The organism is Actinomyces sp. HMSC065F12 (assembly GCF_001814535.1).
Classification (GTDB): domain Bacteria; phylum Actinomycetota; class Actinomycetes; order Actinomycetales; family Actinomycetaceae; genus Pauljensenia; species Pauljensenia radingae_A.
This window is the reverse complement of sequence record NZ_KV816938.1, coordinates 1-109,233: the sequence shown is the minus strand read 5'-3', so window position 1 is coordinate 109,233 and position 109,233 is coordinate 1. Positions and strand designations below refer to the sequence as shown.

91 protein-coding genes and 3 tRNA genes are annotated in these 109,233 nt (G+C 57.7%); 49 read left to right on the top strand and 45 right to left on the bottom strand.

Going from position 1 to position 109,233, the window contains the following annotated elements; all coding sequences use genetic code 11:
- Window positions 1-249 precede the first annotated feature (249 nt).
- The 5 genes from HMPREF2975_RS00720 to HMPREF2975_RS00700 form a co-directional block, all read right to left on the bottom strand.
- Window positions 250-1,737: a DUF1846 domain-containing protein gene (locus tag HMPREF2975_RS00720; RefSeq protein WP_070725113.1), complete on the bottom strand. Its 1,488-nt coding sequence runs from the start codon at window positions 1,735-1,737 to the stop codon at window positions 250-252.
- Between the two features lie 115 nt (window positions 1,738-1,852).
- Window positions 1,853-1,925: transfer RNA gene (locus tag HMPREF2975_RS00715), tRNA-Glu, on the bottom strand.
- A gap of 23 nt (window positions 1,926-1,948) precedes the next feature.
- A tRNA-Glu gene (locus HMPREF2975_RS00710) sits at window positions 1,949-2,021 on the bottom strand.
- A gap of 34 nt (window positions 2,022-2,055) precedes the next feature.
- Window positions 2,056-2,127 (bottom strand) — tRNA-Gln (locus HMPREF2975_RS00705).
- 104 nt (window positions 2,128-2,231) lie between these two features.
- Window positions 2,232-4,901 (bottom strand): DEAD/DEAH box helicase, encoded by a 2,670-nt coding sequence (locus HMPREF2975_RS00700; RefSeq protein ID WP_070725111.1) that lies wholly within the window; start codon window positions 4,899-4,901, stop codon window positions 2,232-2,234.
- Between the two features lie 153 nt (window positions 4,902-5,054).
- Between HMPREF2975_RS00700 and HMPREF2975_RS00695 the strand changes: the two genes are divergently transcribed.
- The 4 genes from HMPREF2975_RS00695 to HMPREF2975_RS00680 all read left to right on the top strand — a co-directional run bounded on the left by HMPREF2975_RS00695 (window position 5,055) and on the right by HMPREF2975_RS00680 (window position 9,727).
- Window positions 5,055-6,470: an alanine/glycine:cation symporter family protein gene (locus HMPREF2975_RS00695; RefSeq protein WP_371935767.1), complete on the top strand. Its 1,416-nt coding sequence runs from the start codon at window positions 5,055-5,057 to the stop codon at window positions 6,468-6,470.
- 48 nt (window positions 6,471-6,518) lie between these two features.
- Complete coding sequence (locus HMPREF2975_RS00690) at window positions 6,519-7,313, top strand: fumarylacetoacetate hydrolase family protein (RefSeq protein ID WP_083314316.1); 795 nt, start codon at window positions 6,519-6,521, stop codon at window positions 7,311-7,313.
- Window positions 7,314-7,469: 156 nt separating this feature from the next.
- Window positions 7,470-8,912, top strand: coding sequence for a purine-cytosine permease family protein (locus HMPREF2975_RS00685; RefSeq protein WP_070725135.1), 1,443 nt, complete (start codon window positions 7,470-7,472; stop codon window positions 8,910-8,912).
- Window positions 8,913-8,914: 2 nt separating this feature from the next.
- On the top strand, window positions 8,915-9,727 hold the full coding sequence (locus tag HMPREF2975_RS00680) for a purine-nucleoside phosphorylase (protein ID WP_070725108.1): 813 nt from the start codon (window positions 8,915-8,917) through the stop codon (window positions 9,725-9,727).
- Here HMPREF2975_RS00680 and HMPREF2975_RS00675 read toward each other — a convergent pair.
- From HMPREF2975_RS00675 to HMPREF2975_RS00665, 3 genes are all read right to left on the bottom strand, one after another.
- Window positions 9,718-11,307: an MFS transporter gene (locus tag HMPREF2975_RS00675; protein ID WP_227469069.1), complete on the bottom strand. Its 1,590-nt coding sequence runs from the start codon at window positions 11,305-11,307 to the stop codon at window positions 9,718-9,720. The genes HMPREF2975_RS00680 and HMPREF2975_RS00675 overlap by 10 nt on opposite strands.
- A 124-nt stretch (window positions 11,308-11,431) precedes the next feature.
- Window positions 11,432-12,646 carry a Gfo/Idh/MocA family protein gene (locus HMPREF2975_RS00670; protein WP_070725104.1) on the bottom strand — a complete coding sequence of 405 codons (1,215 nt, stop codon included), beginning with the start codon at window positions 12,644-12,646 and terminating at the stop codon, window positions 11,432-11,434.
- 175 nt (window positions 12,647-12,821) lie between these two features.
- Window positions 12,822-14,039 (bottom strand): MalY/PatB family protein, encoded by a 1,218-nt coding sequence (locus HMPREF2975_RS00665; protein ID WP_070725102.1) that lies wholly within the window; start codon window positions 14,037-14,039, stop codon window positions 12,822-12,824.
- A gap of 304 nt (window positions 14,040-14,343) precedes the next feature.
- Between HMPREF2975_RS00665 and HMPREF2975_RS00660 the strand changes: the two genes are divergently transcribed.
- Both HMPREF2975_RS00660 and gltX read left to right on the top strand, forming a co-directional pair.
- A complete protein-coding gene (locus tag HMPREF2975_RS00660) occupies window positions 14,344-15,885 on the top strand; it encodes an MFS transporter (RefSeq protein ID WP_070725100.1) in 1,542 nt (513 codons plus the stop codon).
- Between the two features lie 68 nt (window positions 15,886-15,953).
- Entirely contained in the window at window positions 15,954-17,468 is a 1,515-nt protein-coding gene (gene gltX, locus HMPREF2975_RS00655) for a glutamate--tRNA ligase (RefSeq protein ID WP_070725099.1), read from the top strand.
- 65 nt (window positions 17,469-17,533) lie between these two features.
- Here gltX and ybaK read toward each other — a convergent pair whose 3' ends face one another.
- A complete protein-coding gene (gene ybaK / locus HMPREF2975_RS00650) occupies window positions 17,534-18,037 on the bottom strand; it encodes a Cys-tRNA(Pro) deacylase (RefSeq protein WP_070725097.1) in 504 nt (167 codons plus the stop codon).
- 2 nt (window positions 18,038-18,039) lie between these two features.
- Window positions 18,040-18,429, bottom strand: coding sequence for a YccF domain-containing protein (locus HMPREF2975_RS00645; protein ID WP_058236310.1), 390 nt, complete (start codon window positions 18,427-18,429; stop codon window positions 18,040-18,042).
- A 120-nt stretch (window positions 18,430-18,549) separates the two neighbouring features.
- On the opposite strand from HMPREF2975_RS00645, the gene HMPREF2975_RS00640 reads away from it, so the two are divergent.
- The gene (locus tag HMPREF2975_RS00640) at window positions 18,550-19,254 is read left to right on the top strand and encodes a YggS family pyridoxal phosphate-dependent enzyme (RefSeq protein ID WP_058236309.1); all 705 of its coding nucleotides are present in this window, start codon (window positions 18,550-18,552) and stop codon (window positions 19,252-19,254) included.
- On the opposite strand, the gene HMPREF2975_RS00635 is transcribed toward HMPREF2975_RS00640, so the two are convergent.
- From HMPREF2975_RS00635 to cimA, 3 genes are all read right to left on the bottom strand, one after another.
- Complete coding sequence (locus HMPREF2975_RS00635; protein ID WP_227469067.1) at window positions 19,251-20,204, bottom strand: pyridoxal-phosphate dependent enzyme; 954 nt, start codon at window positions 20,202-20,204, stop codon at window positions 19,251-19,253. The genes HMPREF2975_RS00640 and HMPREF2975_RS00635 overlap by 4 nt on opposite strands.
- 174 nt (window positions 20,205-20,378) lie before the next feature.
- The gene (locus tag HMPREF2975_RS00630; RefSeq protein ID WP_070725093.1) at window positions 20,379-21,440 is read right to left on the bottom strand and encodes a lipoate-protein ligase small subunit; all 1,062 of its coding nucleotides are present in this window, start codon (window positions 21,438-21,440) and stop codon (window positions 20,379-20,381) included.
- Between the two features lie 65 nt (window positions 21,441-21,505).
- Complete coding sequence (gene cimA / locus HMPREF2975_RS00625; RefSeq protein WP_070725092.1) at window positions 21,506-23,113, bottom strand: citramalate synthase; 1,608 nt, start codon at window positions 23,111-23,113, stop codon at window positions 21,506-21,508.
- A gap of 134 nt (window positions 23,114-23,247) precedes the next feature.
- On the opposite strand from cimA, the gene HMPREF2975_RS00620 reads away from it, so the two are divergent.
- The 4 genes from HMPREF2975_RS00620 to HMPREF2975_RS00605 all read left to right on the top strand — a co-directional run bounded on the left by HMPREF2975_RS00620 (window position 23,248) and on the right by HMPREF2975_RS00605 (window position 25,208).
- Window positions 23,248-23,664 carry a twin-arginine translocase TatA/TatE family subunit gene (locus HMPREF2975_RS00620; protein WP_070725091.1) on the top strand — a complete coding sequence of 139 codons (417 nt, stop codon included), beginning with the start codon at window positions 23,248-23,250 and terminating at the stop codon, window positions 23,662-23,664.
- A complete protein-coding gene (gene tatA / locus HMPREF2975_RS00615) occupies window positions 23,661-24,017 on the top strand; it encodes a Sec-independent protein translocase subunit TatA (protein WP_070725089.1) in 357 nt (118 codons plus the stop codon). Before HMPREF2975_RS00620 ends, tatA begins: the two co-directional genes overlap by 4 nt.
- A 15-nt stretch (window positions 24,018-24,032) precedes the next feature.
- Window positions 24,033-24,872 (top strand): twin-arginine translocase subunit TatC, encoded by an 840-nt coding sequence (gene tatC, locus HMPREF2975_RS00610; RefSeq protein WP_227469065.1) that lies wholly within the window; start codon window positions 24,033-24,035, stop codon window positions 24,870-24,872.
- Between the two features lie 75 nt (window positions 24,873-24,947).
- Complete coding sequence (locus HMPREF2975_RS00605) at window positions 24,948-25,208, top strand: DUF6457 domain-containing protein (protein ID WP_058236302.1); 261 nt, start codon at window positions 24,948-24,950, stop codon at window positions 25,206-25,208.
- A gap of 4 nt (window positions 25,209-25,212) precedes the next feature.
- Here HMPREF2975_RS00605 and HMPREF2975_RS00600 read toward each other — a convergent pair whose 3' ends face one another.
- Window positions 25,213-25,911 (bottom strand): TetR/AcrR family transcriptional regulator, encoded by a 699-nt coding sequence (locus HMPREF2975_RS00600; protein WP_070725088.1) that lies wholly within the window; start codon window positions 25,909-25,911, stop codon window positions 25,213-25,215.
- Window positions 25,912-26,247: 336 nt separating this feature from the next.
- On the opposite strand from HMPREF2975_RS00600, the gene HMPREF2975_RS00595 reads away from it, so the two are divergent.
- The 9 genes from HMPREF2975_RS00595 to HMPREF2975_RS00555 all read left to right on the top strand — a co-directional run bounded on the left by HMPREF2975_RS00595 (window position 26,248) and on the right by HMPREF2975_RS00555 (window position 36,121).
- On the top strand, window positions 26,248-28,701 hold the full coding sequence (locus tag HMPREF2975_RS00595) for a DMSO/selenate family reductase complex A subunit (protein ID WP_070725086.1): 2,454 nt from the start codon (window positions 26,248-26,250) through the stop codon (window positions 28,699-28,701).
- A gap of 161 nt (window positions 28,702-28,862) precedes the next feature.
- Window positions 28,863-29,549, top strand: a complete 687-nt coding sequence (locus HMPREF2975_RS00590; RefSeq protein ID WP_070725083.1) for a DMSO/selenate family reductase complex B subunit — start codon at window positions 28,863-28,865, stop codon at window positions 29,547-29,549.
- Between the two features lie 28 nt (window positions 29,550-29,577).
- Window positions 29,578-30,726 (top strand): dimethyl sulfoxide reductase anchor subunit family protein, encoded by a 1,149-nt coding sequence (locus tag HMPREF2975_RS00585; RefSeq protein WP_070725082.1) that lies wholly within the window; start codon window positions 29,578-29,580, stop codon window positions 30,724-30,726.
- A gap of 43 nt (window positions 30,727-30,769) precedes the next feature.
- On the top strand, window positions 30,770-31,552 hold the full coding sequence (locus tag HMPREF2975_RS00580; protein ID WP_070725079.1) for a TorD/DmsD family molecular chaperone: 783 nt from the start codon (window positions 30,770-30,772) through the stop codon (window positions 31,550-31,552).
- Complete coding sequence (locus HMPREF2975_RS00575) at window positions 31,456-32,244, top strand: TorD/DmsD family molecular chaperone (RefSeq protein WP_083314315.1); 789 nt, start codon at window positions 31,456-31,458, stop codon at window positions 32,242-32,244. The genes HMPREF2975_RS00580 and HMPREF2975_RS00575 overlap by 97 nt, the downstream gene beginning before the upstream one ends.
- The gene (locus tag HMPREF2975_RS00570; RefSeq protein ID WP_141757226.1) at window positions 32,241-33,113 is read left to right on the top strand and encodes a hypothetical protein; all 873 of its coding nucleotides are present in this window, start codon (window positions 32,241-32,243) and stop codon (window positions 33,111-33,113) included. The genes HMPREF2975_RS00575 and HMPREF2975_RS00570 overlap by 4 nt, the downstream gene beginning before the upstream one ends.
- A 115-nt stretch (window positions 33,114-33,228) precedes the next feature.
- Window positions 33,229-33,603 carry a TOBE domain-containing protein gene (locus HMPREF2975_RS00565; RefSeq protein ID WP_070725133.1) on the top strand — a complete coding sequence of 125 codons (375 nt, stop codon included), beginning with the start codon at window positions 33,229-33,231 and terminating at the stop codon, window positions 33,601-33,603.
- 36 nt (window positions 33,604-33,639) lie between these two features.
- A complete protein-coding gene (gene modA / locus HMPREF2975_RS00560) occupies window positions 33,640-34,488 on the top strand; it encodes a molybdate ABC transporter substrate-binding protein (RefSeq protein WP_070725074.1) in 849 nt (282 codons plus the stop codon).
- A 64-nt stretch (window positions 34,489-34,552) separates the two neighbouring features.
- A complete protein-coding gene (locus tag HMPREF2975_RS00555) occupies window positions 34,553-36,121 on the top strand; it encodes an ABC transporter permease (RefSeq protein WP_070725072.1) in 1,569 nt (522 codons plus the stop codon).
- 115 nt (window positions 36,122-36,236) lie between these two features.
- On the opposite strand, the gene moaC is transcribed toward HMPREF2975_RS00555, so the two are convergent.
- Genes moaC through HMPREF2975_RS00540 form a run of 3 tightly spaced genes read right to left on the bottom strand, consistent with a single transcriptional unit; the run spans window position 36,237 to window position 38,882 of the window.
- Complete coding sequence (gene moaC / locus HMPREF2975_RS00550) at window positions 36,237-36,725, bottom strand: cyclic pyranopterin monophosphate synthase MoaC (protein WP_058236293.1); 489 nt, start codon at window positions 36,723-36,725, stop codon at window positions 36,237-36,239.
- A complete protein-coding gene (gene glp, locus HMPREF2975_RS00545) occupies window positions 36,722-38,023 on the bottom strand; it encodes a molybdopterin molybdotransferase MoeA (protein WP_058236292.1) in 1,302 nt (433 codons plus the stop codon). Before glp ends, moaC begins: the two co-directional genes overlap by 4 nt.
- 49 nt (window positions 38,024-38,072) lie before the next feature.
- Entirely contained in the window at window positions 38,073-38,882 is an 810-nt protein-coding gene (locus tag HMPREF2975_RS00540) for a HesA/MoeB/ThiF family protein (RefSeq protein ID WP_070725070.1), read from the bottom strand.
- Window positions 38,883-39,033: 151 nt separating this feature from the next.
- On the opposite strand from HMPREF2975_RS00540, the gene HMPREF2975_RS00535 reads away from it, so the two are divergent.
- Window positions 39,034-40,026 carry a molybdenum cofactor biosynthesis protein MoaE gene (locus HMPREF2975_RS00535; protein ID WP_083314314.1) on the top strand — a complete coding sequence of 331 codons (993 nt, stop codon included), beginning with the start codon at window positions 39,034-39,036 and terminating at the stop codon, window positions 40,024-40,026.
- A gap of 149 nt (window positions 40,027-40,175) precedes the next feature.
- Here the strand turns inward: HMPREF2975_RS00535 and HMPREF2975_RS00530 are convergent, their stop codons facing one another.
- The 5 genes from HMPREF2975_RS00530 to HMPREF2975_RS11855 form a co-directional block, all read right to left on the bottom strand.
- Window positions 40,176-40,433, bottom strand: coding sequence for a MoaD/ThiS family protein (locus HMPREF2975_RS00530; RefSeq protein WP_070725067.1), 258 nt, complete (start codon window positions 40,431-40,433; stop codon window positions 40,176-40,178).
- Window positions 40,434-41,516, bottom strand: coding sequence for a GTP 3',8-cyclase MoaA (moaA, locus tag HMPREF2975_RS00525; protein WP_227469063.1), 1,083 nt, complete (start codon window positions 41,514-41,516; stop codon window positions 40,434-40,436). It lies immediately after the preceding gene.
- 95 nt (window positions 41,517-41,611) lie between these two features.
- Window positions 41,612-42,244 carry a molybdenum cofactor guanylyltransferase gene (locus HMPREF2975_RS00520; RefSeq protein WP_070725127.1) on the bottom strand — a complete coding sequence of 211 codons (633 nt, stop codon included), beginning with the start codon at window positions 42,242-42,244 and terminating at the stop codon, window positions 41,612-41,614.
- A 338-nt stretch (window positions 42,245-42,582) separates the two neighbouring features.
- On the bottom strand, window positions 42,583-44,523 hold the full coding sequence (locus tag HMPREF2975_RS00515) for a glycoside hydrolase family 2 protein (protein ID WP_083314311.1): 1,941 nt from the start codon (window positions 44,521-44,523) through the stop codon (window positions 42,583-42,585).
- Between the two features lie 52 nt (window positions 44,524-44,575).
- Complete coding sequence (locus HMPREF2975_RS11855) at window positions 44,576-45,619, bottom strand: LacI family DNA-binding transcriptional regulator (protein WP_083314310.1); 1,044 nt, start codon at window positions 45,617-45,619, stop codon at window positions 44,576-44,578.
- Window positions 45,620-45,804: 185 nt separating this feature from the next.
- Between HMPREF2975_RS11855 and HMPREF2975_RS00505 the strand changes: the two genes are divergently transcribed.
- The 5 genes from HMPREF2975_RS00505 to HMPREF2975_RS00485 all read left to right on the top strand — a co-directional run bounded on the left by HMPREF2975_RS00505 (window position 45,805) and on the right by HMPREF2975_RS00485 (window position 54,046).
- The gene (locus HMPREF2975_RS00505) at window positions 45,805-47,154 is read left to right on the top strand and encodes an ABC transporter substrate-binding protein (RefSeq protein WP_082628475.1); all 1,350 of its coding nucleotides are present in this window, start codon (window positions 45,805-45,807) and stop codon (window positions 47,152-47,154) included.
- An 8-nt stretch (window positions 47,155-47,162) separates the two neighbouring features.
- Window positions 47,163-48,047, top strand: coding sequence for a carbohydrate ABC transporter permease (locus tag HMPREF2975_RS00500; RefSeq protein ID WP_058236285.1), 885 nt, complete (start codon window positions 47,163-47,165; stop codon window positions 48,045-48,047).
- Window positions 48,044-48,994 carry a carbohydrate ABC transporter permease gene (locus HMPREF2975_RS00495; RefSeq protein WP_070725063.1) on the top strand — a complete coding sequence of 317 codons (951 nt, stop codon included), beginning with the start codon at window positions 48,044-48,046 and terminating at the stop codon, window positions 48,992-48,994. The genes HMPREF2975_RS00500 and HMPREF2975_RS00495 overlap by 4 nt, the downstream gene beginning before the upstream one ends.
- 599 nt (window positions 48,995-49,593) lie before the next feature.
- Window positions 49,594-49,791: a hypothetical protein gene (locus HMPREF2975_RS00490; RefSeq protein ID WP_058236283.1), complete on the top strand. Its 198-nt coding sequence runs from the start codon at window positions 49,594-49,596 to the stop codon at window positions 49,789-49,791.
- A 142-nt stretch (window positions 49,792-49,933) separates the two neighbouring features.
- Window positions 49,934-54,046, top strand: coding sequence for a phosphodiester glycosidase family protein (locus HMPREF2975_RS00485; protein WP_070725061.1), 4,113 nt, complete (start codon window positions 49,934-49,936; stop codon window positions 54,044-54,046).
- A 99-nt stretch (window positions 54,047-54,145) separates the two neighbouring features.
- On the opposite strand, the gene HMPREF2975_RS00480 is transcribed toward HMPREF2975_RS00485, so the two are convergent.
- The 5 genes from HMPREF2975_RS00480 to ilvD form a co-directional block, all read right to left on the bottom strand.
- Entirely contained in the window at window positions 54,146-55,489 is a 1,344-nt protein-coding gene (locus tag HMPREF2975_RS00480; RefSeq protein ID WP_227469061.1) for an alpha-L-fucosidase, read from the bottom strand.
- A 14-nt stretch (window positions 55,490-55,503) separates the two neighbouring features.
- Window positions 55,504-56,355 (bottom strand): carbohydrate ABC transporter permease, encoded by an 852-nt coding sequence (locus tag HMPREF2975_RS00475; RefSeq protein WP_058236281.1) that lies wholly within the window; start codon window positions 56,353-56,355, stop codon window positions 55,504-55,506.
- A complete protein-coding gene (locus HMPREF2975_RS00470) occupies window positions 56,345-57,271 on the bottom strand; it encodes a carbohydrate ABC transporter permease (RefSeq protein WP_227469057.1) in 927 nt (308 codons plus the stop codon). Before HMPREF2975_RS00470 ends, HMPREF2975_RS00475 begins: the two co-directional genes overlap by 11 nt.
- An 11-nt stretch (window positions 57,272-57,282) precedes the next feature.
- On the bottom strand, window positions 57,283-58,503 hold the full coding sequence (locus HMPREF2975_RS00465; RefSeq protein ID WP_227469055.1) for an ABC transporter substrate-binding protein: 1,221 nt from the start codon (window positions 58,501-58,503) through the stop codon (window positions 57,283-57,285).
- A 538-nt stretch (window positions 58,504-59,041) separates the two neighbouring features.
- Window positions 59,042-60,916 (bottom strand): dihydroxy-acid dehydratase, encoded by a 1,875-nt coding sequence (gene ilvD / locus HMPREF2975_RS00460; protein ID WP_058236279.1) that lies wholly within the window; start codon window positions 60,914-60,916, stop codon window positions 59,042-59,044.
- Window positions 60,917-61,139: 223 nt separating this feature from the next.
- On the opposite strand from ilvD, the gene HMPREF2975_RS00455 reads away from it, so the two are divergent.
- From HMPREF2975_RS00455 to HMPREF2975_RS00425, 7 genes are all read left to right on the top strand, one after another.
- The gene (locus tag HMPREF2975_RS00455; protein ID WP_058236278.1) at window positions 61,140-61,439 is read left to right on the top strand and encodes a hypothetical protein; all 300 of its coding nucleotides are present in this window, start codon (window positions 61,140-61,142) and stop codon (window positions 61,437-61,439) included.
- Window positions 61,439-61,738, top strand: coding sequence for a hypothetical protein (locus HMPREF2975_RS00450; protein ID WP_070725057.1), 300 nt, complete (start codon window positions 61,439-61,441; stop codon window positions 61,736-61,738). The genes HMPREF2975_RS00455 and HMPREF2975_RS00450 overlap by 1 nt, the downstream gene beginning before the upstream one ends.
- Window positions 61,739-61,749: 11 nt before the next feature.
- Window positions 61,750-62,085, top strand: coding sequence for a hypothetical protein (locus HMPREF2975_RS00445; protein ID WP_058236276.1), 336 nt, complete (start codon window positions 61,750-61,752; stop codon window positions 62,083-62,085).
- 3 nt (window positions 62,086-62,088) lie between these two features.
- Window positions 62,089-63,687, top strand: coding sequence for an HNH/ENDO VII family nuclease (locus tag HMPREF2975_RS12700; protein ID WP_070725055.1), 1,599 nt, complete (start codon window positions 62,089-62,091; stop codon window positions 63,685-63,687).
- A gap of 17 nt (window positions 63,688-63,704) precedes the next feature.
- Complete coding sequence (locus tag HMPREF2975_RS00435; RefSeq protein WP_193599945.1) at window positions 63,705-64,583, top strand: DUF2185 domain-containing protein; 879 nt, start codon at window positions 63,705-63,707, stop codon at window positions 64,581-64,583.
- The gene (locus tag HMPREF2975_RS00430; protein WP_070725051.1) at window positions 64,583-64,972 is read left to right on the top strand and encodes a DUF2185 domain-containing protein; all 390 of its coding nucleotides are present in this window, start codon (window positions 64,583-64,585) and stop codon (window positions 64,970-64,972) included. The genes HMPREF2975_RS00435 and HMPREF2975_RS00430 overlap by 1 nt, the downstream gene beginning before the upstream one ends.
- Window positions 64,973-65,077: 105 nt before the next feature.
- Window positions 65,078-66,382: an alpha/beta hydrolase-fold protein gene (locus tag HMPREF2975_RS00425; protein WP_070725050.1), complete on the top strand. Its 1,305-nt coding sequence runs from the start codon at window positions 65,078-65,080 to the stop codon at window positions 66,380-66,382.
- A 184-nt stretch (window positions 66,383-66,566) separates the two neighbouring features.
- On the opposite strand, the gene HMPREF2975_RS00420 is transcribed toward HMPREF2975_RS00425, so the two are convergent.
- Window positions 66,567-67,751, bottom strand: a complete 1,185-nt coding sequence (locus tag HMPREF2975_RS00420; RefSeq protein ID WP_070725048.1) for a cobalamin-independent methionine synthase II family protein — start codon at window positions 67,749-67,751, stop codon at window positions 66,567-66,569.
- A 167-nt stretch (window positions 67,752-67,918) separates the two neighbouring features.
- Between HMPREF2975_RS00420 and HMPREF2975_RS00415 the strand changes: the two genes are divergently transcribed.
- A complete protein-coding gene (locus tag HMPREF2975_RS00415; RefSeq protein WP_070725046.1) occupies window positions 67,919-68,749 on the top strand; it encodes a type 1 glutamine amidotransferase in 831 nt (276 codons plus the stop codon).
- Window positions 68,750-69,321: 572 nt separating this feature from the next.
- On the opposite strand, the gene HMPREF2975_RS00410 is transcribed toward HMPREF2975_RS00415, so the two are convergent.
- From HMPREF2975_RS00410 to HMPREF2975_RS00400, 3 genes are read right to left on the bottom strand one after another with little or no spacing between them, the layout of a single operon-like run.
- Window positions 69,322-69,792: a GtrA family protein gene (locus HMPREF2975_RS00410; RefSeq protein ID WP_227469053.1), complete on the bottom strand. Its 471-nt coding sequence runs from the start codon at window positions 69,790-69,792 to the stop codon at window positions 69,322-69,324.
- Between the two features lie 5 nt (window positions 69,793-69,797).
- Complete coding sequence (locus HMPREF2975_RS00405) at window positions 69,798-71,393, bottom strand: xylulokinase (protein WP_227469051.1); 1,596 nt, start codon at window positions 71,391-71,393, stop codon at window positions 69,798-69,800.
- A complete protein-coding gene (locus HMPREF2975_RS00400; protein WP_070725043.1) occupies window positions 71,390-72,049 on the bottom strand; it encodes a TetR/AcrR family transcriptional regulator in 660 nt (219 codons plus the stop codon). The genes HMPREF2975_RS00405 and HMPREF2975_RS00400 overlap by 4 nt, the downstream gene beginning before the upstream one ends.
- A 136-nt stretch (window positions 72,050-72,185) precedes the next feature.
- Here HMPREF2975_RS00400 and HMPREF2975_RS00395 point away from each other — a divergent pair, with 136 nt between their 5' ends.
- The 7 genes from HMPREF2975_RS00395 to HMPREF2975_RS00365 all read left to right on the top strand — a co-directional run bounded on the left by HMPREF2975_RS00395 (window position 72,186) and on the right by HMPREF2975_RS00365 (window position 80,558).
- Window positions 72,186-73,637 carry an aspartate aminotransferase family protein gene (locus tag HMPREF2975_RS00395; RefSeq protein ID WP_070725118.1) on the top strand — a complete coding sequence of 484 codons (1,452 nt, stop codon included), beginning with the start codon at window positions 72,186-72,188 and terminating at the stop codon, window positions 73,635-73,637.
- Window positions 73,634-74,800 (top strand): class II aldolase/adducin family protein, encoded by a 1,167-nt coding sequence (locus tag HMPREF2975_RS00390; protein WP_070725040.1) that lies wholly within the window; start codon window positions 73,634-73,636, stop codon window positions 74,798-74,800. Before HMPREF2975_RS00395 ends, HMPREF2975_RS00390 begins: the two co-directional genes overlap by 4 nt.
- A 403-nt stretch (window positions 74,801-75,203) precedes the next feature.
- Complete coding sequence (locus tag HMPREF2975_RS00385; protein WP_070725038.1) at window positions 75,204-76,271, top strand: autoinducer 2 ABC transporter substrate-binding protein; 1,068 nt, start codon at window positions 75,204-75,206, stop codon at window positions 76,269-76,271.
- Window positions 76,272-76,415: 144 nt separating this feature from the next.
- Window positions 76,416-77,927: a sugar ABC transporter ATP-binding protein gene (locus HMPREF2975_RS00380; protein WP_058236266.1), complete on the top strand. Its 1,512-nt coding sequence runs from the start codon at window positions 76,416-76,418 to the stop codon at window positions 77,925-77,927.
- Entirely contained in the window at window positions 77,924-78,946 is a 1,023-nt protein-coding gene (locus HMPREF2975_RS00375; RefSeq protein ID WP_058236265.1) for an ABC transporter permease, read from the top strand. The genes HMPREF2975_RS00380 and HMPREF2975_RS00375 overlap by 4 nt, the downstream gene beginning before the upstream one ends.
- Window position 78,947: 1 nt before the next feature.
- Entirely contained in the window at window positions 78,948-79,997 is a 1,050-nt protein-coding gene (locus tag HMPREF2975_RS00370) for an ABC transporter permease (RefSeq protein ID WP_371935761.1), read from the top strand.
- Window positions 79,998-80,000: 3 nt separating this feature from the next.
- Window positions 80,001-80,558 carry an RpiB/LacA/LacB family sugar-phosphate isomerase gene (locus tag HMPREF2975_RS00365; RefSeq protein WP_070725036.1) on the top strand — a complete coding sequence of 186 codons (558 nt, stop codon included), beginning with the start codon at window positions 80,001-80,003 and terminating at the stop codon, window positions 80,556-80,558.
- A gap of 17 nt (window positions 80,559-80,575) precedes the next feature.
- Here HMPREF2975_RS00365 and HMPREF2975_RS00360 read toward each other — a convergent pair whose 3' ends face one another.
- The 12 genes from HMPREF2975_RS00360 to HMPREF2975_RS00305 all read right to left on the bottom strand — a co-directional run bounded on the left by HMPREF2975_RS00360 (window position 80,576) and on the right by HMPREF2975_RS00305 (window position 96,128).
- Window positions 80,576-81,604: a LacI family DNA-binding transcriptional regulator gene (locus HMPREF2975_RS00360; protein WP_070725034.1), complete on the bottom strand. Its 1,029-nt coding sequence runs from the start codon at window positions 81,602-81,604 to the stop codon at window positions 80,576-80,578.
- Window positions 81,605-81,978: 374 nt separating this feature from the next.
- A complete protein-coding gene (gene manA / locus HMPREF2975_RS00355) occupies window positions 81,979-83,238 on the bottom strand; it encodes a mannose-6-phosphate isomerase, class I (RefSeq protein ID WP_070725033.1) in 1,260 nt (419 codons plus the stop codon).
- A gap of 106 nt (window positions 83,239-83,344) precedes the next feature.
- Window positions 83,345-85,144 carry a thiol reductant ABC exporter subunit CydC gene (gene cydC, locus HMPREF2975_RS00350; RefSeq protein WP_058236261.1) on the bottom strand — a complete coding sequence of 600 codons (1,800 nt, stop codon included), beginning with the start codon at window positions 85,142-85,144 and terminating at the stop codon, window positions 83,345-83,347.
- Window positions 85,141-86,871, bottom strand: coding sequence for an ABC transporter ATP-binding protein/permease (locus HMPREF2975_RS00345; RefSeq protein WP_070725030.1), 1,731 nt, complete (start codon window positions 86,869-86,871; stop codon window positions 85,141-85,143). Before HMPREF2975_RS00345 ends, cydC begins: the two co-directional genes overlap by 4 nt.
- Before the next feature lie 36 nt (window positions 86,872-86,907).
- The gene (locus tag HMPREF2975_RS00340; protein WP_070725028.1) at window positions 86,908-87,750 is read right to left on the bottom strand and encodes a heme ABC transporter ATP-binding protein; all 843 of its coding nucleotides are present in this window, start codon (window positions 87,748-87,750) and stop codon (window positions 86,908-86,910) included.
- The gene (locus tag HMPREF2975_RS00335; protein WP_227469049.1) at window positions 87,747-88,790 is read right to left on the bottom strand and encodes a FecCD family ABC transporter permease; all 1,044 of its coding nucleotides are present in this window, start codon (window positions 88,788-88,790) and stop codon (window positions 87,747-87,749) included. Before HMPREF2975_RS00335 ends, HMPREF2975_RS00340 begins: the two co-directional genes overlap by 4 nt.
- Entirely contained in the window at window positions 88,787-90,055 is a 1,269-nt protein-coding gene (locus HMPREF2975_RS00330; RefSeq protein ID WP_074026143.1) for a heme/hemin ABC transporter substrate-binding protein, read from the bottom strand. The genes HMPREF2975_RS00335 and HMPREF2975_RS00330 overlap by 4 nt, the downstream gene beginning before the upstream one ends.
- A 154-nt stretch (window positions 90,056-90,209) precedes the next feature.
- Window positions 90,210-91,355 carry a branched-chain amino acid aminotransferase gene (locus HMPREF2975_RS00325; RefSeq protein ID WP_070725024.1) on the bottom strand — a complete coding sequence of 382 codons (1,146 nt, stop codon included), beginning with the start codon at window positions 91,353-91,355 and terminating at the stop codon, window positions 90,210-90,212.
- Between the two features lie 232 nt (window positions 91,356-91,587).
- The gene (locus HMPREF2975_RS00320; RefSeq protein ID WP_058236257.1) at window positions 91,588-92,652 is read right to left on the bottom strand and encodes a 3-isopropylmalate dehydrogenase; all 1,065 of its coding nucleotides are present in this window, start codon (window positions 92,650-92,652) and stop codon (window positions 91,588-91,590) included.
- Between the two features lie 172 nt (window positions 92,653-92,824).
- Window positions 92,825-93,850, bottom strand: a complete 1,026-nt coding sequence (gene ilvC / locus HMPREF2975_RS00315; RefSeq protein WP_058236256.1) for a ketol-acid reductoisomerase — start codon at window positions 93,848-93,850, stop codon at window positions 92,825-92,827.
- Window positions 93,851-93,854: 4 nt separating this feature from the next.
- Window positions 93,855-94,367 (bottom strand): acetolactate synthase small subunit, encoded by a 513-nt coding sequence (ilvN, locus tag HMPREF2975_RS00310; protein WP_058236255.1) that lies wholly within the window; start codon window positions 94,365-94,367, stop codon window positions 93,855-93,857.
- Between the two features lie 3 nt (window positions 94,368-94,370).
- Complete coding sequence (locus HMPREF2975_RS00305) at window positions 94,371-96,128, bottom strand: acetolactate synthase large subunit (RefSeq protein WP_070725117.1); 1,758 nt, start codon at window positions 96,126-96,128, stop codon at window positions 94,371-94,373.
- A 503-nt stretch (window positions 96,129-96,631) separates the two neighbouring features.
- On the opposite strand from HMPREF2975_RS00305, the gene HMPREF2975_RS00300 reads away from it, so the two are divergent.
- Complete coding sequence (locus HMPREF2975_RS00300; protein ID WP_058236826.1) at window positions 96,632-98,224, top strand: aspartate:alanine exchanger family transporter; 1,593 nt, start codon at window positions 96,632-96,634, stop codon at window positions 98,222-98,224.
- Between the two features lie 102 nt (window positions 98,225-98,326).
- Here HMPREF2975_RS00300 and HMPREF2975_RS00295 read toward each other — a convergent pair whose 3' ends face one another.
- Window positions 98,327-98,554 carry a hypothetical protein gene (locus tag HMPREF2975_RS00295; RefSeq protein ID WP_058236254.1) on the bottom strand — a complete coding sequence of 76 codons (228 nt, stop codon included), beginning with the start codon at window positions 98,552-98,554 and terminating at the stop codon, window positions 98,327-98,329.
- 829 nt (window positions 98,555-99,383) lie between these two features.
- Window positions 99,384-100,757 carry a threonine/serine exporter family protein gene (locus HMPREF2975_RS00290; RefSeq protein WP_083314317.1) on the bottom strand — a complete coding sequence of 458 codons (1,374 nt, stop codon included), beginning with the start codon at window positions 100,755-100,757 and terminating at the stop codon, window positions 99,384-99,386.
- Between the two features lie 535 nt (window positions 100,758-101,292).
- On the opposite strand from HMPREF2975_RS00290, the gene HMPREF2975_RS00285 reads away from it, so the two are divergent.
- The 7 genes from HMPREF2975_RS00285 to HMPREF2975_RS00255 all read left to right on the top strand — a co-directional run bounded on the left by HMPREF2975_RS00285 (window position 101,293) and on the right by HMPREF2975_RS00255 (window position 109,040).
- Window positions 101,293-102,813, top strand: coding sequence for an ABC transporter substrate-binding protein (locus HMPREF2975_RS00285; RefSeq protein ID WP_227469047.1), 1,521 nt, complete (start codon window positions 101,293-101,295; stop codon window positions 102,811-102,813).
- Window positions 102,810-103,775, top strand: coding sequence for an ABC transporter permease (locus HMPREF2975_RS00280; RefSeq protein WP_070725022.1), 966 nt, complete (start codon window positions 102,810-102,812; stop codon window positions 103,773-103,775). Before HMPREF2975_RS00285 ends, HMPREF2975_RS00280 begins: the two co-directional genes overlap by 4 nt.
- A complete protein-coding gene (locus HMPREF2975_RS00275; RefSeq protein ID WP_070725020.1) occupies window positions 103,776-104,639 on the top strand; it encodes an ABC transporter permease in 864 nt (287 codons plus the stop codon). It begins immediately after the preceding gene.
- A complete protein-coding gene (locus HMPREF2975_RS00270) occupies window positions 104,636-105,475 on the top strand; it encodes an ABC transporter ATP-binding protein (RefSeq protein ID WP_070725018.1) in 840 nt (279 codons plus the stop codon). Before HMPREF2975_RS00275 ends, HMPREF2975_RS00270 begins: the two co-directional genes overlap by 4 nt.
- Window positions 105,468-106,241 carry an ABC transporter ATP-binding protein gene (locus HMPREF2975_RS00265; RefSeq protein ID WP_070725016.1) on the top strand — a complete coding sequence of 258 codons (774 nt, stop codon included), beginning with the start codon at window positions 105,468-105,470 and terminating at the stop codon, window positions 106,239-106,241. The genes HMPREF2975_RS00270 and HMPREF2975_RS00265 overlap by 8 nt, the downstream gene beginning before the upstream one ends.
- Before the next feature lie 246 nt (window positions 106,242-106,487).
- On the top strand, window positions 106,488-107,027 hold the full coding sequence (locus tag HMPREF2975_RS13035) for a sulfite exporter TauE/SafE family protein (protein ID WP_070725012.1): 540 nt from the start codon (window positions 106,488-106,490) through the stop codon (window positions 107,025-107,027).
- A 195-nt stretch (window positions 107,028-107,222) separates the two neighbouring features.
- Entirely contained in the window at window positions 107,223-109,040 is a 1,818-nt protein-coding gene (locus HMPREF2975_RS00255) for a histidine-type phosphatase (RefSeq protein WP_070725009.1), read from the top strand.
- Window positions 109,041-109,233 lie beyond the last annotated feature (193 nt).

Below are 109,233 nucleotides of genomic sequence, written 5' to 3'. Positions count from 1 at the left end.
CGGTGCTTTTCTCCTATATCTGTGACATCCCGGTCCAGGACCTTCTTGACTCTTTCCTGGACCCCGACGGCCGCCCGGCGCTCACCCGATTCATTGAAGACTAGAAGCGGGTGTCTTCGGATCCCGCCGCAGCGTGGAAGGCGATCGGGGTGACCGCTCAGCAGATTAGCTGGCCTCGTGCGGCGAGGCGGATGACTGCAGCGGTGAGGCGGCGACGGCGCTGACGCAACCGCCGCCATGTACAGCCTCTTACTTGCGGTACAAACTCTTGCGCCAGTACTCCGGCTCAGAGGTGACCTGAATGTCGAGATTGCGGAAAATTCCTTCATCCACGGATCCCAGAATCGTGGTGGTGTGAACCTGGCATCCGCGCAACTGTTTGAGATACTCCAACGCCTTCGCAGCGTTCGGATCAGTATCAGCCGACACGGACAGCGCAATCAGCACTTCATCTGTGTGCAGGCGCGGGTTGCGACTGCCCAGATGCTCAGTCTTCAGAGTCTGAATAGGCGCGATTGAGGAGGGCGCCAGCAGGTCGATCTTCTTATCAATCCCCGCCAGCACCTTCAACGCGTTCAGCAGCATCGCGGCCGAACATCCCAGCAGTTTCGACGTCTTACCTGTGATGATTCGTCCGTCATCGAGCTGCAGCGCACTGGCCGGCAGATGCGTCTTTCTGGCCAGCTCCAGTGCGGGAACCACCACCGGGCGGTCCTGGCGCGTGATGCCCAGTTTGCTCATCACAATGGCAATGCGTTGAGATTCAACTGGATCCTTGACATCACGCTTTTCAGCGACCAGAGCCTTGAAGTAACGGCGGATCACTTCCTGTTTGGCAGCTTCGCGGCATACCTCGTCATCGCTGATGCAGTAGCCAGCCATGTTGACACCCATGTCTGTGGGCGACTGGTAGGGGCTCGCCCCGACAAGTTCTTCGAGCAGTTGACGCAACAACGGGAAGACTTCCACGTCACGGTTGTAGTTAACGGCCTGTTTGCCGTAGGCAGCCAGGTGATAGGGGTCAATCATGTTGACGTCATCCAGGTCAGCCGTTGCCGCTTCATAGGCCAGGTTCACCGGATGGTCCAGTGGCAGGTTCCAGATCGGGAAGGTTTCAAACTTTGCGTATCCGGCCTTGTTCCCTCGAGCAAATTCGTGGTAGATCTGCGACAGGCACGTGGCCATCTTGCCCGATCCCGGCCCCGGGGCCGTTACGACGATCAGGTCGCGGCTGGTTTCGACAAAGTCATTACGCCCGAATCCCTTGTCCGATACCACCGTGTGCACAGCAGCTGGATATCCCTCGATAACGCGGTGACGCGCCACCTTCAGGCCCAGTTTCTCCAGCTTGCGTTTAAACGTCTTGGCCGACTTGTTGTCATCTTCCATCTGCGTCATCACGATGTTGTCAACCAGGAACCCACGTTCGCGGAACACGTCGACCAACCGCAATACGTCCTGTTCGTAGGAAATGCCCAGGTCGGCGCGCACCTTGTTGCGCTGGAGGTCTTTGGCGTTCAAGACGATGAGGATTTCCAGGTCGTCCTTGAGCTGTTCCAACATGGCGATCTTGTTATCCGGTGTGAATCCGGGCAGGACACGCGAAGCGTGCAGATCATCAAAAAGCTTGCCACCCATTTCCAGGTAAAGCTTGCCGCCTATTTCTTTCCTGCGAGTGGCGATGTGGTCGGACTGTAAAGTGATGTATTTTTCGCGATCGAATCCACTACGGGCCATGAGTCCTCCAAAGGGGGTGTTTCACCGACAAGCCGCCGACAAGCGGATTGCCACCCGGCGACCCTGAAACAGAGGAAGGACGGACCCGCTGTCAGGTCCGTCCTCCAACGTTTCGTACCCCTAATCGGATTTGAACCGATGTTACCGCCGTGAGAGGGCGATGTCCTAGGCCGCTAGACGATAGGGGCTCTGTTCAGTTATGACGCACTTGTACCCCCAATCGGATTTGAACCGATGTTACCGCCGTGAGAGGGCGATGTCCTGGGCCGCTAGACGATGGGGGCCTGTGAATGGACGGCAAGAAAATGGCCGAATCCGCTGGGGTACCAGGACTCGAACCTAGACTAAGTGAACCAGAATCACTCGTGCTGCCAATTACACCATACCCCATGGCGTTGGTTGCACTCACAGTACTGAAACTATGCCTGCAACGAAAGAAAACACTACCCGACGCGGGCTCTCCTGACAAATCCTACGGACGTGGAACAGCTCACCTACCGCGGCCCTACGTCCACAATATGCAGGACAACCCGGTTCGCCTCGTCGGTCGCATCCACGTCCACGACGGCCACGATGCGCCAGTCGCCATCACCGTTGGGATCATCCAACGTCTGCTCAACCAGCCACAGGTTCGACCCCACCAGTTCGTCAGGCACGCCAACTGCCAGTAGTTCAGCCTCGCTCGGATTTTCATTCAAATTGACGAGGGCGCCTGACCGCGCATTCTGATCAATCCCGATCCAGTCGTACTCCGCCCAGTATCGTTCCAGCGCATGATCCCAGCGCTCCTCATCCCATCCGCACCAGCTGTCCAGACGCGCCAGAGCGTCCACATCGTCTCGACTCATCAACTCCACGCGTTCGAACAGTGCGCGCAGCACGGCGGTGCGCATGGCATGACGGTTGGCGCTGAAAGCAACTGTGCCGTCCTCGCTGGCTCCAAACGCGACTTCCTGTCCTGACGCATCATCCTCACCCTCCTCGCGACGCTGCCCAGATGCCAGGGATTCCCATTCGTCCAGCAGAGAAGAGTCAATGGCGCGGATGAGGTGCGAGAGCCACTCCATGATCGCTGCCACTTCCTCGGTGACAACCCGGTCGGGTAACACCTGCCGCAATGAACGGTATGCATCGGTCAGATACCGCAGGATCACGCCTTCGGAACGCGCCACGTCATAGCGGGAGACAAGCTGCGTGAATGTCATCGCGTGTTCGATCATGTCGCGCACAACAGACTTGGGTGAGATGTGCTGGTCCCCGACCCATGGATTCGTCTGCACGTAGGTACGGAACGCGTCTTCAAGCAGATCAGCCAAAGGTTGCGGCCACGTCACCTCGGCCAACGCTTCCATCCGCTCGTCATATTCGAGGCCCTCTGCCTTCATCGCGGCCACCGCCTGCGAGCGCGCCATGCGCTGCTGAGCGGCCAGCAGGGGACGAGGATCTTCCAGCACTGATTCGACAACTGAGACGACATCCAGGGCGTATGTGGGTGATTGCGCGTCCAGCAGGTCCAGCGCTGCCAGCGCGAACGGCGAGAGGGGCTGGTTGAGTGCGAAGTCATCAGGCAGGTCACGCACCAGACGCACACGCGCCATCCCATCAGATTCAGCCTGCTCAGTGGAGACATGGTCGATGACGCCGGCCTGCCGCAAGGAGCGGTAAATGTCTGCGAGTGCGCGCATATGCGGATTGGAGTCGCGCGGCGGGTCGTCGTTCGTGCGAGCCAGTTCAATGAGGTGCGCAGCGGGATCATGACGCTGCCCTGCCAGCACGTTAAGCACCATCGAGTGACTGATCGCAAAATGTGACTGGAGACGTTCGGGTTCTGCATCACGCAGACGTTCAAACGTTGACCTCGTCCATGAAATCTGACCCTTCGCGGGTGCTTTCGTGGAGCGTTTAGCCGACTTCTTGGCGGCCTTCTTCGCAGCTGCCTCGTCGCGCGCCTGACGGGCCGCTTCCTGCGCGGCGCTGAGCCGAGCCTTTTCGCGCGCAGCCTCCACCTCATGTTCGGGAGCGAGAACGCGGACAAATCCAACGGTGTCGTATCCCGCGCGCCCTGCTCTGCCGGCAATCTGATGAAATTCGCGTGCCGACAGGTGGCGCATGCGCCGCCCGTCGAATTTCACCAGCGACGTGATCAGCACGGTGCGGATCGGCACGTTGATCCCCACACCCAGCGTGTCAGTGCCGCACACAATAGCCAGGAGTCCCTGTTGCGTCAGGCGCTCGACGAGTCGGCGGTAGCGCGGCAGCATCCCCGCATGATGCACACCGATCCCCTGTGCGAGCAGTCCGCGCAACTGCTGTCCGAATCCGCGTGCAAAGGAGACAGTCCTGAGGATGCGGCTGATCTGCTTCTTTTGATCGTCGCTGATCAGGGAGGCCCGATCAAACGCGGCAGCAGTTGAGACGGCGTCATTTTGCGAAAAGTGCACAATGTAGACCGGCCAGCGTCCCTCTTTCAGGAGGCGCTCCACGCAGGTGCGCACGTCCTCGACCACATAGTCGAACTCGAGTGGCACGGGTCGTTGCGCATTGTCGACGAGGGCGACGTCCCGACCGGTGCGTTCTTTCCACTGTTCCTGAAAACGGGTGGTGTCACCGAGTGTGGCCGACAAGGCAATGAACTGTGGGGCGGTCAGTTCCAGCAGCGGCACCTGCCAGGCCCAGCCGCGCTCCGGGTCGGCGTAGAAGTGGAACTCATCCATGATGATCATGTCGGCATCGAGCGCATTGCCCTCACGAAGGGACTGGTTCGCCAGAATTTCGGCGGTGCAGCACACGATCGGTGCAAGCGGGTTGAGCGAGACATCCCCCGTGACCATGCCGACGTTGTGCGCACCGAACAGCTCGACCAGGTCGAAAAACTTTTCTGAGACCAGCGCTTTGAGCGGTGCCGTGTAATAGGAGCGGCCCGAATGAGCCAGGGAAACGAAATGTGCGGCCAGGGCGATCATGGATTTACCTGAACCGGTGGGCGTGGCTGCGATGACGTGATTGCCCATCACGATCTCCAGCAGTGACTGCTCCTGATGCGGGTACAGGGGTCTGCCCGTTGATGCCGCCCACGACTGGAACGCGCGCACCAGTTCATCGGGGTCGTCCAGATGTCCGGCATCTTCCAGGTCGTCGAGCAGTTCGTTCAGCGGGGCACTCATACACGCCATTGTGTCATTACTTGCCGCAGTCTCACATGGAGGATGACGCAAACATGATATCCGCGCCCTGTGGAAAGATGAGAACCGCTTTGTTAACTAAAGTGCCCATCACGCGATGAGATGAGAGAGGAGCTCGACGTGGAAATTGCCGATATGATCAAGGTCGTTGCGGATTGGATCACCGGTCACATCACCATGTGGATCCTTATTGGTGTCGGTATCTACCTGACAGTTCGCACCCGCGCCGTGCAGGTTCGCCTCTTTGGTCACATGGTCAAGACCGTGGGGTCATCCCGTCAGGACTCCAAAGGCGGGATCTCATCATTCCAGGCTTTCACCATTTCACTGGCAGCCCGCGTCGGCGTCGGCAACGTCTTCGGCGTAGCCGCAGCACTTCTGCTGGGCGGACCAGGCGCAATCTTTTGGATGTGGATCGTGGCAGCGGTTGGCATGTCCACCGCATTCGTGGAAGCGACCCTCGCGCAGGTCTTCAAGGTGAGGGACGCTGATGGTACGTATCGCGGTGGCCCGGCCTACTACATGCATCTGGGTATGAAGAGCAAACCCCTGGCGAACATTTTCGCCATCATCACGCTGCTCACCTGCGCATTCGTTATTACATCCGTTCAGTCCAACGCGATTGCGGAGACAATGGCCGCCGCCACTCCGATGAGCAAGTGGGTCATCGCAGCATTCCTGCTGGCATTTGCAGCACCTGTCATCTACGGCGGCATCCGCTCCGTGGCTCGGGTGACCGAGTGGATGGCACCGATCATGGCTCTGATATATCTGGTGATGGTCTTCATTATCTGCATCATGAACGCAGGCGAGATCGGCAATGTGCTGTCGATGATTTTCCGTTCCGCATTCGCACCTCAACCTGTGGTGGGCGGCCTGGCCGGCGGCATCATGGCTGCAGTGATCAACGGTGTTCAACGCGGCCTGTTCTCCAACGAGGCCGGTCAGGGCACCGCGCCGAACGCGGCCGCAACCGCAACCGTGTCCCACCCTGTCAAGCAGGGCCTGATCCAGTCCCTGGGTGTCTTTGTCGACACAATCATCGTGTGTACGGCAACCGCATTCGTCATCCTCATTGCAGGACCTTCGGTGTGGAGCGCTGAAGGCGTCAACCCCTCGAACCTGACTGCTCTGGCCGTTGCCGACAAGCTCGGCGCGTGGACCACCGTGCCGATGGCACTGATGATCTTTGTCCTGGCGTTCTCCTCCATCATCGCGGCCTACGTGTACTCCGATGTCAACATGGCGTTCGTGACGAAGCGCCCCTGGGCCACGTGGATGGTGCGCACCGTGTCAGTGGCCTCCGTCGTCATCGGTGCAGTTGCCCAGCTTCCATTGGTGTGGAACGCCGTGGATATTGCAATGGCGATCATGACAGTGACGAACCTGGTCGCCCTCGTCGTTCTGGGTCAATGGGCGTTCGGAGCACTGCGCGACTACGAGGACCAACGCAAGGCGGGCGTCAAGGACCCGGTGTTTGTCGGAGTGGATAATCCGCACCTTCCTGCGGACGTTCCCACCGACGTGTGGACCAAGTCGCGTCAGGAGTAGAACACGTCATCCAGGAAGATTCAGGCGTGATGTGCGTTACAGTACAGTATGCGCATTGCACACTACATTGATCCAAATTTCCACTCCCCCGCCTGGGGGATCCTGAATGATGATTGCACAACAATCACTCGCCTGGCGGGCGCGCCTTTCGAGGGGGAGCTGACTCCCCCGCTGCAGGCCACGAACTACGATGTGACGTCGGTTCGCCTGCTCGCTCCCACTGAGGTAGCCACGGCCAAGGTGGTTGCTGTCGGGAAGAACTACGCTGACCACATTCAGGAGATGGGCGGGGAAGCACCACAGGAGCCACTGCTGTTCTTTAAGCCATCGACCGCCATCATCGGGCCTGGTGAGACGATCAAGTACCCCTCGTGGTCATCAAATGTGCATTACGAGGGGGAGCTGGCTGTCATTATCGGGTCGACATGTTCACAGGTCGCACCCCAGGATGTGCCGGCACATATTTTGGGGTTCACCTGCGCCAACGATGTGACAGCGCGCGATAAGCAACACAGCGACGGGCAGTGGACGCGTGCGAAAGGCTTTGACACCTCGTGTCCTCTGGGTCCGTGGATCCTGATTCCTCAGGCAGATGATGAGTTCTCAGTCGGCGACGCTCATCTGCGCACCGTTCTGCGTGACACAGTTGTGCAGGACGTCTCAACTTCTTTCATGATCCGTCCGGTGTACGACTTGATCTCGTTCATCTCCCAATCCATCACCCTCAAGGCGGGAGATGTTGTACTGACAGGCACGCCAGCAGGGGTGGGAGAGCTACAGCGTGGTGATACGATCAGTGTCGAAATAGACGGGATTGGAACGCTGACGAATCCGATCGCCTGAGGCCGATACCTCACACGTAAGTTCCGGTCCTGACTCTTTCGCATCCCATTGGTCACGTTGAAGGAAGCAATCGTGAGTTCCACTGAGCCAATCGCACCCAACGCTGGGGCACCGCATGCAGTACAGACACAGAAGGAACAGGGCCTGTCCGTTGAGATGGCCGGCCTGGATGTCATTCCTGAGTCGGATCGTAAAGGCAAACCATCAGATCTGTTCATGCCGTGGTTCGCTGCGAACATCTCCGTCCTGGGAATCTCATGGGGCGCATGGGTGCTCGGGTTCGGCATTTCCTTTACACAGGCCGTTATCGTCTCCATCGTCGGCATCACGTTCTCATTCCTGACCTGCGGCATCATCGCCATCGCAGGTAAGCGTGGGTCTGCCCCGACACTTGTTTTGTCGCGCGCAGCATTCGGTGTGAACGGCAACCGCATTTCCGCCGCGATTTCATGGATCCTGACGGTGGGCTGGGAAATGTTCCTGTGCATCATTGCCACGCAGGCGTCCGCAACGGTGATGGGCGCCCTCGGCATGCACAATCATGTTGCCGCGCAGATCATTTCACTGGTACTCGTTGTCGCCATCGCAGGCGGTGCCGGCATCCTCGGGTTCGACACCATCATGAAGGTGCAGACCTGGATCACCTGGTTGACGGCGATCCTGACTGTCATCTACCTGGCATTGACCATCCCCACCATTGATCTCAGCGCGATCTCCGCTCTGCCGTCCGGCCCGTTCTCCGCAATGCTCGGCGCACTGTGCATGCTTCTCGCCGGTTTCGGATTCGGCTGGATCAACGCGGCCGCCGATTACTCGCGTTACCTTCCCCGTCGTGCCTCCACCGGCGGCGTGGTCGGCTGGACCACCTTCGGTGCCACTCTGCCCACTGTTGTCCTCGTGATCTTCGGTCTGTTGCTCGTTGGGTCCGATGAGTCGCTGGGACAGGCAATCAACCTGGATCCGATCGGCGCGCTGACCACGATTCTGCCGACCTGGTTCCTCATTCCGTTCGCCCTTGTCGCGATCCTTGGTCTGGTCGGAGGCATCGTCATGGACATCTATTCGTCGGGCCTGTCGCTGCTGGCGACGGGTGTGCCCATCAAGCGTCCGGTTGCCACCGCTCTGGACGGCACCATCATGCTGGTTGGCACAATCGCCGTCGTGTTCTTCTCCGCGAACTTCATTGACCCATTCACCGGCTTCCTCACCACGCTCGGCGTGGTCATCGCGGGCTGGGGTGGCGTCATGATCGCTGATATTCTGCTGCGTCGCTCCGACTACAACGAACCTGATTTGTTCCGCTCCTCCGGCGTGTACGGGTCCGTGAACTGGGGCGCGATCGCCTCCCTGGCTGCTGCAACATTCGTGGGTTGGGGCCTGGTGGTCAACAACGCCGCCAGCTGGCTGTCATGGCAGGGCTACCTGCTCGGCCCGATCGGTGGCCGCGAGGGTGACTGGGCGTACTCGAATATCGGAATCCTGCTCGCCATGCTCGTTGGCTTCATCGGGTACCTGCTCACCAGCCGCACACGCGTACGCAAGCAGGAAGAAGCCGGCGCCCGCACATTCGCCGCCGGCGCCCAGGAAAGCGAGCTCTGACCATGTCTGACGAGTCGATCCGCAGCGTTCTTCTGGATCAGCAGGCCCAGGACGGGGCCCGCGCTATTGCGGAGCTGTCGGGGCGTGACCACCATGACCTGTTCGTGGTGCTCGGCTCGGGTCTGGCACATGCACTGGATGCTGTGATCGACGCGCCGGATTCTCAGCGCCGCTCGTTCGCACTTTCCGACATTCCGGGGGTTGAGGCTCCCGTGGCTGATGGACACGTCAACACGATCCACTCGGTGCGAGTCGGCGCATTGAATGTTCTCATTGCTCTGGGGCGTACGCATTTGTACGAGGGTGTCTCCCCCGCGTGCGTCACAGCATGTTCGAGGGCGGCTGCCGCAACCGGTGTTCACACTGCCCTGTTGTGCAACGCGAACGGGTGCGTGCGTCAATGGCAGTTGGGCGATGTTATGGCTATCGATGATCACCTGAATTTCTCAGGATATTCCCCATTTAACGGGCCAACATTCGTGGATGTGACCGGCGTGTGGAATCGCGAACTGACCGATATCCTCGCTCAGCATTGTCAGCGCCGGGGCATCTACGCATGTATGCGCGGACCGGAGTATCAGACGCTTGCCGAGGGCCGCTGGCTCATGTCGACGGGTGCCGACTGCGTGGGCATGTCCACGGTAATGGAGGCAATCACCTTGCACGCTTTGGGCGTGCGCGTGTGCGGGATGAGTGTTGTGTCCGACCTGTCGTTTGCCGACGCACCCACTGACCCAAACGCAGTTGTCGAGGCAGCCGCAGCTGCCTCGACAACGATTGAATCAGGTTTCAGAGCGATCTGTTCTTACGAGTAGATCTTCTGCATGTGCTCTTCGATTTCTTCCAGAGACCGCTTCGAGGTCTCCGGCATGATCTTGAACAGCACGACTGCGATCACGAGGTTCATCACACCGTAGATGGTGTAGGTAATTCCGCCACCGAGCGTGTCCATCATCTTCGGAAACGTCCAGGTGATGATCGCATTCGTGATCCACATGCAGAAGACCGCGAATCCGTTCATGACACCGCGCGCATTTGCCGGGAACATTTCGCCCAGCATGGTCCAGACAACGGTTCCGTTGGTGGACTGCACGATCAGCATGAAGACGCCCATCATGCCCAGCACTGCGTACGGTGCCCATGATGGAGGCACACCACCATCATTAATTGCCGGAGCAATGGTGAACTGGAAGAAAGCGGCAATGGCCAGCAGGCAGATGCCCACACCTGTGACGTCGAAAATCAGCAGCTGGCGCCTGCGGAAACGACCGATCAGCAGCAGGCCCAGTGCTGAGCCGATCACTGACATGACACCGTTGGCGACCTGCGCGGTAATCGCGGCAGACGTTCCCATGCCGGCGAAGGACAGAACCTTCGGCGCGTAGTACATGATGGTGTTCACGCCGGTTGTCTGGTTGACGATTGCAAGGAAGATGCCCACGGCCAGAAGCTTGCGCAGCCACGGGATCCGCATGATCTCACTCAGACTGAGTTTCTTCTCAGCGACCTGGCGTTTGCGGGCCTCGATCATTTCGTTGATTTCGTCCTCGATCGGGCCGTCCTTTTCAGGGTCACGAACGCGCTTGAGCGTGCCGATCGCTTCGTAGACCTGTTTCTGGATAATGTGCCAACGGGAGGATTCGGGCATCAGGTGCATGCCAATCCACAGGAACACTGCGGGCAGAGTACATAGGACGATCATCCAGCGCCATGCCGAACCGTTGCCGGCGCTGATCGTCATCTGCATCATGAACTCGTGGATAGCAGACTGGTCGTTCCCGACCTGCTGGGCGACCAGTTCGTTCAACGAGTCCCATTCGTAGGTGCCTGGCGCAATCGCGCCCGTCGGGTCAGCCTTGACGGTGAGCTGAGGGCCACCGTGAGCCGAATTGATCGCCGCGTTCATGCTGAATGCGAGGAGCTGGCCGGTGACGATCATGAGCTGATCGACGGCAACAATGGAGCCTCGAATACGTTTGGGGGCACTCTCTGCCAAGAACACCGGGACAGTTGCGGACGCGCCGCCAACTGCCAAGCCCAGAATGAGGCGGAAGATGTACATGATCCACACGTTGGGTGAGAAGGTGTTGCCCAGCGCGCCAATAATGAACAGGATAGCCAGCATGATGATGTTGTGGCGACGACCGAATTTATCCGACAGGCGTCCACCGATCAAAGCGCCAAATGCAGCACCGATGGTGAGGACGCCGCCGATGGCTCCTTCTTCGAGCGGTGTCAGTTCCAGGCCGCCAGCTCCGGCGGGCATGTACATGTACGGCAGAGCACCTGAGATCACACCGGTGTCGTAGCCGAACAGCAGTGAGCCGAGGGTCGCTACTACCGTCAGCGCGACGATTCCACGTTTCTTACCTGATGGCGGGGTTTCGTCCGCCATCTCCTTGATTCGTTCAGGCGTGTAGTCCGCGTAGGACAGCTCTGCCTCTTGCCTGTTGTCTGCCATGATTCTCCTCTTCAGCGAGTAAAGTGTGGCTGCACCGCCACCAGTCGTAGTACCTGGATCACGCCTGCAGGGCGTTGTCGTGGTCGAACGTTGTGACAACATCAACTGGCGCTACTTCATGCCATGTCCGGTCTTCAGCCGACTTCTCAATGGCGTTGTCCACTTCAGCTGCCGCCCATCCGTCACCGGCAGATGGCCCGTACTGCTTATTGTCAAGCACACCTTGGATGAACTGCGCGGCCTCGACCACTTTCAGATCATCGAAGCCCATTGATGTTCCAGCTCCCGGCTGGAAGCGGCTGAATCCGGGGTAATCGGGGCTGGCCATCGCGTCGACATATCCTTGCTGGAATCCATGATCGTTTCCGATGCAGATCTGCAGTCTGTTCAGATCTTCAAAGTTCCACCGCAATGAGCCTTCGGTGCCGTAGACCTCGATAATGTATTCGGCGCGCGGTCCCACGCTCACGCGCGAGGACTCCATCGTGACCAGGGTGCCTGATTCGAGGGTGCCCAGAACTGCAACATAGTCTTCGTTGCCGACCGGGCCTTTCTGGTCGGATACCTGCACCGTGGCATGTCCCATACCCTGTTCAAGGGGAATCGGACGCTCCGTGATGAACAGTCCTGTCTGCGCTGTAACAGCGGTAAAGCGGTCCTTCAAAACGTACTGCACCAGGTCGGCTCCGTGTCCGAGCAAATCGAGGATGACTCCTGCTCCGGCCTTTTCCTTCGCGTAACGCCACGTCAGCGGCCCGTCGGGACTCGAGGCATAGTCTGCAATCAGCCACACGCGGGCATTCGTGATACGACCGATTGCGCCCTCCGCAACGATCGCGCGCGCCATTTCAATGGCAGGAGCATGGCGGTAGTTGAATCCGACGGAGGTAATCAGGCCTGCAGATTGAGCCCCTCGCGCAATTTCTTTGGATTCTTGAGCGGAGATCCCCATCGGCTTTTCGATCCAGAAAGGTTTGCCTGCCTCGATCGCGGCCATCGCGATCTCGTGGTGAAGGAAGTTGGGCGCACAGATCGACACAACGTCGACCTCCGGGTCACTCAGAACATCTCGGTAGTCCTCCACAGCCTTTTCAAATCCCAAGTTGTCAACTGCGAACTGACGGTTGCTTTCCACAACATCGCAGCACACCACCAGCTTGATATCTACTTCAATTTCCGGATACTTCTCCCGCAGTGCTTTGAACGACCGTGTGTGAAGACGCCCCATCCATCCCAGCGAGATCACGCCTACGCCGATAGTCTTCCTGCTCATATCTGCTCCTTCGCGTTGTGGTCATCTCATCGACCCACAGTGCAACTGCGACTGCCATAATCGCATTTGTTACAACAAGCCAAGACTAAATCAAATTTGCGGTAAGCACAAGAGCTAATTTTGACAGGATTACGTACCGAGTATCTGACGTGCATAAACAGGTATTTGTTAAGGCTTACTCGCGTCGTGTCGGAGGAAGCGAGGATGTGATCGCCTGGATTATTCTGTGCGCATTCGCCTTCGAACACGCCAGATTGACGCGAATCCAGTTCTCGTATCCGGTTCCCAAAGTCGCACCGGCATTGACACCCACCCGAGCATTCTCACGCAGGAAGGCGGCGGGACTATGCACGCCTGACCAGTCATACGCATCCAGCCCCCACCATGTCAGGTATGTCGCTTCAGGACTGACAAAGTCGACCAGAGTGTCTGACAGTGTTTCATGCGCGAGCGTCATATTCGACGCAACCTCCTCACGCACCACGTCCTGCCACGGGTCACCGTCGCGGTAGGCAGCAATTGTTCCGATCGCCCCCAATGAGTTTGTCAGGTGACTAATCTCGCCACAGGAGTCGTCCCATTGTTCAAGCAAAGCGTCATCAGTCACGATGATTTGTGCGCAGGGAAGTCCCGCAATGTTCCATCCCTTCGATGCAGCTGTCGCCGTAATCGTGCGCGCCGCCACCTCATCATTCAGGCGCGCAAATGAGAAGTGACTCGTGGGATCTGTCAGGACCAGCGGACTGTGGATCTCATCGGCAAAAATCATCACATCCGTATCGCGAATCGCTTCCCACAACGCTTCCAGTTCGTCACGCCGAAAGGCACGCCCCGTCGGATTCCACGGATTGCACAAGATCAGCAGTGCACCACCCTGACGGGCTTCTCGGCCGATCGCTTCCACATCGAGTTGCCATTCACCCCCACTGCGCCGGTCTCCCTCGTCACTGAATGGAACACGAACAGCGGGGACTTCAACGATGGGATGCCCAGCGACACCGGGCATCGTCAGGAAGGGCATGTAGGCAGGGGTCGGTACAATGACTCGGCTCCCCTCGGGGATCATCGAGCGCAACACGACATCAAGGGCTGGCAAGACGGACTGGACCGTGCGCACGCATGTTGGATCAAGTGTCCAGCCGAATCGGCGTTGCTGAAAATCGACGAGGGCGTCTCGCACCGCGCCATCCAGCCATGACGGCTGGTATCCGAGCAGGCCGTCATCAATCGCTTTCTTCATCGCCTCGACAACCGGTGGAGCGGTACCAAAATCCATCTCAGCGACCCATGCACCCAGTGTTGGCTCACCGCTGGCAGTGCGAATGCCTGTCCATTTGAGCGATCCAATGGTCCAGTTCTCTTCAGGTGAGCGGTCAGGCAGCACAGGTTTCATGGAACATACTCCTTCATTCATTCAGCACCATGCTAATGCTCTTCACGCACTTCACGCCCGTCACTCGATGCTGTCCCCGTCGTCTGCTTCTGTCCCCCGCCACCGGACTCAGTGTCGCTGCCTGTGCGGGTACTCGCTCAATTGCTTGCGCGCACCTGACATTTGCAGTGAACCGTGTCATATGCATTGTCAGGCTGACAACGTTTTGTTCTTCCTCATTGTCACCTTCCTGGACGCGCCTTAAAATGGATGGTCGGCCCTCGTTGATCAGCCGTTCAGATTACTGTGTGTGAAAGAAGGTTAAGTGGCGACTTCACGCTATTTCACGGTACCGGGATCAGATCGACAATACGACCGCAACAGAATGCTCATTGCCATCCTTATACCACTGGTCATGGCACTGCTTCAGGTTTCAGCAGTCAATACGCTGCTCCCCGCTATCCAGGAGACGTTGGGAGCCACCTCGTCAGGCATTCAGTGGGTGCTGGCTGGCTACGCGCTGGTCTACGGCATCATTTTGGTGCCCGCAGGACGTATCGGTGACCTTGTCGGACGCTCCATGATGTTCGTCATCGGGCTGGCGATTTTCAGCGCTGGCTGCCTGGCCTGCGCACTGGCAACTGACACCGTCATGCTGAACGCCATGCGGATTCTTCAGGCGGTGGGAGCGGGAGTATTTTCGCCTCAGGTCAACGGAATGATCCAGCAGTACTTCGATGGACGTGCGCGCGCCAAAGCTTTCGGCCTGATGGGGTTGACCATTTCTGCATCGGTTGCAGCCGGACCGCTAATTTCCGGCGCTACGGTAGCGATCTTTGGCAATGATCCAGGGTGGCGCTACGCGTTCGCGATCAACACTCCAATCGGCCTGCTCGGACTTTTCCTTGCCTTCCGGTGGCTGGCCTTCTCAAAGGAGCGACGCACCATCGGCCCGAATCGCAAGAAAGCACGCGAAGAGTACCGCCGTCAGGAAATTGTCGCGGGGCGTCCTGCTTCGAAGCGACGCGGTCGCACCCTGGATCTCGACCCTGTCGGCATGATCACACTGTGCATAGGCGTATTCCTGATCATGATGCCGTTTACGATGCACGCGTCCTGGCGAATGTGGCTGCTGCCTGCCGCCGTGCTTGTTCTGACTGCATGGGTGTGGTGGGAATACACCTACGAGCGCCGCGGCCACATCCCGATGGTGAACCTCAAACTGTTCAAGATCAGCTCATTCAGTTACTGCACGGCAATCTCCGCACTGCAGTTCCTGGGCTCCACCTCCATCTTCGTGCTCATCGCACTGTTCGTACAGCAGGGACTGGGGCAGACTGCTCTGTTCACCGGCCTGATCGGCCTACCCAACGCCGTGATTTCAGCCTACTTCGCGGTGTTCGCTTCACGCCACGCGATCGAGAAGGGTCGCGTGCTGCAGGTCGTCGCGCTGCTGATCGTCATCGGCTCGGTTCTGGCCACCGTCGCTGTAGCGTACGGTGTGGCCAATCTGGGATGGCACCCGGCATGGCTGACTCTGCCAATCACGCCCGTCGGTATCGGACTGGGCATGATGGGCTCGGTCAACCAGACTCAGTCCATGCTGGAAGTTCCAGCGGCTCACGGAGGTACGGCCGGTGGCATGGTCCAGACCGCCCAGCGCATCACGACTGCCATCGGTAATGCTGTTGTCACTGCCGTCTTCTTCGCCAGCGGAGCTGCTGTGGGACATACGCCCAGCGAATGGTTCCGCGGCTTCGCCTCAGCCCAGGCTCTGGTCGTTGGATTCATTTTGTTGGCAGTGATCGTCGCAGTGGTCTACATGATACGAGGGCGTCGCTCCATACCTGGCACATCGCAGGCATAAAGGACGATCCGCAACCGGTGACCTGGTGTTTTCCTGGGCACCGTTTCAACGGTAGAATAGGCAGCACTATGACTGTCACGAATGCAACTGGACGCGATATTCGCCTCCGTTTTTGTCCTTCACCAACTGGCACTCCGCACGTCGGAATGGTACGCACCTGCCTGTTCAACTGGGCGTATGCGCGTCACACCGGCGGAACGTTCGTCTTCCGCATTGAAGATACGGACGCGCAGCGTGACTCCGAAGAGTCCTACCAGCAGATCCTCGACTCCCTGGAATGGTTGGGACTGGACTGGGATGAAGGTATCGGTAAGGGCGGGCCGCACGCGCCCTATCGTCAGTCAGAGCGTATGGACATCTACCGTGACGTCGCACAGAAACTGCTGGAAGGCGGATACGCGTACGAGTCGTTTTCAACGCCCGAGGAAGTTGAGGAACGTCACCGTGCCGCTGGCCGAGATCCGAAGCTCGGGTATGACGGTTTCGACCGTGATCTGAGCGAGGAGCAGAAAGAGGTGTTCCGTGCTGAAGGCCGCAAACCTGTTCTGCGTATGCGCATGCCGGATGAGGACATCACGTTCACGGATCTGGTGCGCGGCGATATCACCTTCAAGGCGGGTTCGGTTCCTGACTATGTCATCGTTCGTGCCAACGGTCATCCGTTGTACACGCTGGTCAACCCTGTCGACGATGCGCTGATGGAGATCACACACGTCCTGCGCGGTGAGGATCTGCTCTCGTCAACTCCTCGCCAGATCGTGCTCTACCGTGCACTTGAGGAGCTGGGGATCGCCTCATTCACGCCGCGTTTTGGCCACCTGCCTTATGTGATGGGTGAAGGGAACAAGAAGCTGTCCAAGCGTGACCCGAAGTCGAATCTGCTGCTGCACCGCGAAAACGGCATGATTCGTGAAGGCTTGCTGAATTACCTGGCATTGCTGGGCTGGTCGATCAGCCCGGATAATGACATTTTCTCCGCTGAGGAAATGATTGAGGCGTTCGACATCGAAGATGTCAACCCGAATCCGGCGCGCTTCGATCAGAAGAAGTGCACCGCCATCAACGCCGAGCACATCCGCATGCTCGACATCGACGATTTCACCCGCCGCATCGTGCCGTTCCTTCATCGCGATGGCGTAGTCAGTGCGGACACTTTCGATGCACTCACCGATGAGGAACAACGCCGCCTGGTTCCTGCTGCCCCGCTCATCCAGACACGCATTCAGGTGCTCTCTGAAGCGTCCGGCATGCTCGGGTTCCTGTTTGTGGCTGACAAAGATCTTCAGATCGATGAAAAGTCGCAGGGCAAACTCAAAGATGATGCGGCAGATGTCCTCAGCCGTGCTATCGAGGAGTGCGAAAAGGTTACTGAGGCTGACTTTGGGACGGAAAAGCTGGAAGAAAAGCTCCGCTCGGCCCTCGTCGATGAAATGGGAATTAAGCCGCGCCTGGCGTTCACACCCATGAGGGTGGCTGTGACCGGCAAGCAGGTGTCTCCCCCGTTGTTTGAGTCGATGGAAATCCTTGGTAAGGAATCCTCGCTCAAGCGTCTGCGTCACCTGCGTGACGTACTTGCCCAGTAGGTCAGGGCTCCGGAGCTCAGTAACTGAGCAGCTCAGCGGCGCGGGGCCGCCGGAATCGCGCCCGTTCAGTCAAGCGCGATGAGCGGGGCGAATTCGCCCTCTGTCAGTTCTGCCAGATCAGTGGCGGCAACCAGTACGGAAAATCCGCGTTTGCCGCCGCTGACCGCGATTGCATCGTAGGCGAGCGCTGACTCGTCGATGAAGGCGCGGTACCGGGTGGTCTGTCCCAGCGGGGAGATTCCACCGACCACATACCCGGTTCGGCGCTGCGCGACAGCAGGATCTGCCATCTTTGCCGAGCGAGCGCCCGCTGCACGCGCAATGAGTTTGAGTGACAGGTGGTGGTCTACTGGAATCGCCGCCACGACGAACTCACCGTCGGAAGTTTCCACCATGAGGGTCTTGAAGACCTGCTGTGCCGGCAGATCAAGCTGGTCGGCGGCTTCTCCTCCATATGAGGCTGCCGACGCGTGGTGCTCATAGTGCAGGGGCGTGAAGTTGACTCCTGCCTGCGTCAGCTCCTCGACAGCTCGCGTCGGGCCGGTGCCGTGATGCTTTTTCTTTGCCATCGTCAGATGATGCTCGCGTCAGGCGAATCGACGACCTCTTTGCCGAAGGGGAAGCATGTCACGGGGATGAGTTTGAGGTTGGCAATTGCCAGCGGGATCCCGATGATGGTGACGAACTGTGCGATTGCAGTGGTGATGTGTCCGATGGTGAGCCATAGTCCTGCCACGAGGAACCACACGACGTTCATGAATGTTGAGCCTGCACCGGCGTCCGGCCGCTTGACGACCTCGCGGCCAAATGGCCAGATCACGTAGGACGCCATACGGAAACATGCCACGCCGGCTGGGATCGTGATGATAAAGATGCACGCGATGATGCCGAAGAAGATGTATTCGAGGAAGAGCCAGAAACCGGCCAACAGGAACCAGATGATATTCAAGAGTGTGCGCACTGTGATCTCCTAGAGTTAAACCCGCTCATTTTACCTTATCTGCTTCCTTTATTGTCCCACGGCGTTCTTCTCCAACAGAACCGGCTACATAGCGAGGACAAAGTGCGTAGTATCGACCAAGTGAGCATCAACGACAACATTGCCCGGGTCCGCGACAGAATCGACCGTGCCTGCGAAGCTGCAGGCCGATCCGATACTGCGACACTCGAGCTTGCTGTCAAGACCCAGGACGCACAAACCTGCCAGGCTGCGGCTCGTGCTTTGTACGAGGCAGGCCTGCCTGTCCTCCTCGGACACAATCGCGTTCAGGAAGCCCGCGCTACCGCGGAGGCGATCCGCACTGTTCCGGGCGCCAGCATTCATCTGATTGGCTCATTGCAGACTAATAAGATTAACCAGGCGCTGGCCTGCACCGACTTGATCGAAACGGTTGATTCGCAGCGTCTGGTCGATCACCTCGATAAACGTGCCAACGGGCTGCGCCCCGTGTTTATCCAGGTCAACGTGTCTGGTGAAGACTCCAAGAGCGGGTGCCGACCTGACGATGTTCCAGCATTGCTGGATGCGATCGAATTGTCCAGCGCGCTCACGCTCGAAGGATTCATGACGGTTGGACTGAATTCGGATCACGAATCTGACGTGCGTCGCTCATACTGCTTGCTGCGCGACATTCGCGACGCTGCCTCCTGGCAGCTGGGTGTACCTGAACCTGATCTGCAATTGTCGATGGGGATGTCACGCGATCTGGAGTGGGCAATTGCAGAAGGTGCCACGATCGTTCGGATCGGAACCGACGTGTTCGGCCCGCGCCCTCGTCGCGACTAGCCTGCTGCCGGATCGTGGTCTTTCACACCGGAACCACATAGCGGAATGATGCACGAAGCGGGCTCTCGACCACTCGAGACATACTGACGGTATGCCGCATAGTTGGCGGCTGACGTGATTTCACAGTAAATTCCGCGGTGCGCAAGGTCGCTGTGTGCACGCACAATGTCCTGCTCATGTACGGCAAGAAATTCAATCGAGCAGGCGCGCGCATATCTCATGATTTGCTCAACCCGTGCAGGCCTTGCAATTGCGATTCCATCGGCAAGCGTCGCTGTGGCATGGAAATCGCTGAGATCCTCACCTGCCGCCATACGGCGCAGCGGATCACAGCGCTCACTTTGCACCGCCACAATATGCGGAAAATGATCGATGCATCCTGATGTCATCAAATGTTCAAGCGCCTTAACCGCGCCGATCAGTAGCGTGCCGTTGCCAACCGGAATGAGCAGGACCTCAGGGAGCCTCCCGCCACACTGTTCAAAGATCTCGTATACATAGGTCTTCGTGCCTTCATAGAAAAAGGGGCTGAAAACATGCGACGCATAGAACGCATCATCGCGCTCCCGAACGTAGGTTCGCGCGACATCTGCGCAATGATCGCGCGAGCCTTTCACAATGTGCACCATCGCGCCAAAGGATTCAATCATCGCGATTTTCTTGTCGGATGCCGCTTCCGGCACGAAAATCTCGCACTCCGTCCCCGCTCGTGCAGCGTAGGCTGCGATCGCGCATCCGGCATTTCCGCTTGAATCCTGCACCACGCGCGTGATTCCAACCGAAGCGCACCACGTGATCAGCGCGGCCGCCCCTCGATCCTTGAATGACAGGGTCGGCATGGCGTATTCCAGTTTGCCGAGGACACCCTCGTCAATGGAGACGAGGCCGGTCATCCCCTCCCCCATGCTGACGCGCTGCCATGTGGAATCATCTGACCCAACTCCGATCATCGACGCACGATACCGGAACTGTGACCACTGCGAGGAATCCACGGTGTCGAGCGCGAACGGTTCCAGATCGCCGTGCAGATCCCACAGTCCGCCGCATCGACATTTTATCGAGGTCGCGGGCGTCGCCTCCGCGGTGCTGCCGCACCGCACACACTGGTAGTACATAGTGACAGTTTACGGAAGACGGTACGTCCACTCGTGGGTCGCGAACTTGGTACGGCACCGGTTCTCAGCGATCTCAATATCATGCTGCGTGATTTCGCCGTCCGTCGCGTGGTACTTGTCGCGGAAATGCCCCAGGAACACATCGATGATGTCTTCGCGCGCCATACCGGTCTGCGAGCGCATGGGGTCGACTCTTTTGACCGCTGAACGCGTCCCCTTATCGTGGATCTTTTCTTTGCCGATGCGGATCACTTCCAGCATCTTGGCTGCATCAATGTCATACGACATCGTCACGTGGTGCACCATGTAGCCGTTCGCGAATCGTTTCTGCGCTGCACCGCCGATCTTGCCTTCCTCGGACGCAATGTCATTGAGCGGTACGTACCGCGCTTTCACGCCGACCTTTTCGAGGGCTTCCATCACCCATTGGTCAAGGAATTCGTATGACTGGGCGAACGAGAGTCCGTCGACCAGGGCGGTGGGAACCACAAGCGAGTACGTCACACAGTTGCCGGCTTCCATAAACATTGCGCCGCCCCCGGTGATGCGGCGGCACACTGTAATGCCGTATTTGTCGATACCGTCCTGCCACAGTTCGTTGGCATAGGACTGGAATGATCCGATCACAACAGCCGGATCGTCCCATTCCCAGATGCGCATGAACGGTTTGCGGCGCCCTTCGGCGACATCCTGAGCAAGCGTTTCGTCCATCGCGACGTTGACCATTGGAGGCACCACCGGCCCGTGGATGACGTCGAAGTCAATGTCATCCCAGCTCAGTGCTTTACCCAGTGCACGCCGCAACGCGATGCCAACGCCTTCAGGAGTGATGCCCAGCAGGTTGTCGCTGGGCTGCAGGGCTTCAGAAACACGCTGAGCGGCCTGTGCCGCGCTCATGTCGGCTGGGGCGCTTTCCAGGGCATCGCGCATACGCGTCAGTGCGCTGTCTGGTTCCAGGAAGAAGTCTCCTGACAGTTGCACATCGCGCAGTATGGCGTCCGAATCCGTCTGGTCGACTTCCACGTCGAGGACGACGAGTTTGCCTCCAGGAACTTTGTATTCTCCATGCATGTCTCTATTGTCGCTGTTCGGAGCGATCCACGCTCGGCAACCGCAACGCGAAACCGGTCATTTACTCAGCGGGGCAGAAGTCCCCAGCGGTATCCGTCGAAGAGTGCTTCCCATGACGCCTCGATAATGTCGGTGCCGATTCCAACTGTGGACCATTCGCGCTCCCCGTCACTCATGGTGATCAGGACGCGGATCGTTGAGGCCGTCCCGGCGTGATGCTGGTCGAGGATATGCACCTTGAAGTCACTCAGTTCAATCACTGCGGCTTCCGGTTTGTACTGTGTGAGTACGGCGCGCAGCGCACGATCAAGGGCGTTGACCGGACCATTTCCTTCGCTGGTGTGGATGTAGCGCGCGTGGGTGCGGATCGTGACGGTAGCGCGTGTGCTCGAGAGCGGCTGTCCCTCAGCAGGTCGCTGACCCGTCGACACGTCCCACGATTCAACGTCCACGAATGGGGGCAGCATTCCAACCTCGTTGCGCAGCAGCAACTCGAAGGAGGCGTCTGCGCCGTCGTACATATAGCCGTCCGCTTCGCGCTCTTTCACAATGCGAGCCAGTCGTGTGGCAAGGTCAGGACTGGTGAGGTCAATGCCCAGTTCCTGCGCTTTCAGTTCGATCGATGCACGTCCTGCCATCTCCGATACCAGCATTCTCATGCCGTTGCCTACCTGCTCGGGATCGATGTGCTGATACAGGTCAGGATCGACCCGAATAGCTGATGCGTGCAGTCCAGCCTTATGCGCGAAGGCGGAAGCCCCCACGTATGGAGTACGCGAGAACGGCGCAATGTTGACGATGTGTCCGATGCTGCGTGCCGTTGAGGTCAGGTGCGTCAGCGCGTGGCCACCAAGCAGGTCAAACCCCATCTTGATCTGCAGGTTTGCGAGACAAGCCAGCAGGTCGGCATTCCCGGTTCGCTCTCCGTAACCATTGATGGTCCCCTGGATCTGTCGCGCGCCTGCCCCGACAGCTGCCATCGTGTTGGCCACTGCGCAGCCGGTGTCGTTGTGGGCATGTATTCCCAGCACCACATCTTCATGTCCGTCATTGACGAGGGCGTCCCGAGCCTGTTCAATCATCTGCGCAATAGTGGCAGGCAGATTTCCGCCGTTCGTGTCGCAGGGAATGACGGCTGCCGCGCCGGCACGTGCCGCCTCGATCATGACCTGAATCGGGTATCGTTCGCGTGAGTCCCACGCCAAGCCATCAAAGAAGTGCTCCAGGTCGACCATAACGGTGATGGGACGCCCCACCGCGTCGGGTGACGACAGGTAGGAAACGGTGTCGCGCACCATGCGCAGATTCTCCTCTAGCGTTGTGCGCAAAGCACTGGTGACATGTCTGGGATCGGATTTGGCAACGACAGTGATGACGCTGGCGCCGCTGTCAACGAGCCCCGCAATCTGAGGGTCTTTGCTGGCCTTCATTCCGGCTTTCGTCGTTGCTCCGAACGCGACGAGGGAGGAATGTGACAGGTCAAGGCGCGCTGCCTGCCTGAAGAACTCGGTGTCTTTCGGGATCGCTCCGGGCCATCCGCATTCAATGAAGTCGATCCCCAAGCGATCCATAATTCGCACGCATTCGATCTTGTCAGCAACTGACAGGCTGATGCCTTCCTGCTGGGCACCGTCACGCAACGTGGTGTCATATGTGAATACGTGCTCTTTCATGGATACAGTGTGTCAGTTCCGTGGCCCGTGACCTAATTCATGACGAGCATCGACCACAATGCGGGCTGTCTTGAGGCGCTGAAAAATGGCCTAACCGTCTACACTGAACGGATAGAAGCTGAAGGGGGTGTGCCATGTTCGGGATCAACGGAGCTGAATTCGTCATTCTTTTATTACTGGCGGCGTTGCTGCTGGGACCCCGATCGGTGGCACAGGCTCTGCATGGTTTGAAAAAGGCTCTGACAATGTTTCGGCAGTGGTCGGCCCGGCTTCGAACCGACGCGTTAAGCGAATCATCTGCCTTGACGCCTCAGGATCTGAAGAATCTGCAGATGTTACGCGAATTTGACCTGTCGCAGTACTCCCCCAAACAGATGGTTCGAGAAGCTGTCCAAGACGAAATCAACGAGTGGATGAAGCAGGCAGGCCTGTCAGCCACCTCACTCAAGGACGCCGCGCAGTCCGTGCCGGATGGGACGCCCTCGACCAATGACACGAAACTTTCAATACAGCAATTGGATGCAGATAATCCCACTGGAGGTACGCCATGAGGCCCAGCCACATCGTCATCATCATCGTCGTTCTCATTATTTTGTTTGGCGCCTCGAAGCTTCCCGATATTGCGCGCTCGATCGGGCAGTCAGCCAAGGTTCTCAAGAAAGAGATGCGCGAGCTGTCTGACGACGATGGCTCCACGCCGGTTGCGCAGCCCCAGTCCCAGGCTCCGCAACCGCAGGTTCCGGTTCAGCAGCCCCCGGCCGAGCAGCCGCAGGCTCCCATGCCGCAGCACGGCACATCTGCGCAGGCTCCCATGCCACAGTACCCGCAGCAATCTCAGCAACCGCAAACCGGCCAGCAGCCAGACAACGGCACGCCTGAGAGCCCAGCGCCCTCCCAGAACTAGCTCCGAGCTGCGGGCATGAAGAAGTCCAATCCCGCAGGCCGGATGCCCATCAGCGCCCATCTGCGTGAACTGCGCAAACGCCTTGTGATGGTGCTGGTGGGAATCGTCCTGGGAGCCATCGCAGGATGGTACCTGTATAACCCCGTCATGGCGTTCATGACAGAGCCGCTGCGCGCTCTCGACTCGGCGACCACCCAGATTAACTTCCACACGATCGGCGCTGCGTTCGATCTGAAACTGCAGGTTGCGATCTGGATCGGCACGATCATCACGTGCCCGTGGTGGATCTTCCAGATCGGCGCTTTCATCGCTCCCGGCCTGCGCAGACGCGAAAAACTCTATATCACCGTCTTCGGCCTGGTCGGCGTCGTACTGTTTTGTGCGGGCGCTGCAACCGGCGTGTGGGTGGCGCCCAAAGCCGTCCATATCCTGCAGTCCTTCATACCCGACGGTGGCGTATCCCTGCTGCAGGCCTCCAGCTACGTCAGCTTCTACATGCGCCTGGTCATCATTTTCGGCCTGTCGTATCTGTTCCCGGAGGTCCTGGTTCTGCTCAACTTCCTCGGCCTGCTGCCGGTTCGCGCAATGCTGCGCGCATGGCGATGGGTCACCATGATCTGTTTTGTGTTCGCCGCAATCGCCAACCCACTCCCCAGCCCGTGGCCGATGACAATCCAGGCGTTGGTGCTGATCGCGCTGTATCTGCTTGCCGTCCTGGTGTGCTGGATTCGCGAGCGTTACATCAAATACGGCCGCAGGCTCCGCCCTCGTCCATCCGCCCAGTCCTCCAACGACATTGGCGAGGGCGTCTCACTCCCACGCAGACGGCGGATTCCACGCAAACGCGTAGACTGACCGTAGGTCACACATGGCGCACTGAGCAATTGAATCGGTGCCGACTGATCGGCATCCGCTACTGGAGGAGATGACATGGCAGACGCTGCAAAGAGCCCTGAAATGGCGGCCTGGTTGAAGGACGTCGCTGAGTCCCTCAAAATTGAAGACAACCCGCTTCCTGGTGCTCAGGAGGCTTTGCTGGATATGACCAGCAGTGTTGCACACGGGCCGAGCCGTCCAGGTGCTCCGCTGACGAATTTCCTGGTCGGATACGCTGCCGGAAAACTCGGCGTGGATGCAGCTGAGGCTGCGCGCGCGGTTGCCGAGCAGGCCGACACCTGGCAGATGAAGTAAGGTCTCAGGTTTCGTCCTCAGCTTTCGACGCCGTTTCGTCGATGAATCCGCGACGCGGCATGGGCGCTTTCCCGCTTTCCGAGAAATGCACCAGCTGCCACGGCGGTGCAAGCGTCAGATACGTGGCGACCACTTCCTGAGCGTTCGCCGTCATTCCTGTGCGCAGCCACGCCGTAATCATCGCCATCATGTTGTGAAGCTGCTGGGAAACAGCCATTTCGATCCACAGTTGCGACGCGTTCCATTCCAGGCGTTGCGCAAAATCGGTCACATACTGGCTGAAAACTTCTTCCAGACGCTGCGCGAACAGTGAGCGCACAACCGAAGGCGCGTTGGTGGCGAAAATCTTCTGATAGATCTCGGGCTGTTGGCTGATTGTGCTCATCATCCGCACATACACGTCAGTCAGGCGTTGGCGCGGATCCTGTGTCACCGACGACAGCAAAGTGGCGAGGTCGGCGAAATCAGGCTGGAGCTGGTCAATCAGATAATTCGCCAGCAGGTCAGCTGGTGTGGGCGCATGCTTGTAGAAGGTTTGCCGCGCGACGCCGGCGCGTGCTGTCAGCTCTGAAACCGTAATCTTGTCCGCAGGAGTGGTGCGAGCCAGCTCGACGACTGCGTGAACTAGAGCAGCGCGGGTGCGCTGATAGCGAGGGTCTTCTTCAGGACTGCGCTGTTTTGAAGCACGACCAGTAGCGCTCACGCATCCTCCTTGGCACCTCGGTCCTGATTGCGCATCAGGCGCTTTTAAGTGACCATACACAATTCCCGACAACATGGGTTGATGCGCTCAGCAGGAGCGGCAAGGCGATCAAGTACTCCGTGGTCCGCCATGTCGGTAATGGCGTCAACGGGGACCACTTCGTCGGGGGTTACACACGCCGAAAAACACCTAGGAAACGCCCCGCCATTTATGCAACACAGATGCCATCATATTCATCACTTCGAATGGCGTCTTATCAGGCATTTCGCAGTCTTCAGGCATAATTGGATTATTCGTTATTTGACAGGTGTCAGCTAGTGAGACAAAGGGGTTGCAGTGAAAGCAGTCAAGACCGCGTCGGGACCGTCCCGACGTTCGTTCCTGCAGTGGTCGGCAATCGCTGGGGCCAGCGTCGGTCTAGTGGGATGTTCAAACTCCAACGTGCAGTACTCCCACACAGACGATTCAGGCACACTCGTCCCCAACGGCACGGGACGCCTGGATGTCGACAAGACAGTTTCGTCGGCATGCATCGTCAACTGCGGTTCGCGCTGCCCACTACGCCTCCAGGTCAAGGACGGCACGGTCGTTCGCGTCCTGCCGGACAACACCGGCGACGAGACACTGATGAACCGCAATATCCTGGCATGTGTGCGCGGCCGCAACATGCGTGAGCGTATCTACAACCCCGACCGTATCAAGACACCGCTGCTGCGCGTGGGAGCCAAGCGCTCCGACGGCGAGTTCAAAGCCATCAGCTGGGACGAAGCCATCGACCTGATCGTTGAGAAACTGCGCTACACCTATGACACCTACGGCCCCGAAGCGATCTACAAGAACTATGGATCAGGAGTGTGGAACGCCCTCGTCGCTTATTCGGGAGGCTGGCACCGCCTGTTCAATCTGCTTGGCGGCCACCTGAACTACTACGGAAACTACTCCTACCTGCAGATTTCTCAGTGCACAAGGTACGTGTACGGTTCACCCGATGAGCAGATCTCCAACTCGATCGAAGATTGCATCGACAATTCCAAACTCATCGTGTTCTGGGGCAACAATCCTCTGGAAACACGAATGTCAGGCGGCGGCATCGCCTACACGGCAACGCGTGCGAAGAAAGCTGGCGTGAAGATCATCGTGGTTGATCCGCGCTACTCCGATACAGCCTCCCTGATTGCGGATCAGTGGATCCCGATCCGTCCCGGAACCGACGCCGCCCTCGTCGCTGCAATGGTGCACGTCATGCTGTCCGAAAACCTGCACGACCAGGCTTTCCTCGACAAGTACTGCATCGGGTTCGACGAACAGCACATGCCCGAGGGCGCCCCGAAGAACGCCTCCTACCGTTCGTATGTGGAAGGCAAAGGCGAAGACGGGATTGAAAAGACTCCGGAGTGGGCCGCACAGATTACGGGGATCCCGGCCGACACCATCCGCAAGTTTGCACGTGAGGTGGCCACTTCCACGCCCGTCAACATCAACCAGGGGTGGGGTCCGCAACGCCACGCCAATGGTGAAAACCAGGCGAACTCGATTTATCTGCTGGCCTGCGTGACCGGCAACGTCGGTATTCCCGGCGGCGGTACCGGCGGGCGTGACGGTTATTACTGGCCACTGTCCCAGTGGCTTGACGACGGGACGAACCCGGTGGAAACGTCGATCAGCTGCTACAAGTGGACCGACGCGATTGACCACGGACCGGAGATGACGGCTCTCAAAGATGGTGTGCACGGCAAAGACAAGCTCGATGTCGGCATCAAGTTCATGGTGGTGTACGGCTCCAACATGCTCTCCTCGCAGCACGGCGACATCAATCGCACGCGGGAAATCCTTGACGATGACACCAAGTGCGAGTTCATCGTCGGGATGGATAACCAGATGACAGCGTCGATGAAACTGTGCGACCTGGTGCTGCCTGATACCACCACCGCTGAACGATGGGATCTGGTTCCCAGCGAATACACCGGTGAGCTCGCCTACGAAATTATGGTCGAACAGGCTATCGACCCGCTGTATGAAGCTCGCAGCTCGATCGAGGTGACCACGGAGATCGCCGAACGTATGGGTATTGGTGAAGAGTTCGCGCACGGCAAGAAAACCACGGAAGACTGGGCGCGTGACGTTCACGAGATGACACGCAAGGATCAGCCGCAGTTCCCGACCTTCGACGAACTGCGCGACATGCGCGTCTACCGCTATAACCCCGACGAACATGTGGTGCCCCTCAAGGAGTTCCGCGAAGATCCGGAGGCCAATCCGCTGGAGACGCCGTCGGGCAAGATCGAACTGTATTCCAGCCAGCTGGCCGAGATGGCCAAGACGTGGGAGTTCCCCGATCCACTACCCGGTGACCGACTGACTCCGATCCCCGAATACGTCCCCACTCGTGAGGGCGTCGAGGAGGCGCGCACCAACAAGAAGTATCCGCTGCAGGTCATTGGACACCACTACAAGTCACGTACGCACTCGACGTACGGCAACCTGTCGAAGAACCGCGAGGCTCACCCGCAAAAGGCATGGATCAATATTCAGGATGCCCGCAAACGAGGGATCGCAAACGGCGACCAGATCCGCATCTTCAACGATCGCGGCACAATCCAGACGCAGGCGTTCGTTTCAGCGCGCATCGCACCAGGCGTTGTCTCTGTTCCGCAGGGTGCATGGGTTGAATGGGACGAGAACGGTGTGGATCACGGCGGTGCAGTCAACGTTCTGACATCTCAACACCCCACTCCCCTATCAAAGGGCAACGGTCAGCACACGAATCTTGCACAAGTGGAGAAGGTGTGAGGCACATGGACGTGACGCTGCCATTCGCGAAGCCGGCTTCGACAACGCCCGTGAGGCTGCCCGTATAAGCGGCGGCTCCGCACAAGCCCCACGACCCGCCAACCACAGATTTTCACAGACTTGACCGTTCAGTACTGAACAGATCGCCACGAGGAGGACCGATGGATCAGGACGCGATCCCACAGCCAGGCAGGCACGACACGGTTGATCAGCCGTTGACGCAAAAGGACGCCGGTTACGGATTCTTTTTCGATCAGAACATGTGCAATGGGTGCAAAGCCTGCCAGATCGCATGCAAGGACAAACATGACCTGCCTGTCGGCATGAACTGGCGCCGCGTGATCGAATACACCGGTGGCACGTGGAGCACCAACGAGCAGGACGGCACGTTCACGCCCAACGTATTCAGCTACTACACCTCCATCTCGTGCAACCACTGCGAGAACCCGATCTGTATGCGCGTATGCCCCACCACTGCGATGAGCCGACGCGACGACGGCACCGTCTACGTTGATCAGAGCAAGTGCGTGGGATGCCGATACTGCCAATGGGCATGCCCCTACGGCGCGCCGCAGCTCGATTCACGCACCGGTCACATGTCCAAGTGCGACCTGTGCTATGACTACCGCGAGCAGGGTCAGAACCCGGCATGTGTCGACGCCTGCCCGACCCGCGCGCTCGGATGGGGACCGATCGAAGCTCTGCGCAAGGAGTTCGGGTCCGAATCAGGTATCGCACCCCTGCCGGATCCGTCGATCACGAAACCGCACCTGGTCATCAAACCGCACCGTGATGCCCAAAAGTGGGATGAAGGCACCGGTATGATCCAGAATCCTGAAGAGATCTAGACCCGTTACATCGGCACGAAGGAGCATCATGCACATCGGCGAACTCCCCATGATCATATTTACTGTCGTGGCTCAAATGTCGGTCGGAGCATTCTGGATTCTCGGCCTCATTCAGTTGATCGGACGGCGCTCAGGCATGAGTAACACCACGATTGACCGCATCACGAATGCCGGCATGTATGCGGCCGGCCCACTGTTGCTTCTCGGTTTCTTCGCGGCGTTCTTCCACCTCAATGATCCCTTCCATGCGCCCTTCACACTGCTCCATATCGGATCCTCGTGGCTCTCGCGCGAACTCATCTCCGGGGTTCTGTACGCCGGTCTCGGCGCCTGTTTCGCGATCGCTCAATGGTTCAACATCCTCAGCCGCACTGCCCGCGACACCCTCGCAGGACTGACCGCACTTGCCGGTCTGGCTCTGATCATCTCTATGACGGGTGTCTACTACTTCACCGAAACGGTTCCCGCCTGGCACAACATCTTCACGTGGGTTTCCTTCTTCTCCTCAGCGTTCTTTACCGGCTCCCTCGCTGTTGCGCTAGCCTTGTTCATCGCATGGAGTATGCAGTCCGGCAACGCCGCCCCCGCACGCAAGCAAGTCCGCGAGCCAGCTCGTGCAGGTGCTTACGCCGGCACTTCGTCCGTCCTCATTGACGAAGGCGACTCACCCATCACCGACGCTTCACCGAATTCTTCAGCCACGCAGCCAGCGCCACAGGCTCGCGCCGGCAAGAAGACAGGCCTGGTGACCAAGGTGCTGGATATCGTCAAACGTGGCGTGTTCCCTGACGGCCAGCTCTCCGATGAAACCGTGACACTTGCGCAGCGTTCCATGCGCCTGTCCACCGCGATCGCAGCCATTGCCGGGATCGTCCTGATGGTCGCCTACCCCTTCTACATGACGTCTCTGGGATTAGGCAGCGAAGTGGAACGCACCGTCGCTCACCACATTGCCTCACACGGATACCTCGCAATGCGCCTGGTGTCACTGGCCGTTGTGGTCGTGCTGATTGTGCTGGTTGTGCGCAAACAATTGGAAAAGGCAACCAGCCCGTCCAAGCCGCTGGTGTGGCTGCTTGCCGGAGCTTTCGTCCTGGCCGTTCTGACCGAGCTACTCGGCCGCGGTCTGCACTACGAAGGGCTCGTCCGAGTCGGAATCAACACCGTCTTCGGATAACATGACGTATCCGACACGCTGATTCATCCACGATAAGACACTGATGCTTGATACTGATTCACTCGACGCTTTCAGCGCCGCCTTTTCCGTACTTGGCGCTCTGCACCGCGTGCCGGCGCGCGACACGACGGCACGCAGCATTCAAGGCATGCTCAGCGACTGGCCGCTGCCTGCCAGCGGCGCTTCAGCAACGGGTATTGACCTGCTGCGTACCAGCTGTAACGAAGATGAGTATTCGCGTTGGTCGGATCAGGATGCGCTCTACGGCATCTCCGCGCGTGCACAGATCCCACCCTACGAGTCTGTTCACCGCGGCACTGACGGCCTGATCTTTGGCGTGGAGACTTTGCAGGTGCGTCAGTATTACGCGGCTCTGGGCTATGAGGCGCCACGACTGGGCAAAGAACCCGATGACCACATCGGTCTTGAGCTCGACTTCATATCAAAAGCGCTGCTGGTCGTACTCGATCACCTTGAACAGGGCGACAGTGATCAGGCAGAAGACGCCCTCGTCCTTGCCGCATCTTTTACGTACACGCACCTGCTACAGTGGGCGCCTCAGATGCTGGAAAGTGCGGTCGAGCTTGCCCGGACACGTTGGGTACGCGGCCTGATCGAGCTGACCGGTGGCACGCTCGAGCAGTGGAAACAGGCTCTTGAAGATGACGGTCATCCTCTCGAACGCTATGTGCCGAATGAGGCTGCCCTGCACGAGGGTGACCTGACTGCATGCCAGGACGCACAGCGAAGCGGTGGCCCGGTGCCGGTGAAGATTCAGCCGGCACCGTCGCACTCCGCCTCACACAGTTGGCTGAGCGACCTGTGATGACCGCATTCGATCCGTTGAGCGCGCCTGACGCATCCGATGTGATCAGCCGGGGCACACGAGTGGGCACAGCCGCCTCCGTTTTGTCGATGCTCTTCGCATCCACACCCGAGACAGGCGTTCTGCATAACGTTGCGAACCCCGAGATGCTGCGGTTGTGGCCGCTGCGAGATGACGACTCACTGGAAGCGGCACGACAACTTGCCACTGCCGATGAGAGTGCCCGCCAGATTCGCGATGAGTATCTGCTGGTTCTGGGCTTTGGCGGCCCCATCCCGATGACGGAACGCGCTGCGGGGCTGGCGCAGCGTAATGCGTGCGCAGACCTCGACGCTTTATATGCCCGCCACGAATTCCCGACCGTCATGTTGCGCGATGTGCCTCTTGATCACGTGGGCGTGGAGATCGCCTTCGCCGGGCACCTGGCGACTGCTCTTGCCCTGGCGTGGCGCACGCGCGAAGCCGCCGCATGCGCGCAGCAGGCTCACAGTCTCGGCGATTTTCTCGATCACCACCTGGGCCCACTTGCAGCGCGTGTCATTCACGGGATCCGCACACAGTGCGCAACTGCGACGTATCGTGCGGCGGCTCTTCTGCTCACTGGGATGCTCAAGGAAAGCGTGGCGCTCGCCGATTTTGCCGTGCACGCGGATCCAGGCCAGGCGACTTCCAGCGAAACCGACATCTCATGAGCGCGATGCAGGCGGTGCTGCGGTGGCTCGGCGCCTTCGATCCGGCGCACCGCCTGGTGCTGGTGTGTGACCATGAGGCGGTTCCCCCGATCAGCTCTGGAGATGCGGCCCTAGTGTGGGATAGCTGCCTACACACCGTGACCGCTTCTGATACAGCACAGCTGCTGGTCCAAGGTGCCAAGGCTGTTCACTTCGTCCCCTGTTCGGAGCACCCATCGCAGTGCCAGGATACTTTGAAGCATTTGCGCAACATTTTCGGTGACCTGCTCGGCGCCTATAAGACTCCCCGACGCGCAGCCCATCGTCCACGTGTCACTTGGATGGCACACGTGCAGATGCCCCGACGTGCCCTGCTTCCTGTGCCCTCGGATTCGGCGCTGACAATCTCAGCAAGCAACGAGTGGAGAAGCTTCGAAGCTTTCCATGAGTTGGCTGACCAGCGCGCCATCGTCCGGCCCGCGGTATTCGCCGATACCGACCGGGTGCACATGCTGCGCTGTTCGACGTGTTCGGCTCAGGTCGTTCACTGTCAGGTCAACCAGTCCGCAGGCATCGATGCCTCTCAGGCGTTCCACGATTTTTCGGCGCTGTGTCCGGCATGCCAGGTCGCTGTCCATTACTGTCCCGCGCACACCACTCAGGACGAGCAGGGCGCGGCGCTTCTCGCACCTTTCGAAGCTGACGAACAGCGACGCGAGCAGACTGACCTGACGCCATGCACAAAATGCCACAACTTGCATCCCGCGTCGGAGGGCGTTCTGTGCGCGCTGTGCACATTCCGCATGGCGCATCCCTTTGATGCCGCGATTCCTCGCGACGTGTGGGGAACCTTCCCTGAGGACGTGCGCACGCAGTTGCGCGGCATCTGAGCCGCATGGTCGTCTAGCCTGTAGAGTCCCACACTGCGGGGGTTTGCCGTACCGCTTCCGCAAATGCGGCATTAGTGACGAGATAGTTCCGCTATTACCCGTTAGGATGATGAAGATGAATTATCGTATCTCGGAAGTGTCAGAGCTGTTGGGAGTCTCTGACGACACGATCCGTCGATGGATTGACGATGGACGCATCGAATCAGCCGAAGGCTCGTCACCCCGTGAGATCACGGGCGAGTCGTTGGCGCGTTATTTGATGTCCACTAACAACCTGTCAGGTAGCCACACGGCGTCGAGCCGTAACCTACTCAAAGGCCTGGTTCTGGAAGTCGAATCAGACAAAGTCATGAGCCAGGTCGTCATGCAGTGTGGCCCCTTTCGAGTCGTGTCACTGATTTCAACCGAGGCAGTACGAGACCTCGATTTGAAACCTGGCGTCATCGCGCGTGCGCAGATCAAAGCAACGAACGTCGCGATCGTTACGTAACTCGCTCGCGGCCATGCCGCAATGAAAGGATGAACAATGCTTCGCAAATCTGGTACCAGCTTTGCGCTGCTGGCAACGGCAGCATGTGCACTGGCAGGATGCTCCGGTGGCGGCTCAACAGAATCTGAGCAGTCCGAACCCGCAGCTGCCCTTCAGTCAGAAACTTCGCAAAGCTCCGAGGCCGCTTCCGCGTCAGAGGGTCAGAACTACGGTGACATCACTATTTTCGCCGCAAAATCTCTGACGAAGTCCTTCACCGAACTCGGTGAAGCGTTCGAGGCGGAGAACCCAGGCTCGAAAGTGACGTTCAGCTTTGACGGCTCGCAGAACCTGGTCGACCAGATTCACCAGGGCTCCCCCGCCGACGCATTGTTCACCGCCGACCAAAAGAACATGGACAAGGCCGCTGAAAATGGCGACGTCGAAGCTGATGCCTCCTACGCCACCAACACGCTGGTCATGGTGGTTCCCAAGGGCAACCCCGGCCAGGTCGAAGGCTTCACTACCGAGGCGCTCGAAGGTAAGAAGCTCGTGGTGTGCGCCGAGGGCGTCCCATGCGGCAACGCCACCAAGACTCTGGCTGAAAAGAACGGCGTCACTTTCCAGGCCGTGTCCGAGGAGCAGAACGTAGGCGACACGCTCGCCAAGGTTGAAACCGGTGAAGCTGATGCCGGACTCGTGTACAAGACCGATGCCATGTCATCAGACAAGGTTGACGTCATTGAGATCGAGAATGCCGATCAGGTTGTCAACGATTACCGCGTGGCTCTGACGAAGAGTGCGAAGAACAAGGAAGGCGGACAGGCGTTCATCGACTTCATCCTCTCCGACAAGGGTCAGCAGGTCCTCGACGCCTACGGATTCACTGCTCCGACTACGAAGTAAGCAGTACATACCGACATCCATGTGTGACCCGCTTCGGCGGGCCACACTCACGTAAGGGGCATTCGTGAAACTGAAATACGCGCCGTGGCTGACGGCACCGGGGATCCTGGCCGCACTGTTCCTGGTATTCCCGCTGCTCACGATCTTTGTTCAGACGCCGTGGACTGATTTTGGCCGCTTCATTTCCACTGATATTTCTCAGGATGCCCTCTGGCTGTCACTGAAAACGTGCGGAGTATCGGTCGCGCTGTGCGTGTGTCTGGGCGTTCCCCTCGCATTCGTCCTGGCGAATCTGCCGGATGTGTGGTGGACGCGGTTGCTGCGCACAATCGTCACCCTGCCGATGATGTTGCCGCCGGTGGTGGCTGGCTTGGCGCTGCTGCTCACCTGGGGGCGGCGTGGCCTGCTCGGCCAGCACCTGTCGGTGATCGGCATCGAAATCGGCTTCACCTCCATCGCGGTTGTCATGGCGCAGACCTTCGTCGCCATGCCGTTCCTCATCTCCTCTCTTGAGGGTGCGATCCGCACCCGTGGAAACGAATACGACGAAGCCGCCCGCGCGCTCGGCGCCTCGCGTACCCGTACGTTCTTCCACGTCACCTTGCCCGTCATGTTCCCGTCGATCCTGTCAGCAGCTGCCATGTCATTCTCTCGCGCGCTGGGCGAATTCGGTGCGACGATCACATTCGCAGGCTCGCTGCAGGGCACCACCCAAACCATGCCGCTCGCCATTTACCTGCAGCGTCAGTCCTCCACAGAAGAAGCGCTCGCCCTGTCAGTCGTCCTTCTCACCATGGCAATCGTCATTCTGTTCGGAGCGAATCTCCTCGCTGTGCACCTTCCCGGTGTCCGCCCTGCAACCGAGCGGAAACCATACAGCGATCACGCGCAGCGAATTGACGAGGATGCCCTCGACACTCCCCTTCCCGACGAAAACAAGACGGACAGCGTTGACCACTCCAAGGTGGATTCGACCACTGCCACTGCTGCGCGTCCCTCATCGAGCACGGACATCGATGTCGATGCGGAAGTGGCTCAACGTGGAGTAATGCTGAAGGTGCACATTCCCAGCGGTCAGATGACGGCCGTCATGGGGCCGAACGGTTCAGGCAAATCGACGCTGCTGGGGCTGATTTCTGGCACAGTGACTGCGTCCAGCGGTGGAGTCACGTTCTCGCAGCCGTCACCCAGGATCGTCCTACTGCAGCAAAAACCGTTGCTGTTCCCACATATGAGTGTGCTCAAGAACGTGGAGTTCGGGTTGGGTTCGTGCGGAGCGTCGCGCGCCGATGCACGCAGGCGCGCAATGGCTGAGCTGCGGGCGGTGCGAATGGATGGACTGGCGGATCGTCGTTCCACGCAGCTGTCGGGAGGCCAGGCTCAGCGGGCTGCCATTGCCCGCGCCATGGCGTTGGATCCGGACATTGTGCTGCTCGATGAGCCAATGGCCGGGCTGGATGAGCGGTCAGCGCAGTCGGTGCGCACTGAGCTGGAACGCCGCATGCGCACCTCTCCCTTTACCGGCGTGCTGGTAACGCATGATCCAGAGGATGCCGAACAGCTCGCTGATTTCAACGTGCTGATTCGCCACGGCCGTGTCGATCGTGCAGAATCGGTCGACTCCGCTTCCTGAGCATCCAGCCGGGGCGTTGGACCCTCCATTACCCAGCCAACTGGCGTCCGGCCATTGCTTGAACGTCCATCGGGTCAGCGGCTAGCTGCCTGGCGCACGACCCAGCGACTATCGTTCAGCCAGCGTCAGGCTCAAATCCGGGGCGATACCAGTCGCCCGACCGCCCGCCAGCCTTGTGGATGATCTGGCAGTTGGTGATTCTGGCTGAACGATCAACGCCTTTCACCATGTCAATAATCGCCAATGCGGCCACCGAAACAGCGGTAAGCGCCTCCATCTCCACTCCCGTGCGATCTGCAGTTCGGACCGTTGCGCGAATCAGCACCCGGTCCGCGCCCAGTTCAAGATCCACTTCGCAGCCGTGCACGCCGATGACATGAGCCAACGGCAGCAAGTCAGGCACCTTCTTTGCCGCCGCGATTCCCGCAATGCGCGCCACTGCCAGCACATCGCCCTTGGGGACGGTTCCGTCGCGCAGCGTCTGCATGATCTTCGGTGAGCACTCAACCTCGCCAATAGCTGTTGCTTCTCGAACGGTTGGCTTCTTGGCGGTGACGTCCACCATGAAAGCACTGCCGTCTTCATTCAGATGCGTCAGTTTCATCGCGCCCTCCCTAACCACATCACATCAACCAGATCGCCAGCCTCCACCTTCGCACGTTCAGCCGGCACGCGCGCCAGAGCGGCTGCACCGGCAAGGGAGGCCACAAAATGAGACTTCGAGCCGCCGTGGCTGGACGGGTAGATCAGCACGCCATCAGGTGCGACAGTGCCACGCTCGTCCCTGTTGCACTCCCCAATCGTAACTTTCCGCTCGCGGGCAGTGACCGGAAGGAACTGTACGCGGCCAGGTTTGCGTGACCAACCGGTACCTGCGCGAACCGTGGTAAACAGTGCATCAAAATCGACGGGAGGCTCACCGGCGAGCGCGCGCATCAGCGGCACGGCAAACAGGTGCCAGGAGACGAAAACGCTGACGGGATTGCCAGGCAGGCACAGAATCGGGATGCGGCGCGCAGAATGACCCGCAGGCTCGAGCACACCACATCCCTGGGGCTTACCCGGCTGCATCCCCACCTTCACGAACTCCACGCCGTATGCCCGCAAAGCGGCTTTGACCACGTCAAACGCGCCAGCCGAAACGCCGCCTGCCGTGATGAGCAGGTCAACCTGGTCGAGGATATCCTGCAGATCCCTCATGAAATCTTCCACTGTATCGGCGTGGAATGCGCGGACCAACGGCACCGCACCGGCTTCACGGACCATGCCTGCCAGCAGGATTGAGTTGGAGTCCGGGATCTGCCCGAGGGCAAGGTCAGCTCCAGCCTCGCGCAGCTCCTCCCCCGTCGTGATCACTCCGACACGCACCTGTGAACGTACCGCCACCTGCCCGTATCCCACAGAGACGAGGGCGGACAGGTGAGCTGCGGTCAGGTGCGTTCCTGAAGGATAGAGCAGGTCGCCCTCGTTGATGTCCTCACCGCGTCTGCGCACATTTGCGCCTGCAGGAACTGTCGCGGTTGGAACAATCCGGGCGGGCGGATCTGGCGCCATGTTGGCTCCGGCGTCCTGTGTGTTTTCAACCGGGATCACCGCGTCGGCGCCCTCCGGCATCGGCGCACCTGTCATGATGCGTATGGCGCAGCACGCGGGAAGAACTGGAATATCAGTGCGGCCGGCGGGAATATCGTCTGAGACACGCAGTGCGTGGCCCTCGCGTACCTCGTCAGCACGCACGGCAAAACCGTCCATCGCGGAGTTTGTGAACGGTGGGACGGCGAAGCGTGCGCGGATGTCCTCAACCAGAACTCGCCCCAGAGCTTCGTCGATGGGAACAGTACTTTCCGGAAGAGGCTCGCCCAAGGCCACCACGTCGCGATAATGATCGGCAACGTCTTTCATCTGCTTGTTCCTTTCTTCTGCGCGTGCGGTTCCTTACGGCATTTCAGGCTTACTCCGGGTGACCGGAGATGCGCGTTGAAGTCCGCCACTTAAATGTCATGTCCCGTAGTTGCCCCGCAGCTGTGTCGATGAACGCGACACGTCCCAGCAGGAGCTGCCCGTATCCGGCGGCAAGTTTAGTCACCTCTCCTACCATAAGGGATCCGACCATCCCGGTAATCGGACCGATGACAGGCGAGCTCGCTCCCTCTGGGACCACGTCTTCTCGCGGCGCGCACGCATACAGGTCAGTGAGGCGAACCTCGACGGGTACGCCCGCTGTACGCGCAGCAGGACCGCTCCAGAAGGTTGAGACTTGCCCGGCAGCTCCCAGCACGGATCCCCACACTTCAGGTTTACCCAAGCGTGTGGCCGCCGCGTCGATAAGGTAACGGGTGGCGAAATTGTCCGTGGCGTCAACAATGATGTCGAATGGCTCGAACAGGTCATCAACATTTTCAGCCGTCAGGCGCAGGTGGTAACACGTCACGTCCACGTCCGGATTGAGATCAGCGATCCGTCGCGCTGCACTGTCTGTTTTCGCTTGTCCGAGCTCGCTCATGGAGTGAATGACCTGGCGATGCAGATTCGACGTATCCAGTACATCGGAATCCACGATGCCGATGTGACCAATGCCGGCACCTGCCAGATACATCAGCACCGGCGAGCCGAGCCCTCCGGCCCCGATCACCAAAACCGACGTGCCCAGCAGTCGGCGCTGGCCTTCTTCTCCCATGCCGTCGAGCAACATCGGGCGCGCATAGCGTTCGCGTTGTTCGTCGGTCAGTGCCGTGCCGGCTCTTCCAAGCGCTGTGATCATCACCCACCTACTGTACGCGAGTCGAATTGCTGATGAACTGGCGCTGCAACGCTTACCGTGTCAGACCAGTCGCCCTCGGACATGCGCGTAAGAAAACGCGGAGCAGCGGTGCCCGACGGACGGGTTGTTGGCCGCTTCGAGGCGCGTGAGTATGATTGCCTTCATGCCTCATGTTGCGGTGGTCACGATATCTGACAGGTCTGCGGCCGGAGTGCGAACCGACCGTTCCGGGCCGCTCGCACAGAAATTGCTGAGCGAATATGCGCAAGTCAGCGGTGTGGTCATCGTCCCTGACGACGCTGACGCAATTACCGCCGCGATCAGGGATGCTGTTGCCGGCGGAGCCAACGTCGTGTTCACCACGGGCGGCACAGGCTTTTCCACGCGTGACGTCACTCCCGAGGCGACCATGCCACTGTTGTCGAAGCGGGCCGAGGGCGTCGAGGCGGCTTTGCGTTCCAATCCGGAGGTTCCAGCTGCCGCGTTGTCACGCGGGGTGTCAGGCGTCATCGAGTGTGAGGGGCGGCGCGCTTTCGTTGTCAACGCTCCTGGGTCAACGGGCGGAGTGCGCGATGCTGTGGCCGTAGTCGGCCCGCTGATCTCGCACATCACCGAGCAACTTGCTGACGCTGACCACACGGCGCCCGCCGAGCAGATCGGCCAGTCGGCTCATCAGCGTGCCACCCATGCGATCCAGAGCCGCGGGGTCAGCGACGGTTCAGATGCGCGCGTTGTGATCGCAGAAGTCACGGATCAGCCTATAGATGTGACCGCGTTGCAGGAAGCGGTGCGCGATTCTCAAGCAGGTGCCGTGGTTCTTTTTGACGGCCGGGTGCGCAACCATGATGACGGCAAGGGCGTGGTGTCGATTGACTATGAAGCGCATCCCGATGCCGGCATAGTGATTGAACGGATTGCCCGAAGATGTGCGCACGGGTCAGGTGCGATCAAGCTGGCGATTCAGCATCGCTACGGTCACCTTGAGGTGGGTGACGTGGCATTTGCGGCTGCGGCGTCGGCGGCGCACCGGCGCGAGGCGTTCGCCCTGCTGGAAAGTGCGGTTGAACAGGTCAAAGCCGAGTTGCCGGTGTGGAAAAAGCAGGAGTTTGTCGACGGCTCACACGAGTGGACGGGCAGCGCGTAGGGAATGTAGGGTGCAAAGGCTGCGCGCGTGACGCACAGGTCCCGTCCTCGCCCTATCCAACAGCTGCGCACGTGGCGCGAAGTCTTGTGCTACCGGAATCCTGACGGCGTGCGTGCGCCAACAGCTCCGCCCGTGGCGCGGAGTCAGAATTATCCGCCGGCAAATGGTGGCAACACTTCGATCTGGACGTTGTCTCCGAGCTGACAACGCTCCGCCTCGCTGATGGTCTGACCGTCGATAATCAGAGCACACACCCCGACGAGGTCTGCAAAATGCACTGACTTTCCTACGGCTAAGCAGGCCCGCAATTCGGCCGCGTCTATTGACTGCGGCACGTCAACGGTTTCGGTGCGCGTGCCAGCTGCTTCTGCTGCACCAGCGAAATACGTGACGTGAGCTCGAGTCATTTATCCTCCGATCGCGCTCATGGGGCGGCGCGGTTTCAAGAAGTCTGGGTCATTGATCCCGTGACCCGGTTGTTTACCCCACATGGCAAGTCGCCACGTCTGCGCGATGTCCTCGTCGGTGGCGCCTGTGCGCATCATCGTGCGCACATCAGTTTCTGAGCGGGCAAAGAGACAGGTTCGGATATTCCCATCTGCGGTCAGGCGTGTGCGGTCACATTCGCCACAGAAAGGTCGTGTCACTGACGCAATGATGCCGAATCTGCCGCCTGGGTGATCGGCACCTGACATCACATCCCACTCTTCTGCCGGGGAGGCTCCTCGTTCCCGATCGGACCGATGAGCCAAATCAAAGTGTGGGCGCAATGTGTCCAGAATGTCGTCGCGAGTGATCATATCTTCACACTTCCACGATCCGCGCGGTCCAAGAGGCATGAATTCGATAAAACGCAGTTCGTATCCGTTACGCAGCGCATGCCGAAGCAGCTCTGGCGCCTGATCCTCGTTCACACCCGGCATCAGCAGCGCGTTCAACTTGACTGGACGAAGGCCGGCCTGGGCAGCCGCAGCAGCTCCCTGAACCGCATCATCGAATCGGTCCCGTCGGGTCATCATGCGATAGCCCTGGCGAGTCGCCGAATCCATTGAAATGTTGACTCGCTGAAGGCCGGCGCGCGCCAGCGCTTCAGCTCGGTGCGTCAGGCCCAGACCATTGGTCGTCATGGATAGATCTGGCCGCGTCCCTTTCCAGGTACACAAACTCGCCGCGTATGACACAAGTTCTTCCAGGCTGCGGCGCATCAACGGCTCGCCGCCGGTGAAGCGTATTTTTTCTATTCCGCACTGCTGAACGCCAATATGGATCATCCGTTTGATTTCATCATCTGTGAGGATTCGGTCAGGGGAAGAAAACTCCACACCTTCTGCAGGCATGCAGTACTGGCATCGCAAATTACACCTGTCAGTTACCGAGATGCGTAGATCTCTGGCGACTCGCCCAAACTGATCGAGTAACACGGGAACATCCGGGCGCTTTGCCGGATCAAGACGTGCCTGCATCAATGGCATATTCAATGCGATGCTCAAGAAACCTCCTCCGCAATGCACCTAGTGTAAGGAGCCTAGTTTAGCAGCGCAGATCAGCGAACTCTTTGCGCACAACTAAGGCAGTCTGCTCGGCATCAAAGATCAGACCGCGCCTCCCGCCCGTCATCGGAAAGCAGGTATTCTTCGAGCGTTGCGACTTCTTCCCACGTGTCCACGTCAAACCCGCATTGCGACTGATCCGGTACGCCGACAAGATGCGCATCTGAAAACGCTCGCCGCAAGGACTTATTGCGCACGTGATCGCGCATGACATCTTGCAGGAATTCGGATCGATAGATTCCCTGGGTGAGTTGCAGAATGTCGCCTTCTGGCGTGTGCTGAACCGGTACTGCACCGTCGCATGATTCTGCTTCGAACGCTTCTAGCAGCGCCGGGAATAATCGCGCCGACAGTGGTGCATCACACGTCATGAATGCCACGAGGGCGCCCTCGTCAATCGTGAGCGCATGGAATCCCGCAGCATAACCGGCCAGCGGCCCGCCAAGAGGCGGATCCTCGAGTATGCGAATGACGCTGGGCGGCACTGACACGTCGGGGGGCGCCACAACGACAATGCGTGCGCGAGGGGCGGTGCGGCTGATTTCGGCAAGCGCATGATCGAGAAGCCTCTTTCCCGCGACCATCACGTCCGGTTTGGACACTCCACCCATGCGGGCTGCGGTTCCGCCTGCCAGCACGAGAACGCCTGCAAGATGATGCATGCTCATGTCGGGCTCCCCTTGTTGGCCATGCGCAGTGGACATGCGGGCAGGCTCAGTAGTGGCTTTGGGTTGCGAACTGTCACGTTCATGTTACCTTCCCGGCTGAGGACCAATCCGGGAAAACTCCTTGGTCGCGTGTCATCTGACCAATCCAAAGATGGACACCGTCCAATCATGAAAATGTACTCAGCGCCGTACCACCATCCAGGCATCCCCATAAGGAGCAGAGCGAAATCTAGGACACTCCAGTACAGGGCACTGATCGTCCCCCGATACGCCCACCACAACGCGTGGAACTCAAAAGCAACAGAAAATGTTCTATAACCTCAAAGGTTCCGGTGGCCTCACTCTTTTTCATATGCTGCCGTTCTTTCTTGAATGGCACGCAGCTTTTCATGATCGAATTTGGGCGTGCGATCGAAATTGACGATTCCGTTTTTCTCTTGGAAAACATCTGTCAGCTGGGTGTAGCAGTACCCAAACATGTTGCTGTCGCAGCTGAGAACTTGTACTAATCCCTCGAATCGTTCGTAAAACTCCTCCAGACTGTTCACCCTATCTCCGTAGCCCCACGATTCAGCTTGATCGTTGTTTCCTCGTCGATTTCTTGCCTCTTCCTCATTCCACCAGATGCCGCCAAATTCCGACACGAAGAAGGGCTGGCCGTCGTAATCAATCGAAAAACGCCCATCTGCAAAGGGCATCGTATTGTCTTCCAAGACCACTCGATTGACATACGGTTTTCCGTCTTTCAAACCTGCTTGTTCACGTTTAAACGCTGCAGGATCTTGCTCATAAGAATGCGAATCATAGATATCTGCGCCGCGGACTCTATGCGAATACCCGGATGCATCAAGCACGGGGCGAGTCGGATCTGCCAGCTTTGTGGCCCAGTACATTCCCTGCGTGACATCATCCAGCACTGTGATGTGATCATGCAGCACTTGGTGCGTCTCATTTAATGGGCACCATCCGATGATACTTGGGTGTGAAATATCCCGGTTAAGTGTTTCAATCCATTGCGTAACGAACGACGCAGTAGGCTCCTGATTGTATCCAAGAGGTCCTCGACCAGAAACTCCCCAGTCCCCGAATTCTCCCCAGAGAAGATAGCCGTACATATCGGCCCAAAACATCATGCGCTCTTCGAAAACCTTTTGATGAAGCCGCGCACCGTTAAACCCGGCAGAAAGAGCCAGTTGAATATCTTCGACAATTGCATCATCACTCGGTGCAGTCATCAAGGAATCTGGCCAATATCCCTGGTCCAGGACCAGTCTCTGGAAAATCTTCTTCCCATTTATCCGGAACTCGTTGCCCTTAATTGAGATAGAACGAAGACCGCAATACGACGAAATTTCATCCCTGATCGATCCGTCCTCGTTTGCCAGCAGTATCGTCAGTCGGTATAGTTCTGGATCTCCCGGTCCCCATATACGAACTTTTTCAGCAGGAATCTCCACTACGACTTTTGGAGATAAATCCTTCCCAACTGCTACGTGGGCCGACGCGACAAAGTCTCCCTCAGGCTCACTCACAACGACCTTCAGTTGACCATCACATACGCTCCTCGAAACCGAAGCTGTCACTTCAAAGCTCTGCGTTCCCATATTCGGAAACACCTTAACTGACTTAATATGCTCCCGCGGGACGCCTTCCAGCCAAACAGTCTGCCAAATTCCTGTCGTACGCGTGTATTGGCAGTGTGTCGAGTCATACCACGTAGCCTGCTTTCCGCGAGCCTGAGGCATGCCGCGTAAGTCGCGAGCTCGAACAACAACAGTCGCCTCTTCACCGGCACCAACCACACCATCCAAGTCTGCGTCGAATGGTGTAAAGCCGCCCCGATGCCGTGCCACCTCGACTCCGTTAACCCAAACCGTCGTATCGTGATCGACCGCTCCGAAATGCAAAACCGGTCGGATATCATCGTCTTTCCATTCGGATGGAACTGTCAGCGTTTTTCTATACCAGACCGCGTTCAAGAAATCAGTGTTTTCAATTCCCGACATTTTCGACTCAGGCGCAAATGGGACTTCGATAGAATCAGCTAACTGCCGATCCAGCAAACCCCGCTCACGGCCAGAGTCTCCAGGGTCAACCTCAAATTCCCATTGACCATTGAGATTGACCCAATTCTTCCGAGCAAACTGAGGTCTAGGGTGTTCAGGCTTACATGACCCACTCTCCTTATCTGCGGGCCCATCTAGAAGTGCGGCCAATTTTCTTGCTCTTTCACGCACGTCATCCAGAGATGTTTTTTTCTCAGCCTGCTTATTCACCATTTCAAATTCCTCTCATATTTCAATCGGCAAATTGTGAAATTCTTTAGCTATCTCACGATGATTCTCTAATGATCATTTCATGTTGAACCACAAAAGAAATGCCAGGCCCCACAGCAGTAACCGTGCTATAACTTGCCCTCTCCAGAAATCGGTCATCACCAACTGCCAGAAACAATGCAAGACGTGCAAGGGAGTCCAAATCAGGAGAAATAGTAGTAAGTGAGGGCAACGAGCTTTCACTCTCTGGAATATTGTCCCACCCGGCTACACGCACTGTCTCACCGACCCGAATGCGTTGTTCACGAAATGCATCCATAGCACCCAGGGCAAGAAGATCATTTCCTCCAATAACGACATCTCCAACTTTCCCCAGGGATTTTTCGGACTGGATCAATTGTTTTGTCAACCGATATCCCTCTTCGCGACTCCATTCCGCACTGGAGACGAACAACCTCCTATCAGGAGAAATCTGCGCTTTGTCCAACTCGGCGGCGACGCCTATGAGGCGTTCAGATCCGGTGGACGACGCACCATGTTGAGCCCCTAAGAAAACAACTCTCTGCGTATTCTTTCCGATTAGATGCCTTGTCAGTTCAACAGCACTAGCCACGTTGTCAATCGATACGTGATGCATTGCCCCACGATCGGTAACTGCTTCGCCTAGAAGAACAACCGGCATATCATCTCGTTTTACTAGACGCTTCGTCGTATCGGGTAAAGTTGGAGAAATAATCAAGGCATCTATTGATCGTGATAATTGGCCTAACACATAGCGACGCTCTATTTCACCATGTTGTCCACTCAATTCAATTTCTATAGTATAATCTGCTTGATTTGCAATGATATGAAACTTTTCTGCCAACCTTGCGAAATATGGGTTAGTCAAATGTGGTATTACAAGCCCTATTCTTCTGGTGGCATGACCTCTAATATCGCGCGCGGAAAAATTCGGAATGTAGTTGAGATCTTTCACTGCGGCCATTACCCGATCTTTGGTGTCAGGGCTGACGCATGGTCTTCCGTGCATGACATTCGATACCGTTTTCCACGACACACCTGCGCGCGCTGCCACGTCTTTGATGGTTGCTCTTTTCACTTTAGGGCAGGTACTCCTGGTTCTCTAGGCGCTCATCAATGAGCGACATTCAGACTCTCCTCGGTGCTGTTTCATTTGACCTCACTGCAGTCAAGTGCCATACTCTCACGTGAGAATTCAATCTGCAATCCCATTGCAGCTTTTTCCGCCAATCAACGTTGATCAGGAAGGTGGCATGTTTGGTCGTGGATGATCAGGACAATATGCTTTCTAGCAGTGGAATCTCACGGCGCTCTTTTATAAAGGGTTCCGCTTTAGGCTTGTTCGGTTTGGGTCTTAGTGCACTCGGCTTAACATCCGGTCTTTCTGGTTGCTCGTCTTCAGCATCGCAGAAAGTAACGGTGAGCGTGTGGGACTTGTTCAGCGGAGCGGATGGCGCGAATACGCGCGCGATGATCGAGTCAATCGTCCAAGAACATCCTGGCCTATTCGTTGCTCCCACTACTCTCAGCTGGGGAAACCCTTATTACACCAAGTTGGCGATGGCATCGGCTTCTGGCGCACCACCTAGCACTGCGATCATGCACGTTTCGCGCATGCCTGGTTTCGCACCTGGAGGCCTTATTGAGCCGTGGGACATGAAGCTGTTTCAAGAATTTGACGTAGGTCCGGAGTACTTTACTGATGCGCTATTTGGCGCAGGAACATACGAAGGCAAGCAGTTCGCTATTCCTCTCGACACCCATCCTTTTATTACTTTCTACGACCAGGATGTCGCAGACAAGGCCGGTGTGCTCGGCTCCGATGGACGACTCAAGGTCGATTCAGCCGAGGCCTTTTATGAAGTCGGCGTCAAACTGGGTGAGGTTATCGGTGGCCCGGGCGTGGCGTTCGGTTTCCAACTCGACACTGCGCAAGCATGGCGTCTTTTCTGGGGACTTTATAACCAAACCGGTGGTGGATATGATTTTTCTGCCGGACAGCGGGCACAGCTGGACATTGACAAAGCGGCCCAAGTAGTTGAGGCCGTTCACATGTGGATGGACGGCAAGTGCATGGCAAAAGACCAAGACTATGGCGGAGCTTTATCTGCTTTTAACGGAGGCAGGAATGCTCTGATTTTCTCCGGGGTTTGGGAGTTAAACGGATTCATTGAAAACGTACCTGCGCTTGCAGCCTCACCGACTCCCACTATGTTTGGTCAACCTGCCAACTACGCCGACTCGCATACCTACGTTTTGCCGACTAATCGCCGCATGACTGACGATCTTCGCCAAAAGACCTATGAATTCGTTGCAGCAATGCTGAAGTTGGGCGACCGCTGGGGCAAAGCCGGCCACATTCCTGGATATCTGCCTTCTCAGGAAAAGCCGGACTATCAGAAACTAGAGCTGCAAAATCAATATGCAGATGCAGCACAGACCGTGATCTTTGATCCACCTGTCTGGTATGCCGGGGCAGGAACTGACTTCCAAAATCGCATGTGCCAACACCTGATTGAAGGATTCCGAGGCACCACCGAGCCAAAACGAGTAATCGAGCAAATGCTTGAGACCGCATCGTCAATTGCCCAGCAACCTAATCCAACCGAGTAAAGATCGTCATGAAAACACAATCAAAACTAGCTTCCCGCGGAACAGTTTGGTTCGCACTTCCGTATATGGTCGTATTTACTCTTTTCCTGATTACTCCTATTATCTGGGGAATTTGGATGAGCTTCACGAACCAATCGCTAGCCTCACGAAACGTTAAGTTCGTAGGTCTTCAGAATTATATTGAAACCCTCACAAGCGCCGAAATGTGGTCCAGCCTTGGTAATACTATCTTTTTCACCCTCATTTCGACCATCCCTCTGGTGATGCTCTCCTTCATCCTCGCTTACCTCGTTGTCACAGGTTTACCTGGCCAATGGCTCTGGAGACTCACATTCTTCGCTCCGTACCTCCTGCCGGTATCTGTCGTTACCGCGATGTGGGGAGTGATGTATGCAAATGACTTTGGATTTATCAACGGGCTTTTACAGCATCTGGGAATTGATCAAATCGGCTGGCTCAGCGACAAACAAGTGGCAATGTGGTCAATTGCCCTTACGACCGTGTGGTGGACCATAGGATTCAATTTCCTCCTATACCTGTCAGCACTGCAAAACATACCCGATCAAATCTACGAAGCAGCGCAAGTTGACGGCGCTGGATCATGGAGACGTTTGATCTCAGTGACACTGCCCCTTATGAAGTCGACAACAATCATGATCGTCCTATTGCAGATTCTTGCATCGCTTAAAGTCTTCGATCAGATTTTCCTGATGACCGCTGGTGGACCAGATGGTGCGACACGTTCGATTATTCAGTACATATATGATGTCGGCTTCAGCGGATACCGCGTCGGGTACGCTTCAGCTGTTTCTTATGTTTTCTTTGCTCTGATCGTGCTTGTGTCAATCATTCAAATCACCATCGTTAATCACAAACCAGAGGAGCAACGATGAGCACTACCCAAACTGCTAACAAAATTGGTATGAACGATTTATCTCAGACGTCATCGACGCGTCGTTCTCCCCGCTTGGTTAAGTCTTCTGAAAACTCTAAGGCGCGTTCCTTAACACTGGGAAATTCTGCGGCAGCGCAAATTTCTGCTTTTGCAGCACTAGCAATTGCCGCTTTGGCATGGGCCATACCAATTCTTTTTGCGCTTCAGATGTCTTTCAAAAAGGAAACCGATGCCTCTGCGGCGCCCCTTCAGTTCTGGCCTTCGCAAGGATGGACTTTTGAAAACTACATAGCGGTGTTTAAAGCAGGTGATATTCCATTATGGTTGTGGAATTCCTTCATCGTTTCTGCAGCCGTCACCCTCATTACGCTTCTTGTTTCTGTTCCAGCAGCGTACGTGTTTTCTCGTCATGACTTTCCGGGTAGAAAGATATTCTTCGCGTTGACAGTTGCTGCGATCATGGTTCCGCCACAGATCCTCATTGTTCCGCTATTCGAACAGATGAGGTTTATGCGACTGTCAGACACCTTGGCAGGTGTTGCGTTGCCACAAGTGGTGGCACCGTTAATGGTTATCGTGATGAAGAACTTCTTCGATCAGCTGCCCGTAGAGCTAGAGGAAGCTGCCCGTCTAGATGGTGCCTCGAACTTCAAGATTCTCACTTCTGTGGTTCTTCCGCTATCTCGCTCGATTGTTGTAGCCGTGGCCATCTTTGTTTTTATTGGATGCTGGAACAATTTCCTTTGGCCATTTATCATTACGAACTCGCCTGACCTCATGACGATCCCCGTTGGTCTGGGTACTGTCAAGAACGCTTATGGCGTGCAATACGCTCAGGGGATGGCTAGTGCTGTCATAGGCGCCTTGCCTCTTGTCATCGTATTTATGATTTTCCAACGTCAGATTGTCAAAGGATTCGCAACAACAGGAATGGGCGGGCAATAGGAACGAAGCAAGCAAGATTGTCAAGTGTCGTGGGCCTGGTTCCACTTCTTGTTCTGAAGTCTCCAGCCGAGGGACTTAAGTTGTTCATTGCTGATCTTCCTGCCTAACTGACGATTTTGCGACTAAACGAATCAGTCCCAAACACGGCAAAGAACCACAGCAAGTGCGCGCCTAGGTAGTTGCCGGCTAACAGCCACAGTTCATTGTGCTGTGTCTGACTTAGACCGGCGCTGCACCTAGGTCGAAAGCACGTGTCGGATGTCTGCGCGTGGCCACGTCGTCGCAGGAGAGCAGCCTCTAGGAGCGTCGCAGATTCTCAGTACATCTCATCAGCCTGACAGCTTGGTTTTGGGCAACATTTCAGCCGGCACGCCAGGCAGCAGGCCCTATTTTTCGCACCCATCAGCCCCAGAAGTCTTCGTATAAATACTCCATAGTTCTTAACAAACAATTTATCACGAACGCATCTCGCGCTAGTAGGGCGCAGCTTGGCATCCCCATCGCCGCAACAGATTGTAGATTGGCCACCAGCATGCCCGCCAAGTCTCCGGTAGCTCGACCGGACATGGAAACAATCCCCATACACATCATTAAGAGCAATGGCGATGATGTGTGTATTCCTGCCAACAACCGGTAACAACACAACCAGAACACTTCAGTTCGAAGCTACTGCTGCCGTCCCGTTTGACATCACCGAGGCTGAGTTGGATAGGGCGTCACTTTCCCGTCACGGTCCGATCACCTCGTGGCAACAATCAGGTGCCATGGTGATTATTGAAGCCCGCCACGATGGTTGACGCTGCGCAGCTTCACATTCAGCGCCAGCGCTATTGCCCATCAGCACAGTACGCGACCTTATTCACGAATACGGTGCCGCTATCGAGCCGTGCGCAATTCTCCTGCAGGCTTCACGACTACGTAAGAGGAAGGATCAAGAAGATGCTCCGAAATGCATCACGTGTAGCAACCACTTTGCTGGCGTCGATGTTGGCGATCGCAGGGATTGGGATCGGCTCCCATCCGCTTTTCGCTGCGTATGCCGAATCTCCCGCAGATGTTGCGGCATCCGGATATCTAGACCTGACAATGAGCGGTCAAGCCAGCGTGACCCGACAGGAAGAAACACAGGTTGGACCGGGAATCATGTTGACTGAGTTCGAGCGCCTTGAACCACGAGGGTGGCAGCAGGGCGCAGTTCTCGACGTCGACCTGACCAATCCTGAGGTATCACTGGACTACCTCGATTCAGGTATCGTCGCCGACACGGCCACCCTGGTTGAAATGACTCAAGTAACAGATGACATCAAAGCCGCGGTCAACGGTGATGGATTCGACATCAACAACTCAGGAGCTGCCAATGGTGTTGGTGTGGATCCATCTGAAGGAATTGTGAAGAGTTCAGTTCCCGGCAGACCGATCCTGTCTTTGGTGATGGATCATAACAAGATCGCGTCGATCACCGATGCAACTCTTAAGGGAAGTGTTTCCGCGCAGGACTGGACCACGCCCATTTCCTCCGTCAATACTCAGGGCCTTGCCTCCGATGCAGTAACCGTATATACCTCCCGATGGGGAGAATACCAACGCGGCTCGGGAACGCTGCAGAAATATCCTGACGCGTTGGAAGTATGGCTTGATTCTGATCACCGTGTGGTCAAGACTGCGCAGAAACTCGGACAGGAGGCTATTCCAGCTGGTCAGACGGTTGTTGCCGCAGGGCAGGGTGAAATCAGAGACCATCTGGCTTCACTGGCACTGGGCGACGTCGTCAATGTCGAATATCAGGTTGTCACGTCAGATAATGAGGAACCCCTCTTCGCAATAGGTGCATTCCACCCGCTGGTGCGCGCGGGGCAAAACGTCGCAACAGATAAATCGGTGCACCCTCGCACTGGTGCCGGTATCAATACTGATGGGACCCGTTTGATTCTTGCTGTCATTGATGGACGCTCGTCAAATTCCCGAGGTATGACGCTTCCGGAATTCGCTGATTTCTTCCTCCAGCTGGGTGCAAGCGATGCAATCAATCTTGATGGCGGTGGCTCATCCACAATGGTGGTCAATGATCCAGGCGACCAGGATGTCACGGTGGTCAACACGCCTTCTGACGGATCGCTGCGCGCCGATGGCAATGGACTGGGAGTGGGCGTCAAGAAGGGATCCGGACAGCTGACCGGCTACGCTGTTTCGCCGCTTTTCCAGGCAAACGGAGCTAAACGCCTGTTCCCCGGCTTCCATCGTCAACTTGTCGCCAAGGGGTTCGATGAGAATTCTTGGTCGGTTGATCAGCCGGTTCAGGAATGGACATCCAGTGACCCTGCGATCGCAACTGTAGATGCGGACGGCCTCGTCACTGCTGTGGCTGCCGGCTCGGTCACAATTACTGCCACGAACGGGAATGCTTCGGGCTCTGTTGAGCTGAAGGTACTTAACGAGATGGATCGTCTGCTGATCACACCAAACACGCTGTCGATTCCTGACCCGAACGTGACACGTTATGCCAATGTCATGGGATATGACTCCTTTGGATTCGGAGCTCCCATTGAAGTGGCTGACATCACCGCTTCCGGGGCGACCGGCCTGGTCGACATTACTGCGGGGAAGAACGCGTCGCTTGCTCTTCATCCGCTTGTTGAGTCAGGCGCAGGAACGCTGACGATACAGGCCGGCGATTTTTCACAGCAGCTCGCCGTCATGGTGGGCACGTCACGCATGAAGATCACGTCAATGGAAGGCGCTGATCAGTACACGAATTACGGTGCTCGCACGACGACCTCGTCGATTGCTGTGTCGACTGAAGGCCACACCGGCGAGGACGACATCACAGCGGGCATTAAGGACACTGAAGCCATTGCACTGACCAATGGTTTCAATAAGCAAGGTGGTACACGCACCAACAACATCAAACCCAATGCCGCAGCCGAGCACTATGTCCTCCCCCAGGGCAACGTGATCGAAGTGGGCGCATGGTTCAAGGATGACGGTACTCCGGGAAACCAACCGATGGTGTATTTCGCCGTTTCCGATGCTAACGACCAGTGGAACTGGCTCTACGCTCAGCCACGTATTTCAGGGAACGACTGGCAGTACATCTCCGTTCCGGTCCCCCAGGACATGGCAATGCCTGTGCAGGTTCAACGCGTGGCAACGTATGAGACTGTCGGTAGCAAACAGTACGTGTCGACGACGCTTATCGACGACATTGAAGCGGTTGTCGCACCTTTCGCCACCGCGCCGGAAGTCAGTGTGTATCAGGATCCATCCGTCGATCAGGCCGGATCAACTGATTCGTCTCCACTTCGGGTCGCGATCATTTCCGATGCACAGTTTGTTTCTGAAAACCCGAATTCATCTCTTGTGCAGGCTGCCCGCCGCGTGCTGCGCGATGTGGTCGCACAACGCCCTGATCAGATCCTCATCGTCGGCGATTTCACTGACGAGGGCGAACAGGGCGACATGGAACTCGCCAAGCAGATACTTGACGAGGAACTTGCCGGCACCAACATTCCCTATACGTATGTTCCCGGCAACCATGAGGCGATGAAGGCCGATGATCTTGCCCCCTTCAAGGCTGTTTTCGGTGACACCTACACGGCGCAGACCGTCAAGAACACGCGGATCGTTACACTCGATTCGCATCCATACAACCTGTCGCATGATGCCGCACAGATCAAGTGGTTCGAGCAGCAGCTCAACGATGTGATCACCGATCAGGACACCACCGGGTTGATTCTGGCTCTGCATCATCCCACCCGCGACAATCTGACGAACGCCTCTGCGCTGAACGATCCGCAAGATGCAGCGCTCATTGAGCACTGGACTGCGAAGGTTCGTGATGCCGGCAAGTCGGTGCTCGTCGTCAACGCAGGCGTCGGAGCTTTCGATGTGTATCAGGTTGATGGCGTGGTCCACGTGACGAACGGCAACGCAGGCAAGGGACCGCACTCTACACCGGATCGTGGTGGATTCACAGGCTGGACCATGTTGGGAATCAATCCAGACCAGGGCCTGTGGCGAGATTCCGCTGGCGAATGGCTGAATCTTGAGATTCGCCCATTTGTCGACGAGCTGACAATTGAGGGACCAACCCAGCTCACTCAGGACGATCCCATCAAACTGACTGGCACCATTGTTCAGCATGAGGGCGATTCTCAGCGGGATGTACCGGCAGCCTGGCCTGTGTCGTTCCTGTGGTCATCGGCTTCTCCGCTCGTGTACGAGGGCGACCCATCCGCTGCTCCGGCGCATGCGGCAGCGGCTCTCGATTCGTCCACAGGAGAGCTGGTTGGGCTTGAACGCGTACTTGTTGACGGGCAAATCGTTGTTCCCGATGAGAATACGCGTGTGGTGAACGAGGGTGACGGCGTCAAAACGGAGAGCCGTGACGTGCCGGTGACTTTGACTGTCAACGGCACGTCGAAGAGTTATCAGGTCTCAGTTGTTCTTCCTGTCGCTGAGCGTGTTGAACCCGTGTTGACTCCGTCGGTAAGCGCTGAATCTGCTCAAATTGAACGCGGCGAGATGCAGGCGTTCAAGGCCAGCGGTTTCCAGCCGAATGAGCAGTTGAGCTTTATCGTCCACTCTGAGCCCATTGAGGTGGCAACTGTTACCTCTGATGCAGAGGGGAATGCGGCTGTGCAGTGGCGCGTACCTGCAGATTTCCAGGTCGGACCACACACCGTTGAGGTGACAGGCGTGGCGTCGGAAAGCACTGCGTCGTCTCAGTTCGAAGTTGTTTCCGCATCTCTTCCAGATCCGGATTCACCTGGCGATCCTGACAAACCGTCACATCCAGATACACCTGGTACTCCCGACGGCAATGGCAACTCGTCAGGGACGCCGTCGGATACGAATGCCGACCAGGACGGAACCCCCGGCGCCGGCCAGACGTCAGCGTCTGATCCGACTGGTCGCATCACGTCGTCGCACGGCTCTGCTTCAGGGCTGGCACAAACGGGAGCGCACACTGCTTCCCTGCTGATGCTGAGCAGTCTCTTCGCTCTTCTTGCGATGGGAGTGTCGGCGAATCGCCGTCGCCATGCCGATCGGTAGAGCGTGATGTGAGTTCCTCACGCGTTGAGGGGGAAGGAACAGCTGTTCCTTCCCCCTCAGTGCGCAGTGCAACTATTCGCTGCAGCGGAGCGGTAGGCGCTACTTGCTCAATTCAATAATCGCCGGCCCTGCCCAGCCCGCCTCGCACGAAATGTGCAGGCATGTGCCGTCCTGATCCACGCGTACTCCCTGGACCGGGACAACCGTTGCGACTGAAGCGTCAGTCAGCTCGACATTGAATTCGGCGCTGTCCACTGTCGGATCTTCCGGAGCAGCGAAGAGGAACTCGGTGGTTCCGTCTGATCCCACTTCTGCCCATGCATCATCAGACGCGGACGCAGTCGCCGATCCACGATGGTCAATTCCAGCCAGTATCGGATGTGCAACCTGCATCCATCGGCCGATCGCCCGCAGTGAATCTGCCTGCCACTCGGGAATGGTTCCGTCCGCCTTGGGGCCAACGCCAAGCAGGATTCGTCCGTCACGCACTGCTGCGTCAACGATCGTGTGCAGCAAGGTACGCGGATGCGGTCCGTTTTCAGGGCCTTCAACCTGGTTGTAACCGAATGACAATCCGAGTCCGCGGCAGTTTTCCCAGATACCCAGGTCCTCATTGTCAAGGTTCATCTGATACTCGCTGGTGACATAGTCGCAGTGCGGCACCTTCCACCTGTCATTGACGACGCCTTCAGGGCAGGCTTCGTAGTAGCGGGCAAAAAGCTGACCAAGTCCGTATGGTTCGGTCGTGTTCTTTGCCGCATCGGGATAGTTGATGTCGTTCCACAGCACGTCCGGATGGTAGCGCTCAACCAGCTCATCAATATGCGCGGCCGCGTACTTGGCGTATTCCTCATCACGAGGACGATCCCCTTCGTTGACTGATTCGTGTGTCGTATGAGGCGGGAATGGTCGCACATGCCAGTCAAGGCCACCGGAATAGTATGTGCCGAATCGCAATCCGGCCTTGCGTGCAGCGTCAGCGTAGGCTCCGACCAGATCCTGGTGCGGTCCGCGCTTAACCGTGTTGCGGTCTCCTGTCCCCACAGCGTCCCATAAGGTGATGCCGTCGTGATGTTTGGTCGTCAGTACGACGTAGTCAGCGCCTGATTCCTTGAACAGCTCCATTAGTTCGGAGGCGTCAAAAGAGTCCATGTGCCACTGATCCAGCAGGTCGTCATAGTCACAGCCGCCCCACTCCTTCCTGTGGTGTTCAGCTGCAGGCGAGCCGGGGATACGGATCGTGTTGTAGTACCACTCCGCGTAGGGATTGTGGGTGAACCACTCCAGTGGATCCTCGACAGTTCCCAGTTCTGCCGTGGGCTCCGCCCATGCGGGAAGTGAATACACCCCCCAGTGAACGAAAATGCCAAGCTTGGCGTTCTTGAACCACTGCGGTGTGGGCCGCTCCAGATCTGACCAGTCCATGTTGTCCTTTCCTGACATTATGAGTATCTCTCCTATCGGCCGCCGAAGCCGCCCAAGTTAATTCCGCGTGCCAGCTGCTTTTGCATCACGATGACGATCACCAGCGATGCGAGCACCGACACACTGGCCGCCGCCATGAGCGCACCCCAGTCCGTTCCGCGTTCGCCGCTGAACATCTGGAGGCCCAGTGGGATCGTGGCCTTGTCCGAACTGTTGATGACGATCAATGGCCACAGGAAGTTGTTCCAGTAGTCAATGAATGCGAAAGCGGCCACAATTGACAGTGGACCCCTCAACAGCGGCACAATCACCGACACGAGGATTCGCAGTTGTCCGGCTCCGTCGATCCTCGCAGCTTCCTCGTAGTCACGAGGAAGGGAGAGGAGAAACTGACGCAGCATGAAGGTTCCGAACGCTCCGAATGCGAACGGCATAATCAGCGCCACGTAAGTATCGACTAATCCCAGCTGATTGGCACCAATATACAGAGGGATAACCAGAACCTCCATAGGCAGTACCAGCGTCGCTAGGTATGCGGCGAACAACTGAAAGCGACCTTTGAATTCGATGCGTGAAAACGCGTAAGCGGACAGCACCGATACTGTGCATGCGATCAGAGCACCAATACCTGCAACAAAGAAGGTGTTCAGAATAATCCGCAGGAATGGCACTGCCGTGAAGACCAGCGAAAAGTTCTCCCATGCGATTCGTGAGCCGAACAGCGATCCTCCAGAGCTGAATATTTCAGCAGTAGGTTTGAGGGCGCTCGCGAACATCCAGATAAACGGGAAAACAAAGATTGCACCGACGATAAACAGACAGATGATCGAAACAATCCTGCTGATGCGTACCCTGCCGATAGTCATGCGCTTCTCACTGATCATAATTCACCCACTTTTTCTGTCCCGCAAACTGCACAGCGGTAATCAACATGACGATGACGAAGAGGACCCAGGCAATAGCTGAGGCGTATCCCAACTTGTCGTAGCTGAATCCCTGGTTGTACAGGTAAAGGACAATCGTTGTGGTTGAGTTTCCAGGCCCGCCCTTAGTCAGCATGTATGGCTGAGCGAAAATCTTGAACGCACCGATGAGCGTCATGACAGTACAGAAAAACAGTGCCGGCGACAGTAGCGGGAAGATCACTTTCGTGAAGCGTTGGACAGGCCCCGTACCGTCCACGCGAGCGGCCTCCAGCACCGAGGGGTTGATGTTGTTCAGCCCCGCACCGAGAACCACGATGTTGTATCCCACGACCTGCCACAACGACATCATGACAAGTGCAACCATTGCCCAGGTTTCGGACGCGAGCCATGCCGGTCCGGAGATTCCGAGAACCCCCAGGAAGGAGTTCACCACCCCATGTTCATCCAGCATCAGGCGCCACACCAGTGCGTTGGCCACCATCGGTGTCACAACGGGAATAAAGAAGATGACGCGGAAGAAACCTGCCAGACGGCCTCCCACACTCTGGAGCCATACGGCCACTAGTGTGGAGACAATCAGGTTAAGAGTCGTGTAGAAAATGGCGAAGATCGCCGTATTCAACAGGACCCGAAAGAATGCAGGATCTGACCCATTGAGCAGATTCACGTAGTTGCTGACACCAACGAAGGTGGGAGAACCGTAAAGCTGCCAGTCAAAAAGCGAGATAATCAGCGAGAACACCAAAGGCAGAACGATGAAGAGGAAGAACCCCGTCATTCCAGGCGCCAGATACGGAAACGCCTTTGGATCCCACCGTGATGTTCCCTTCGGGACCTTGGCAGGGACCCGAGTCTTTGTGAGTTGAGTAGCCATGAATCTACCCGTTACTTAATGGAGTTCTCTAATGAAGTGAGAATTTCCTGTGCAGATTTCTCGCCGGTGTAGCCGTTTGATACGTTTTGTGTGAACTCGACTTCAAGTTGCTGCCAGTTCTCCGTTGTTTCGTAGGTCTTGGCATTTTCGGTCATGTACTTGACGATCTCGACATCGTTCGGATCCTTGCCTTCTGCCCAACCGTCGAATGCTGCGTCAATGGCGGGAACGTTTCCGTGCGACCGAGCAACATAGCGCATCACATCCGGAGTGGTCATCTTCATGATGTTCTGGAAGGCTGTCTCTTTATCAGCGCATTTTTCAGAAATTCCGAACCCTGATCCCTGCACCATGCCAATCGACTCTCCACTGCGCGATGGAACGACTGCCATTCCTACTGACAGTCCCTCGGTGCTGACGAGCGAGTCATAAACCCATGGGCCATCAATAATCATTGCAGCTTTGCCGGCACGGAAGGTCTGTAGTTGGATATCTTCAGCATCTGCAGCCAGCGGCGCTTTCATCACTTTGTGTTTAGCGGCAAGGTCAAAAACGTCCTGAATAGAATCGACTGTGGTCTGCTCAGTAAGCTTGAGCTCTCCGTTTTCCACGACGGCCCCACCATTGGCGTAGACAATCGAAGCTGGTGTCTGGAAGATGGGCGGAATGGACACTCCATAGACATCACCATTCGTCAATGCCTTTGCATCCGCAACGAACTGATCCCACGTGTAGTTCTTTCCTGGATGTTCAAGACCGGCCTGGTCGAACAGGTCCTTGTTGTAGTACAGGATCAGCGGCGCTGCGTCATAAGGAATCGCGCGAAGCTTCCCATCAACGGTAAGTCCCTTGAGCATTGCTTCGTTGTAGGCGCTCATATCAACGTTATTGCTGGCGACCAACTCATCGAGGGGAGCGAGCAGTTCCTTCAGCTCCTGTGCGCGTGCGGCCTGAGTGGTCAAAATGCATGGTGCGTCTGAAGCACTCATTCGGGTTTTGACTTTTGTCCAGTAGTCTTGGAACGACGGGCCTTCCATTTCGAGGTTGAATTCGGGATCTGATTCTTTGACACCGTCGACGAACGCCTGCCACTGTGCACGGTCAGATTCGTTGGAGATCCACGTGTACATTGCATTCGCACTGTTGGAGGATGACCCTCCACCGCACCCGGTCAGGGCGAACACGCCGATCAATGCTGCCACACCGATTGCAGAGCCTATCCGCTTCATCATTACTCCTTTGTTAACACTGTCATCTTCGACCAATCCGAAAAGCAAAAGAAACTTTCCGTTAACGGTAACGGTATCAGCAATGAGCTAACAAACACAAGCCGAAAACGATTGTCCCTGTTAAACCCAAATTCTAAAGAAAGATCACCATCTCTAAAACTCGCATTGATGCAGGTCACAGTCACTTCATAAGCCCCCAACCCTCAGATGCTTCCACACATCCAAACACACCACCTCTTGCTGTGCAGTACCTCTAGCAAGAGACAAATGGAAACCATTCTCGAAAAACTGCGCGATTTGTCGCAACTTTTGGGAGGCTCAGACGATATTTTTTCCTCTCAAATGAAGCGTCAGGATTGGTGCCGGCAGACACTTGTGACGACGTTTCGAAAAAAAACGAATCTCAAAGTAAACAAAAAAACATAAAAACCATAACGAAAAAGCCACGGCTCTCCTTTCATTTGAGAGAAGAAACGTGACATTAACGTTCTCGACGGGGCAGAACACAGCACAGCACTCCCCCGCTTCGCAGGTACGTGAATTACTTGCGTCTGATCAGGGAAATATCGCGTGCCGCACCCGTCGATGCGGAGGTCGCAGTAGCGGCATACAGCTTCAGTGCGCCTGAGACCTGACGGTCACGATTGACAGGCGTCCACGGATTCTCGCGGCGTTCCTGCGTGGCGCGGCGACGCTCAATTTCCTCGTCGGGCACATCCAGTGACAGGACTCCCTCGTTGACGTCGATGATGATCCGGTCACCATCCTCAACCAAGCCGATCAAGCCGCCAGCAGCAGCCTCGGGGGAGATATGTCCCACCGAGATGCCGGACGTGCCACCGGAGAAACGGCCATCGGTTATCAGCGCACATTCCTTGCCCAGACCGCGCCCCTTGATAAACGAGGTGGGATAAAGCATCTCCTGCATTCCCGGCCCACCTGAGGGCCCCTCATAACGGATCACCACGACGTCACCGGCTCGCACCGTCTTGTCCAGGATCTTCTCGATCGCCTCTTCCTGCGACTCCATGACCCGCGCCGTTCCTTCAAAGTGGAACAGGGACGGATCGATACCTGCGGCCTTAATGATGGCACCCTCAGGAGCAAGGTTGCCCGTCAGCACCGTCAGTCCACCCGAGGCCGTGTAGGCATGCTCGACATCGCGAATGCAGCCTTCCACAGTATCTAGATCCAGTTCAGTCCACTGATTGGACGTTGAGAACGGTTCGGTGGTGCGCACGTTGCCGGGAGCTGCGTGCCACAGGGCGATTGCTTCATCAGTGGCGTGCCCGCCTCGAACATCCCAATCTGCCAGCCATTGCTCCAGGGACGGGGAGTGAATGGCGTGCACCGTGTGGCGCAGGAAGCCCCCACGATCCAGCTCGCCCAGGATGGCCGGGATGCCGCCGGCGCGGTGGACATCTTCCATGTGGTAGTCGTTGTGGTTCGGCGCAACTTTTGACAGACACGGTACGGTGCGCCCCAGCTCAGCAATATCCGACAATGTGAAATTGACCTTTGCTTCAACGGCAGTTGCCAGCAAGTGCAGCACAGTATTGGAAGATCCGCCCATCGCCATGTCCAGGCTCATGGCGTTCCAGAATGCATCCCTCGTCGCAATGGATCGCGGGAGAACAGAGTCGTCCTCGTCGTTGTAGTAGCGCTGGCACAAGTCAACGACGAGACGACCGGCACGCTCGAACAATCCGCGTCGCGCGACCTGAGTAGCCAGCGTGGAGCCGTTGCCGGGAAGGGACAGTCCGAGCGCCTCAGTCAGCGAGTTCATCGAGTTAGCAGTGAACATACCCGAGCATGAACCGCACGTCGGGCACGCGAGACGTTCGATCTGGCCAAGCTCATCGTCAGAGACTGCATCGTTGGCAGTTGCGTTCATGACGGTGATGAGGTTGCCGTGACCGCTGTGCGACGGTCCGACAATGGCGTCTTCAGGAATGTTCTTGCCTGCTTCCATCGGACCGCCGGATACAAAGACCGTCGGAATGTTGAGGCGCATCGCTGCGATCAGCATGCCGGGCGTGATCTTGTCACAGTTGGAAATGCACACCATTGCATCGGCACAGTGTGCGTTCACCATATACTCGACCGAATCCGCGATCACTTCGCGTGACGGCAGGGAGTACAGCATGCCGCCGTGTCCCATAGCGATGCCATCATCAACGGCGATCGTGTTGAATTCCTTGGCGACGCCACCGGATTTTTCAATCTCAGAAGCGACCAGCTGGCCGATGTCCTTGAGGTGGACGTGGCCGGGAACGAACTGGGTGAAGGAGTTGACGACGGCAATGATCGGCTTGCCAAAGTCAGAATCTCCCATTCCGGTTGCGCGCCACAGCGCGCGAGCGCCCGCCATGTTGCGTCCCTGAGTCGACGTTGCTGAACGAAGCTGTCGAGCCATCAGTACCCCTCCTCCTGGTGTTGTTCTTAGCCTAGAGAGTTCTTGGTGACAGTGCGTCAGGAGGGCCACAGCGTGGACAGTGAGGTGACCACCACGTTGCCGTCAGGTAAACAAGGTCGGTTTTTCCAGTGACGTGAGTCACAGAAAAGAGGAGGGTCTTGTCTCACATAGATTCACCCTTTACGTTCGTCAGGGGGTGAGACTTATGTCCCAGGGAATGGGAATGACTTTTGGCCAGCAAACGGCCGCTGCCGGGATCGTCAGCGAGTGTTTCGATACTACGCGCACAGCTTTCGCTGACTGCGCGAACACGATCCAGTGCAATTCGTCGCGCGTCACAGGCTCAGGAATGAAAGATTTTATGGCGGCAGTCAATTCCATCGGGGAATCGGCTGCCAGTCTTTCTGAAGCGCTCAGCAAGCACGCGCAGGCGCTGACCACCGTTGACCAGACGACTGCGGCGACTGAATCGCACACCACTGGAACCTTCAATCCGCGCATCTCCACACGTCTAGGATCGTAATGAGCACCACATCTTTAATTTTCCACGATGATGCCGCCCAGGCTATGCAGCAGGCGTGCAAAGCAGCTTCGCTCACTTTTGCGCAAGACTCCCGCGCAATGGCGGCAGATGTGCTCTCAACTGTCCACGATTGGGTTGAAGGCTCCGAATCCCGCGTCTCCCATGACCAACACCTCGACAAACTGACAGACCACGCCCGCACCATCAGTGACGTTCTGAAGGCCGCATCGTCATCGGTTGATCGCGTCCGCACCCTCGCCCATGAAACTGAAACGAAGAATGTCGCAATTTTGGATTAGGAGCATCCCCCATGCCCAGTCATGATTTTGAGGTCGATATCGAAGCCCTCATTACGGCCGCCCAGAAAACGAGCGAAGCAGTTCAGCTCAAAAAAGACAACGATATTTCCGACTACGTTCCTACCCAAGCTGATCTGGCCAATGACATCATGTGGTCGGCAGTTGATGAGTTTCAGTCACGGTGGGAACGCGGCATCAACAACATGACGGACGACATCACGGAAGTAGCAGGGCGTTTGGGCAAGGTCGCCTCGAACTACATTGATTACGACACGAAAGCGGCGCAGGAGATGTCACAACTCGCATCTGCAGCCGCCCAGCTGCCAGGGCTTGCAGGGAAGCAGTAAGCCATGGGAGTCGAGAATCAGGGTGCACCGGTTTTCACCATCGAAGGGAACGCGGGAGCCATCTCATCACGCGCCTCAACTGTACGTACGCGCAGCAGCGATTACTCAGAGATCGCCCGCGCGCTGGATTCGATTTCCACCGAGGGGTGGATAGGGCGTGCAGCTGATCGATTCCGGGAGCGTTTCAGCGTGGAGCCACAACGCTGGCAGGAAGCAAGTGGAGGATTCTCCTCAGCTGCTGGCGCGTTGGATTCGTACGCGGACAACCTGACTCATGCGCAGGACAGTGCTGCGGCATGCCGCGCGCTCTACGAAGAAGGCAACCGGGTCACCGAGCAGGCACGCGCAGCTTATGAAGCTGAGGTCGCCAGGGGAATGCAGGAGAAAGCTGCCTGGGAGGCAGTCAACGGGTTCGGCACCTTCGCAGTGACAATCGCGCCCTTTGTTGACCCTGGTGAACCCATGCGCCAAGATGCGATTAATACATTTAATCAGACTGTCGCCAGCCTGGACGAATGTGCGCAGGCATGCGCACAGACGATCCGTTCTGCCTGCGAGTTTGCACCCGCAAAACGCAACTGGCTGGAAAGTGGACTGGCGTTCGTCGGTGGCATCCTCGTCGGCGCCGGTGAGGCAGTCGGTGACCTCCTCAACCTCATCACAGGCCCTCAAGGTTTCATGCTGGACAGCCTCACGAAACTGGCGACCGGCGACCTCACACCCGACGAAGCGGTTGCCAAGCTCCAGCTTCCTCTGGATGACGTCTCCGCGATGCTAAGCGCGCTGAAGAAGGATCCGCTGGAGTTTGGCAAGCAAATCGGCAAGGGAGTCCTGGACTGGGACACGTGGGCCGACGATCCTGCCCGTGCAGTTGGACACCTCGTGCCTGACGTCGCGATCGCGCTCCTCACCGCCGGCAGCGGTACGGCTCTGACCAAAGGCACGTCAACTGCGGGACATGCACTGAACAGCCTGGACGATATCGAGGACGGGGCACGAGCTCTGCGCGGCCTGGATAGTGCGGGTGACGGTGCACGGGCGCTGGGCAAGCTGGACGATATTGGCGACGGTACTCGAGCGCTCAACGCGGCCGATGATATTTCCGACGCATCACGCACTGCTCGTCTGCTTGATCATGCAGATGACCTGTCGGATTCCTCAAGGGGAATCCGAGGTGCCGATGATCTGGCTGACGGCGCCCGGGCAGCTGATTCAACCCACGATGCCCTCAATGTGGCTGACGACGTCGTATCAACCGACCACATCGAGCCGGTATCCGTCGTCGAAGATCTCCCCTACCAGGATTCTCGCCCCTCCCTCCGTAAAGGCGTCCCAGAGCAAGTCTGGCAAAATGCGGTGGAGGATTCAGTGGACGGAAAGGTGCGTGACCCCCTGACGGACACGGTCATGGAGTGGGAGCCGGGACAACCCCGAAAGGGCGTCTGGGACATGGGACACCGGCCTGGACACAAGTACTCCGATATGCATGAGCTGTACTTGAAAGGTGAGATGACACCACAAGAATTCCGCGACTGGTATAACGATCCTGCAAACTATCGCCCTGAGTTACCATCATCAAACAGGAGCCATCGAGCTGAGTAGATTGCATGGGAGCGGGTATGAAAATCTCTCTAACAGCGCGCTTGAAAACCGCCGACGAGTTCTTCGGGCAATTCACTGACGGCGACGAACGCGAGGCGTTCGACGGTCAGGCACTGATCTTTTCGGCTCTGGCCAACACTAAAAGTCCCGATCGCTACGACATAGCTGATTTCCTCCTGGAGCGTGACTGCGCATTGACCCCGGCAGGCTCGGAAGCGAACTCGCCCCTGCATGTCCTGCTCTCATCCAGAAAACATGATCTGCACCGTGACCTCAAATTGGCGCGCATTTTTCTTGATCGCGGCGTCGACATCAATCACCGCAACGCAAACAACGAGGTCGCTTTCGCATGGCTCGTCGATCTGCCTTTCACGGACGACGAACTTGCCGACCTTTATGACCTGTGGTTTTCTTCGCCGCATCTGCTCGACTTCACCGCCAGCTCATCGCATTATCGCGCGTGCCCCCTCGACGCTCTGGCCCGCATTGAGTACCGCGCCACCCTCGCCCGACGTGTCCAGTCCTACATCCGCGAACGCTACTGCCCTGCGGCCGACTCCCTCGGCACGTGCCGGGTGGGAGCTGATGGTCAGGGACGCCCTGTTTCCCGCTGTATTCGCGAACAACCGTCGGCCGACGACGATTCGGGCTGGCTGTTTATTCATGAGGGCGACGACGCGCGACAACCGAAAAACGTCGCAACGGAGATCGTCCCACTGAGTACGATTGTTGCCAGCACCCCCGTGGTGATGTCGGTCCTTGCATTGCCGAGCGGCACGGACGTTCGCATCGTGAAAGGATCAGTAGGCACCACCATTGTGGAGACGACAACTGATCGGCTCGTTCCGGGCACGTGGCCTTTTGTTCACGAGACATCTGAAGGAGCATCAAGCTGATGGCTGATACGCAATCCCCCGAGATCCCCGAATTTATCCCCAAGTCCGGCGCCTGCCTGGTGACGAACACGATCCTGTCGGGTGAAGGTCGTCTGAAGTGGTGCGTGCGAGAGGAATCGGCCCGCCCCGAAGACAACGGGTGGCGTTTCTTCTCCCATATCGACACTGATGAGTACCTGGCTGATCCCTCGAACTTCACTGTTATCTCGTTCAATCACGCAATCAGAATTGAGCCTGCGGTGATGGGCCTGTACGACCTGCCTGTTGGCACGGACGTGCAGCTGGTGGTTGATGAGAAGGGGCGGCGTTTTATGGACAACGAAACAGGCGACGTCGTCATAGGGCCAAGCTCTGACGGTGATTCACCAGAAGATACCCACGAGGACTAAAGCCCCTGCACGTATTGACGCATCGACTCACCCTCGTTACTGTGGCACGTACATAGGAGCACGGCTGCCGAATGGCCTGCAGAACCGCCGACTCGAGGAGACATCGTGGACTCGACACGACACATCGCACGACACCGACTATTTGCTTCCGGAATTTTGGCACTCTCGCTCATCGCAGCGGGCAGCTCATCATTTGCCGCTGAACAAGACGAGCAGCTTCCCCTCGGCCCCACTGTCACCCGTACCGATACGGGACCAACCGGGTACGAGGTAACGTTCCGCTACGAGGCGCCCGCATATGTCGATTCCGTGCAGATCTATGGTGAATGGTTCTTTTCTCAACCTGATCGCATCACCACTCTGGGAGGCGGAGAACACCGCATTCCCGCATTGTGGCAGCCAGGGGACGTTCCCAACGCCCCATGGAAACTTCTGGAGATGAATCAGGGCGATGATGGTATCTGGGAACTGAAGGTGCCCCTTCCCTCAGGTACTTTCAGCTATTCATTCACCCATGAGTGCCCGCCGATCGCCGTCGATTCGTGCCAACGTCACGCAGATCCTGCGAACCCGGGGATGGCGGCAGAGCTGCCGGCGTATTCATCTCAGAGCCTGTCGCAGGTCTTCGTGCCGGAGAATCCCAATTATCCGACCTACGACAACGCCTATCAGGCGCCTCGCCCAGCCGATGAGATGGGGACGTTCGTCCATGAAACATACGACACGCATTATTCGCTGGCGCCTAAAGGCGCGCACCCGCTGTCCATCTATCTACCCCGCGGATATGATCCGGATCGTGCAGAACCTTACCCCGTGATGTACCTCAGCCACGGTTTCGGCGGAAATGACACCGACTGGTTCACTCAGGGGGCAGCACCCTACATCCTTGAAAACGCCATTGACGAGGGGGCAGCGGAGCCTTCCGTCATCGTGGCAACAAACTTTAACGGCCTGGGCGTTGACAGCCTGGTGCTGTCAACTTCCTATGGGCACGACATGGTGGAAAACGTCATCCCATTTGTGGAGGATCACTTCAATGTGTCGACTGAAGCCAAGGACCGGGCCTTTGCCGGCCTGTCACTGGGCGGTGCACGCGCCATTGAGCTGCTGACGAAGTATCCGGGCACATTCGAGTATTACGGTCTGTGGAGCGCAGGCAAACTCAGCTCGACATTTACCTGCGCTGAACGTGAGAACATTGCAGCGTTGCGTGGCACCATCCACGTGGGAACGGGCCTGCAGGACCACCTGTTCTTCATCTCCGAATCATCCCCTGCACGGGCCGAATCCTTGCGAAATATCGGTGTTGACGTCGCTGAGTTCAACCTGCCCGGCATCCATTCGTGGGATATCTGGCGCGCAGAGCTCAACGACTTCATCCGCAACGTCGCATTCAAGAAAGACCTGTAGGAAACGATCTCACGCTCACAGCACATGAAGTGACTGCACAAAGGGCGGGGAGCCTGTTTTTTCAGACTCCCCGCCCTCAGTGATAAGGCCACCCTCGTCCATTACCGTCGGTGGCAGCGCCGGTATTCAGTGCGGCACCACCTCGCCTATCGCGGTGAATAGCGGTGGAGGTGACCAGTCAGCGTTACTTCACCAGGCGGGCCCCTTCGACCAGTGCGGCAAGCTTGGCCCATGCGATCGACGGGTAGATGCGTCCACCCAGACCACAGTCCGTCGAGGCAATCACGCGATCAGAGCCCACGATGTCCACAAAACGCTGGATGCGTTGGGCCACCAGCTCGGGATGCTCGACCACGTTTGTGGAGTGGCCGACCACACCAGGCACAAGTACCTTGTCATCTGCCAGCTTCACGTCCTGCCACACGGTCCACTCATGTTCGTGGCGCGCGTTGGCAGCCTCGAATGAGAAGTAGCGTGCCTTCGCCGTCAGCACGTTATCAACGATCTCGCGCAGTGGGATGTCCGTAGTGTGAGGTCCGTGCCATGAGCCCCAGCACAGGTGCAGGCGCACCTGCTCTTCCGGGATACCTTCAAGCGCAAGGTTGAGCGCATCGACTCGAGTCTGAACGAACTCACGGTAATCCTCGTAGGTGGGAGCAGGGTTGACCTGGTCCCAGCCTTCGGCCAGTGAGGGGTCGTCGATCTGCACGATAAAGCCGGCATCAGTGATCGCCTTGTATTCCTCGTGCAGGGCGTGCGCGCAGGCTTCCAGTACTTCTTCTTCAGTGCTGTAGTACTCGTTGCCGATGCGGGCAGCCGACCCGGGTGCGACCGATGCAATGAAGCCGTTGCCGCGGTCGATCCCGTTCTTGTCCAGTGCGTGCGTCAGGCCTTCGACGTCATGACGGACGGCATCTGCACCGATGTAGGTCAGAGGACCGGTGATGACGGGGAACGCCTCGGGGCCCTGATCGGTGGCGATGTGAATGCCGGAAGCCGGATCTGAGTAGGCGTCGGAAAATGCCTGCCAGTCGCGACGTTCACCGAATGATGCCAGCTTGACTTTGCCACTGGAGGGCGCAGGCTCAACGCTGAATTGGGGATCTGTCCGCAGGTCAAGTCCACCCAGGCGGGTAAAGGAGTAAAACCACCATGCACCGTAATCGACTGTCTGGGTCATCATGTGGCCGTACTCGCCGTCGTTGACCACATCCAATCCAGTCTGGTATTGGCGGGTCACGACTTCGTCCACGCTTTCCTGCAGAAGCGCTATGAACGCTTCCTCGCCCATTCGCTCACGCTCTGCATTCGCCCGGAGCAGTTCCGGGGTCCGCGGAAGCGAGCCAACGTGCGTTGTACGAATAGTCATGTTTATCTCCTCGTTAACGAGTTCAGTGCGCCTCCCGATTGACGCGCACCCCCCTAAAGTACAGAACTTCAGATGAATAATCGACGAGCATCCCACCAGATGGGCGCCACTTCCTCATTTCGTCTAGACCACTTATCCTGTGGTGTTGCCGTTAAAGTCGCGCTAACGTGTCATCCGTGCCTGTGATCACGATTATTGAACATGAAGAAGACGTCGATGCGCGCCGTCTCGTCTCCGCGCTCGATGACCTTGGAGCCTCGATACAACTGGTGCGCCCGTGGAACGGTGAGGACGTTTCCAGCGCCCTGCCGCCCGACGGTTCCGACCTCCCCGCGCCTGATGCCATCGTCGTCCTCGGCGGGCGAATGAGCGCCTATGATGACGAGCGCGCCCCGTGGCTGCCTGATGTCCGCACTCTGCTGGTGCGTTGCATGAACGAGGGAGTGCGCACGCTCGGTATCTGTTTGGGACACCAACTGATCGCGCGAGCGGCCGGCGGCTCGGTCGCCTGCTCAGATCCACAGTTCCACGAGATGGGAATCGTGCCTGTCGAGTGGGAGGCGCCCTTCGAGTCTGACGCCGCCGTTCCGATGACCCCGGTCGCTTCGGCTACAGGTGCAGCCATCATGGTGCCAGCGGTAGCTGACCAACTCAGTAACGCGATGGACGAGGGTGGCCCGTGGATCCGTCTGGTCGATGATCTTTCACGTATACCCGTTGTCTTTGCTGACCATAATGATGCGATTGACGAGCTGCCTGCGCAGGCTCGCGTCCTTGCACGCTCTGAGCGGTGTATCCATGCGATCGCGGTAGGGTCGCACGCCCTCGGCGTGCAATTCCACCCGGAAGTGGATCGCGCGTGGGTGGAGCAGTCCCTGTCAACCAGTGGCCTCAGTCAAGACGATGCGAACCAGATATTGGATGATTTTGACAGGCATGAGCGCGATATCGTCGCGGGCTGTCGGCGCCTCGCACAGTGGTTGGTCAGCGGCCTGTAAGCGCGTGTCTTTCAGCGGCCGACAGCTCTCAATTCCCGTCGGCCCTCAATTCCCGAATGGCGAGGCGCCTGCTTGCGACCCGTCACCCCTGCGCCCCCGCGGAATGCTGCGGCGGGTTGGTTCTTGCCTGGCTGGTTGTGTCGTGGTCTTGTCGCGGGGTGGAGCAGTGATCGGATCATGGTCTGTGTGCTGCACGATGCCCTGGATTTTAGGCTCCATCGTGCACAAGCCCCTAGATCTAGAGCGCTGTGGTGCACAAGCCCCTAGATCTGAGGGCTGTGTGTGCACGAACCCCTAGATCAACAGCGGGCGGGGCCACCCTCGAAAATGAGAATGCCCGGTGACCTGCATGTTCACAACCGCGGTGAAATGGGCGGGTGTGAGATCTAGGGGATTGTGCAAAAAGGAGCGAAAATCTAGGGGAATGTGCACCCGTGGAGGCTAGATCTAGGGGAATGTGCACTCGCGAGGGGGTAAACCCAGGGCATCGTGCGCGCAGGCACGCAGATATCAGGACGCGCCGCCTGCCCGGCTCACTCAACACAGATACCAGGACGCAATGCCTACCCTGCTCACTCAGTTTCGGCGTGACCTGCAGGTTCTGCGCTTCCCATGTTGTTGGCGGAGTCTGCGTGCTGGGCGAGGGAATTCGTATCCTCACTGCCACGGAAGACCACGAACTTCCACCACACAAATTCTCCTACCCCGTTGAGGACCATCGTCGCCGCTTTGATCAGGACTTCGCTCACCCCAGCATTGGCGACCACTTGGCCTAGCCACGCAGTGATCGGGATGAAAAAGACGTAGAACAGGGCCACCTTCGCCATGGCGATCGGAACATTGTTGGCTGATCGGAAGGTGTAGCGCCTGTTGAGCGTGAAGTTCCAGATCACTGACAAGATAATTGAGATGACGTGTTTCCAGTCATAAGGCAGCGGAGTCAACCAATCCAACAGCAGGTAAGACACTGCCTCGATCACGCCTGCGCTCAACGAGAGCAGCACGAACATAACGGCCTGGACTTTCGTCGATCGTTGTGCCATCATCATCACCCACGATTCAGAAGCGAAAAGATTTTTTTATTGGCTGGGTAGATCTTGCGGTACGCGTCGTACTGGCGTGCATAGGTCTGAGCCAGTTCGCGGCGCGGCTCGAAGCGAGCGTGCACTGTCACCAAGCGCCGCGCACTTTCCACGGTCGGAGTGATTCCCGCACCGACCGCGACAAGCAGCGCAGCCCCGACAGCGCCGGCATCCTGCGGATTCTCCGTCACTTCAACCGGACGGCCCACAATGTCAGCAAGAATCTGCGCAGTCACATCAGACAACGCTCCGCCACCGACAAAGCGCACAACCGATGAAGTCATGACCTTTTTTTCCTGAGTTTCGATGAACCAGCGCATGTGGTAACACACGCCTTCGACGACGGCACGCATCAGCTCCGTCTTGCCGGTATTCAATGAAATATTCATGAACATTGCGCGGGCGTTCGGATCCTCAAACGGACACCGGTTGCCATGCAGCCACGGAGTGAACAGCACTCCTCCCGCACCGGGTTCACTGCGGGAAATGACTTCCGACATGTAGTCATACAGGCTGCGGAAACGGGCCTCCATCCCCTCGCATACACTGTGCTTATCCAGGTAGACGTTAATTTCGTCGAGGGCCAGATGGTCCTTCACCCACTCCAGGCACTTACCTGCCGTCTCCAGCTCAGCAAAGTAGTGGTAGCGCGAGGGGTCCGCACCGACAACGGTTGCAATCATGGCACTCAAATCCACCGCGCGTTTATCCGTGACGGTACCGACCCACCCTGACGTGCCCATATACACGTGAGTATCGTGCAGCTCGGTCGCACCGGCTCCTACACCGATGAGCGAAGCATCGCCGCCACCGGCATACACCGGTGTCTCTTCAGGCAAACCGAGTTCGTCGGCAGCCTCGGCAAGGAGCGGACCGACCACATCGGTGCTGGCCACAATCTCGGGCATATGGGCGGGATTGACGTGAAGAGCCCGCATCACTTCGGGACTGAACCGTCCCTTCCGAGCGCGCACGTCATATAGAAGCGTGGCGAAAGCCGAATCGTGACTCATGACGAACTTGCCGGTCATCCGTGCAATGATCGCTTCCTTAGCGTCCAGCCACTTATAGGCACGCGCGAACGCTTCGGGCTTGTTGCGGCGCACCCAGTGGTATTTCCACACAGGATCTTTCACGGAAGCCGGTGCCGCACCCGTGTGGTACAAGGCTTTGGCCAATATCCCCGCGTTCACACCTGAAATGCGCGGCGCCTTCCCACCGATCAGTCCCATCTCGACGCTGGCACGCTGATCCATGTAACTCATCGCCGGGTAGACCGGGCGCCCTCGTCGGTCAACCATGACGAGGCACTGCATCTGCGCGCAAAAACTGATGCCGGTCAGTGTTGCGCACTGCTCAGGATGGTCGCGGGCAATCTGTCGGGTGGTCTGAACGATTGCCTGCCACCATTCGTCAGGATCCTGCTCAGCTCCCCCATCAGGCAGAACATGCAGTGAGTACGATGCCGAAACTGAGTCGATGATACGAATTCGGTCATCAATCTCGAACAGGCATGTCTTGACTCCCGACGTCCCAACATCGTATGCCAGCACGGTTATCACTTGTGGTTTCCTCCTTCAGGCACTTGCAAGGCGGAAATGAGGAATTCACGTGCGCCCGAGGCAAGGTCGGCATCACTCATCCCGGGGACATACAGCAACGCGCGCTGAATGTGATAGTCACTGGCTCGGGCATACTGCAACGACATCATGATGTTGTCAATGAAGAACGCCAGCGTGCTCGAATCGATATCGGTGCGAATCTCACCTGTTTCCTGCCCTTCGGCAATGAGTTCGCGGTACATCCTGAACGTTTCGCCTTCAAGCTGATCCACGCTTTCTGCCACGATCTCAGCGCTTCCGGTGGCTGTCAGTTCGCAGTACAGGCGTACCAGGTCACGATGCGTCGACGCCGAGGTTACCGCCAGTTCTGCGAGGGCACCGATGCGAGTCAGTGCGGAGTCTCCCTCGTCTGTGATTGCGAGCAGGGCGGTGCGCAATTCGTCCTGGGCGCGTCCGACGACATACATGAAAATGTCGCGTTTGGTGTCAAAGTAGCGAAACAGTGCTCCCACGGAGATGCCTGCACGCTCGGCAATAGTGTTCGTGTTGGCCGTGGCGTAGCCGTGTGCGGCGAATTCGGCAATGGCTGCTCGCTCAATCCGTTCGCGTTTTTCCGGTGCAAGCGCCTGGAACCGCTTCATTGCGGCGTTAACCATGACTCCTCCATGAGTGCTGTAACAGCTCACCTTTGCCAAAAGATTACCACGCGGAAAGCTGCATGATATGATTTTGGACGAAAACATGAGTGCGTACTCACTGCACGTAGAAACCGGCGAGGAGGCCGCTGTGGATATGAATCGACCTGGAATTGACCAGGTGATACATGAGCTCGACTCATTGATCGCACAACCTATCTATTCCATTAAACCGTCGGCACTGGCCGCTTACGAGCGCGATTACTTTGATGCGAAGTGCCAGAAATCCAAGGAGATGATCGGGGAAGCCCAGCAGTACATCCCCGGCGGCGTTCAGCACAATCTGGCGTTCAACTATCCGTTCCCGCTGGTGTTCACGAGCGCAAAGGACGCAACACTGACTGACCTGGACGGCAACACGTATTACGACTTCCTGCAGGCAGGCGGACCAACGGTGCTGGGGTCGAATCCAGAGTCCGTGCGTGAAAAAGTCATTGACCTGCTCAACACGTGCGGCCCATCCACCGGCCTGTTCCATGAATACGAATACCGGCTGGCTAAACTGATTTCCGAGTTGTTCGACAGCGTCGATATGTTCCGCATGTTCAACTCCGGATCCGAGGCATGTGCGGCTGCGTCACGTATCGCACGCCTGGCTACGAAGAACAAATTCATCATGAAGATGGGTGGCGGCTACCACGGTTGGAGCGATCAACTGGCATACGGTATTCGCGTGCCTGGCTCGAAGTGGACACAGGCCAAAGGTATCCCGCTGGCCTCGATGAAGTACACGCAGGAATATTTCCCCGGTGATCTCAAGGATGTCGAGCGCACCCTGATGGCCAACAAGCTGCGCGGCGGAACCGCTGCCATTTTCGTTGAGCCGGTCGGCCCTGAAAGCGGTACGCGCCCCGTGTCGATGGACTTCCTGCACGGCCTGCGCCGCCTGGCAACCAAGTTCGGCGCACTGTTGATTTTTGACGAGGTTGTCACCGCCTTCCGCCTGTCCGAACACGGCGCGCAAGGTCTGATGGGGATCCGCCCGGATCTGACTGTGTTTGGCAAGGTCGTCGCAGGCGGCTACCCCGGAGCCGGCGGTGTCGGTGGTCCCACCAAGTACATGCGCTACCTGTCGGCTGGTATCCAAAGTGGCGACAAGGTCAAGAAGGCGCTCGTTGGCGGTACTCTCGCGGCCACACCGCTGAGCGCCCTGGCCGGCTACTACACCGTCAAGGAGATCGCTGAAACTGGTGCCTGCGAGAAGGCGACGCGGGCTGGCAACCGCTTGACCGATGGTCTGCGTGCCCTCATCAAAAAACATCGTCTGCCGTTCGTCGCCTTCAACCAGGGGTCGATCTGTCACCTGGAGACAGTGGGGACGATGCACTTCTCGATCAACTGGACGAAACCGTGGACGATCCCTCACGTCCTGAAGGAGACATCGGCTCGGAAGAAGGAGATGGAGCATATGGGCGCCGCCTACATGGCTGAAGGCATCGTCACGTTGGCCGGCTCGCGCCTGTACACCTCGGCTGCGTACTCCGATGAGATGATCGACGACGCGCTCACCCGTTTCGACCGTGTCTTTGACCAGGTCACGAAGCTATGAGCGCGCCGGATTTCGGACCGGGCCACGTGGTGCCCGAGCAGGTTCCCCTGACCGCGAATCCACGCGAGGACGTCATTGCTTTGTCTCACGACCTGCTCGATCATGGCCTGGTAGTGCGCACCTGGGGCAATGTCAGTGCTCGCGTTCGCGGTAATGCGTTCGTCATCACGCCCTCGGGCCGTTCATATTCCACCATGCAGCCCGAGGACCTGAGCGAAGTGGATGACAACGGTCAGGCTAGCGGCCCGTTCAAGCCGTCCTCGGAATACCCGATGCACGCCTTGTGCTACCGACTGCGAGCGGATGCTGCGATGGTGATTCACACGCATCAGCCCTACGCGTCGTCCTTGTCCGTCAGCCCCGAGAGCTTCGAGTTGTCCGATGAGCATGCTCGTCTGCTGGGTCAGGATATCCTGCCGATCGCCAGCTACGGCCTGCCGGGTACGCACACACTCCACCACGGTGTTGAACAGGTTCTGTTTGATCACCCCGATGTGAATGTCGTGTTGATGCGTGCTCACGGCGCGCTGGTGTGCGGCACCAGTAAGTCCGACGCTCTGGCCCGCGCGACCCGCCTGGAGCAGGTGTGTCGTGAGATTTACGAGGGCCTCGTGCCCCAATCTCTGACCGAAGCGGAGCTCGCGCCCGATGCTGACGGCGTGGTCATGTCGCGCCGTACCTGCACCCCACCGGATTCGGCAGGGCAGATCGAGTATTTCACGCGCGATCTTGAGGGCCAGTTCGTGCCCTGCTCCCCGTCAACTCTGACTGTCAGGCTGCATGAACAGTGCTATGCGAAACGTGAGGATGTGACCGCGATCCGCGTGTGCACGGATTCGCAGGTCAGCACGTTCTTCGGACGTACGTTGACACCGCAGCTGGACGATTTTGCCCAGATCGTCGGCCTGCGCGCTGACAACAGGCTCGGCTCGAATGTCGTCCTCTTGTCGCGTGCCGCATTGTGTCTGGGAATTGACGAGGGCGACGCTGCCGCCATCGAATACGTGTTGGAAAAGAATGCGCGTGCTGCTCGAATCGCTGAGATCACTGGCGAGGCGGGGTTGTCAACGTTTGATTCCCTCTTGATGAACGTGGTGTACCGGCTGAAGTACTCCAAGCGGGCCAGTCTCCCAAGTACTGCTCATCGCTCTCATACTCAGTAAAATTCATTACCCACTCACCCAACTCCATGTTGGCTACTAACAGCCAGACGCTAAATCGTCTTCGACATTTGCGGCCGCTTATTTCAGATCACTGTTGGGAATCAGTGAAAAACAGAGATAGCCAGCAAACAAACCGAAATTCCACGCTAGCATCCTCTTGCACATCTTGAGCTAAACGCGCGATCCGCAAGCGGCTTTAATTGTCCATCCGAATAATTGCGAGACTATTACGATCACCCCATCTTTAGTGGAACAGATCTCACTCTCGCCGCAAGCGAGTACAATCAGTCATGCTTGCGCAAGAAGTCATTACACGAGGCCATAAGGGAGTGGCCGCCGAGATTTTCAACGCAAGCCTCACCCTTTCAAATATTCATTACGACGAAGTAGATTGAGGTTGATCATGAGAAGGTCTACGCGGTGGATTAATGCAATCGTTGCCATTGCGAGTATGAGTTTCCTCGTAACCGCATGCAGCGGCGGAGGAACAGCCAACCAGGCTGAGTCCTCAGCTTCGAGCGGTTCAGACAATGCAACAAAGTCCGACAAGGACTACTCCATTGCAATCGTCCCCAAGGACGCAACGAATCCGTGGTTTGTGCGAATGGAACAAGGCGTCAAGAAGTATGCCGAAGATACAGGACTCAATGTCTATCAGAAAGGCCCTGCAGAAACTGATGCGACCATGCAGGCTCAGGTTATTCAAGACCTTATCGCTCAAGGTGTAGACGCAATTGGTGTGGTTCCCGTCGACCCAGGTGCCATCGAGCCGGTTCTCAAGGAAGCAATGGATGCAGGAATTGTCGTTGTGACCCACGAGGGCGCATCACAAGAAAACACAATGTACGACATCGAGGCATTCGACAACGACGCATATGGCGCATTCATTATGGATAACTTGGCCAAGGCAATGGGCGAAGAAGGATTGTACACCACCATGGTTGGCCATGTGACAAACGCATCTCACAACGAATGGGCGGATGGCGGAGTCAAGCATGCCCAAGAAGCCTACCCAAAGATGAAATTGCTTGAAGCCGAGCCACGAGTCGAATCAACCGACAATGCAGAAGGAGCATATCAGGCGGCAAAAGAGCTACTGAAGAAATACCCAGACCTCAAAGGCATTATGGGAACATCCTCTTTCGACGCACCCGGAGTTGCGCGCGCGATTGATGAGCTTGGACTAAAAGGCAAGGTATTTACCTCTGGTACTGGAATGCCCGCCACAAACAAAGACATCCTTGACAGAGATCTTGTCTCAGCTTTGACACTTTGGGATCCCGCAGATGCTGGATACGCAATGGCCTCCCTTGCCACCAAGATTCTGAACGGAGAAGAAATCAAGGACGGCGTCGATCTTGGGGTACCCGGCTACGAAGAAATGCACTTCGCAGCGGGGTCAGACAAAGTTCTCCAAGGAAAGTCTTGGGTGACCATCACGAAAGATAACGTCGACGACTTCGGCTTCTAATCCGCGAACTCAACGAGCAAATCGTGGCAGGCGGAATCGACTGCTTCTTGTTCAGCCGATTCCGCCCTGTCCGGAACCCAATCTGACTAGCAGTCCTATAAGACGCGAAAAAGTGTTGTTCACACTACATCTAGGGGGCAAGTAATGGATGAATATCCAATAGTTGCACTACACAAATTATGCAAATCCTTTGAGGGCGTACAGGCCCTTAAAAATATCGACTTTTCTATATACCCTGGTGAAATACACTGCCTTGCCGGAGAAAATGGTTCAGGAAAGTCAACTCTGATCAAAGTCATTTCAGGCGTTCACTCCCCCGACAGTGGTACTATCGAATTTGGCACCGAAAAAGTCCGTAAGATTTCTCCGCGCGAAGCAATCGCGCACGGAATACAAGTCATTTACCAAGACTTCTCGATATTTCCAAACTTAACAGTTGCTGAAAATTTAGCCCTAAACGCTCAAATTGCATCTGGTAAGAAAATCGTGAAACCTCGTGAGATCCGCCAGGTTGCAAGAGAAGCTCTCGAGAGAATTGGAATTACACTCGACATAGACGCTCGAGTATCAGAACTATCAGTAGCAGACAAACAACTGATAGCGATCGCCAGAGCTCTTGTGTCTGACGCCAAGCTCATCATCATGGATGAGGCTACTACTGCGCTCACACGAAACGAAGTCAAGACACTATTCAAGCTTATTCTCGATTTGAAGCACCGGGGAATAGCGATTCTGTTTGTCTCCCACAAGCTAGAAGAGGTTTTCGAAATCGCAGAGAAGTTCACGATTCTTCGAAGCGGTGAGAAAATAATCACCTGCCAAAGCAAAGAACTTGACAGACGGTCTTTTTCAAAGTACATGACTGGCCGTGACTTTGATGAACAGAAGTTTCACTCGGACAACGTCAGCGAAAAGATTTCACTCAAAGTATCCAATTTATCTAGTCAAGGCAGCTTTCGCGACATATCTTTTGACCTACACCAGGGAGAGATTCTCGGCGTAGCGGGCTTACTTGGATCAGGTCGAACCGAGCTTGCAAGAGCATTGTTTGGTCTCGACCCAGTAACAGGTGGATCTCTTGAAGTATCAGGGAAGAACCTGAAAATCAAGTCGGTAAGCGACGCAGTCGAAGCCGGAATTGCATACGTTCCAGAAGACCGACTTTCTGAAGGGCTCTTTCTCACACGTTCAATTGGAGAGAACATCGTTGTCAGCGTCCTTGAGAAGTTCTCGACTCACTTCGGTTTCCTTAACAAGACAAAAATGGCACGAGAAGAAAAAGAGTGGGTTAAGGAACTTTCTATTGCGACCCCTGACCCGAGCTTCGCAGTTAATACTCTTTCAGGCGGAAACCAACAAAAAGTAGTGCTAGCCAAGTGGCTCGCTACCCACCCTGAGATTCTAATTTTAAACGGACCCACCGTGGGCGTCGACATTGGATCGAAGTACACCATCCACGCCTTCATCAAGCGTTTAGCAGATTCTGGAATTTCAATTCTGATGATTTCTGACGATTTGCCAGAGCTCTTGGAAACATGTAACAGAATTCTTGTCATGAAAAAGGGGCGTATCGTCGCGTCCTGTGACACACATTCCACAACTCAGATCGAATTAAATTCTATGATTTCTGACGAGATTTCGGAGATCGAATCATGACAACGAAACTATTCAACAAACTTAAACGCTCTAACGAGTTTTATGTTTTTCTAGTATTATGCGTAATTGCGGTGATTATTCAGGCTCGAAGTGGTCAGTTCTTCACGCTAAATAACATCGTAGACCTCATTAATGCCGCAATCGTTCCTTGCCTTTTTGGAGTCGGTGCACACCTAGTGCTCATCTCAGGTGGCATTGACGTTTCTTTTCCGGCTTTAGCGTCTCTTGCAGTATACGCAAGCACTCGCCTTCTGGTGGATCATTCATTCAATGGCGGCATTGCAATTCCTTTTCTACTTGCCATTGTCTTTGGGGCTCTACTCGGAGCTTTCAACGGAGTGTTTTGCTCACGATTGACTGTTCCAGTGCTTATTGTCACCTTAGGAACGGCAAACGTCTTTTCGGGCTTCATGCAGGGCGCTCTCAATTCTGTGCAAATTCCTAATATTCCGTCATCAATGAAGGAATTTGGAAGTGAACCACTATTTATTGTGGAAAATAAGAGTAGCGGTCTTACTTCCGCAATGCCTAAGAGCATCTTGATTCTAATTGCTGTGCTTTTTGTAGCATTTGTGATTACCCGATACACAACATTTGGCCGCTCTCTCTACGCTATCGGAGGAGATGAGGCCGCTGCCGTGCGAGCAGGTGTCACTGTCCGGCGCGTCAAGTTTGTCTTATACATATTGGTCGGCGTGATTGCAGCATTGGCTGGTATGGCTCGTACGTGCGGTATGGGCCAGATGCATCCAACGAACTTGCTTGGAATGGAAATGATGGTTATTGCTGCGGTCGTGTTGGGCGGCACGTCAATTACCGGCGGCACGGGTTCACTGACGGGGGTTGTTCTGGGAACGTCTCTCATCGTTGTCGTACAAAACTCAATGATTCTTACCGGTATTCCTACCTTCTGGCAGCGCTTTGCTCTTGGACTGCTCATCGTAATTGGTACCGGTGTTTCCGCTGTCCAGGTGATGAGAGAACATCGTCGGAAAGCAAGCATAGTGGAGGGAGAGTGAGATGTTGAAGCAGGTTGAAATGAAGTCTCCAAGCATACTCACCAAGGTTCAGGACTTCTTCAAGAAGGATCCGTACATCGCCCGGCTTTTTGTAGTCTTCCTCGCCGTGAGTCTTTTCTTCGCGATTATTAGAACCGACTCGTTTCTGAGCCTTCGCACGTGGACATCCATGGCAGTCCAATTTCCTGAATATGGTCTAATGGCTCTGGGCGTACTAGCTACAATGTTGACAGCAGGAATCGATTTGTCTGTTGTTGGAATCGCCAACGTGACAGCAATCAGCACCGCTTTGATCCTGCGTTCGGTCATGCCAACTTCGGATTCTGGCGGCAGCGCCACACTATCGATTCTCATAGCATTTGGTTGTGCACTTGTAATTGGAACGCTGTGTGGACTTCTAAACGGCATTCTCGTCGCTTACGTAAGAATTCCTGCAATTCTTGCAACTCTTGGGACCTTGGAACTGTTCAGCGGCATCGGGATCATCCTCACCGCAGGAAAGCCAATCTCCGGGCTGCCTAAGGCGTTTGGCCAAGTCTTTTCTTTCAAGTTATTCGGTGTTATTCCTGTTTCCTTGTTGATATTCGTGGTATGTGCACTCATTATGGGCTTTTTGTTGGGATTAACCGGATTCGGCAAGAAAATACTAATGATCGGGACAAATGAGACTGCTGCCGTATTCTCGGCGCTAGAGGTGAAGAGTCTACTTCTCAGGACCTATGTCACATCGGGACTCATGGCAGCAGTCGCCGGCATCGTGATGCTGGCCAATTACAACTCAGCCAAGGCTGACTATGGAGCCACCTACACACTATTGACCGTGCTCATAGTCGTGCTGGGGGGTGTCGATCCGAATGGCGGGAAAGGCCGTTTACTAGGCGTAATTGTTGCGATCGGCATCCTGCAGATGCTCTCATCAGGTCTGAACATGTTCTCAGGTATTTCCAACTTCTACAGACCGCTCATCTGGGGAGCAGTATTGCTTGCCGTCATTTCTCTGAACAGTACAAAGCTTCGCAAGATACGTAAACCAATGAAGAAAGAAGAATAGACCATGTCCGCTGAAAAACAAGTCGTAGTCGGAGCCGATTTCGCAGGATTCCCGCTCAAAAGCGCTGTTGCAGATCACTTGCGCGAGCGCGGCTGGGAAGTCGTCGACATCACGCCTAACGATGAAAATCTTCCTATGTACCACAGGGTAGGGTTCCGTCTTGGCGCAGAACTCGCCGAGGGAAACTTTGCCAAAGCCCTTGCGTTTTGCGGAACAGGTATGGGCATCCATATCGCAGCATCAAAAGTGCCGCATGTCCACGCCGCGGTTGCCGAAAGCGTTCCAGCTGCCTTGAGAGCGGCTGCAGCTAACAATGCAAACTTGCTTGCAATGGGCGCTTTTTACATCGGTGCCCCACTGGGTATGGCGATGGCCGACGCCTTCCTTGAAGCTGAGCTGGGATCCGGCTACGAAAACTGGCCTGGATTCTACGAATATCACCACATAGGGTATCTCGAGTGCGAGAACTTCGACTATGAAGCCTATAAAGCGAACAACTTCGAAGTTGTCGATCCACTCGAAGCTACGTTGGGAGACCAGCCGATAGGTCTAGCCTACTAGCTCACATTTTCTTGGCATCAATCCTGATACGAAGCTTCTAGCAGCGTTGATTCACGTCTTATCAGCCGTCCAGGCAATCGATAGTGACTCACACTGCTAGAAGCTTCTAGGAGCATCGATACGGCCGTGCGCGCCATCCGCTCAACAGGCTGGCGAACCGTTGTTAAGGACGGTCTGAATAACTCAGCAAAAGGCGTATCATCAAAACCAGTGACAAGGACGTCCTCGGGAACGCCAATTCCCTGATCCTTCAATTGTTTTATTGCGCCTACTGACAGCAGATCGCTGAAACAAACCAACGCATCTGGAAACAAATTCGATGCAAGCAAAGTCTCAACAGCTTCCGCTCCGCCACTAATTGAATGTTCTCCCTCAACAATAAGTTTCCTAGGCAGACAAACGTCATAAAAGCGACAGGCTTCTTCAGTCTCTTTCAGCCTCAGCATTGATGTAAGCTCAGTTTCCTTGCTGGTGACAACGCCGATCGTCTTAGCACCTGAGTCTTTGAGGTGCTTGATGACAGAGAACATAGATTGGCGTTCATCAATACCAACACCCGAAAACTTCGTGCATGTCGTGGGACGATCTAGCTGAATCAGAGGGATACCGGATGTGAAATCAGCAATTGATGGAGCAGACTTTACTTCATGACAAGGAACGATCAGTACACCGTCAACTGATCCAGACTCAAAAGCCCTTAATAGGCGCGCCTCTGTATCCAAGTTTCGACGGGAATCCGACAGATATAGGTAGTAGTTATTCTCGTATAAGACGTGTTCAACTTCCTCAACTAACCTTGTGAAAAATGGATTTGAGATGGATGGAACAATCATTCCAATCACCGAAGTCTTTGATAGGCGTAACGATCTAGCAATCGGATTCGTCTGGTATCCAAGCTCTTTCGCAGCTTTTTTCACTCGCTGCTGCGTGGCTGTCGAGATTAATGAAGCCTTAGCGCTCAGCGCGCGTGACGCAGTGGACTGCGAAACACCAGCTCGGCGCGCGACATCTGCCAAAACGGGGCGGCGCCGACCTTTCTGATCCATGTCACCAGTATAACGAGGAGGTCGTTGCTCATTCTGTTCTTCACTACATCTAATAGCTAATAAACACTACGAAAGTAAGTAAACGACAATTACTCGAATTCCTGTGCTACAGCTACCCCTAGCGCAACAACAAAACCTCCCGCTCTTGATTTTCCGATTTACTGGCGACCAAAATCTACGACTTATACACCACACTTTGGCTTTGTTCGCTTCGCTTCCAATTAAGAGCCTTCAGAAACCCGTTTACTTGGAGCTCAGAAAATTGTAGATATGGCTGTGCCCGGCAGCTGAAATACTCACCAAAATGCGAAATTGACAACTAACGTTGCCTACATCGAGCGGCCGTCTCCCCCTCTACTTTCTTCGGGAGATGTTTACGGCGTGGCGCACTGGATGAGCTGGCCGTGTCCGCTGGCGTAAATGTCCTTCTCGCATGCACCGACGAAGACGCTTTGACCACACGTCATGGTCACGTGAGCAGCTGAGTGGGCGCGCGGAGCAGTGGTCATGACATCAACGCTGCCGTCCAAGCACATCAAGATGCGCGGTCCCTCCCCTGGGATCAGAACTGGACCTGGCGCAGTGGCCTGTACGGGCTCGACTGCAGCGTCGCGCGTGCCGGGCGTTGTGCCGGGAAGAGTGGTGACAGACAGGGAGAATTCCTGGGCCGGTGCCAGGAATGTGTCGGTCGTTTCACTGGGGTGCTCGGCAGCAACGCGAATGGGCGGCAACGCAGAAAACTCGGCAATTTCCACCAGTTGAGCGCTATCGACATACTTGCGGGTCAGGCCCGCGCGCACCACATTGTCAGAGGACGCCATGACCTCTATCCCCAATCCCGACTGGTAGGAGTGGATCTGGCGAGGTGGAATATAGACGGCCTCACCGGGACGCAACGACACTGGATTCATCAGGAATGCGACGATGATACCGGGGTCACCCACGTACTTGGCGGCCAACCGCGTCACCATCTCATCGGTGCGTCGGGACGGAGACGTGCCGCGCTCCAGGCGCTGCGCGCATGATGCGGCAAATTCTGACACTCCCTCGGCCGTCACCGGAGAGTCCTCATCAAAAAGCCAGCCGATCAGCATCTTGAGCCCAGATCGCACGGTAGCGAGTCTGAGACGCTTGCGCAGAGAATCGGCAACCATGCCTTCCAGACCATCCAGCAACCGGCGCGCCTTACGTGGGACGCGAAACCCCACAAGCGCCTCGAAGTCGGTGAGAGCATAAAGCATTTCCGGCTTGTGGTTCATGTCGCGGTAGGTGCGATCTGCGGCTGTGCGCTCAATGCCTAGAACATCTTCGCGAATATACCCTTCGCGTGCGAGTTCCTTCGTTGGGTGCACCTGCAGTGACAGGGCTTCTGCCGGCGCGATGAGTTTCATCAGGAAAGGCAGACGCGGTCCGAATGAGTACAGCAACCCGTCGCCCAGCATGGCAGTGGGATCCTGATCGATGAGGTCGCGAAGGATTATGCCGCTCTCATTCAGCGACGTCGGACCGTCGATATGATCACCGAACCACACTTCTGACACAGGCAACTCAGAGCGTTCCGAGCCCAGGAAATTCGGGATCGCGTCGGTTGACCCCCACGCGTCGTTTTTCTTCCAGCCTGTAAGACGCTCCATAAAACGTGGCTCCTCGCATGTGCGCATCGCTGTGCGCACCACAATCCTGGTCGCGCATGCCGCACGACCCGCTCGCGACGATTCAGTCGTGTACTTCTAACCGATCTTAATCACTTTCCCGCACTGTGGCCGACTCGCCCTCGCGTTCGCGTTGCAGAAGGCGGGCAAATGGCCCGTCCTGAACTGCAAGCTCATCATATGTGCCGATCTGCGCCACATGCCCATCGTCGACCACGATGATTCGGTCGGCGCCGCGGATTGTGGAGATCCGGTGAGCAATGATGATCAGTGTGCGCCCAGCTGTTGCTTCGCGAATGCCATCGAGCACCACGGCTTCGGTAGCGCTGTCGAGTTGTGAGGTCGCCTCGTCAAGGATAGTAATCGGTGCGCCAGCCAGAAGTGCGCGGGCGAGGGCGACGCGTTGACGCTGACCACCAGAAATGCGCTGGCCCATCTCTCCGATCCGGGTGTTCATACCATCCGGTTCGCTGGCCAGCCACTGATCCAGGCCCACCTGGCGGCACACACGCTGCAGATCCTCATCACTGGCATCGGGACAGGCGAGCAGCAGGTTCTCACGCACACTCATATTGAACACATACGGGGTCTGCGGGGCGAACACGACAATGGAACGTAGATGGTGGCGCGTCACGGTGCGCACATCCGCCCCACCAATGCTGACTACGCCCTGATCGGGGTCCCACATGCGGTCAATGAGCCGTGCGATCGTTGACTTCCCAGATCCGCTCGACCCGACGATTGCGGTGACTCTTCCGGCCGGAATCGACACCGTGACATTGTGGAGAACCTGCGGGGATGGTCCTGCTGCGCTCGGGCGCGGCGGGTAGGCAAATGAGACACCATCCAGTGCGATCATGTCTTTTCCGCTCACGTCACCGTCTCGCACCTGGCTGCTGTCAGGTTCTCGCACCAGCGGGGCACGCTCGGTGATAGCGAAGATGCGGCGCGCCGATGCGAAGGCCTGGTCCAGATCAGCCATGAAGTCTTCGACTGCCAGTGCCGGAGCAAAGGATGCCAAGGTGACGCCCAGCGCCATGCACATCTGAGCCATGCTCACTGCGCCCGCCCTCGCCAATGACGCGAGGACAGCCAGTTGGACGATCAAGGCGAGCGCGACGAGAGTCTGATTCAACCCGCGTCGCAGCGCCACCACCGACGTTGTGCGCCGCTGAGCCTCATCGATCGTATCTTCGAGCTGTCGCATCGTGCGGTGCCGCTCGGCCTCGTTCGCGAAGGTCAGGATCTCGCGCACGCCCTGGACGGTGTCCGTGACGTGCTGGGACAGGTCGCCTCGGGTCGCTCGAATGGTGCGTGCAGCGTCACTGGTGGTACGCACCCCCAGCTGCGGGACGACTATGCTGACGGCCACCAGGAACGGAGCGAGCGCCAAGACTGCCCACCATGAAACCGCACATCCCAGATAGGCTAGGACGATCACGGGGCAGATAATGGCGCTCAAGCCGGGAGCGAGGGTGTGCGCAAAGAACACTTCGATCCGGTCAATGTCCTTGGTGACTCGTGAAAGAAGGTCGCCTGAGTCTTCGCTTTCGGTGCGCGCAGGAGCTTGCGGTTCGAGGCGATCGTAAAAGTAGCCTCGAAGCAATGCGAGGGAGCGGAATGCGACCCAGTGCCCGCTGAATTGCTCGAGGTAGCGCATCAGCGCTTTGCTCAGCGACAGGACAACGAGCACCACTGCCACGGTCAGCAGCGGCATCGTGGAGATATCGGAGGCAATCTTGCCAATCACCCACCCTGCTGTTGCGTACTGCGCCACGTGCAGCACCATTCCGATCACGCGCGCCGTGATCGAGATGCCCAACGGTGCCATGACAGGGCGTGCCACGTTGATCAGTCTGGCAGAGGTCTTCCAGCGTGATTCGTTCATCGGGATGCCGCCTTCCCGTCGGTCAGCTGTCCGTCGCACATCGTGATGCGTCGTCCTGACTGGTCGATCGTGTTGCGTCTGTGCGAAATGGTCAGCGTTGTGCGCCCCTGGGTGAGGTGGGCGAGCGCCTGCAGGATCTCGTGCTCACTGTTCAGGTCCACGTGAGCGGTCGGCTCATCCAAGATCAGAATCGGAGCATCCTTGAGCAGTGCGCGCGCAATCGCGACGCGTTGCGCTTCCCCACCCGATAGGGCCAGGCCACGCTCTCCCACTTCCGTGTCCAGGCCGTAGGGCAGGCGCTCCAGTGTCTGCGTGAGGCGGGCCGCGTCGAGTGCGCGGCGGAGGTCCTGGTCGGTGGCGTGTGGGTTTGCGATCAGCAGGTTGTCGCGCAGCGTGCCGGTAAACAGGTAGGTTTCCTGCTCGACGGTGGTGATGTGGCGTCGAATCCACTGCAGTGTCACGTCGGTCAGGTCGTGTCCGTTGATGCGAATCGATCCGCTGTCGGGCCGACGGTTGGCGCATATGAGGGTGGCGAGTGTGGTTTTTCCTGCTCCTGATGGCCCGGTCAGTACGACATGCTGACCGGCTCCGATGTGCAGTGAAGCATCCGTGAGGACGTTGACACCTTCCTGGTAGGCGAAGTTTACGCGGTCGATGTCGATGGTGGCGCCGCTCGTGCCGCCCGTGCTTCCGGAAATTTCTTCGCTATCCGAACCGCGAGTCACGTCACCCGCACCTCGCCGCACCGCATCACCCGCACCTCGCTGCGCCACGCCGTGCGCATCCGGGTCGATCGCATCTGCCGCGTCGCTGACCGCCACAGGCTCACTGGTCAGGCGCTTGATCTCGCGTTGTGAGGCCATTCCGCCCATGCCGACATAGAAGAACTGACCGACCCGATCCAACGGATCTAACATGATGGTGGACAGCAGGACCAGCGCTATAGCCTGGCCCACGCTGATTGCTCCGCTGCCAGCCCGCCACGTTCCCAGCAAGGCTGCTCCCGTGATGATCCCCAACGAAAAGACGGCGTCCATTACGAACAGGACCAGCTGATTTGCTGCCAGGTATCGCATGACCCTGCGGCGCACTTTCTCTGATTGGTCAGCCAGGTGGCGGCCCATTGCCGCGCCGGCATTCATCAGTGTCAGCGCTGACAGGCCTTGAATAGCATCGAGTTCAGCTGCTGCGAGCGAACGCGCTGCCGAACGGTAACGAGACGAGACGGGTTTGAATGCGGCTCGAAATGCGCCGATGGCAAGCGGCACGATCGGGATGGCCAGTGCCAAAATCAGCGCCGCCACCCAGTCGATGGCAATCGCGATGACGACGACGATCAGAATCGGCGTCGCAAGAGAAGCAATCATCGGACCGATAAACGTGCCGCGATAGTTAGCCACGCGTTCCACGCCGTCGGTTGCTGAGTTGACGATTCGGCCTGTGCGCTCGCGTGAGCGTTCAGCCGGACCGCGCGCGAAGACATGATCCACGATGCGGTGACGGTATTCCTTTTCAATAGCGCCGACGCTGTGCCCCGCAAGACGCGATGCCGCCCACGCGCTCACGCCGGTGACGACAGCGCAAATAGCCGCAACGGCCCACAGCCCCCAGCTCAGCGGCCTTGACTCGATGACAGCATCGATGACGTACCCGCTGCAGATGTACACGCCCGCGAGCGCAAGCGCCGACATCCACGACACCGCAATAACTACGTGTTTTCTGTTCATCTCTTCTACTACCTCTCCTCACAACTGAGGTATGCCTTATTCAGCATAGTGTCGTCGTGGCGTGATCACCGGAGTGTGCGTGTGAGGGTGGTCAAATACGTCGATGGGGTGCTGGTACACGCGTGTCAGACGCTCAGACGTGAGTACGTCAGCGGGCGGCCCTGAGCAGTCCACTGTGCCGTCGTGCAGCAGGATCACTCGGTCCGCATATGCGGCTGCAGCATCCAATGCATGCAGCACAATGACAACACCGCAGCCCGTCTGCGCATAGTCGCGTGCCAGCCTGAGGACGAGTTCCTGATGTCGGATGTCCATCGCCGCCGTTGGCTCGTCGAGCAGCATGAGAGGACTGGCCTGCGCCATAATGCGGGCAAATGCTGCTCTGGCTCGTTCACCACCTGACAGTGAAGGGTAGGTGCGCTCGCGCAGCGCCTCGATATCAACTTTCCTCAGAACTGCGCTGACTGTTGCCTCGTCCTCGTTTTCCTTGGAGGTGCCGGCCCACAATGCCCGCCCCATGCGCACAACGTCCACGACAGTAAAGGGGAACGCGATGTCGATACGTTGCAGGAGCACTGAGCGTCGCTGTGCCAGTTCCACCGCGTTCCATTCCCTGATGGGGCGTTGCGCGACGCGAATTGTCCCTGACTGTGGAGCGCGATCTCCGCTCAGCACAGACAGCAGGGTTGATTTTCCCGCTCCGTTGGGACCGACGAGGGCGACCACCTCGCCGGGGAATACGCGCACACTGACGTGATCGAGGATGGTGTGCTCATCGATTGTCACCGTGACGTCCTGCGCGTCGATGAGCGGTGTGTGGGGATCTGGCTGAGCGGGCAGGTCAGAGTCGCGTGAAAGCAGGGATCGCCAGGTTCTCATGCCCAGCCTCCTGATCGCGAACGTGAGCGCCTGAGCAGGTAGAAAAAGAAGGGCCCTCCGACCAGTGACGTGAGCATGCCGATCGGCAGGTCGGCGTAGGCGATGAGTGTGCGGGCACAAAAGTCCGCGCTGACCATCAGGAGTGCGCCGCCCAGCGCGCTTGCGGGCAGCAGGAGCCCATGAGAGGGGCCGATAAGCATGCGGATGAAGTGCGGCACGACCAGCCCGACGAAGGCGATGATGCCGTTGAATGCGACGGCGCACGAAACCAGCAGTGCTACCAGTGTCATCGCGATCATGCGCAGACGCTCGACGTTGACACCGACATGCCGGGCCGCCCGCTCCCCCAGTGAAAGAATGTCGAGCTGACGAGACAAAGCGAATGCGATGAGCGTGCCGATCACGCACAGGGGTGCGACGAGGGTGACTTGCTGCCAGCACGCACCGGCGATGGACCCCATCTGCCAGAACACGATCTGTTCACGGGCGGATGTGGGCGCGCGAAAAACGATGAATGAGATGATCGCTCCGGCGACCGCGTTGACGGCGACGCCCATCAAAATCAACGTCACGACTTCGGTGCGTCCTTCGTGTCGAGACATGACATAGACGATGAATGTGGTGATCAGCCCGCCGACGAATGCCAGCGTCGGTGTGGTGAGAGGCCCCAGGAATGTCCATCCGGCGATGACCGACAGTGCGGCACCAACCGCTGCTCCAGAGGAGACACCCACTGTTCCAGGCTCGGCCAACGGGTTGCCAAATATGCCCTGCATCAACGCGCCAGCGACCGCCAGCGAGATTCCCACCAGGATGCTCATCGCGATGCGAGGGAAGCGCACGTTCCACAGGGCTTCATCACCGAATGGGTGGGTGGGTGCAGGAAACCACGGCAAGCCGATTTTATGAGTAACGGATCCGAGGACTTGGTCGAAGGGAATGACGAGTTGGCCGAGCGCCGCAGACACGAGCACCGTGATGACCAGTAGAGCGGTCATCACGGTGAAGACGATGAGGGTGCGGGGTCGGGCAGTTGTCACTGACGCGCACCGCTTTGTCCGCCGTGACCGCGCCCTGTTCCAGCGCCGCCGTGTTGCCCTGTGCGCGCCGCCATCTCATCGAGGCGTTTTTGAACAATGGCTGGCTTATGGTCAGGAAGGTACGCGCGCTCCGGATCATACAGTGCCTGCCCTAACGCCACGATCACATCAGCCGTTCGCGGCCCCCACGTCATGACCTCGTAGTCAGACATGTCGATGATGCGGCGATTCTGCCCGGCAGGTGTCTGTGCAATGCCGGGCAATTTCAACATCGCATCTAGCCCGCCAACCGACGCAATGGACAGTGTCATCGTCACGATCACGTCTGGAGCCGCCTGCACCAGCGCTTCAGCATTGGTAGGTTGGGATCCTTCGAACCCCACTTCCGTTGCCACGTCGGTCGCTCCCAATGCTTCAATCAGCGCGTCGGCTCCTGAATTCTGGCCGAACCAGTCGTAGATTTTGGGACCGCGCATATACAGGAATGCGGCGCGTGGCCGTGCCGACGAATCAGTAGGAGCAATGGAAGCAACTGCCTGGCGTGCGTTCGCAATTTCCTGGTCGGTGCGCGTAGCCAGCTGAGCACCCAGCTCGTGGACACCCAGAGCATCGGCCACCGCTTTGATTTGAGTACCGACAGCGTCAAGGCCGCCCTCGTGCACGTCAGGTATGAACACGACGGGGATGCCCGTGTCGCGTAGCTGCTCGTGGACCTGTCGCGGTCCGATATTGTCGTCGGTAATGATGACCGAGGGGTGCAGCGCCAGGATGGATTCGGCGTTGAGTTCGTGCCCGTTTCGCGTGACTTGTGGCAGATTGTCGAGGCCGGGGATCGCCGTGGCCGTGTCCCTGCCGACCAGCTGGCATCCAAATCCGAGCGCGTACACGATGGACGCGAGTCCGCCGTTATTGTTCAGGGCAAGAATGCGCGTGGTGTCCGTAACCGTCTGGCGCGCACCGTCATCACTGGTCACGGTGGCAGGCAATGTCTGTGAGCTGGTTGGATCGTCGGAAATTGGGATGATCTGGTCGCTTCGCGTGTACGCGGTTGTTGGCCCCTTGAGCTGTAGCGGGTCGGGCAGATTGGCCTGAACTGATTCCGACAAGTCAAAGTCGCGGGCTTGGGTGGAGGCTGGCGGCATGTCGCATGCGCTGGCATCGGATTCGGGTACTGTCGCAATGTTGGCGCACCCGGTGACCGTCATGACGAGGGCACACGTGAGTGTGCTCAGGCATGCAGCTGGTGTCCACGAAGCCGCTTTCACTGTTGAAACTCCATCTGTCGCAGTCGGTTTGGCCAGTTGGTAAACCTCGTGCTTATATGACGCTGTTTCACATAAAAACGGCTTACCCACGTAAGAGTACGATGTTCCTACGTGGTCGGCAAATTAACACCGCCGATGGACTATCACACCTGTTTCAGCAGATCCTGTACGTCCAGTTGAACGGGTCGTCTGCACGTCCCATCTGAATGTCGGTGAGCTGGTGGTAGATCTTTTCCGTCACCGGGCCAACAGGGATCGTCACGTCGAAATCATCATTGGCCAGGCGGCCGATGGGTGTGACGACAGCGGCAGTTCCACATGCGAAGACCTCGCTGACGGCGCCCGACTGAGTGCCGCTGACCAGGTCGTCCAGGGCGATCGGCTTTTCTTCAACATCCACGCCCTGTGAGCGCAGGAGCTGGCAGATCGCGGAGCGCGTGCCGCCTTCCAGAATGACGCCAGTCAGTTCAGGTGTGCACACTCGTCCGTCGCTCATCACGACGAACATGTTCATGCCGCCGAGTTCTTCCAGATAGCGTTCCTCGTAACTGTCGAGGAAGCAGACTTGCGAAAAGCCCTTTTCCCCTGCGAGTTGCTGCGGGAGCAGTGAAGCAGCGTAGTTGCCGCCTGCTTTGGCGCTTCCTGTTCCGCCCGGGCCTGCGCGGTGGAAACCTCGGGAGACCCAAATCGACACTGGTTGGAATCCGCCCACGAAATACGGGCCCGAGGGGGATCCAATCACGTAGTAGTCAATGCGCGAAGCCGAGTGGACGCCTAAGAACGCCTCAGATGCGAACATGAAGGGTCTCAAATACAGGCTGGACCCTTCCACGTCAGGCACCCATTTTTCGTCGGCGCGAACATAGTCTACGAGCGAGCCCACGAAGTCTTCGCGGTCCATCTGTGGAAGTGCAAGACGGTGAGCGGAATGGTTGATGCGCGCAGCGTTGTATCCGGGGCGGAATGTCCACACGGAGCCGTCCTCATGGCGGTACGCCTTGAGTCCTTCGAAGACGGACTGGCTGTAGTGGAACACGGCAGCAGCCGGCGACACGGTCAGATCCCGGAATGGAATGATTTCGCGGTCATGCCATCCCTGCTGCGGTGTCCACGCCATGTGTGCCATGTGGTCAGTGAAGCGGTGACCGAAGGTGAGGTCCTTCATGATGCCGTCGTAAGTTGCCTGATCAGCGGGCGACGTGTTCTTTTCGAGCGGGAAGCGCCCAGCAATACGGTCGGCGTCCGGAAGCGGCTGGCTACCTGCTTGTTCCAATTGCGTGGGCTGATGCTCAATAGTCATCGTTACTCCTCATCGTCACTGACTTTCGCATTCGCTACCTGCAGCCTATCCCTCTGCACCGCAGAACAATATGACAGTCCATATGTCGACCTGTTTCGCACGAGCGGACGTCTCGGGCGCGCAATGCGCAGCTGCGCATGGTCGAGCCACTGCACGTGGTCGGCGTGAACGCGCGCACTCTGGCTGCGCGAGGGCTACGCTCACCTCAGTCCCACGGCAACTGGCACACCTCCTAGTCGCGTGCCAGTTGCGCTGCGATATCGCTGCCAATCTGTTCTGTTGAACGCACCAGCTGCTCACCGCTTGCCTGCGCGTCAGCGCGACGCTGCATGTCGCGTTCGATGGCATCGTGGACTGCGCCTGCTTCCTCGCGATATCCCAAGTGTTCCAACAGCATTCCGACCGATGCGATCGCAGCTGTCGGGTCTGCCTTTCCTGTCCCGGCGATGTCGGGGCCAGATCCGTGGACCGGTTCGAACATGGAGGGGTGAGTACCCTCGGGATTGATATTGCCCGACGCTGCCAAGCCGATTCCACCGGTTACCGCGCCGGCAAGGTCGGTCAGGATATCTCCGAAGAGATTGTCGGTGACGATGACATCGAATCGGCCCGGGTCGTTCACCATGTAGATCGTGGCGGCATCGATGTGGGCATAGTCGACAGTGACGTTCGGGTAGTGTGCGCCGATTTCTTCCACCGTGCGCTGCCACAGTCCCCCGGCATTGACGAGGACGTTGTGCTTGTGCACCAGCGTCAGGTGGTGCGCTGGACGGACGGCCGCCTGTTCGAAGGCGTATTTCACTACGCGTTGCACGCCAAAGGCGGTGTTCACGGACACCTCGGTGGCAATTTCCTGGTCGGTGCCGGTACGTATGGCGCCACCATTTCCGCAGTACAGGCCTTCTGTCCCCTCGCGCACGACAGTGAAATCAACGGTGCCGGGATCGGCCAGGGGGGTTGCAACTCCTGGGTAGTACAGCGAGGGACGCAAGTTGACGTAGTGATCCAGGCTGAAGCGCAGCTTCAACAGTAAACCGCGTTCCAGCACGCCTGAGGGCACTGACGGGTCGCCCACTGCGCCCAAAACGATCGCATCGGAATCATCGATCCGGGCAAGGTCCTCGTCGGTGAGAATCTCACCAGTGGAGTGGTAGCGATGGGCACCCAGATCAAAGTCGGTGGTGTCAATGTGTGTACCTGAGCCAGCAAGTGCGGCCTCCAGTGCGCGCAGTGCTTCCGGCACAACTTCGCGCCCGATGCCATCTCCGGGAATTACAGCTAATTTCAACCGTGTCATGGCTTCATTGTGTCGCTTCCATCTGCGCTCACGGTTCCTCGTCCACCATGCGAATGAGCGGCCCACATGGCGGACACTGCGCGCCGTACATGGTGCTCATGAAGGCCTGCGCATAGACCGGGGGTGGCACCTGTTCGGCGCCACCCCCGGCTCACGGTCATCAACTGAAAGATCAGCGAGCTGCTGAGCCGTCCGTGTAGTCCTCGTCAACGGACGCCCATCCGAACTTGCGGCGCAGTTCCTGACCGGTCTTTTCAATCGGGTGGCTTTCTTCCTCGGCACGCAGTGCTTTGAACTCCTGGCCGCCCGCTTCCTGGTCAGCAATGAATCGGTGCGCGAAGGAGTCGTTTTGAATGTCCGCCAGCACCTCTTTCATCGCTTCTTTGACCTGCGGGCCGATCACACGCGGACCGGACACGTAGTCACCGTACTCAGCTGTGTCAGAGCACGACCAACGCTGCTTTGTGATGCCGCCCTCGTTAATGAGGTCAACGATCAGCTTCATCTCATGGCACACCTCGAAGTAGGCGATTTCAGGCTGGTAGCCAGCCTCAACGAGGGTCTCGAAGCCGGCCTGGATCAGGTGCGAGACGCCACCGCACAGCACGCTCTGCTCACCGAACAGGTCGGTTTCGGTTTCTTCGGTGAAGGTCGTCTTGATGACGCCGGCGCGGGTGGCACCCAGGCCCTTGGCGTAGGCCAGAGTCAGATCCCATGCGTTGCCCGACGCGTCGTTTTCCACGGCGACAACAGCTGGAACGCCCTTGCCGTCAACGAACTGGCGGCGAACAGTGTGGCCAGGGCCCTTGGGCGCAACCATACACACGTCATGGTTCTTGCCCGGGTCGATGTAGCCGAAGCGGATGTTGAAGCCGTGTGCGAAGAACAGTGCCGCATCTTCCTTCAGGTTCGGCTCGATCTGTTCTGCGTAGACGGTGCGCTGGACCTGGTCAGGGACCAGAATCATGACGACGTCCGCCTCCTTGACAGCTTCGGGAACGTCCTCTACTTTCAGGCCTGCCTTTTCGGCCTTGTCCCACGAGGATGAGCCAGGGCGAAGTCCCACCACCACGTCAACGCCGGAATCTTTCAGGTTCAGGGCGTGAGCATGTCCTTGAGAGCCGTATCCGATGATGGCGACCTTCCTGGACTGGATCAGCGACAAATCTGCTCCGTCGTCATAGATGATTTCAGCCATTGTTCTAAATCTCCTTGAGTTGATCTGTGATTGAGCGTTGACCGCGGCCAATGGCGACAGCGCCTGATTGAACGATTTCTGTGATGCCAAATGGCTCAAGTGCGCGCACGAGGGCGTCGAGCTTTTGACCAGATCCAATGGATTCGATCACCACCGATTCCGGCTGGACGTCAACAACGTGAGCACGGAACAAATCGACCACTTCGAGCACGGGGGTGCGGTGTGCACCATGCGTGCGCACCTTAATCAGCATGAGTCGGCGCTCCACGCTGGAATCTGGCTCAAGTTCAACGACTTTGATGACGTTGATCAGCTTGTTGAGCTGCTTGGTGATCTGTTCAAACGGCAGACCATCGGCTTCAACGATGATCGTCATGCGGGAAATCTTCGGGTGTTCGGTTTCCCCCACTGCCAGGGATTGAATGTTGAATGCGCGGCGGGCAAAAAGTGCTGCCACTCGGGTGAGGACGCCCGGCTTATTTTCCACCAGCACTGACAAGGTTCGCAAGTGTCCCATCGGTCAGTCCTCCGTTTCCCAGTTCGGGGCCATGTCCTTGGCGTACATGATGTCGTCGTTTGAAACTCCGGCTGCGACCATCGGCCACACCATCGAATCTCGCGACACCCTGAAGTCCAGTAAGACAGGTCGATCATTGATTGACATTGCCCAGTCGATCGCTTCGTCCACCTCGTCCTCAGTTCGCACGGTCCGTGCTTCGAGGCCGTAGGCTTTCGCCAGTGCCACGAAGTTCGGAACCTGGTCACCCTCGTCGGGGTTGAGGTCGGTATTCGAATAGCGTTTCGAATAGAACAGTGACTGCCACTGCCGCACCATGCCCAGCACCGAGTTGTTGATCAGGGCAATCTTGATCGGGATCCGGTTCACCACGCAGGTGGCGAGCTCCTGGTTGGTCATCTGGAATGATCCGTCGCCGTCAATTGCCCACACCACCGTGTCGGGTTGTCCGACCTGCGCTCCCATCGCGGCTGGAATGCAGTAGCCCATTGTTCCCAGTCCGCTGGAGGAAATGAAGTGGTGAGGCTTGTCGAGTGTGAGGAACTGCGCCGCCCACATCTGGTGTTGCCCCACGCCGGTAGTGAAGATGGCATCAGGTGCGTGAGCTGACAGGCGCGAGATCACGCCCTGCGGGGCAAGGCGCCCGTCTTCCGGTTCAGTCCACCCCATCGGGTACGTGTCGCGCAGCCTGTTGAGGTAGCGCCACCACCCGCCCAGGTCGGCAGGTTTGCCGGCGTCTTGCACAGCCTTGACGGCAGCCGTCAGGCGAGGCAGGGTCGCTGCTAGATCGCCCACGATGGGAATGTCTGCCACTCGGTTCTTGGAGATCTCCGCAGCATCGATGTCTACGTGGATCACACGTGCGCGACGCGCGAAGGAGTCGAGGTTTCCTGTCACGCGATCATCGAACCGTGCACCCAGAGAAACAACGAGGTCGGCACGCTGCAAGGCTCCCACCGCTGCGACCGTTCCGTGCATACCCGGCATTCCCAGGCAGTGCTGATCCGAGTCGGGGAATGCGCCGCGCGCAGTCAGTGTGGTCACCACTGGCGCGTTGGTCGCTTCCACCAGTTCTGCCAGCGCCTCGGAACTGCGCGAGCGGATCACGCCACCGCCGACGTACAGAACTGGAGCTTGAGCTGTCGCAATGGCAGCCGCTGCTGCGCGCACCTGCTTCTTGTGCGGCTTAGCGGCAGGCCTGTAGCCCGGCAGGTCGAATGCCGGTGGCCACGAAAATTTCATCTGTGCGTTTTGGGCAGATTTTGTCACGTCGACGAGGACGGGGCCTGGCCGTCCGGTCGATGCGATGTGGAATGCTTCAGCGATCAGCGAGGGGATTTCCTGCGCGTCCGTCACCAGGAATGAGTGCTTGGTGAGCGGCATGGATGCGCCCACGATGTCTGCTTCCTGGAATGCGTCAGTGCCGATCATGGAGGCACCGACCTGGCCTGTAATGACGACGATCGGAACAGAGTCCATATTGGCATCAGCCAGTGCAGTCAATGTGTTGGTTGCTGCCGGCCCGGACGTCACGATCGCAACGCCCACTTTTCCAGTCGCCAGGGCGTACCCCTCGGCAGCGTGTCCTGCTCCTTGTTCATGTCGAACCAGAATGTGACGCATGGATGAATCCATGAGCGGGTCGTAGGTCGGCAAGATCGCGCCACCTGGCATACCGAAAATGTCGGTCACGCCCAGTGCTTCCAGGCTCGCGACGATGGCCTGCGCCCCGGTCATTGTCTGTGTTGGAGTATCGCCCATGTTCATGGTGTCCTCTCAATGGTTTGTGTGGTGGTACAAAAAAATCCCCTTCGCTCCAAGCGTGGGGATTAGGCGTGCGTTCCACCTGACATTTACGCAGCAGGATACGCACGCCGACCTACGAGGAGGAGGACGTCCGTCACTGCGATAATGTTCTGCACGTCTCATACGTTACGGCTCCGTCGGGCCGCGAGTCCCGGAATCTCATATTGTGAGAACCCGGCGTCATTAGCCAGATTGCCTGCGCTTCACAGGCAGCCCTCCGCACCCTTTCTTCGCGCCTTTTCGGCACGCATCCGGCATCGATGCAGTATCAAACCTGCAGCACGCCCTCGTCATCCCCACACCACGCCAGCAGGCCCCATGCGAGCCGGGCCAGAAAGCCAGTCGCGTCACATTCGCCAAATGTGACGACAATTGGGACGATAGACTGTCGCACCCTGAGAAATACCTGAGATAATGCCAGAGCATGTAGACCTTTGGAACTTAATGGGAGTGTGCCTGTGGCCTCTGTATTCTCATTTTTGGCTGAACAGCCCGTGCTGTTCCTGTTCATCCTGATCGGCATCGGGATGGCGTTTGGCCGCGTCAAAGTTCGTGGAATCGGACTGGGTGCCGCCGCGGTGTTGTTCTTCGCGATCATCCTGGCTGCGTGGGCGGAAACATACGGTGTTGAGCTGCGCGTCACCCGTGAACTCGGCACGCTTGGCCTGGCCCTGTTCGCCTTTGCTATCGGTATTACTTCCGGCGCATCCTTCTTCCACAATCTGCGCAAGGCCATCGGACCAATCCTTATCATGGTCGTGCTGTACATCGTGGCCGCTTCGGTCGGCCTGCTGGTCGGACGCGGATTCGGCATGAGCACCGCGATGATCACGGGCACATTTGCCGGTGCTACGACGAACACGCCCGCTCTGGCTGCCGCCGGAGAAGCGTCCGGCGACCCAGGTGCTGCCACTGTTGGCTACTCCATTTCCTACATTTTTGGTGTCATCGGCATGCTCGGTGCTGCGGCTGCTGCCCTGTCATACGGCAAGCACGACAAAGATGCGCCCAGCCCGCTGGCTAACCGCACCATCCGCGTCGAGCGCGAAGACCATCCCTTCATTGGTGACATCTACGAAAAGCTCGGCAGCCGCGTGACGTTCTCGCGTCTGCGCCGCGGTGAGGCTGGCCCGATCACGCGCCCATCCATGTCGGACACACTCGATCCTGGTGACCTGCTGACAGTTGTTGGCCCGCGTGAACTTGTGGCGCGTGTTGCCACCGAGCTTGGACACTCCTCCTCGCACTCACTGTTGCAGGACCGCTCCTACCTGGACTTCCGCCGCATGACAGTGTCTGACCCGAAGGTCGCTGGGCGAACAGTGGGAGACCTTGATTTCGCCACTCGTTTTTCCGCCACGATTTCTCGTGTACGCCGCGGTGACGTGGATATGGTCGCAGAACCAGGACTGGTGCTCCAGCAAGGTGACCGCGTGCGTGTGGTTGCTCCGACCTCCAAGATGAAGAAGATTACCGAGTTCTTCGGTGACTCGGCACGCGGCCTGTCTGACGTGAACCCGGTCGCTCTGGGCATCGGCATGGCGCTGGGCATTTTGCTGGGCGAGCTGAAGTTCTTCACCCCCACCGGTGAGTATTTCTCGATCGGTTCCGCTGCCGGCACGCTGATCATAGGCCTGATCTTTGGCAAGATCGGCCGCGTCGGCCCGATCGTCACCGCGATCCCCTACACCGCATGCCAGGTGCTCTCGGAGTTCGGTTTGCTGGTCTTCCTCGCTCAGGCCGGAGCCGTCGCAGGCGGTCAGATCATCGAAGCGTTCACATCAGGCGCATGGTGGAAGATCTTCCTGCTCGGCGTCATTATCACGTTGATCATGGCGATCGGCATGTACTGTTCGATGCGCTGGATCTTCAAGATGGGCGGCACGCGCCTGGCCGGTGTACTTGCAGGTTCGCAGACCCAGCCTGCGGTATTGGCATTTGCGAATGGCCGCACGAACATGGATCCTCGTGTGGCGCTCGGCTACGCACTGGTCTACCCGGTCGCCATGATCGGCAAGATCATGGTGGCGCAGGTCTTCGGCGCCATGTAGCTGCTCGGTTTCACGCCTGCTCTACGCAGCTAATCAGCAATTGGCGGGTCGTCCTCGTTCCTCCTTTATGGACGAGGGCGACTTGCTTCTTGTGTGAGCTGGCTACTGATCCTTGTCGATGCCCCTGCGGACCTTGTCCGAATGGAGCGACTGACGTTTGCGCCGCTCATCAATCAGGTTCAATGCAGCAGCAATAAACAGGATCAGCATCCCGACCCCCAGAGCAGGCCCAGGAACTGCTCCGCGTGTCACAAGCGCATAAATCAACCCGCCGCCCAACAGCACAGTGGCAATAACATACAAAGCATCACTGGTCACCTTCACAGTCATTGTGAATCACCTACCCATTCTTGCAATAGTCATGTTTCATGCATTCCTGCGTAAAGCCGTTCTTCCACCCTTCATAGGCCACCACGCCAACCGGGCCGAGCGCAACTGCACCTGCGCAAATCCCCCAGCCAATAGAGCCTTTCCATTGGCTCCAGGTAATCTGCCCCGAAGCTGCTCGAGATACACCATCATCGCGAGCAACCGTATAGCCAAGAGTAAGTGCCGCAACAACAGCACCCACAACCGCAGGCACATTATTCCACACCTGCTAATAATGAGGGTATCAGAGTGCTGCCGGCTCAACAAGGTTCGGCGACAAGCTGCCGCGCACAGCAGCTGTCTGACGGAAAGGGCATGCGACGCGAACTATGGGGTTGAGTGAATGGTGCGCCAAGGCCAGCATGTCAGATGCAATCACGTCAGATGCAGTCAACGTCAGATGCAGTCAACGTCAGATGCAGTCAACCGGTCAAGGTAAGAGAGCTGAAAAACTGGCCGGCACGCTTCGGCAACAGCGACTTTTCCGCACTATTCCGCGGTTCTCACATGGTGAGATCGCGCGGTGACGGCGTTCTACCTTGACCGGTTGATCTTCGCAACGTCGGCTACCTTGACCGGTTGATTAATACCTTGAACAGTTGACCGTCACTGTGGCGAGGTGCTCAGCAGCGCACTGACAGACCTTGCCCCGTTGACTGTCACCTTGGTCGATCGACTCAGACCTTGACCCGTTGGCAGTACCCGCACGACGTTGATGCGCAGCGATCCCTGCCGCACCCTCTCGCGGGGTGCCGCACGCCGTGCCGGCGCTGCAGCGGTATACCACCGGCTACCGCCCGTCGGCTCCTTCAGGGAAAGGATCGACCTCATCGCCCAGGCTGTCACCCAGCTCATCAGCTTCACCCTCGTCGATTGCCCCAGCCAGGCCGAGCGAAGGCACAGACACTGGACGCTCCATCAGCCAGTTGCGGTCAGTGAGCATGCGCGCAACCGCCAGCCCCACGCCGATTGAAATAACCGTGAAGAACACGGAGAAAAGTGCGGCAGACGCGTCATTGATGTTCCCGTTGTTCAGGTAGGCCAGCGAACGGTACAACGGCACACCCGGGATCATGATGACAACGGCGGGCACCGACAGACTCACGCGTGAGTAACGATGGCTCGAACGCGCCACCAGCGACGCCAGCAGACCCGCGCACAGTGCCGCAATCCCCACAGCAGCCTGAACGGGCAGATGCAACTCATCCACCATCGCCAGACGACCCGTGTTGATCGTCGCACCGATCAGCGCAGCGTAGGCACTGACCTTGGGCGGCGTATTAAACAACATAGCGAACCCGTAAGACGCGATATACGAGGTCAGGAACCGCAGCAGGTACAGCACCCACGGCATCAGGTGATAGTCATACTGAGGGGTGACCGACCAGTGGAAAATCAACGACACGCTCCACACGGCCACACCCGCCGACACCATCAGCATCGTGACATAGACCAGACGCGGAATCCCCGCCTGGAAATCGTGACGCACCAGGTCAATGATGCCGGTGACCAACGGGAATCCTGGCACCAGGAAGAGCACTGCTGAAATGAAGCCGGCCTGGTGGGTTGGTTCGACGTTCATGAAGTGCTGCGCGGCTGCCACCAGTGAAATGTAGATCGTGGAGGCCAATGCACCGCACGCCATCCACACGCCGAAGTGATTCATGCGACGGTGAAGCATCTGGCGGCGCAGATACTGACCGAAGAAGGCCGCGATGGCAACAACGGAGCACTCCACCCAGCCGCCGTGATTGAGAAATGAGAACGCCGCGCATGCGATACCCGATGCCAACGCGTTCGGCAGCGTCGAATACAACGGCGGCACGTGCTCGATCTCATCAAGTGTGGAGTCGACTTCCTCGATGCTGATCGATCCGGGCCCGCCCAGGCCATTGACGAAACTCGCAAGCCGGTCGATGCGGTCAGCGTTGACACCCATCGCGCGCTGCTCGGCAAGCTCGGTGCGGAAGGTGCCCGACGCGTACGCCGTGGAGATAATCTCGGTGTATGTCACCTGCGCGTGGTGCTGCTCAATGCCGACTGCCTGCGCCAGACGAGCCATGCCGTGTTTGACGCGAAATGCACTCGCACCGCTGGACAACAGCATCTGTCCCAGACGCAACACGATACGCGACGCGTGAGCAAGGCGATCGTGAGCCACCATACGGTGCAGCGTCAGTGAGGTGCGTTCACGCTCGGTGTGAGCGTACCGGTTGTGGTCTGTGCCCGTGACTGCATCCTCACGCGCCGCAGCAGTGCGTTCAGGAGCGCCTCGCCCGGCATCGCCCCGCCTGGTATCGCCGCCACCAGGCTCATTGTGGCCTGGCCTGCCGTGACGGGAACCGTCGCGACCGGGTTCGTCGTGCCTGGGATCGTCGTGCGCGGCTGTGCTCGACGAGGGCAACTCGTTGGACGCAGGTGCCGAAAAGTTCGACGCCGAGCTCGCAGTCGAATCATCTGAGGCAGAGTTTTTCACAGTAATAAATGGTGCCACCATCGACACCTCCTTGCCTAGGACAGGTGACCCGCTTCCCATCTCACACGGTGAATATCACAACGCACAGGTCTTCATCTCGCATTAACGTGTGACTAGTGTGGGCTGCATATATAGTGACCGCCCGCCCACACACCGATTAAACAGTCGCGATGCGTCCGCAGTGACACACAGCGCACTGACCGCATCTGGGATAGGAGCTTTTGTGAAACGTTCACGAGTCATCGCCGCGTTGGCCACCCTCGTCATGGGAATGACTGCGTGTGCGGGCCCGGATGCTTTCAACTCGAGCCAGTCCGGTCAAAGCGCCGGCGGCCAGGCGAACGCAGCGGCCACCATCGACATTGGCTCCCTGTACGAGCCGACGAACCTATCAAACTCAGGTAGCGGTGGGCAGGGCGCGACCGAAGCGCTGACAGGCAACGTGTATGAAACACTGTTCCGCCTGACTGATTCGGGTGACGTGGAACCATGGCTGGCCACTGAAGACGTCGTCTCCGAAGATGGACTGACCCATACGCTCACCATTCGTGAGGGCGTGACGTTCTCCTCGGGAAAGGAGATGACCGTCAACGACGTTGTCGCCTCCATCAAGCACCTACTGTCTGACGAATCGCAGTCCGCGCGCAAGAAGGAAGTATCCGTTATCTCTGACGTGCAGGCACCTGACAGCACGACCGTCGTCCTGACGCTGTCAGAGCCTTCCGTTTCACTGGACTATGACCTGTCCGGCATGTGGGTTGTTCCCGAAGGGCTCGACACCACGACGCAAACTGACGGCACCGGACCCTACACGGTGGAGGGATGGACGAAAGGTTCGACCCTCACGCTGAAGGTTCGCGAGGACTACTGGGGTGACAAGCCTGCCAATGCCGGTGCCATCTTCCACTACTTCACCGATGCGACGTCCATGACGAACGCTCTGCAGGCCGGTGACATCGACATTGTGACGAATGTGCAGTCACCGGATGCGATCCCCACTTTCGATTCGAACGCGAACTTCACCGTCTCTGACGGCATGTCCACGACGAAGGAACTGCTCGCTTTCAATGACCGAGTCAAGCCGTTCGATGATGCGCGCGTGCGCAAAGCTGTCTACTCAGCCATTGACCGCGACAAGCTCCTGGAGTCCGTGTGGGCGGACAAGGGACAGGTCATCGGCTCGATGGTGCCGCCTTCGGACCCGTGGTATGAGGACCTGACTGGCCTGAACCCTTACGATCCGGAGTTGTCGCGCTCACTGCTGGCCGAAGCTGGACTGGCTGGCGGCTTCTCCTTCACGCTGGACACTCCGACCTACGATCCGCATCCACTGGTCGCTGAGTTCGTCAAGAGCGAGCTGGCCAAGATCGGTGTAACCGTGACGATCAATCCGATCACCGCTGACGAATGGTATTCCAAGGTCTTCACAAACAAGGATTACGAAGCCACGTTGCAGGAGCACGTCAACACTCGCGACGTCGTGTGGTACGCCAACCCGGATTTCTACTGGGGCTACGACAATCCTGAAGTGTCCGACCTTGTCGAGCGTTCTCAGCACGCGCATTCCACCGATGAACAAGCCGACCTGCTGCGCCAGGCCAACAGGATCATTGCCGAGGAAGCCGCAAGCGCCTGGCTCTACCTGTACCCTCAAGTTGTGATCGCACGGTCTCATCTGAGCGGATACGGGGTCAACGGGCTGAACTCACAGTTCTTCGTGGCGGGGATTAGCGAGTCCGAGTGATCCGGTACCTGGTTCGTCGCAGCGCATTGCTGGTTGCCACTGGGGTGGCGGGCCTCATTGCAATATTTGTGCTGCTCAGGCTCCTGCCCGGCGACCCAGCCAATGCGCTTTTGACATCGACCGCAACGCCGGAACAGATTGAGGCGGCGCGCCGTCAGGTCGGATCTGACCAGCCGGTTGTGACCCAGTTCGTCCGCTGGATTTCTGACCTGGCGCATGGCGACCTGGGCACGTCGTTCACATCAGGAACGTCGGTGGGCGCTGAGATTGCCTCACGCCTGTCGGTGACCATTCCTCTGACTCTGATCGCCTTCACATTCGCCCTGATCATTGCCATTCCTCTGGGATACGTGGCGGCTCGATGGCGCAACGGGCCTGCCGGCCTGATCGTGTCGATCTTTTCGCAGATCGGCATCGCTGTTCCAGTTTTCTGGATCGCCATGATGGCGGTGATCGTCTTTGCCGTCAGGTTGCGTCTGGTGCCCGCGAGCGGTTTCCCACCCCAGGGATGGGGTACCCCGTTCCTCGCGTGGACGGCACTCGTCCTGCCGGTCAGCACCATCGCTTTCGTCTCCAGCGCGTCGATGACGCGCTACACCCGCTCAGCCGCCCTCGATGTCATTGACTCAGGCTACGTGGCGTGCGCGCGGGCGCTGGGCCAGTCGCGCACGCGCGCAATGATCCGTCACGGTTTGCGCAACGCATCGATCCCGGTGATCTCGGTAGCCAGCATCGAGCTTGCGACCACCTTCATCGGTGCAGTCGTTGTTGAGCAGGTTTTCGCTCTGCCCGGCCTGGGCTCCATGCTGACCCGAGCGATCGCTCAGCATGATTTCCCCTCTATTCAAGGGGTCCTGCTTGTCTCCACCGCCCTCGTGCTGGTCATCGGGTTCCTTGCTGACGTGCTTCAACGTATCGTTGATCCGCGTCTGCGCACTTCCCTGACAGGAGGTCGCGCGTAAATGACTCCCGCACCCTCCCCTTCGCCATCCGCTCCGCGCCGCCGGGCCAGTCGAACCGGCAGAGCCGGCCTGATCATCGGCGTCGTTCTTCTCTCCGCGGTCGCCCTGGCCGCCCTCGTCTCACTGTTCTGGCTGCCCTACCCTGTCGATGACACGTCGGGCGGCCGACTGGAAGGCGCATCGTGGCAGCACTGGCTCGGCACCGATCGCCTGGGCCATGACATCGCTACACGCGTACTGATCGGTGCGCGTATCGCGCTGACGGTCGGCGCCGGCGCAGCGCTCATCGCATCCATCATCGGCATCAGCTTCGGACTCCTTGCAGCACTTTCGCGCGGCTGGTTCGACGATGTGGCCTCCTCGATCCTGGACGTCCTCATCGCCTTTCCGACACTGCTGCTCGCCATGCTGATGGTCGCAGTTGGAGGCGCATCACTGCTGACCGTCACGGTGGCGATTGGCCTGTCGGCATCTGCCGTGATAGCGCGGCTGACGCGCATCCTCACATCACGTGTGCTGCGCGAGCAGTACGTGGTTGCCGCACGCACGTCCGGAGTGGGGACCCTTGGCATTGTCTGGCGCCATGTTCTACCCAATATCTGGCCCTTCCTGATCGTCAACGTGGCTGTGCTGTTCGGTTCAGCGGTTCTGGCTGAAGCAGGATTGTCCTACCTGGGGCTGGGCACTCCCCCGCCGAACGCGTCGTGGGGGCGTCTGCTGCTGGGTGCTCAGGCCACGTTCACCACACAGCCTCTGGGCGCAATCGCACCAGGCGTCGCCATCGTCGTCCTCGTGATCGGCGCAAATCTACTGTCGGACGGCCTGCGCGCCGCGGTCGATCCTACCCAGCAGGAGGCCTCATGACCGCGCCACTGCTCCAGGCCAACGATCTGACCGTGCGCATCGGCGGCAGCACGATTCTGGACTCGCTCAATCTGACCATGAATCGCGGCGAGCACGTGGGCATGATCGGTGCGTCCGGGTCGGGTAAATCAATGTTCGCCAAGACTGTGATGGGGCTTCTGCCTTCGCCAGCTCAGGTGAGCGGATCTTTACGGGTGAGCGACCTCAATGTGACCGGTGCATCCGAAAAAGACCTGCGCAGCTTCCGTGGAGCCACGGCGGCAATGGTTTTCCAGGATCCCCTGTCTGCCCTCGATCCGCTCATGCGTATCGGTAAGCAATTGGAGTGGCCGCTGGCCCACCATCAGCATGTACGAGGGCGACGCGCCATGCGCGCTGCAATCAATGAAGCGCTGAGCGGAGTGCAGCTACCTGATCCTGAACGCGTTGCCCACGCATTTGCGCATGAACTGTCCGGAGGCCAGCGCCAACGCGTGGCGATTGCGCTGGCTCTTGCCTGTCAGCCAGACCTCCTGATCGCAGATGAGCCCACCACGGCGCTGGACGTGACAGTGCAGGCGCATATTCTGGATGTCCTCACCCAGGCCACGCGCCAGCACGACACTGCGTTACTGTTCATCTCTCATGACCTTCCGGTGGTCGCACAGATGGCTGATCGCATCGTCGTCATCGAGGAGGGGCGGATCAGCGACGACGTGTCAACCTCGAACCTCGTGGCCGCAGACGCAACGGATCTGAGCGATGGCACACGCCGCATTGTGGAGGCGGCGCGCCACCTCGACACGATGATGGACACTATCAAGTCCCGCGACGATCGGAGGGACAACGATGAGTGATTCTGCTTTGATTTTTGACGACGTCACCTTCCACTACCCGTCAACAGATGCCGGCATTGACCACTTCAGCGTGCACCTCGAGCCGGGTGTACGCGTCGCCCTCGTCGGTGAATCCGGAAGCGGGAAAACCACAGCTGCGCGGCTGGGCCTGGGATTGTTGCCCGCGCAGTCGGGGTCTGTCACCTTTGCCGGGATGCCGGTGCGCTCGCGTTCGCGCAGTATCATGCGCAATTTCCGTTCACACGTTCAGGCGGTGTTCCAGGATCCGTATTCTTCACTCAACCCGCGTATGCGTGTCGGGGCGATCGTTGCCGAGCCGCTGCACGCGCTGAAGGTGGCGTCGGGCGCACGGGCGCGGGAGATGGTGCACGAGGCATTGCGGCTGGTCGGTGTCGATCCGCAGCGCGCTGACGAGTATCCTCGAACTTTTTCAGGTGGGCAGCGTCAACGCATCGCCATTGCCCGGGCCCTGGTGTCTGAGCCGAGCGTCATCATCGCTGATGAACCTGTTTCGGCACTGGATATGGCGACGCGCGCCTCCGTCATGGAGATGATCGATTCGATCACCCGTGAGCGCGGCATGTCGCTTCTGCTGGTTTCTCACGATCTGGCGACCGTGGCCTCAGCGTGCGACACTATCGTCGTGCTCAAGGATGGGCACGTCGAAGATCGCGGCCCGACTCGTCGTGTATTGTCAGCTCCCGAGGGTGACTATGCGCGCGCACTGATTGCTGCAATTCCTCGACTGCCAAGCGGCACCGACTGACTCACCGGAAATACCGTCCGGCTCGAAGGACACGCCGGCTGAATAGTAGGTAGCACCGTCAAGGGCCGACACTCCTCTCATTGAGGTGGAGGCATCGCCTAGGTGGATGTGATAGCCACCAGCAAGGAGGTACGGCCATGCTAGTAGCGTGTTGTATTGCATGCTCGGTCCTGCTGGGAGCGTGTTTGCAACGCATTTCCGGCATGGGGCTGGGGCCTGGTTGCTGGCCCGGTGTTGTCGCTTCTGATGGGCGGTGTGGACGGCATCGTCATGATGAATATTCTGGCTGTCATCAATGCGAGCATCATCGCGCTGACCGTGTGGCGCGACATCGACTGGAAACGGTGGGTGCTGCTCGGGCCAATCATGGTGGTCGGCTCAATTCCTGGGGCTTTGCTGGTGCGTAGTGTTTCACCTGCCTGGGTGCAGGTTATTGTTGGCGCACTCATCACCGTGTCACTGATCGCAACTGTGGTTCGAGGGGCGAAGCTACGCCCGGTTGATTTCGCTGACAACCAAGGGGTTGAGTGGTTCTGTGCAGCTTCATACCTCGTGGTGGCTCATCGCAGTAGCTGTTGGCGCGATGCTCGTGGGGATCGCTGCGGGAGTGCTTATTGCTCCTCGAGTCAGCAAGTCTCATTCCCGTGCGCTGGCACTGGTCCTAGCAGTTGTGGGCGCTACAACTGTCCTGATCAAAGGTATTATCTCGGTTTCAACCTGCGCATAGTCAGTTCTTTCACGAACATGACAACTGGGCGCTCACTGCCGCGCAGCGCCGGGGCGTAGTGCAGCCTCGTAAGTGGGTGTCAGTGCGGCGCCGCGGTCGATCTTGTGACGCTCGACAGCAAGGCCGTCGACCTCCCGGCAGATGTTCACGCGCCTGTAACGTGCGCGTTAGCTTTCATGGCCCTTCCTGCCATTTTCACCGCTTAGTGTGAGGACTGTATTTGTTTTGCTTTCATAGTGCTTAGGAGTCCGAAAATGACTACACAGCGCGCCCGGATTGTCGGGCTGACTGCGCTTTGTTCAATTGCAGCATTGTCCGTGGTGTCAACTCAGCAACTGGCTTTTGCTGACGCCACCGAGGAAGGTCCTTTCTATTCCTCGAAGCAGCCGTACATCGCACCCAGCGAAAGTGACATCGCAGGATATTCACAGCCTCCAGCAGGTTTCGACATTGAACATACTCAGCTCGTCGCTCGCCATGGTTCGCGAGGATTGTCCTCCTATAAGTACGATGCTCTGTTAATGCTGATGGCTCAGACGGCTCAGAAAGAAAACGGTTTCGTGTCACCGGAGGTGGGCGAGACCTTCATGAAGAACCTCGAGTCGATCACAGCGGCCAACGTGGCCAACGGCTACGGAATGCTCACCGGTCAGGGCGCTACGCAGCACCGCGGAATTGGTGAACGCACCTACAAACGCAACTCTGCTCTCTTCGAGCGCGCCATTGCCGAGGGTGACGCGATCCGCTTTGAGTCCTCAGGTGAGGCTCGCGCCACCGAATCCGGCGAAAGCTTCCTCACAGGGTTTGAAGCCGCCTCGCACGACAGTGTGACGCCGATCGTGGAATCCCTCGAAGCGCATCCTGAAACACTTTACTTCCACAAGCTGGAGAACCCTGATGGCTCAGTGAAGCAGGAGGGGACGCCGGCTTACGAAGTAGCCTCTCGTTACGAAGCATTCATTGGGGAGCAGACCAGTGACGGTGGAGTGATCGCCGGAGCGATGGACTACATCGAGTCGCTGCCTCAGTCGCAGGAATCAGCACGCCGGGTTCTCTCGCAGATCTTCACGCCCGAGTTTATTGACTCGATCGGAGATGATGCGCATACATGGTTCAACACTGCTGATGGCTCGAAGGATGGCGACAAGAACTGCGCACCGAACGCTGATGAAAGCACTGACGCTGATGCGTGCGGCTCCGCCAGGAAGAAGATCACCAGCGCTGTTGATGCGGCGATGGATCTGTACAACCTGTACATCATCGGTGCTGATATGCAGGAGGAAAACACCGGGGAGCACGCATTCGATTTCGAGCAGTATTTCGCAAACTACCAGGACGACGCCAAGTGGTTCTCCTATCTGCTCGACGCTGAGGACTTTTACGAAAAAGGTCCGGGCGTGACGGGAACTGACGGGTCATACGCGCCTGCGCAACCGTTGCTCGATGACTTCTTCGCCCAGATCGATGAGCGCACCGCAGGTGGATCCCACGTTGCAACGTTCCGCTTTGCTCACGCAGAAACGATTGCTCCTTTCTCCGCCCTGCTTCGTTTGCCTGGTTCAACCCAGCAGGCACCTGCTGTCTCACAGCCTGTCAGCATCGACGACGTCTTTAACTACGCCACCAACGAATGGCGCGGATCCACCGTCATGCCGATGGCGGCAAACGTCCAGTGGGACACGGCCTGTCAGGCCGGCACCGATCCTGCAACGGGTAGGTCGTGGACCCCGATTGTCCGCATGCTTGTCAACGAGGTGGAAACACCGTTTAATTCCTCGTGTACTGCGGTTGCCGAAGGATCATCCTGGTACAAGGTCTCCGAGCTGCGCCATTGTCTTCTTGGACAAGCTCAAACGGAATCTCCACTGCTGACGAAGTCCTCGCCTGTTGGACCATCTGGCAAGCCAGAGGTTGATCCAGCTCAGACTACTGGTGATGAGGAGGGACAGGGGCAAGGTGTGGTCTTGGAGCGTCCCTCGCGCCTGGCTGCGACTGGTTCGGACTCTGGTCTTGTGATTGCGGGCCTGGCGGCAATCTTAATGGGAACAGTTTTGGTGACGCGCCGCAGGTAGGCTCTCACCTGGCCATTGAAGAAGCCTCCCGTCTATGGGAGCCTCCCCCCGTGCGCGGGGGGGAGACTTCTTCGGTGCTGAAAGCCAATGCGAGGGACGCACCCAGCTCGCCGGTCGGCCCCGCTGGCGTGCGTTTGGGTAGTGTGTGCGCGTAAAAAGGGGGGGTGGGGTACGTGCCTGTCTCCAGGCCTGT

What these genes read in the sequence shown, in the direction of transcription:
- ilvC (WP_058236256.1), bottom strand. Translation starts at nt 93,850, where the DNA reads ATGGCTGAAATCATCTATGACGACGGAGCAGATTTGTCGCTGATCCAG.
- HMPREF2975_RS00635 (WP_227469067.1), bottom strand. Translation starts at nt 20,204, where the DNA reads ATGATCGGAGTTGGGTCAGATGATTCCACATGGCAGCGCGTCAGCATG.
- HMPREF2975_RS00665 (WP_070725102.1), bottom strand. Translation starts at nt 14,039, where the DNA reads ATGAAACCTGTGCTGCCTGACCGCTCACCTGAAGAGAACTGGACCATT.
- HMPREF2975_RS00435 (WP_193599945.1), top strand. Translation starts at nt 63,705, where the DNA reads ATGAAAATCTCTCTAACAGCGCGCTTGAAAACCGCCGACGAGTTCTTC.
- HMPREF2975_RS00455 (WP_058236278.1), top strand. Translation starts at nt 61,140, where the DNA reads ATGACTTTTGGCCAGCAAACGGCCGCTGCCGGGATCGTCAGCGAGTGT.
- moaC (WP_058236293.1), bottom strand. Translation starts at nt 36,725, where the DNA reads ATGAAACTGACGCATCTGAATGAAGACGGCAGTGCTTTCATGGTGGAC.
- ilvN (WP_058236255.1), bottom strand. Translation starts at nt 94,367, where the DNA reads ATGGGACACTTGCGAACCTTGTCAGTGCTGGTGGAAAATAAGCCGGGC.
- HMPREF2975_RS00540 (WP_070725070.1), bottom strand. Translation starts at nt 38,882, where the DNA reads ATGATCACAGCGCTTGGAAGAGCCGGCACGGCACTGACCGACGAACAA.
- HMPREF2975_RS00465 (WP_227469055.1), bottom strand. Translation starts at nt 58,503, where the DNA reads ATGATGAAGCGGATAGGCTCTGCAATCGGTGTGGCAGCATTGATCGGC.
- HMPREF2975_RS00305 (WP_070725117.1), bottom strand. Translation starts at nt 96,128, where the DNA reads ATGGGCGATACTCCAACACAGACAATGACCGGGGCGCAGGCCATCGTC.
- gltX (WP_070725099.1), top strand. Translation starts at nt 15,954, where the DNA reads ATGACTGTCACGAATGCAACTGGACGCGATATTCGCCTCCGTTTTTGT.
- HMPREF2975_RS00695 (WP_371935767.1), top strand. Translation starts at nt 5,055, where the DNA reads ATGATCAAGGTCGTTGCGGATTGGATCACCGGTCACATCACCATGTGG.
- ilvD (WP_058236279.1), bottom strand. Translation starts at nt 60,916, where the DNA reads ATGGCTCGACAGCTTCGTTCAGCAACGTCGACTCAGGGACGCAACATG.
- cydC (WP_058236261.1), bottom strand. Translation starts at nt 85,144, where the DNA reads ATGAACGAATCACGCTGGAAGACCTCTGCCAGACTGATCAACGTGGCA.
- HMPREF2975_RS00490 (WP_058236283.1), top strand. Translation starts at nt 49,594, where the DNA reads ATGGCGATGATGTGTGTATTCCTGCCAACAACCGGTAACAACACAACC.
- HMPREF2975_RS00480 (WP_227469061.1), bottom strand. Translation starts at nt 55,489, where the DNA reads ATGTCAGGAAAGGACAACATGGACTGGTCAGATCTGGAGCGGCCCACA.
- modA (WP_070725074.1), top strand. Translation starts at nt 33,640, where the DNA reads ATGCTTCGCAAATCTGGTACCAGCTTTGCGCTGCTGGCAACGGCAGCA.
- tatC (WP_227469065.1), top strand. Translation starts at nt 24,033, where the DNA reads ATGAAGAAGTCCAATCCCGCAGGCCGGATGCCCATCAGCGCCCATCTG.
- HMPREF2975_RS00700 (WP_070725111.1), bottom strand. Translation starts at nt 4,901, where the DNA reads ATGAGTGCCCCGCTGAACGAACTGCTCGACGACCTGGAAGATGCCGGA.
- HMPREF2975_RS00390 (WP_070725040.1), top strand. Translation starts at nt 73,634, where the DNA reads ATGAGCGCGCCGGATTTCGGACCGGGCCACGTGGTGCCCGAGCAGGTT.
- HMPREF2975_RS00265 (WP_070725016.1), top strand. Translation starts at nt 105,468, where the DNA reads ATGAGTGATTCTGCTTTGATTTTTGACGACGTCACCTTCCACTACCCG.
- HMPREF2975_RS00605 (WP_058236302.1), top strand. Translation starts at nt 24,948, where the DNA reads ATGGCAGACGCTGCAAAGAGCCCTGAAATGGCGGCCTGGTTGAAGGAC.
- HMPREF2975_RS13035 (WP_070725012.1), top strand. Translation starts at nt 106,488, where the DNA reads ATGGGCGGTGTGGACGGCATCGTCATGATGAATATTCTGGCTGTCATC.
- HMPREF2975_RS00345 (WP_070725030.1), bottom strand. Translation starts at nt 86,871, where the DNA reads ATGAACAGAAAACACGTAGTTATTGCGGTGTCGTGGATGTCGGCGCTT.
- HMPREF2975_RS00630 (WP_070725093.1), bottom strand. Translation starts at nt 21,440, where the DNA reads ATGCATGGAGAATACAAAGTTCCTGGAGGCAAACTCGTCGTCCTCGAC.
- HMPREF2975_RS00515 (WP_083314311.1), bottom strand. Translation starts at nt 44,523, where the DNA reads ATGGTGAATAAGCAGGCTGAGAAAAAAACATCTCTGGATGACGTGCGT.
- HMPREF2975_RS00675 (WP_227469069.1), bottom strand. Translation starts at nt 11,307, where the DNA reads ATGGCGGACGAAACCCCGCCATCAGGTAAGAAACGTGGAATCGTCGCG.
- HMPREF2975_RS00270 (WP_070725018.1), top strand. Translation starts at nt 104,636, where the DNA reads ATGACCGCGCCACTGCTCCAGGCCAACGATCTGACCGTGCGCATCGGC.
- HMPREF2975_RS00295 (WP_058236254.1), bottom strand. Translation starts at nt 98,554, where the DNA reads ATGACTGTGAAGGTGACCAGTGATGCTTTGTATGTTATTGCCACTGTG.
- HMPREF2975_RS00485 (WP_070725061.1), top strand. Translation starts at nt 49,934, where the DNA reads ATGCTCCGAAATGCATCACGTGTAGCAACCACTTTGCTGGCGTCGATG.
- HMPREF2975_RS00325 (WP_070725024.1), bottom strand. Translation starts at nt 91,355, where the DNA reads ATGACTATTGAGCATCAGCCCACGCAATTGGAACAAGCAGGTAGCCAG.
- HMPREF2975_RS00385 (WP_070725038.1), top strand. Translation starts at nt 75,204, where the DNA reads ATGAGAAGGTCTACGCGGTGGATTAATGCAATCGTTGCCATTGCGAGT.
- HMPREF2975_RS00720 (WP_070725113.1), bottom strand. Translation starts at nt 1,737, where the DNA reads ATGGCCCGTAGTGGATTCGATCGCGAAAAATACATCACTTTACAGTCC.
- HMPREF2975_RS00340 (WP_070725028.1), bottom strand. Translation starts at nt 87,750, where the DNA reads ATGAGAACCTGGCGATCCCTGCTTTCACGCGACTCTGACCTGCCCGCT.
- HMPREF2975_RS00395 (WP_070725118.1), top strand. Translation starts at nt 72,186, where the DNA reads ATGAATCGACCTGGAATTGACCAGGTGATACATGAGCTCGACTCATTG.
- manA (WP_070725033.1), bottom strand. Translation starts at nt 83,238, where the DNA reads ATGGAGCGTCTTACAGGCTGGAAGAAAAACGACGCGTGGGGGTCAACC.
- HMPREF2975_RS00585 (WP_070725082.1), top strand. Translation starts at nt 29,578, where the DNA reads ATGCACATCGGCGAACTCCCCATGATCATATTTACTGTCGTGGCTCAA.
- HMPREF2975_RS00375 (WP_058236265.1), top strand. Translation starts at nt 77,924, where the DNA reads ATGACAACGAAACTATTCAACAAACTTAAACGCTCTAACGAGTTTTAT.
- HMPREF2975_RS00430 (WP_070725051.1), top strand. Translation starts at nt 64,583, where the DNA reads ATGGCTGATACGCAATCCCCCGAGATCCCCGAATTTATCCCCAAGTCC.
- HMPREF2975_RS00530 (WP_070725067.1), bottom strand. Translation starts at nt 40,433, where the DNA reads ATGACTCGAGCTCACGTCACGTATTTCGCTGGTGCAGCAGAAGCAGCT.
- HMPREF2975_RS00535 (WP_083314314.1), top strand. Translation starts at nt 39,034, where the DNA reads ATGATTGCCTTCATGCCTCATGTTGCGGTGGTCACGATATCTGACAGG.
- HMPREF2975_RS00470 (WP_227469057.1), bottom strand. Translation starts at nt 57,271, where the DNA reads ATGGCTACTCAACTCACAAAGACTCGGGTCCCTGCCAAGGTCCCGAAG.
- HMPREF2975_RS00290 (WP_083314317.1), bottom strand. Translation starts at nt 100,757, where the DNA reads ATGGTGGCTCACGATCGCCTTGCTCACGCGTCGCGTATCGTGTTGCGT.
- HMPREF2975_RS00590 (WP_070725083.1), top strand. Translation starts at nt 28,863, where the DNA reads ATGGATCAGGACGCGATCCCACAGCCAGGCAGGCACGACACGGTTGAT.
- HMPREF2975_RS00275 (WP_070725020.1), top strand. Translation starts at nt 103,776, where the DNA reads ATGACTCCCGCACCCTCCCCTTCGCCATCCGCTCCGCGCCGCCGGGCC.
- HMPREF2975_RS00565 (WP_070725133.1), top strand. Translation starts at nt 33,229, where the DNA reads ATGAATTATCGTATCTCGGAAGTGTCAGAGCTGTTGGGAGTCTCTGAC.
- HMPREF2975_RS00445 (WP_058236276.1), top strand. Translation starts at nt 61,750, where the DNA reads ATGCCCAGTCATGATTTTGAGGTCGATATCGAAGCCCTCATTACGGCC.
- HMPREF2975_RS00680 (WP_070725108.1), top strand. Translation starts at nt 8,915, where the DNA reads ATGTCTGACGAGTCGATCCGCAGCGTTCTTCTGGATCAGCAGGCCCAG.
- HMPREF2975_RS00400 (WP_070725043.1), bottom strand. Translation starts at nt 72,049, where the DNA reads ATGGTTAACGCCGCAATGAAGCGGTTCCAGGCGCTTGCACCGGAAAAA.
- HMPREF2975_RS00620 (WP_070725091.1), top strand. Translation starts at nt 23,248, where the DNA reads ATGTTCGGGATCAACGGAGCTGAATTCGTCATTCTTTTATTACTGGCG.
- HMPREF2975_RS00500 (WP_058236285.1), top strand. Translation starts at nt 47,163, where the DNA reads ATGAAAACACAATCAAAACTAGCTTCCCGCGGAACAGTTTGGTTCGCA.
- HMPREF2975_RS00365 (WP_070725036.1), top strand. Translation starts at nt 80,001, where the DNA reads ATGTCCGCTGAAAAACAAGTCGTAGTCGGAGCCGATTTCGCAGGATTC.
- HMPREF2975_RS00520 (WP_070725127.1), bottom strand. Translation starts at nt 42,244, where the DNA reads ATGAGCATGCATCATCTTGCAGGCGTTCTCGTGCTGGCAGGCGGAACC.
- glp (WP_058236292.1), bottom strand. Translation starts at nt 38,023, where the DNA reads ATGAAAGACGTTGCCGATCATTATCGCGACGTGGTGGCCTTGGGCGAG.
- HMPREF2975_RS00380 (WP_058236266.1), top strand. Translation starts at nt 76,416, where the DNA reads ATGGATGAATATCCAATAGTTGCACTACACAAATTATGCAAATCCTTT.
- HMPREF2975_RS12700 (WP_070725055.1), top strand. Translation starts at nt 62,089, where the DNA reads ATGGGAGTCGAGAATCAGGGTGCACCGGTTTTCACCATCGAAGGGAAC.
- cimA (WP_070725092.1), bottom strand. Translation starts at nt 23,113, where the DNA reads ATGAAAGAGCACGTATTCACATATGACACCACGTTGCGTGACGGTGCC.
- HMPREF2975_RS00255 (WP_070725009.1), top strand. Translation starts at nt 107,223, where the DNA reads ATGACTACACAGCGCGCCCGGATTGTCGGGCTGACTGCGCTTTGTTCA.
- HMPREF2975_RS00320 (WP_058236257.1), bottom strand. Translation starts at nt 92,652, where the DNA reads ATGACACGGTTGAAATTAGCTGTAATTCCCGGAGATGGCATCGGGCGC.
- tatA (WP_070725089.1), top strand. Translation starts at nt 23,661, where the DNA reads ATGAGGCCCAGCCACATCGTCATCATCATCGTCGTTCTCATTATTTTG.
- HMPREF2975_RS00360 (WP_070725034.1), bottom strand. Translation starts at nt 81,604, where the DNA reads ATGGATCAGAAAGGTCGGCGCCGCCCCGTTTTGGCAGATGTCGCGCGC.
- HMPREF2975_RS00670 (WP_070725104.1), bottom strand. Translation starts at nt 12,646, where the DNA reads ATGAGCAGGAAGACTATCGGCGTAGGCGTGATCTCGCTGGGATGGATG.
- HMPREF2975_RS00410 (WP_227469053.1), bottom strand. Translation starts at nt 69,792, where the DNA reads ATGGCACAACGATCGACGAAAGTCCAGGCCGTTATGTTCGTGCTGCTC.
- HMPREF2975_RS00420 (WP_070725048.1), bottom strand. Translation starts at nt 67,751, where the DNA reads ATGACTATTCGTACAACGCACGTTGGCTCGCTTCCGCGGACCCCGGAA.
- ybaK (WP_070725097.1), bottom strand. Translation starts at nt 18,037, where the DNA reads ATGGCAAAGAAAAAGCATCACGGCACCGGCCCGACGCGAGCTGTCGAG.
- HMPREF2975_RS00570 (WP_141757226.1), top strand. Translation starts at nt 32,241, where the DNA reads ATGAGCGCGATGCAGGCGGTGCTGCGGTGGCTCGGCGCCTTCGATCCG.
- HMPREF2975_RS00580 (WP_070725079.1), top strand. Translation starts at nt 30,770, where the DNA reads ATGCTTGATACTGATTCACTCGACGCTTTCAGCGCCGCCTTTTCCGTA.
- HMPREF2975_RS00575 (WP_083314315.1), top strand. Translation starts at nt 31,456, where the DNA reads ATGCCAGGACGCACAGCGAAGCGGTGGCCCGGTGCCGGTGAAGATTCA.
- HMPREF2975_RS00690 (WP_083314316.1), top strand. Translation starts at nt 6,519, where the DNA reads ATGCGCATTGCACACTACATTGATCCAAATTTCCACTCCCCCGCCTGG.
- HMPREF2975_RS00495 (WP_070725063.1), top strand. Translation starts at nt 48,044, where the DNA reads ATGAGCACTACCCAAACTGCTAACAAAATTGGTATGAACGATTTATCT.
- HMPREF2975_RS00685 (WP_070725135.1), top strand. Translation starts at nt 7,470, where the DNA reads ATGGCCGGCCTGGATGTCATTCCTGAGTCGGATCGTAAAGGCAAACCA.
- HMPREF2975_RS00370 (WP_371935761.1), top strand. Translation starts at nt 78,948, where the DNA reads ATGTTGAAGCAGGTTGAAATGAAGTCTCCAAGCATACTCACCAAGGTT.
- HMPREF2975_RS00450 (WP_070725057.1), top strand. Translation starts at nt 61,439, where the DNA reads ATGAGCACCACATCTTTAATTTTCCACGATGATGCCGCCCAGGCTATG.
- HMPREF2975_RS00475 (WP_058236281.1), bottom strand. Translation starts at nt 56,355, where the DNA reads ATGATCAGTGAGAAGCGCATGACTATCGGCAGGGTACGCATCAGCAGG.